The 111,615-nt window shown below is 63.9% G+C and carries 115 protein-coding genes, 3 tRNA genes and 1 pseudogene (2 of these 119 running past the window's edge); 73 read left to right on the plus strand and 46 right to left on the minus strand.

What is annotated here, in order from left to right:
* The 3 genes from V474_RS00025 to V474_RS00035 all read left to right on the plus strand — a co-directional run.
* Window positions 1–261: the 3' end of an NADP-dependent oxidoreductase gene (locus V474_RS00025; protein WP_059149559.1), read on the plus strand. 747 nt of this gene lie to the left of the window's left edge; the window shows 261 of its 1,008 coding nt (coding positions 748–1,008); its start codon lies off the left edge, out of view; it ends in the stop codon at window positions 259–261.
* Window positions 262–274: 13 nt separating this feature from the next.
* Window positions 275–625, plus strand: a complete 351-nt coding sequence (locus V474_RS00030; protein WP_059150688.1) for a Rieske (2Fe-2S) protein — start codon at window positions 275–277, stop codon at window positions 623–625.
* Window positions 626–710: 85 nt separating this feature from the next.
* On the plus strand, window positions 711–1,139 hold the full coding sequence (locus V474_RS00035; protein WP_059149560.1) for a nuclear transport factor 2 family protein: 429 nt from the start codon (window positions 711–713) through the stop codon (window positions 1,137–1,139).
* Window positions 1,140–1,184: 45 nt separating this feature from the next.
* Here V474_RS00035 and V474_RS00040 read toward each other — a convergent pair whose 3' ends face one another.
* The gene (locus V474_RS00040; RefSeq protein ID WP_059149561.1) at window positions 1,185–3,275 is read right to left on the minus strand and encodes a M13 family metallopeptidase; all 2,091 of its coding nucleotides are present in this window, start codon (window positions 3,273–3,275) and stop codon (window positions 1,185–1,187) included.
* Window positions 3,276–3,509: 234 nt separating this feature from the next.
* Window positions 3,510–5,972 carry a TonB-dependent receptor gene (locus V474_RS00045; RefSeq protein ID WP_059149562.1) on the minus strand — a complete coding sequence of 821 codons (2,463 nt, stop codon included), beginning with the start codon at window positions 5,970–5,972 and terminating at the stop codon, window positions 3,510–3,512.
* 155 nt (window positions 5,973–6,127) lie between these two features.
* On the opposite strand from V474_RS00045, the gene V474_RS00050 reads away from it, so the two are divergent.
* Window positions 6,128–7,135, plus strand: a complete 1,008-nt coding sequence (locus V474_RS00050; protein ID WP_059149563.1) for an NADP-dependent oxidoreductase — start codon at window positions 6,128–6,130, stop codon at window positions 7,133–7,135.
* A 31-nt stretch (window positions 7,136–7,166) separates the two neighbouring features.
* Here the strand turns inward: V474_RS00050 and V474_RS00055 are convergent, their stop codons facing one another.
* The 5 genes from V474_RS00055 to V474_RS00075 form a co-directional block, all read right to left on the minus strand.
* The gene (locus V474_RS00055; RefSeq protein ID WP_059149564.1) at window positions 7,167–7,376 is read right to left on the minus strand and encodes a hypothetical protein; all 210 of its coding nucleotides are present in this window, start codon (window positions 7,374–7,376) and stop codon (window positions 7,167–7,169) included.
* Window positions 7,377–7,462: 86 nt separating this feature from the next.
* Window positions 7,463–7,669 carry a cold-shock protein gene (locus tag V474_RS00060; protein WP_043975625.1) on the minus strand — a complete coding sequence of 69 codons (207 nt, stop codon included), beginning with the start codon at window positions 7,667–7,669 and terminating at the stop codon, window positions 7,463–7,465.
* Window positions 7,670–7,901: 232 nt separating this feature from the next.
* Complete coding sequence (locus tag V474_RS00065) at window positions 7,902–8,243, minus strand: hypothetical protein (RefSeq protein ID WP_059149565.1); 342 nt, start codon at window positions 8,241–8,243, stop codon at window positions 7,902–7,904.
* Between the two features lie 64 nt (window positions 8,244–8,307).
* Entirely contained in the window at window positions 8,308–9,072 is a 765-nt protein-coding gene (locus tag V474_RS00070; protein ID WP_059150689.1) for an SDR family NAD(P)-dependent oxidoreductase, read from the minus strand.
* An 85-nt stretch (window positions 9,073–9,157) separates the two neighbouring features.
* Complete coding sequence (locus V474_RS00075; RefSeq protein ID WP_059149566.1) at window positions 9,158–11,467, minus strand: TonB-dependent receptor; 2,310 nt, start codon at window positions 11,465–11,467, stop codon at window positions 9,158–9,160.
* A 151-nt stretch (window positions 11,468–11,618) separates the two neighbouring features.
* Here V474_RS00075 and V474_RS00080 point away from each other — a divergent pair, with 151 nt between their 5' ends.
* Together V474_RS00080 and V474_RS00085 are read left to right on the plus strand one after the other, a co-directional pair.
* On the plus strand, window positions 11,619–12,632 hold the full coding sequence (locus V474_RS00080; protein ID WP_059149567.1) for an NADP-dependent oxidoreductase: 1,014 nt from the start codon (window positions 11,619–11,621) through the stop codon (window positions 12,630–12,632).
* Between the two features lie 2 nt (window positions 12,633–12,634).
* Complete coding sequence (locus tag V474_RS00085; RefSeq protein WP_059149568.1) at window positions 12,635–13,342, plus strand: SDR family NAD(P)-dependent oxidoreductase; 708 nt, start codon at window positions 12,635–12,637, stop codon at window positions 13,340–13,342.
* 64 nt (window positions 13,343–13,406) lie between these two features.
* Here V474_RS00085 and V474_RS00090 read toward each other — a convergent pair whose 3' ends face one another.
* Entirely contained in the window at window positions 13,407–14,168 is a 762-nt protein-coding gene (locus V474_RS00090; protein WP_059149569.1) for an SDR family NAD(P)-dependent oxidoreductase, read from the minus strand.
* 152 nt (window positions 14,169–14,320) lie between these two features.
* On the opposite strand from V474_RS00090, the gene V474_RS00095 reads away from it, so the two are divergent.
* Window positions 14,321–15,142, plus strand: coding sequence for an SDR family NAD(P)-dependent oxidoreductase (locus V474_RS00095; RefSeq protein WP_059149570.1), 822 nt, complete (start codon window positions 14,321–14,323; stop codon window positions 15,140–15,142).
* A gap of 74 nt (window positions 15,143–15,216) precedes the next feature.
* Here V474_RS00095 and V474_RS00100 read toward each other — a convergent pair whose 3' ends face one another.
* On the minus strand, window positions 15,217–16,848 hold the full coding sequence (locus V474_RS00100) for an AMP-binding protein (RefSeq protein WP_059149571.1): 1,632 nt from the start codon (window positions 16,846–16,848) through the stop codon (window positions 15,217–15,219).
* A 149-nt stretch (window positions 16,849–16,997) separates the two neighbouring features.
* Here V474_RS00100 and V474_RS00105 point away from each other — a divergent pair, with 149 nt between their 5' ends.
* The 3 genes from V474_RS00105 to V474_RS00115 all read left to right on the plus strand — a co-directional run bounded on the left by V474_RS00105 (window position 16,998) and on the right by V474_RS00115 (window position 19,440).
* Window positions 16,998–18,176, plus strand: a complete 1,179-nt coding sequence (locus V474_RS00105; protein ID WP_082699540.1) for an aromatic ring-hydroxylating oxygenase subunit alpha — start codon at window positions 16,998–17,000, stop codon at window positions 18,174–18,176.
* 104 nt (window positions 18,177–18,280) lie between these two features.
* Complete coding sequence (locus V474_RS00110) at window positions 18,281–19,072, plus strand: sugar phosphate isomerase/epimerase family protein (RefSeq protein ID WP_059149572.1); 792 nt, start codon at window positions 18,281–18,283, stop codon at window positions 19,070–19,072.
* Complete coding sequence (locus V474_RS00115; RefSeq protein ID WP_059149573.1) at window positions 19,069–19,440, plus strand: EthD domain-containing protein; 372 nt, start codon at window positions 19,069–19,071, stop codon at window positions 19,438–19,440. The genes V474_RS00110 and V474_RS00115 overlap by 4 nt, the downstream gene beginning before the upstream one ends.
* Window positions 19,441–19,781: 341 nt before the next feature.
* Here the strand turns inward: V474_RS00115 and V474_RS00120 are convergent, their stop codons facing one another.
* The 4 genes from V474_RS00120 to V474_RS00135 all read right to left on the minus strand — a co-directional run bounded on the left by V474_RS00120 (window position 19,782) and on the right by V474_RS00135 (window position 22,817).
* Window positions 19,782–20,285: a VOC family protein gene (locus tag V474_RS00120; RefSeq protein ID WP_059149574.1), complete on the minus strand. Its 504-nt coding sequence runs from the start codon at window positions 20,283–20,285 to the stop codon at window positions 19,782–19,784.
* A gap of 59 nt (window positions 20,286–20,344) precedes the next feature.
* Window positions 20,345–21,124: an SDR family NAD(P)-dependent oxidoreductase gene (locus V474_RS00125; RefSeq protein WP_059149575.1), complete on the minus strand. Its 780-nt coding sequence runs from the start codon at window positions 21,122–21,124 to the stop codon at window positions 20,345–20,347.
* A gap of 65 nt (window positions 21,125–21,189) precedes the next feature.
* Window positions 21,190–22,008 (minus strand): glucose 1-dehydrogenase, encoded by an 819-nt coding sequence (locus tag V474_RS00130; RefSeq protein WP_059149576.1) that lies wholly within the window; start codon window positions 22,006–22,008, stop codon window positions 21,190–21,192.
* Complete coding sequence (locus V474_RS00135) at window positions 22,005–22,817, minus strand: SDR family NAD(P)-dependent oxidoreductase (protein ID WP_236710464.1); 813 nt, start codon at window positions 22,815–22,817, stop codon at window positions 22,005–22,007. The genes V474_RS00130 and V474_RS00135 overlap by 4 nt, the downstream gene beginning before the upstream one ends.
* Window positions 22,818–22,928: 111 nt before the next feature.
* Here V474_RS00135 and V474_RS00140 point away from each other — a divergent pair, with 111 nt between their 5' ends.
* Complete coding sequence (locus V474_RS00140; protein WP_059149577.1) at window positions 22,929–24,362, plus strand: aromatic ring-hydroxylating oxygenase subunit alpha; 1,434 nt, start codon at window positions 22,929–22,931, stop codon at window positions 24,360–24,362.
* Window positions 24,363–24,366: 4 nt separating this feature from the next.
* Window positions 24,367–25,143, plus strand: a complete 777-nt coding sequence (locus V474_RS00145) for a ThuA domain-containing protein (RefSeq protein ID WP_059149578.1) — start codon at window positions 24,367–24,369, stop codon at window positions 25,141–25,143.
* A 122-nt stretch (window positions 25,144–25,265) separates the two neighbouring features.
* On the opposite strand, the gene V474_RS00150 is transcribed toward V474_RS00145, so the two are convergent.
* Window positions 25,266–26,387, minus strand: a complete 1,122-nt coding sequence (locus V474_RS00150; RefSeq protein WP_059149579.1) for an acyl-CoA dehydrogenase family protein — start codon at window positions 26,385–26,387, stop codon at window positions 25,266–25,268.
* A gap of 165 nt (window positions 26,388–26,552) precedes the next feature.
* Between V474_RS00150 and V474_RS00155 the strand changes: the two genes are divergently transcribed.
* The gene (locus tag V474_RS00155) at window positions 26,553–27,326 is read left to right on the plus strand and encodes a helix-turn-helix transcriptional regulator (protein WP_059149580.1); all 774 of its coding nucleotides are present in this window, start codon (window positions 26,553–26,555) and stop codon (window positions 27,324–27,326) included.
* A gap of 16 nt (window positions 27,327–27,342) precedes the next feature.
* Window positions 27,343–27,921, plus strand: a complete 579-nt coding sequence (locus V474_RS00160; RefSeq protein WP_059149581.1) for a hypothetical protein — start codon at window positions 27,343–27,345, stop codon at window positions 27,919–27,921.
* 37 nt (window positions 27,922–27,958) lie between these two features.
* On the opposite strand, the gene V474_RS00165 is transcribed toward V474_RS00160, so the two are convergent.
* Entirely contained in the window at window positions 27,959–29,587 is a 1,629-nt protein-coding gene (locus V474_RS00165) for a GMC family oxidoreductase (protein ID WP_059149582.1), read from the minus strand.
* Between the two features lie 151 nt (window positions 29,588–29,738).
* Here V474_RS00165 and V474_RS00170 point away from each other — a divergent pair, with 151 nt between their 5' ends.
* From V474_RS00170 to V474_RS00220, 11 genes are all read left to right on the plus strand, one after another.
* Window positions 29,739–30,134, plus strand: a complete 396-nt coding sequence (locus tag V474_RS00170; RefSeq protein WP_059149583.1) for a Zn-ribbon domain-containing OB-fold protein — start codon at window positions 29,739–29,741, stop codon at window positions 30,132–30,134.
* The gene (locus tag V474_RS00175; protein ID WP_059149584.1) at window positions 30,131–31,294 is read left to right on the plus strand and encodes a thiolase family protein; all 1,164 of its coding nucleotides are present in this window, start codon (window positions 30,131–30,133) and stop codon (window positions 31,292–31,294) included. The genes V474_RS00170 and V474_RS00175 overlap by 4 nt, the downstream gene beginning before the upstream one ends.
* The gene (locus V474_RS00180; protein ID WP_059149585.1) at window positions 31,294–32,502 is read left to right on the plus strand and encodes an acyl-CoA dehydrogenase family protein; all 1,209 of its coding nucleotides are present in this window, start codon (window positions 31,294–31,296) and stop codon (window positions 32,500–32,502) included. Before V474_RS00175 ends, V474_RS00180 begins: the two co-directional genes overlap by 1 nt.
* Window positions 32,503–32,536: 34 nt before the next feature.
* Complete coding sequence (locus tag V474_RS00185) at window positions 32,537–33,526, plus strand: thiamine pyrophosphate-dependent dehydrogenase E1 component subunit alpha (RefSeq protein ID WP_059149586.1); 990 nt, start codon at window positions 32,537–32,539, stop codon at window positions 33,524–33,526.
* 17 nt (window positions 33,527–33,543) lie between these two features.
* A complete protein-coding gene (locus V474_RS00190; RefSeq protein ID WP_043975589.1) occupies window positions 33,544–34,557 on the plus strand; it encodes an alpha-ketoacid dehydrogenase subunit beta in 1,014 nt (337 codons plus the stop codon).
* 13 nt (window positions 34,558–34,570) lie between these two features.
* Window positions 34,571–36,016, plus strand: coding sequence for a 2-oxo acid dehydrogenase subunit E2 (locus tag V474_RS00195; protein WP_059149587.1), 1,446 nt, complete (start codon window positions 34,571–34,573; stop codon window positions 36,014–36,016).
* 146 nt (window positions 36,017–36,162) lie between these two features.
* Complete coding sequence (locus tag V474_RS00200) at window positions 36,163–36,720, plus strand: VOC family protein (RefSeq protein WP_059149588.1); 558 nt, start codon at window positions 36,163–36,165, stop codon at window positions 36,718–36,720.
* Window positions 36,720–37,937: an acyl-CoA dehydrogenase family protein gene (locus tag V474_RS00205; protein WP_059149589.1), complete on the plus strand. Its 1,218-nt coding sequence runs from the start codon at window positions 36,720–36,722 to the stop codon at window positions 37,935–37,937. Before V474_RS00200 ends, V474_RS00205 begins: the two co-directional genes overlap by 1 nt.
* Complete coding sequence (locus V474_RS00210; protein WP_059149590.1) at window positions 37,934–39,007, plus strand: phosphotransferase; 1,074 nt, start codon at window positions 37,934–37,936, stop codon at window positions 39,005–39,007. Before V474_RS00205 ends, V474_RS00210 begins: the two co-directional genes overlap by 4 nt.
* 91 nt (window positions 39,008–39,098) lie before the next feature.
* Window positions 39,099–39,443, plus strand: coding sequence for a DNA-directed RNA polymerase subunit omega (rpoZ, locus tag V474_RS00215; protein WP_059149591.1), 345 nt, complete (start codon window positions 39,099–39,101; stop codon window positions 39,441–39,443).
* Between the two features lie 125 nt (window positions 39,444–39,568).
* Entirely contained in the window at window positions 39,569–40,345 is a 777-nt protein-coding gene (locus tag V474_RS00220) for a ParA family protein (protein WP_236710465.1), read from the plus strand.
* Window positions 40,346–40,512: 167 nt separating this feature from the next.
* On the opposite strand, the gene ftsH is transcribed toward V474_RS00220, so the two are convergent.
* Together ftsH and V474_RS00230 are read right to left on the minus strand one after the other, a co-directional pair.
* Window positions 40,513–42,444, minus strand: a complete 1,932-nt coding sequence (ftsH, locus tag V474_RS00225; protein ID WP_059149592.1) for an ATP-dependent zinc metalloprotease FtsH — start codon at window positions 42,442–42,444, stop codon at window positions 40,513–40,515.
* Window positions 42,445–42,565: 121 nt separating this feature from the next.
* Entirely contained in the window at window positions 42,566–43,615 is a 1,050-nt protein-coding gene (locus V474_RS00230) for a sensor histidine kinase (RefSeq protein WP_082699617.1), read from the minus strand.
* Between the two features lie 325 nt (window positions 43,616–43,940).
* Here V474_RS00230 and V474_RS00235 point away from each other — a divergent pair, with 325 nt between their 5' ends.
* Entirely contained in the window at window positions 43,941–45,113 is a 1,173-nt protein-coding gene (locus V474_RS00235; protein WP_059150693.1) for an aminotransferase, read from the plus strand.
* Window positions 45,110–45,616: a GNAT family N-acetyltransferase gene (locus V474_RS00240; RefSeq protein WP_236710466.1), complete on the plus strand. Its 507-nt coding sequence runs from the start codon at window positions 45,110–45,112 to the stop codon at window positions 45,614–45,616. Before V474_RS00235 ends, V474_RS00240 begins: the two co-directional genes overlap by 4 nt.
* Window positions 45,617–45,641: 25 nt before the next feature.
* Here V474_RS00240 and V474_RS00245 read toward each other — a convergent pair whose 3' ends face one another.
* Window positions 45,642–45,971, minus strand: coding sequence for an SMR family transporter (locus tag V474_RS00245; protein ID WP_059149595.1), 330 nt, complete (start codon window positions 45,969–45,971; stop codon window positions 45,642–45,644).
* A gap of 27 nt (window positions 45,972–45,998) precedes the next feature.
* Complete coding sequence (locus V474_RS00250) at window positions 45,999–47,525, minus strand: replicative DNA helicase (protein ID WP_059149596.1); 1,527 nt, start codon at window positions 47,523–47,525, stop codon at window positions 45,999–46,001.
* 148 nt (window positions 47,526–47,673) lie between these two features.
* Here V474_RS00250 and V474_RS00255 point away from each other — a divergent pair, with 148 nt between their 5' ends.
* The 4 genes from V474_RS00255 to V474_RS00270 all read left to right on the plus strand — a co-directional run bounded on the left by V474_RS00255 (window position 47,674) and on the right by V474_RS00270 (window position 50,174).
* Window positions 47,674–48,156, plus strand: coding sequence for a UPF0262 family protein (locus V474_RS00255; protein WP_059150694.1), 483 nt, complete (start codon window positions 47,674–47,676; stop codon window positions 48,154–48,156).
* A 12-nt stretch (window positions 48,157–48,168) separates the two neighbouring features.
* Window positions 48,169–48,918 carry a glycoside hydrolase family 25 protein gene (locus V474_RS00260; protein WP_059149597.1) on the plus strand — a complete coding sequence of 250 codons (750 nt, stop codon included), beginning with the start codon at window positions 48,169–48,171 and terminating at the stop codon, window positions 48,916–48,918.
* Window positions 48,915–49,361, plus strand: coding sequence for a cytidine deaminase (locus V474_RS00265; RefSeq protein ID WP_059149598.1), 447 nt, complete (start codon window positions 48,915–48,917; stop codon window positions 49,359–49,361). The genes V474_RS00260 and V474_RS00265 overlap by 4 nt, the downstream gene beginning before the upstream one ends.
* Window positions 49,362–49,541: 180 nt before the next feature.
* Window positions 49,542–50,174, plus strand: a complete 633-nt coding sequence (locus tag V474_RS00270; protein WP_059149599.1) for an RBBP9/YdeN family alpha/beta hydrolase — start codon at window positions 49,542–49,544, stop codon at window positions 50,172–50,174.
* 48 nt (window positions 50,175–50,222) lie between these two features.
* On the opposite strand, the gene V474_RS00275 is transcribed toward V474_RS00270, so the two are convergent.
* The 3 genes from V474_RS00275 to V474_RS00285 all read right to left on the minus strand — a co-directional run bounded on the left by V474_RS00275 (window position 50,223) and on the right by V474_RS00285 (window position 52,823).
* Window positions 50,223–51,362 carry a M14 family metallopeptidase gene (locus tag V474_RS00275; RefSeq protein WP_059149600.1) on the minus strand — a complete coding sequence of 380 codons (1,140 nt, stop codon included), beginning with the start codon at window positions 51,360–51,362 and terminating at the stop codon, window positions 50,223–50,225.
* The gene (locus V474_RS00280; RefSeq protein WP_059150695.1) at window positions 51,359–51,997 is read right to left on the minus strand and encodes a hypothetical protein; all 639 of its coding nucleotides are present in this window, start codon (window positions 51,995–51,997) and stop codon (window positions 51,359–51,361) included. The genes V474_RS00275 and V474_RS00280 overlap by 4 nt, the downstream gene beginning before the upstream one ends.
* Before the next feature lie 91 nt (window positions 51,998–52,088).
* Window positions 52,089–52,823: a hypothetical protein gene (locus V474_RS00285; RefSeq protein WP_059149601.1), complete on the minus strand. Its 735-nt coding sequence runs from the start codon at window positions 52,821–52,823 to the stop codon at window positions 52,089–52,091.
* Window positions 52,824–53,049: 226 nt separating this feature from the next.
* Between V474_RS00285 and ykgO the strand changes: the two genes are divergently transcribed.
* From ykgO to V474_RS00320, 7 genes are all read left to right on the plus strand, one after another.
* Window positions 53,050–53,175 carry a type B 50S ribosomal protein L36 gene (gene ykgO, locus V474_RS00290; protein ID WP_004210176.1) on the plus strand — a complete coding sequence of 42 codons (126 nt, stop codon included), beginning with the start codon at window positions 53,050–53,052 and terminating at the stop codon, window positions 53,173–53,175.
* Window positions 53,176–53,272: 97 nt separating this feature from the next.
* Window positions 53,273–53,926 (plus strand): HAD family hydrolase, encoded by a 654-nt coding sequence (locus V474_RS00295; RefSeq protein ID WP_059149602.1) that lies wholly within the window; start codon window positions 53,273–53,275, stop codon window positions 53,924–53,926.
* Window positions 53,927–54,046: 120 nt separating this feature from the next.
* Window positions 54,047–55,483 carry a circularly permuted type 2 ATP-grasp protein gene (locus tag V474_RS00300; RefSeq protein WP_059149603.1) on the plus strand — a complete coding sequence of 479 codons (1,437 nt, stop codon included), beginning with the start codon at window positions 54,047–54,049 and terminating at the stop codon, window positions 55,481–55,483.
* A gap of 13 nt (window positions 55,484–55,496) precedes the next feature.
* On the plus strand, window positions 55,497–56,444 hold the full coding sequence (locus V474_RS00305) for an alpha-E domain-containing protein (RefSeq protein WP_059149604.1): 948 nt from the start codon (window positions 55,497–55,499) through the stop codon (window positions 56,442–56,444).
* A gap of 12 nt (window positions 56,445–56,456) precedes the next feature.
* The gene (locus V474_RS00310) at window positions 56,457–57,320 is read left to right on the plus strand and encodes a transglutaminase family protein (protein WP_059149605.1); all 864 of its coding nucleotides are present in this window, start codon (window positions 56,457–56,459) and stop codon (window positions 57,318–57,320) included.
* 74 nt (window positions 57,321–57,394) lie between these two features.
* Complete coding sequence (locus V474_RS00315; protein WP_059149606.1) at window positions 57,395–58,159, plus strand: proteasome-type protease; 765 nt, start codon at window positions 57,395–57,397, stop codon at window positions 58,157–58,159.
* A gap of 194 nt (window positions 58,160–58,353) precedes the next feature.
* Entirely contained in the window at window positions 58,354–59,619 is a 1,266-nt protein-coding gene (locus tag V474_RS00320; protein ID WP_059149607.1) for an amidohydrolase family protein, read from the plus strand.
* A gap of 46 nt (window positions 59,620–59,665) precedes the next feature.
* Here V474_RS00320 and V474_RS00325 read toward each other — a convergent pair whose 3' ends face one another.
* Both V474_RS00325 and V474_RS00330 read right to left on the minus strand, forming a co-directional pair.
* A complete protein-coding gene (locus tag V474_RS00325) occupies window positions 59,666–60,370 on the minus strand; it encodes a DUF2490 domain-containing protein (protein ID WP_059149608.1) in 705 nt (234 codons plus the stop codon).
* Window positions 60,371–60,462: 92 nt separating this feature from the next.
* Window positions 60,463–61,140, minus strand: coding sequence for an extensin-like domain-containing protein (locus V474_RS00330; protein WP_059149609.1), 678 nt, complete (start codon window positions 61,138–61,140; stop codon window positions 60,463–60,465).
* 207 nt (window positions 61,141–61,347) lie between these two features.
* On the opposite strand from V474_RS00330, the gene V474_RS00335 reads away from it, so the two are divergent.
* Together V474_RS00335 and serA are read left to right on the plus strand one after the other, a co-directional pair.
* Window positions 61,348–62,481: a phosphoserine transaminase gene (locus V474_RS00335; RefSeq protein WP_059149610.1), complete on the plus strand. Its 1,134-nt coding sequence runs from the start codon at window positions 61,348–61,350 to the stop codon at window positions 62,479–62,481.
* Between the two features lie 119 nt (window positions 62,482–62,600).
* Window positions 62,601–64,184 carry a phosphoglycerate dehydrogenase gene (gene serA, locus V474_RS00340; RefSeq protein ID WP_059149611.1) on the plus strand — a complete coding sequence of 528 codons (1,584 nt, stop codon included), beginning with the start codon at window positions 62,601–62,603 and terminating at the stop codon, window positions 64,182–64,184.
* Window positions 64,185–64,249: 65 nt separating this feature from the next.
* On the opposite strand, the gene V474_RS00345 is transcribed toward serA, so the two are convergent.
* Window positions 64,250–64,903: a glutathione S-transferase family protein gene (locus tag V474_RS00345; RefSeq protein ID WP_059150696.1), complete on the minus strand. Its 654-nt coding sequence runs from the start codon at window positions 64,901–64,903 to the stop codon at window positions 64,250–64,252.
* Between the two features lie 145 nt (window positions 64,904–65,048).
* On the opposite strand from V474_RS00345, the gene V474_RS00350 reads away from it, so the two are divergent.
* The 5 genes from V474_RS00350 to V474_RS00370 all read left to right on the plus strand — a co-directional run bounded on the left by V474_RS00350 (window position 65,049) and on the right by V474_RS00370 (window position 69,545).
* Window positions 65,049–65,786: a TonB family protein gene (locus tag V474_RS00350; protein WP_059149612.1), complete on the plus strand. Its 738-nt coding sequence runs from the start codon at window positions 65,049–65,051 to the stop codon at window positions 65,784–65,786.
* Between the two features lie 88 nt (window positions 65,787–65,874).
* Window positions 65,875–66,918: a mannose-1-phosphate guanylyltransferase gene (locus tag V474_RS00355; RefSeq protein WP_059149613.1), complete on the plus strand. Its 1,044-nt coding sequence runs from the start codon at window positions 65,875–65,877 to the stop codon at window positions 66,916–66,918.
* The gene (locus V474_RS00360) at window positions 66,915–67,745 is read left to right on the plus strand and encodes a class I mannose-6-phosphate isomerase (protein WP_059149614.1); all 831 of its coding nucleotides are present in this window, start codon (window positions 66,915–66,917) and stop codon (window positions 67,743–67,745) included. The genes V474_RS00355 and V474_RS00360 overlap by 4 nt, the downstream gene beginning before the upstream one ends.
* 6 nt (window positions 67,746–67,751) lie before the next feature.
* On the plus strand, window positions 67,752–68,207 hold the full coding sequence (locus V474_RS00365; RefSeq protein WP_236710467.1) for a DUF2721 domain-containing protein: 456 nt from the start codon (window positions 67,752–67,754) through the stop codon (window positions 68,205–68,207).
* 75 nt (window positions 68,208–68,282) lie between these two features.
* A complete protein-coding gene (locus V474_RS00370) occupies window positions 68,283–69,545 on the plus strand; it encodes an MFS transporter (RefSeq protein ID WP_059149616.1) in 1,263 nt (420 codons plus the stop codon).
* 61 nt (window positions 69,546–69,606) lie between these two features.
* Here the strand turns inward: V474_RS00370 and V474_RS00375 are convergent, their stop codons facing one another.
* The gene (locus tag V474_RS00375; RefSeq protein WP_059149617.1) at window positions 69,607–71,367 is read right to left on the minus strand and encodes a fatty acyl-AMP ligase; all 1,761 of its coding nucleotides are present in this window, start codon (window positions 71,365–71,367) and stop codon (window positions 69,607–69,609) included.
* Between the two features lie 150 nt (window positions 71,368–71,517).
* Here V474_RS00375 and V474_RS00380 point away from each other — a divergent pair, with 150 nt between their 5' ends.
* The gene (locus V474_RS00380; protein WP_059149618.1) at window positions 71,518–72,108 is read left to right on the plus strand and encodes a regulatory protein RecX; all 591 of its coding nucleotides are present in this window, start codon (window positions 71,518–71,520) and stop codon (window positions 72,106–72,108) included.
* Window positions 72,109–72,600: a DUF192 domain-containing protein gene (locus tag V474_RS00385; RefSeq protein WP_059149619.1), complete on the plus strand. Its 492-nt coding sequence runs from the start codon at window positions 72,109–72,111 to the stop codon at window positions 72,598–72,600. It begins immediately after the preceding gene.
* Between the two features lie 24 nt (window positions 72,601–72,624).
* On the opposite strand, the gene V474_RS00390 is transcribed toward V474_RS00385, so the two are convergent.
* Window positions 72,625–73,653, minus strand: a complete 1,029-nt coding sequence (locus V474_RS00390; RefSeq protein WP_059149620.1) for an extracellular catalytic domain type 2 short-chain-length polyhydroxyalkanoate depolymerase — start codon at window positions 73,651–73,653, stop codon at window positions 72,625–72,627.
* Window positions 73,654–73,962: 309 nt separating this feature from the next.
* Here V474_RS00390 and V474_RS00395 point away from each other — a divergent pair, with 309 nt between their 5' ends.
* Complete coding sequence (locus tag V474_RS00395) at window positions 73,963–74,370, plus strand: NADH:ubiquinone oxidoreductase subunit NDUFA12 (protein WP_043976378.1); 408 nt, start codon at window positions 73,963–73,965, stop codon at window positions 74,368–74,370.
* A gap of 245 nt (window positions 74,371–74,615) precedes the next feature.
* Window positions 74,616–74,798, plus strand: a pseudogene (locus V474_RS26440) (DUF2155 domain-containing protein); the annotation flags it as partial.
* A 35-nt stretch (window positions 74,799–74,833) separates the two neighbouring features.
* Here the strand turns inward: V474_RS26440 and aat are convergent.
* Window positions 74,834–75,691: a leucyl/phenylalanyl-tRNA--protein transferase gene (gene aat, locus V474_RS00405; RefSeq protein WP_236710468.1), complete on the minus strand. Its 858-nt coding sequence runs from the start codon at window positions 75,689–75,691 to the stop codon at window positions 74,834–74,836.
* A 155-nt stretch (window positions 75,692–75,846) separates the two neighbouring features.
* Between aat and V474_RS00410 the strand changes: the two genes are divergently transcribed.
* The 8 genes from V474_RS00410 to V474_RS00445 all read left to right on the plus strand — a co-directional run bounded on the left by V474_RS00410 (window position 75,847) and on the right by V474_RS00445 (window position 82,140).
* A tRNA-Trp gene (locus V474_RS00410) sits at window positions 75,847–75,922 on the plus strand.
* Between the two features lie 233 nt (window positions 75,923–76,155).
* Window positions 76,156–77,697 carry a hypothetical protein gene (locus tag V474_RS00415; RefSeq protein ID WP_059149622.1) on the plus strand — a complete coding sequence of 514 codons (1,542 nt, stop codon included), beginning with the start codon at window positions 76,156–76,158 and terminating at the stop codon, window positions 77,695–77,697.
* Between the two features lie 150 nt (window positions 77,698–77,847).
* Window positions 77,848–78,042, plus strand: a complete 195-nt coding sequence (gene secE, locus V474_RS00420) for a preprotein translocase subunit SecE (protein ID WP_043976377.1) — start codon at window positions 77,848–77,850, stop codon at window positions 78,040–78,042.
* 28 nt (window positions 78,043–78,070) lie between these two features.
* Entirely contained in the window at window positions 78,071–78,607 is a 537-nt protein-coding gene (gene nusG, locus V474_RS00425) for a transcription termination/antitermination protein NusG (RefSeq protein WP_043976375.1), read from the plus strand.
* Window positions 78,608–78,747: 140 nt separating this feature from the next.
* Window positions 78,748–79,791 carry an acyltransferase family protein gene (locus tag V474_RS00430; protein ID WP_059149623.1) on the plus strand — a complete coding sequence of 348 codons (1,044 nt, stop codon included), beginning with the start codon at window positions 78,748–78,750 and terminating at the stop codon, window positions 79,789–79,791.
* Between the two features lie 166 nt (window positions 79,792–79,957).
* The gene (gene rplK / locus V474_RS00435; RefSeq protein WP_059149624.1) at window positions 79,958–80,389 is read left to right on the plus strand and encodes a 50S ribosomal protein L11; all 432 of its coding nucleotides are present in this window, start codon (window positions 79,958–79,960) and stop codon (window positions 80,387–80,389) included.
* Window positions 80,390–80,392: 3 nt separating this feature from the next.
* Window positions 80,393–81,091, plus strand: a complete 699-nt coding sequence (gene rplA / locus V474_RS00440) for a 50S ribosomal protein L1 (protein ID WP_059149625.1) — start codon at window positions 80,393–80,395, stop codon at window positions 81,089–81,091.
* Between the two features lie 200 nt (window positions 81,092–81,291).
* Window positions 81,292–82,140, plus strand: coding sequence for a TauD/TfdA dioxygenase family protein (locus V474_RS00445; RefSeq protein WP_059149626.1), 849 nt, complete (start codon window positions 81,292–81,294; stop codon window positions 82,138–82,140).
* Window positions 82,141–82,183: 43 nt separating this feature from the next.
* Here V474_RS00445 and V474_RS00450 read toward each other — a convergent pair whose 3' ends face one another.
* The 3 genes from V474_RS00450 to rimO all read right to left on the minus strand — a co-directional run bounded on the left by V474_RS00450 (window position 82,184) and on the right by rimO (window position 85,318).
* Window positions 82,184–82,735, minus strand: a complete 552-nt coding sequence (locus tag V474_RS00450; RefSeq protein WP_059149627.1) for a hypothetical protein — start codon at window positions 82,733–82,735, stop codon at window positions 82,184–82,186.
* Window positions 82,725–83,486, minus strand: coding sequence for a competence/damage-inducible protein A (locus V474_RS00455; RefSeq protein WP_059149628.1), 762 nt, complete (start codon window positions 83,484–83,486; stop codon window positions 82,725–82,727). Before V474_RS00455 ends, V474_RS00450 begins: the two co-directional genes overlap by 11 nt.
* 449 nt (window positions 83,487–83,935) lie before the next feature.
* Window positions 83,936–85,318, minus strand: a complete 1,383-nt coding sequence (gene rimO / locus V474_RS00460; RefSeq protein ID WP_059149629.1) for a 30S ribosomal protein S12 methylthiotransferase RimO — start codon at window positions 85,316–85,318, stop codon at window positions 83,936–83,938.
* Window positions 85,319–85,463: 145 nt separating this feature from the next.
* Between rimO and V474_RS00465 the strand changes: the two genes are divergently transcribed.
* Entirely contained in the window at window positions 85,464–85,856 is a 393-nt protein-coding gene (locus V474_RS00465) for a DUF1761 domain-containing protein (RefSeq protein WP_059149630.1), read from the plus strand.
* Window positions 85,857–85,862: 6 nt separating this feature from the next.
* Here the strand turns inward: V474_RS00465 and V474_RS00470 are convergent, their stop codons facing one another.
* The 5 genes from V474_RS00470 to V474_RS00490 all read right to left on the minus strand — a co-directional run bounded on the left by V474_RS00470 (window position 85,863) and on the right by V474_RS00490 (window position 90,419).
* Window positions 85,863–86,909 (minus strand): potassium channel family protein, encoded by a 1,047-nt coding sequence (locus tag V474_RS00470; RefSeq protein WP_059149631.1) that lies wholly within the window; start codon window positions 86,907–86,909, stop codon window positions 85,863–85,865.
* 5 nt (window positions 86,910–86,914) lie between these two features.
* A complete protein-coding gene (locus V474_RS00475; protein ID WP_059149632.1) occupies window positions 86,915–88,009 on the minus strand; it encodes a LysM peptidoglycan-binding domain-containing M23 family metallopeptidase in 1,095 nt (364 codons plus the stop codon).
* A complete protein-coding gene (surE, locus tag V474_RS00480; protein ID WP_059149633.1) occupies window positions 88,006–88,770 on the minus strand; it encodes a 5'/3'-nucleotidase SurE in 765 nt (254 codons plus the stop codon). Before surE ends, V474_RS00475 begins: the two co-directional genes overlap by 4 nt.
* 181 nt (window positions 88,771–88,951) lie before the next feature.
* On the minus strand, window positions 88,952–90,232 hold the full coding sequence (gene serS, locus V474_RS00485) for a serine--tRNA ligase (protein WP_059149634.1): 1,281 nt from the start codon (window positions 90,230–90,232) through the stop codon (window positions 88,952–88,954).
* Window positions 90,233–90,344: 112 nt separating this feature from the next.
* Window positions 90,345–90,419, minus strand: a tRNA-Val gene (locus V474_RS00490).
* Window positions 90,420–90,496: 77 nt separating this feature from the next.
* Between V474_RS00490 and V474_RS00495 the strand changes: the two genes are divergently transcribed.
* Window positions 90,497–90,799 (plus strand): DUF3297 family protein, encoded by a 303-nt coding sequence (locus tag V474_RS00495; RefSeq protein ID WP_043976349.1) that lies wholly within the window; start codon window positions 90,497–90,499, stop codon window positions 90,797–90,799.
* A 33-nt stretch (window positions 90,800–90,832) separates the two neighbouring features.
* Here V474_RS00495 and V474_RS00500 read toward each other — a convergent pair whose 3' ends face one another.
* Window positions 90,833–91,474, minus strand: coding sequence for a CHAP domain-containing protein (locus V474_RS00500; RefSeq protein ID WP_407938304.1), 642 nt, complete (start codon window positions 91,472–91,474; stop codon window positions 90,833–90,835).
* Window positions 91,475–91,828: 354 nt separating this feature from the next.
* On the opposite strand from V474_RS00500, the gene der reads away from it, so the two are divergent.
* Complete coding sequence (gene der, locus V474_RS00505; RefSeq protein WP_059149636.1) at window positions 91,829–93,208, plus strand: ribosome biogenesis GTPase Der; 1,380 nt, start codon at window positions 91,829–91,831, stop codon at window positions 93,206–93,208.
* 113 nt (window positions 93,209–93,321) lie between these two features.
* On the opposite strand, the gene V474_RS00510 is transcribed toward der, so the two are convergent.
* From V474_RS00510 to V474_RS00530, 5 genes are all read right to left on the minus strand, one after another.
* Complete coding sequence (locus tag V474_RS00510) at window positions 93,322–94,479, minus strand: AI-2E family transporter (RefSeq protein WP_059149637.1); 1,158 nt, start codon at window positions 94,477–94,479, stop codon at window positions 93,322–93,324.
* Between the two features lie 104 nt (window positions 94,480–94,583).
* Window positions 94,584–95,063, minus strand: a complete 480-nt coding sequence (bfr, locus tag V474_RS00515; RefSeq protein WP_059149638.1) for a bacterioferritin — start codon at window positions 95,061–95,063, stop codon at window positions 94,584–94,586.
* Between the two features lie 61 nt (window positions 95,064–95,124).
* The gene (locus V474_RS26445; RefSeq protein ID WP_059149639.1) at window positions 95,125–95,319 is read right to left on the minus strand and encodes a (2Fe-2S)-binding protein; all 195 of its coding nucleotides are present in this window, start codon (window positions 95,317–95,319) and stop codon (window positions 95,125–95,127) included.
* A 65-nt stretch (window positions 95,320–95,384) separates the two neighbouring features.
* Window positions 95,385–96,671, minus strand: coding sequence for a DUF418 domain-containing protein (locus V474_RS00525; protein WP_082699543.1), 1,287 nt, complete (start codon window positions 96,669–96,671; stop codon window positions 95,385–95,387).
* A complete protein-coding gene (locus V474_RS00530; RefSeq protein WP_059149640.1) occupies window positions 96,650–97,771 on the minus strand; it encodes an SPOR domain-containing protein in 1,122 nt (373 codons plus the stop codon). Before V474_RS00530 ends, V474_RS00525 begins: the two co-directional genes overlap by 22 nt.
* A gap of 255 nt (window positions 97,772–98,026) precedes the next feature.
* Between V474_RS00530 and V474_RS00535 the strand changes: the two genes are divergently transcribed.
* Window positions 98,027–98,749 (plus strand): ParA family protein, encoded by a 723-nt coding sequence (locus V474_RS00535; RefSeq protein WP_059150699.1) that lies wholly within the window; start codon window positions 98,027–98,029, stop codon window positions 98,747–98,749.
* Between the two features lie 16 nt (window positions 98,750–98,765).
* Window positions 98,766–100,043, plus strand: a complete 1,278-nt coding sequence (locus V474_RS00540; protein WP_059149641.1) for an SPOR domain-containing protein — start codon at window positions 98,766–98,768, stop codon at window positions 100,041–100,043.
* Between the two features lie 160 nt (window positions 100,044–100,203).
* Here V474_RS00540 and V474_RS00545 read toward each other — a convergent pair whose 3' ends face one another.
* Window positions 100,204–101,457 carry a dihydroorotase gene (locus tag V474_RS00545; protein ID WP_059149642.1) on the minus strand — a complete coding sequence of 418 codons (1,254 nt, stop codon included), beginning with the start codon at window positions 101,455–101,457 and terminating at the stop codon, window positions 100,204–100,206.
* Window positions 101,454–102,434, minus strand: a complete 981-nt coding sequence (locus V474_RS00550; RefSeq protein WP_059149643.1) for an aspartate carbamoyltransferase catalytic subunit — start codon at window positions 102,432–102,434, stop codon at window positions 101,454–101,456. The genes V474_RS00545 and V474_RS00550 overlap by 4 nt, the downstream gene beginning before the upstream one ends.
* 310 nt (window positions 102,435–102,744) lie before the next feature.
* On the opposite strand from V474_RS00550, the gene sppA reads away from it, so the two are divergent.
* Window positions 102,745–104,658: a signal peptide peptidase SppA gene (sppA, locus tag V474_RS00555; protein WP_059149644.1), complete on the plus strand. Its 1,914-nt coding sequence runs from the start codon at window positions 102,745–102,747 to the stop codon at window positions 104,656–104,658.
* A gap of 69 nt (window positions 104,659–104,727) precedes the next feature.
* Here sppA and V474_RS25990 read toward each other — a convergent pair whose 3' ends face one another.
* A complete protein-coding gene (locus V474_RS25990; RefSeq protein WP_169794979.1) occupies window positions 104,728–104,886 on the minus strand; it encodes a hypothetical protein in 159 nt (52 codons plus the stop codon).
* 427 nt (window positions 104,887–105,313) lie between these two features.
* Here V474_RS25990 and V474_RS25995 point away from each other — a divergent pair, with 427 nt between their 5' ends.
* The gene (locus V474_RS25995) at window positions 105,314–105,478 is read left to right on the plus strand and encodes a hypothetical protein (RefSeq protein ID WP_169794980.1); all 165 of its coding nucleotides are present in this window, start codon (window positions 105,314–105,316) and stop codon (window positions 105,476–105,478) included.
* Between the two features lie 13 nt (window positions 105,479–105,491).
* A complete protein-coding gene (locus V474_RS00560) occupies window positions 105,492–106,805 on the plus strand; it encodes a DNA-directed RNA polymerase (RefSeq protein WP_059149645.1) in 1,314 nt (437 codons plus the stop codon).
* A gap of 302 nt (window positions 106,806–107,107) precedes the next feature.
* On the opposite strand, the gene V474_RS00565 is transcribed toward V474_RS00560, so the two are convergent.
* Window positions 107,108–107,287 carry a Flp family type IVb pilin gene (locus V474_RS00565; RefSeq protein WP_059149646.1) on the minus strand — a complete coding sequence of 60 codons (180 nt, stop codon included), beginning with the start codon at window positions 107,285–107,287 and terminating at the stop codon, window positions 107,108–107,110.
* Window positions 107,288–107,432: 145 nt separating this feature from the next.
* Here V474_RS00565 and V474_RS00570 point away from each other — a divergent pair, with 145 nt between their 5' ends.
* From V474_RS00570 to tig, 8 genes are all read left to right on the plus strand, one after another.
* Complete coding sequence (locus V474_RS00570; RefSeq protein ID WP_059149647.1) at window positions 107,433–108,491, plus strand: 3'-5' exonuclease family protein; 1,059 nt, start codon at window positions 107,433–107,435, stop codon at window positions 108,489–108,491.
* Complete coding sequence (locus V474_RS00575; RefSeq protein WP_059149648.1) at window positions 108,491–108,742, plus strand: hypothetical protein; 252 nt, start codon at window positions 108,491–108,493, stop codon at window positions 108,740–108,742. The genes V474_RS00570 and V474_RS00575 overlap by 1 nt, the downstream gene beginning before the upstream one ends.
* A gap of 10 nt (window positions 108,743–108,752) precedes the next feature.
* Window positions 108,753–108,977, plus strand: coding sequence for a hypothetical protein (locus V474_RS00580; RefSeq protein ID WP_059149649.1), 225 nt, complete (start codon window positions 108,753–108,755; stop codon window positions 108,975–108,977).
* Window positions 108,978–109,125: 148 nt separating this feature from the next.
* Complete coding sequence (locus V474_RS00585; protein ID WP_059149650.1) at window positions 109,126–109,470, plus strand: MarR family winged helix-turn-helix transcriptional regulator; 345 nt, start codon at window positions 109,126–109,128, stop codon at window positions 109,468–109,470.
* A 6-nt stretch (window positions 109,471–109,476) separates the two neighbouring features.
* Window positions 109,477–109,683: a hypothetical protein gene (locus V474_RS00590; protein ID WP_059149651.1), complete on the plus strand. Its 207-nt coding sequence runs from the start codon at window positions 109,477–109,479 to the stop codon at window positions 109,681–109,683.
* Between the two features lie 14 nt (window positions 109,684–109,697).
* Window positions 109,698–110,582 (plus strand): tyrosine-type recombinase/integrase, encoded by an 885-nt coding sequence (locus tag V474_RS00595; protein ID WP_059149652.1) that lies wholly within the window; start codon window positions 109,698–109,700, stop codon window positions 110,580–110,582.
* A gap of 40 nt (window positions 110,583–110,622) precedes the next feature.
* Window positions 110,623–110,707 (plus strand) — tRNA-Leu (locus V474_RS00600).
* Window positions 110,708–110,782: 75 nt separating this feature from the next.
* Window positions 110,783–111,615: the 5' portion of a trigger factor gene (tig, locus tag V474_RS00605; RefSeq protein WP_059149653.1), read on the plus strand. Its footprint extends 736 nt past the window's final position; only the first 833 of its 1,569 coding nucleotides appear in the window; its start codon is at window positions 110,783–110,785; its stop codon lies beyond the right edge, outside the window.

The following is a 111,615-nucleotide window of genomic DNA, read 5'->3' on the forward strand; positions in this document are numbered from 1 at the left end:
GGCCAGTACAACGATGCCGACCACCCATACGGAGTGAAGACGCTGTGGCAGTTGGTGGTCAATCGCATCAAGATGCAGGGTTTTATCACCTACGATTACCAGCATGTCCTTGCGCAGGCGCAGTCCGAACTCGACGAATGGGTTGGACAGGGTAAGCTGCGCCCGCTTGCCAATGTGCGCGATGGTTTCGCAGCGCTTCCGCAAGCTTTTATCGACCTGATGTCGGGCCGCACGGTCGGCAAGACGCTGGTGTGCATCTGAAATGAGTACGACCATGAGTGAGACCTTTCATCCCATCGTTGCCGAGAGCGATTTTCCCGAGGACGGCAAGATTGCCATGCGGCTTGAAGGCTGGAGTGTACTGGTCGTGAAGACCGACGACGGCTTTCGCGCCGTCAACGACCGATGCACCCATCAGGCGGCGCTGCTTTCGCCGGGGCGTGTGCGGCGCGGTGCGATCATGTGCCCGCTGCACGGTGCGCGTTTCGAAGCCGCTACGGGGCGATGCATCGGCGGGGCTTATGCAGACCTGCGTGTATTTCCATTGCGTATCGAGAATGGCATTATCGAGGTCTCCGTGCCGGATGCAGCGCCAGGGCCGGACGAGCGACCGGTTGGGGTTTAACCGACTTTCCGCCTGCCATAAGGCATAGGTTTCAGCGCGGCCGTCAGGCTTTAGCATTCCCGTCAAACACTGGGAGAATGCCAAGATGCCTTACACCGGCCCGTTCGAAGATCGCCTAGCCATTCGCGAATTGCTTGAGATTTACGCTGACGCGGTGACGCGCTGTGACGCAGTTTCCTGGGGAGCAACCTGGGCACAGGACGCCGAGTGGTCGCTGCCCGACTATCCCGAGATCGGCACCACAAAGGGCCGCGAGGCGATTGTCGGCATGTGGGTAGAGGCAATGAAGGCCTATCCCGGCATCATGTTCGAGGCGTGGCCCGGCTCGATCGAGGTGGACGGGACAAGTGCGGTGATGCGCAGCTATACTTCAGAGGTTTACGACCAGGAAGGCGTGACCATGCGGGACCGGGGTGTCTACGAGGACACCTGCGTCAAGCTCGACGGCAAGTGGCACTTCAAGAGTCGCTCGTTCCGCAATATTCATCGGCAGCACGCAGCCAAGGGTCTCTGAAACCAAAGACGTCGTCCCGGACATGATCCGGGACGACGGTTCAATTCACCAAAGTTTCACGCGTTTTTCCGGCGGCAGGTAGAGTGCATCGCCCGGCGTCACGTTAAAGGCCTTGTACCAGGCGTCCACGTTGCGCACAGTCAGTGTGCGGTACTGGCCCGGTGCATGGGCATTGCCGATTACCTGACGTCGCAGCGCGCCCTCGCGATCCTTGCTGGCCCAGCTCTGCGCATAGGCGATGAAGAAGCGCTGGTCGCCTGTGTAGCCGCCGACCACGGGCAGTTCCTTGCCGCCAAGCGCTTCGCGGTAGGCGTCATAGGCGGCAACCAGGCCGGCGACGTCGGCGCCGTTTTCACCCAGTTCCAGTTTGCCGTTGAGGTGCAGATCGGGGAAGGGCGCATAGGCATCGAACTGGGCGACGAGCGCCTGGCTCTGCGTTTCGAAGTGGGCAAGATCATCGGCGGTCCACCAGTTGCGCAGCGTGCCGGTGGCGTCGACCGCCGCCCCGCTGGAATCGAAGCTGTGGCTGATTTCGTGGCCGATGACCGCACCGATCGCACCGTAATTGGCGGCGAGGTCTGCGGCGGGGTCGAAGAACGGCTTCTGCAGGATTGCGGCGGGGAAGTTGAGCGCGTTCTGCACCGGCAGGTTCACGGCGTTGACCAGTTGCGGGTTCATCCACCATTCGCCGCGGTCCTGCGGTTTGCCGAGTTTCGCCAGTTGCTGCAGCGTCTTGCCCCGGATCGCCGCCATGCGGTTGGCGTATGCCTGGCCGGGCTTGATCGTGACCATCGAATAGTCGAGCCAGGTGTCGGGGTAGCCCACACTGACGACCATGCCGTCCAGCTTGGCGCGCGCTTCCTTGCGCGTGGCCGGCGACATCCAGTCCAGCGCGTCGACGCGGCGGGCGAAGGCGTGTTTGATGTGGGTCGCCATTTCCTCGACCTGATGCTTGGCTGAGGGCGGGAAATAGGCTTCGACGTAAAGCTTGCCCAGCGCATTGCCGAGGTCTGCGTTCACCGAGGAAAGGGCTCGTTTTTCGCGCGTGCGCTGCTGCGGCGTGCCCGACAGCGCGGTGTCGAAAAAGGCGAAATGCAGCGCGTCGATCCTTGTGGGCAGCACGTCGGTGTTGGCGTTGATGCGGTGGAAGGCGAGCCAGTCCTTCCAGGCGTCCAGCGGCTCGGACGCGACCAGCGCGGCGATGCCAGTCACCGACGAAGGGCTGTAGACATCGAACGACTGCTGGCGCGGCATCCGGGCGGCGGTCAGGTAAGCGTCCCAGTCCATGCCCGGCGCGTTCTTAGCGAAGTCAGCCCGCGTCCATAGCGTGCCTCCGGCAGTGAAGTCGGCGACATCGGCCTTGCTGGCGTGGGCCTTGGCGATCTTCGTTTCCAGATCGAGGATGCGGCCTGCGCGGACCTCTGGCTGGTCGATGCCGGAGAGGCGCAGCAGGTTGGCGACATAGGCCTTGTACTGGCCGCGCAGAGTAACCATCCGCGCCTCATTCGAGATGTAGTATTCACGGTCGGGCAAGCCGAGGCCGCCTTGGAAAAGGTAGGGCACGACCTCGTCGCTCTTGAGGGCCTTGGTGATGAACAGGCCGAACAGGTTCTCCGTCGCCATGTCGTTGTTGTTGTTGAACAGGTCGAGGTCGCTCTCGGTCTGGTCTCCCAGTACGCGGACGAGCTGCGCCTGGTCGGCGATGGCGGCGAAGCGCGAGAGATCGGCTTTCAGCGGGCCCAGACCGACCTTGTCGATCGCGGCGGTGTCCATGTAGGCGCGCCAGTAGTCGGCCACGCGGGCCTTGTCCGTACCCGCGGCCGGTTTCGCGGCAAGAATGCCGGAAATCAGCTGCATCTGCTGGCGCTCGGTCTCATCGGCGGCGACGGTGTGTGAGCCGATGCGGCTGCGGTCCTCGGGGATATTCGCCCGCGCGAGCCAGGTGCCGTTGGAGAACAGGTAAAATTCGTCGCCCGGCTTTATGGACTTGTCCATCGCTGCTTCGTCAATGCCGGTAGCTGCGGTCTGCGTGGCTGCCATCGGCGTGGCTGCCTTTGGCGTGGGATCGGCGGCGGCGATAGTGAGAGGCGCGGCGGCTGTCAGCATCAGCGCAGTCAGCAGGCGGGTGGTGTGCATCGGGCAATATCCTCTGGCGGCAGGGGGACAACGCATGGAGGCCCGCGCCGGGTTCATGGACTTTGGCCTAGCCGCTCTTCCAGCTCGGGCCAACCGATGCACGTGACAAAATTACGTGGCCGCGTAATAAATATTCGGCTGTGGCAGCAGCTCCGCAGCGGTGGGATAAGCAAAAAGGAAGGCGGAGCCCTTGGGCCCCGCCTTCTTCGCCTAAATTACCCGAAGTTCTTCGGCTTAGAAGCGCTTGGTCACTTCCACCATGACGGTGCGGGGCAGGGTGCCGAAGCCGAGCTGGTCAGCCTTGAGCCCGCCCACGGTGCCGGTGCCGCCGCCCGTCGAGGGACCGTCGACCACGCCGGTGACGTAGAACTGGTTGGTCAGGTTCTTGCCGATCAGGGCAAGCTGCCAGTTGTCGTCCTCGGCGCCGAAGCGAATGCCGGCGTCGATCGTCACGTATTTGCTCTGGCGCGACAGTGGATTGCCGAAGCCGGATGCGAGGTAGCTGGCCGAATACTTGGAGTCGATGTTCAGGCCGAGCTTGTTGGCGGAACCGATCGACACTTCGTAGTTGATGCCGAGGTTGCCCGTCCACTTGGGCGCAACCGAAAGCTGCTCGCCGGAAAGGTCCTGACGGCTGTTGCCGGACAGGTTGCAGCCTTCGCCCGGGGTCTGGCCTGCAAAGCACGGTGCCAGCGGGAAGTCGGTGTAGCGCGCCTTGTCGTAGTTGATCGAACCGTGGATGTCGAACCCGGGGATGCCATTCGGAGCGAACTGCCATTCCACTTCGACGCCCTTGGTGCGCGCATCGGCGGTGAGCGTCTGGAACGCGAAGATCGGAGAGTTGAAGAAGTCGACCTGCAGGTTCGAATACTTGTAGTTGAACGCCGTGACGTTGAAACGCAGCTGGTTCGACAGCACGGTCGACTTGAAGCCCAGCTCAAAGCCCTGTGCCTTCTCGGGATCGAAGGTGAGATCGGCGCTGGGATCGGACGAGAGCTTAGAGTTGATGCCGCCGTTCGAGAAACCACCCGACTTGTAGGCGGTCTTGAACGCGCCGTAGACCATGAGGTCGGGTGTGACCTTCCAGGTCAGCGTGGCTTCAGGCGACCAGTTCTGGAAGTGCTGGCGGGCGGTTACCTCGCCCAGGCCGTCGGGATCGTTCTGGTCGCGGAAGACGCTGGTTAACAGCGGGTTGTTGTAGGGCTGGGTGAAGAAGCTGTTCTTCGTCTCGTCCGAATAGCGCACGCCGGCGGCCAGTTCGAGGTTCGACAGGATCTTGTACGTCGCTTGGCCGAAGACGGCCATGGTCTCGCCCTTGGTGAAGCTGTTCTTGGCGGTAGTGACGTACTGGAAGCCATCGGGGGCCGCCGAGTTCGAGACACCGCCGGTCAGAACGAACTGGTCAAAATCACGCTGGGTCTTCTGGTAGAGCATGCCCACCATCATGTTGAACGGCCCGTCGAACTGCGTCAGCGCGCGCAGTTCCTGGCTGAACGCTTTCCACGACGAGTTCTCGGTGGCCCAGGTCGGGCCGATGCCGTTCTCGCTGCCGGCCGACTGGAAATCGCAGGCGCAGGCCCAGCGGTTGTTGTTCCACTGGTAGTTGGTGACCGACGATACCTGCAGCAGATCGGCGTCATAGGTCACGTTGAGGGTGCCGCCGGCCGAGCGGTACTTGTTGTACAGCGAGCCGTCCTTCTTGGCGTAAGGATAGTTGGCCGCGATGTCGGCCGGCATGTTGTTCTGGTGGCTGACGAAGTCCTTGCCGCAGGCATAGCCGTTGAGCTGCGAAGTCTCGCCGTTACCGCAGCGGAACGCCACGTAGTTCCACGAGGAGTTGTTGACCGTGCTCACGTCCATGGTGCCCTTGAGGTTCACGGTCAGGCGGTCGGTCGGCTCCCACTTCAAGGTGGCGCGGGCGAGGAATTCCTCTTCGCCGGGGGCCTTGCGCTTGGCAGGCTCGGCGGTGTGCGTGGTGAAGGCGCCGGTGGCGGAATCAAGCTCGGTATAGTTGATGGTGTCGGCTTCGTTGCGATAATAGCCGCCGTCCATCTTCGTATATCGCGCCGCGAGGCGGAAGCCGAGAGTATCGGTCAGCGGCATCGAGGCATAGCCTTCGAGGCGGTACTGCTGGCTCTTGAACTCGTAGCCGCCCTTTATCATGAATTCGGGCTTGTCGGTCGGGTCGGCGGTGGAGATCGAGATCACGCCGGCGGTCGCGTTCTTGCCGAAGAACAGGGCCTGCGGGCCCTTGAGCACTTCAACGCGGGCAAGGTCGAAGAAGCCTTCCTGGATGACGCGGCCCTGACCGTAATAGGCACCGTCGACGACGACCGCGACCGACTGCTCGATGCCGATCGAGGTCGAGGAAGAACCGATGCCGCGAAGCGTCAGCTGGGCGCCCGAGCCGTTGGACGCGCGGCCGACGCTGAACTGCGGGGCGATGGCGGTGATCTTCTCGACGCTGGTGACGTCGCGGTTGATGATCTGCTCGGCCGAGATGGCGGTGACGGCGACCGGCACGTCCTGCGCCGTTTCCTGGCGTTTGCGGGCGGTGACGATAATATCGTTGAGGCCGCCAGTCTGGGCCGACTGCTCGGCGCCGTCGTCCTTGGCATCTTGTGCGATCGCGGGCGCGGCGCTCACGGCAATGCCGAGCACGGTCGATGCGAGCAGGACGGATTTGGTGAAACGCATTTCAGAGGCCTCCCATGTAATTTTGTAATCGTTATTTTTTGCTGCCTAGACCGGCGCGGGTTCGGGTGCGTCCTGTTCAAACGGATAGGCCTATCCGTTTGAACAGGTGGCGGGTGGACGCAGGCGGGCAAGGGTCCGCCGCGAGGAGACCTGAATTGACCGTTTGTCGTTACTGGCGATTGGATCGCCATCCCCAAGGCAACACTGATTTTTCGCGATTTTTAAGCCTGCAGGAGGAGCAGTGCGCTGCCCTTGCCGAAGGCGAGGTGCGCATCGCGGTGCAATGGCTGTCGATGGATGCCGGCACCCGCATGTGGATGAGCCCGCGCACCGATGGCTATCAGCCGCCGCTGCCGCTGGGTTCCAAGATGGTCGGCCTAGTGCTGGGCCGGGTGATCGACAGCGCGGATGTGGCTTATCCGGTCGGCGCACTGGTGCGCGGCTTCGGGCAATGGGCGGATGTGGCGACCGTGGTGCCGGCGTTGACCGGGCTGGAAGTGGTGGACGAAACCGTTGCCGATCCGCGCCAGCACTTTGGCGCGCTGGGCATGAATGCCTGGACCGCCTACGTCGGCGTCAAGGAAGTGGCGGCGGTCAAGGCGGGCGAATGGCTGGTGGTTTCCGCCGCAGCCGGGGCGACCGGCAGCATCGCCTGCCAGGTCGGCAAGAATCTGGGCGCCAAAGTTGTCGGTATTGCCGGGGGGGGCGACAAGTGCCGCTTCCTGACCGAGGAGATCGGCGTCGACATGGCGATCGACTACCGGGGCGATGATGTCGCCGCGCGGCTTGCCGAAGTGCCGGGCGGGATCAATGCCTTCTTCGACAATGTCGGCGGTCCGATCCTGGACGCGGTGCTGGGCAATATGGCGCATTACGGCCGCGTCGCGGTGTGCGGAATGATCGCCGGATATGACAACGACGCGCCGATGGCCGGACCGGCGCAGTTCGATCAGGTCCTGATGCGGCGGCTCAGGATCGAGGGTTTCTTCATCCCCGATTTCCTCGAACGCGGGGCCGAATTCATGCCCCAGCTTCGCGAATGGCTGGATGACGGCAAGCTCTCGGTTCGTTTCGACGAGACCGGCGGCCTGGAAAACGTGCTGACCGCATACGAGCGAATGCTGACCGGCAAGAACATCGGCAAGGTCGTGGTCAGGCTGTAATGCCGATCATCCGCCACCGCGCAGGGGGCGCTTATTTGGTGGAGTATTCGCCGGGCTTGGCTTTAAAGTTCTCCTGCGCGAATGCCCGGGCGGCATTTGCGGTCTTGAACAACTCGTCTTGCAGCGTAGCCGTAACCAGCGGATAGCCCTGAGAATTATATCGAGTGGTTCTCACGGTGAGGCGAAAATGGCCTTCCGCGTCCTTTTTGATAAGGAACGGGCGAGAGCTGGGGTCAGTCATGGATGATGTTCTCGTTCAACAGTGCGGGCCAAGGGGCGAGTAAAGCGGTGCGGATGTTCTGGAACACCCGCACTCACACTTAATCTTCAGGCCGGCTGAAGATTGACGGCCGAGGTCTTGCCGCGCCTGTCGGTTTCCAGTTCATAGGAAACGCGCTGGTCCTTGCTGAGGGTGTCCATGCCGGCACGCTCGACGGCCGAGATGTGAACGAAGGCGTCGTCGCCGCCGGTCTCAGGCGCAATGAAGCCATAACCCTTGTCGGCGTTGAAGAATTTCACGGTTCCAGTAGTCATATCGGTATCCTTTGTCCGACGCATAACGGCATGCGCCATCGCGGCACATTCCGGCTTCATGAGGCTCGTAAGGGACAAAGGTGGCAGCTTGGCTGCCCGATGGTCCGTCGCACGCGACGTCAGCAGAGGGTGCCGTAGGCTGTATTTGCGCAAAATGCAATTATTGGGTGGGCCCGCCTCGACATTCTGGAAGCGCGGGGCCGGAAGCGGGGCAGCAGTGGCCCTCGCATCGCTATCCGGCGGCGGTCAGCTTCGCCAGCCAGGCCTGGGCCTGCTTGGGCTCGCCCACGGACTGGGCGTCGACAGGCCCGCGTGAGGCGAGGAACTGCTGATGCAGTTCGAACGGCTCCATAAACAGCTGTTCGCGCGCGGCGTCGATTTCCTCGCCTAGTTCGGTGAGCGCCTCGATGGTGGGCGCGGCGGCGGCGCGGGCCGCGCGGTCCGCGTTGTGGCCGAACAGGCCCCACTTGCCCGAAGCGGTTACGCGCAGGGCTGCGATCAGTGCCGCAAGGTAGTCTTCTTCAAGGCTTGCCCGAAGAGTGTCCAGTCGTTCGAGACGGTCCGCTTTTGCCATAGACTGCGTGCCCTATACCGCTACCGGGGCGCTCGCAAGCCGCCGCACCCCGGTGCTCGGCACATCACATCGCGGTCACGCCGCCGTCGACGGTGAATTCGCCGCCGGTGATGTAGTTCGCTTCGTCACTGGCGAGGAACAGGTTCATGTTGGCGATGTCGAGCGGGGTGCCCATGCGCTTCATCGGGATGCCGCCGACGATCTCCTTGAAGCCTTCCGGGTTGTCGCGCCGGGCGACATCCTGCATCGCGGTCTCGATCATGCCGGGGTGGACGGAGTTGCAGCGGATGTTTTCGGCCGCGCATTCCATCGCCACGACCTTGGAGAAAATGCGCACGCCGCCCTTGGCCGCAGCATAAGCGCCGCACATCGGCACGCCGACAAGGCCGCCGATCGACGACAGGTTCACGATCGAACCGCCCTGGCCGATCTTGCGCATCAGTGCGACGGCGCGCTGGGTGCCGTAGAACACGCTGTCGAGGCAGACCTTGTTCTGCTTCGACCAGTCGGCGGCAGTCAATTCCGCGATCGGCTTGAGCACGGCGATGCCGGCGTTGTTGACCAGCACGTCGAGGCGGCCGTGGCCTTTCTCGATGGCGGCGAACACTTCGTCCCACGATGTTTCGGTGGTGACGTCATGCGCGAGCGCTTCGGCCTGGCCGCCCGCTTCGACGATGGACGCCGCAACACCCTGCGCGCCGGCAAGGTCGAGGTCGGTCACATACACGAAGGCGCCTTCCTCGGCGTAGCGCTGCGCAGTGGCGGCGCCCAGTCCGCGCGCGTTGCCGGCGCCGGTAACCAGAGTGATCTTGCCTTCGAGACGGCCCATAATCATGCTCCTTTTCAATGTCATAAGGGTGCCCGGCAACAAACAGCCGGACACCCCGATGGTTGCCCTGAAGGGCGGTTGAGTTTTAGAACTTCACGCCGACGGTCGCTCCGTAGGTGCGCGGCTCCAGCGCCATGCCGAACGAGAACAGTCCGGCCACGGTGAAGGCGTGCGTCGTCGTCTTTTCGTTGGCGAGATTGCGGCCGAAGACGCGGAAGTAGGCCTCCTTGTCGCCCACATCGAAGTTGAAGGTCAGGCTGGCGTCGAGAAGATCCTGCGTGGTGGTACGCACGCGGGCATCGTTGCCGTTGACGGTTACCGCAGTGGTCTGGCCGGCTGCATTGAGCATCGGCGTCAGAGAATCCTGCGAGATCTGCTCGTCGTAGGGGGTGATATGACGCCAGCCGCCGGTGGCAATGATCTTGCCGAAGCTGGTCGGCACTTCGTATTCCGCGCCCAGCGACGCCGTGAACTTCGGCGCGTAGATCAGGTTGTTGGCAGAGTAGTCGAACGGCACCAGTCCCGTGCCACAGGCGTTCGCGGCGGCATTGGCGGTGGCGCCGCAGGTCACGAAGTTGCGGAAGTGCGACTTCATGTAGGCGGCCGACGTAGTGATGCGGAAGAAGGGCGTGATGCGCAAGGTGCCGTCCATCTCCAGCCCCTTGATGCTGGCGCCGCCGGGCACGTTGCCGGTGATCGTCTGGTTGCCCAGCGGGCCGCCCGGCACCGTCAGGTTCTGCTGCATGTCCTTGTAATCAGAGTAGTAGCCGGCGAAATTCAGCTCCAGCTTGCGGTCGAAAAGCGCGACCTTGGCGCCAATTTCGTAGGCGTCCACGGTCTCGGGCTGGAACGGGGTGCTGGCGGTGGCGGCGGTGGCAGCGCGCGGGCTGAAGCCGCCCGAGCGATAGCCGCGCGACCACGACGCATACAGCATCACGTCGCTGTTGGGGCGATAGTCGATGCCGACCTTGGGCGTGAACTTGGTGAAGTTGGCATCACCCGAACCGATCAAGCCCTGGCTCGCGAAGCTGTTGGTCAGCTTCTTGTTGTCGTGCGACCAGCGGCCACCGAACGAGAGGCGCCACTTGTCGGCGAAAGCCCAGTTGAAGTCGCCAAAGAAGGCGTAGCTGGTGGTCTTGCCCATGTTGGTCTGCGCGTTCTGGTCGAATTCCATCGGCGTGATCGAGGGGTCGAAGCCGAAGAAGCGCGTCCATTGTGTCAGGCTGTACTTCGAGTGGAAGTAATAGCCGCCCACGACATAGTCGAAGCCGTTGAACAGATTACCCGCTGCACGCAGTTCCTGGCTCCACTGCGTGTACTTCTGGCGGCGGTCGACATAGTACAGATCACTCGAAGAACCGTCGAAATCCTGGGTCTGCGCTTCCTTGCTATGGCGCCAGCCGGTGATCGAGCTGAGCTTGATGTCGCCTAGCTCGTAATTCATCTGCAGCGTGGCGTTGGGCGCCTTGTAGCTGCTCTTCGCGGGCAGGGTGAAAACGGTGTAGAGGTCGGTCGTGTTGTTGCGGCCGCATTCGTTGGCGGGGATCAGGCCGCAGAACAGCTCGGTGCTGTTGGTGAGGTTGCTGACCACCGGCTCGAAGCTCTGGACGACGTTCTCGACAGAGAGCTGCGCGTCGAACAGCGAACCGGCAGGCTTGAACAGCACGCTGGCGCCGTAGGCATCGGCCTTGCTGCCCCCCGCGCTCGTGTCGCGGATGGCGTTGTGATAGAAACCGTCCGTCTCGTTGTGGAAGTACCAGCCCTTGATGCCCCAGGTCTCGCCGTCGCCGAAGTTGACAATGGCCTTGCCGGACCAGGTGTTCCAGCGGCCATAGGTGAATTCGGCCTTACCGCCCGGCTCCATGGTGGGCAGGGAGCGCGTGATGTTGATGACGCCGCCGATGGTGTTCGCGCCGAACAGGGTGCCCTGCGGTCCGCGAAGAACTTCGATCTGTGCGATGTCGAAGGCATCCTGCAACTGACCGGTGCTGGTGCCGATGGTCACCCCGTCTACCACGACGCCCACGGTCGGGGTCTGGGACTTTTCGATGTCGGCATAGGTCAAACCGCGGATCGAGATATTGGCCGCCTGCGCACCCGAATTCTGCTGGGTGATGAGCAGGCCCGGCGCGGCGCCCTGAAGATCGCCGATGTTGGCCGAGGCCTTGTTTTCCAGCATCGCTGCGTTGATCGCGGTGATGGCGACCGGCGTTTCCTGCAGCGTTTCCGAGCGACGGCGGGCGGAGACGATGATTTCGTTGGGATCCACCGCAGCGGCTGCCGGACCAGCATCCTGGGCGAAGGCCGGCGCGGACACGCAGGTCAGCGCGCTGGTGCCGAGTGCGAGCTTGATGAGCGTGGAAGACCACGCTCCGCGAACATGTGCGGATGCCATCAGATTTTTCCTCCCATGCAGCCGTTTGCTTTCCCGGCCGTCATTGCCTGTGCACTATGCAACGGATGGCGCCGCCGCCCACCTGTCGATTTGCACAGGTGCGGCAGATTGCGCGAAGTCCGACCAGAGCTTGGAAAAGGAGATCGATCCCATGGCCGAAAACCGGCGCTTCCTGCTTGCACGCAGGCCCCAGGGTTCGCCCGTCCCCGAAGACTTCCACCTGGAGGCCGAGGATATCCCGGCAGTTCCGGCGGGCGGGATCGTGGTGCGCAACCATTATGCCTCGCTCGATCCGGCGCAGCGCGGGTGGATGGACGACGCGGAAAGCTACATGCCGCCGATTCCGCTGGGCGATCCGGTGCGCGCGACGACGGTTGGCGTGGTCCATGCGTCCGACAATCCCGACTTTCCGGTCGGCCAGTGGATCATGGGTCTTAACGCGCTGGAGGATTATTCGGTGGCGATGCCGGGCGGCTTCACGATGCCGATTGATGTTGATGCCGTGGCCTCGCCCTCGAACTATCTCTCGGCGCTGGGGGCGGTGGGACTGACGGCCTACTTCGGGCTGAGCGAAGTGGCCAAGCCCCAACCGGGCGAGACGCTGCTGGTATCGGGTGCGGCAGGTGCGGTCGGCTCGGCGGTGGGCCAGATCGGCAAGATCATGGGCTGCCGTGTGGTGGGCATCGCCGGCGGGGCGGACAAGTGCCGCCGCCTGATAGAGGACTACGGCTTCGACGCCGCGATCGACTACAAGGACAAAGATCACGATGCGCTTGTCGCCGCGATCACCGAGGCGGCGCCCGGCGGCGTCAACGTGGTGTTCGAGAACGTCGGCGGCCCGGTGCTTGAGGCGGAAGTCTTCACCCTGGCACATCATGCGCGGATCGTGCTGTGCGGCCTCATCGCCGAGTACAACAGCCCGGAAAAGCTGGGGCTGAGGAACCTGTGGCAAGTGCTGGCGCGCCGGGCGACGATTCACGGTTTCCTGATCGCCGACTATGCGGACCGCTTTGCCGAGGGCGGCGCGCAGATGGCGCAGTGGCTAAGCGAAGGAAAGCTGCGCGCCGACGAGGACGTGCAGCACGGGCTGGAGAATGCCTACCCCGCCTTCATGCGCCTGTTTTCCGGCGCCAACACCGGCAAGCTTGTGTTGAAGATCGCGTGAGCATGCGGCTTCAGGGGCGAAAGGCCGTCGTCACCGGGGCCGCCTCGGGCATCGGCGCGGCAGTGGCAGCGCGGCTGGCGGCGGACGGGGCACAGGTCTTCACTGCCGATATCCAGGGCGAGGTCGATTTCGTGGCCGACCTCACCGGCACGGATGCCAACACGCGGCTGGTGGCCAAGGCGAACGCGCGGATGGGCGGGCTGGACATCGTGGTGCCCTGCGCCGGGATCAGTACCTTCCACCCGCTGGAAGGGCACGACGACGCCTATTTCCAGCGCGTGCTCGACGTAAACCTGATCGCCGTGTTCCGGTTGGTGCGCGAGGCCGCGGCCCACCTTAAGGCGCACGGGGCAGGGCGGATCGTCACCATCGGTTCCACCACTTCGACTTACGGCGACGAGGGGCTGTGCGCCTACTCGGCCTCCAAGCACGCGGTACTGGGCCTGACCAAGTCGATCGCGGCGGAGCTAGGGCCTTTCGGGGTTACCGCCACCTGTGTTCAACCGGGGGCCATCGACACGCCGATGACTGCCCCGGCCTTCGATCAGATGCCGGAATATCGCACCTTCTGGGAAGGCAAGGCGCCCCTGCGGCGCCTGGGCAAGCCCGAAGACATCGCCGATGTCGTGGCATTCCTGTGCAGCGAGGATGCGCGTTTCGTATCCGGCCATGGCCTGTGGGTGGATGGCGGTGCGATGGTGCGGCACTGACCATAAAAAAGCGGCGGACCTTCGAGAAGGCCCGCCGCACTGTTTCCTCTGGAGGAGGGAACTGTCAGAACTGGGTGCGCTTGGTGTAGCCGTTGTCGACCACAATGTTCGCACCGGTCATCGCCTTGCACGAAGGCGAGACGACGAATGCAATCGCCTTGGCCAGTTCCTCACCGGTGGTGAAGCGGCCCGAAGGCATGTTGGCCAGCGTTGCATTGTAGAAGTCGGGCGCGGCGGCCTTGATGTTGGGCCAGGGACCGTCCTCGGTTAGTACCGGCCCGGGCGTGAAGCAGTTCACACGGATCCCTTCCGGCGCGAGCGCCTGCGCCAGCGAGGAGGCGTAGTTCATGACTGCGGCCTTGAGGGCGTTGTAGGGCTGGACCCCCATGAACTCCTCGATCGCGCCGGTCGAACTGAGGCACACGATCGAGGCATTGTCGGATTTGGCGAGATGCGGGCGGGCAGCGGCGATGCCGCGGCGCATCGGCAGGATATCGGCCTGCATCACCGCATCCCATGCCTCATCGGTGTCTTTACCGAGGTTGGTCGAGGTGAAGCTGATGAAGATGTCGCAGCCGCCAAGAGCCTCGGCGGCCTTGTCGACGAAAGCTGAAACCGTATTGACCTCGGTTACGTCGAGCGCCTGACCGTAGGTTTTCACACCCGAAGGGGCTATTTCGGAAAGGACGTTGTCGACCTTGTCCTGCGAACGGCCGCAGATGGCAATGTCGCAGCCTTCGCCAGAAAGTACGTGCGCGACCACGCGGCCGATGCCGCCGTTCGCGCCCACGAGAATGGCCTTGAGGCCTTTCAGTCCGAGATCCATGGTATTTGCGCTCCTCTGCCACGCGCGGTGTTCTTTGTACCTGCATACTTTCGGCCCTAGGCGGCGGCGAGGCCACTATTAGTTTAGTCAGGAATGGTCGTGGGCCAGCCGTGCTAGCGCCCCGGCCAATAACGCAAGACAGGAGAGTTCGCATGGCAGGTTTTGAACGGGGGCGCCTCGACGGCAAGCGCGCCGTCATCCTGGGTGCCAGCAGCCCGGGTAACATGGGACAGATCATCGCCCGGCGCCTGATGGACGAGGGCGCAAGCGTGCTTGTCTCTGGCCGCAAGGAAGACGTCCTCGCCGACTTTGCTGCGCAGCATGACTGTGCATGGGCCTCCTGCGACCTGACCGATAAAGCCAGCGTCGATGCCTTGGCGGATAGCGCGGCGCAGGCGCTGGGCGGCATCGACATCGCCGTGAATGCCACCGGCTGGGGCCTGCTGAAGGGCTTTCTGGAAACCACCCATGACGAGCTAATGGCGATGACCATGCTGCAGTATGTCGGGCCGTTTCACTTCTATCAGGCGATGGTGGGCAAGATGGCGCGCAGCCGGGGCGGCGAGGGCGGCTCGATCATTCAGATCAGCTCGGCTACCGCCACGATCATGCTGAACGATCATGCCGCCTACATGGGCACCAAGGCCGGGGCGGACCATGTGATCCGCTGTGTCGCGCATGAGTTCGGCGCCGAGGGCGTGAGGGCGAATTCCATCTCGCCGGGCCTGACCGATACGCCCATGACGTCCGATGCCAAGCAAGTGCCCGGACTGTTCGATGCCTTCCTTGCAGGCTATCCGCTGGGCCGCATCGGCACCTCGGCCGACATCGCCGCCGCTGTCGTCTGGCTATCCAGCGACGAGTGTTTCATGACGGGTGAGAACCTGCAGGTGAACGGCGGCCTGACCCTTCGGCGCAATCCCATGAAGTCTGAGATCGACGCGGCCGTAATGGCTGCTATGGGAACGAACTGAATTAGAGCTTCCTGGGGAGGAAGGGCCGGCGGCGGTGTCCCGATGGACACCGTCGCCGCTTTCATTTGAGGAAGTCAGACCGTCGCTTCGACCAGAGCCTTCACGTCGGCGCGCAGAACGTCCTTGCGTACCTTGCCTGATGCCGTGCGCGGAAAATCCTCCCGAAACTCAAAGCGCTCGGGGGTTTTCTGCTTGGCCAGGCCGCTATCGGCGATATGCGCGGCGAGGTCCTGGGGGCTCGGCGCCTCGCCCGCAGCGATGATATAAGCGCAGACGCCTTCGCCCAGCCGTTCGTGCGGCATGGCGACGACAGCGGCCTCGCGCACGCCGGGATGAGCGTGCAGCACGTCCTCGATCTCCTTGGCCGAGATGTTCTCGCCGCCGCGGATGATGAGGTCTTTTTTACGCCCGGTGATGGTGATCGCGCCTTCGGACGTGCGCACGCCAAGATCGCCGGTGCGGAAATAGCCGTCGGTGGTGATCGCCTCGCGGGTTTGCGCCTCGTCGGCATAGCCCAGCATCATGCCGGGGCCGCGCGCGAGGATTTCGCCTTCCTGCCCGTCCGGCAGGTCGCGGTCCTCGTGGTCGACGACGCGGATGTCGTAGTCGACGATGGCGCCGTCCGTCGTCGCGGCAAGCCGCTCGACATTGGGCCAGCCGAAGGTGACGAGCGGTACTTCCGATGCGCCGAATACCCGGAAGGCGCGGCAGTGGTCGAAGGCGGCGTTGGCGGCGGGGATGAGATCTGCCGGAACCGCAGCGCCGCCGCAGGCGAAGAAGCGGAAGCTGGGCAACCGGTTGCCGGTCTCACGCGCTGCTGCGGCGAGTTCGACGAGGAACGGCGTGGCGGCGACCGTGCCGACCGCCTGATGACGGTCGATCAGCGCCAGCGCTTCGGCAGCGTTCCAGCTTTCCATCAGCACCGTGCGGGTGCCGCAGATAAAGGGCGCCTCCAGCCCGTTGGCGTAGCCCGATACATGGGTGACGGGCGAGGGCATCAGCGTCGCCTCGCCTGGCGTAAGGCCCCAGTAGGCCCCGCTTTCACGCAGGATACGGGCGATGGAGACGTGGCTGTGCAGCACGCCCTTGGGCCGCCCGGTGGTGCCCGAGGTATAAAGCACCATCTTGACGCCCAGCGGATCGACTTTCGGCCGGGCGAAGGAAAGCGCGCGGCCTTCCTCGATAAGTGCAGCATAATCGTCCGCGCCTTCTCCGCGCACGGTGAATACATGGTCGAGATCGGGCAGCACTTCGGCAAGGCGCCTTGCCATGGCGGCATAGTCGAAGCGGCGGAAACTGGATGGCACGAAGACAGCCCGCGCGCCGCAGTCGGCCAGCATCAGCGATACTTCATGGTCACGGTAGATCGGCACGATCGGGTTGATGACGAGCCCCGACATCGCGGCGGCCGTGTTGATCACCATCGCTTCGCGCCAGTTGGGCACCTGGAAGGCGATGACATCGCCGGGCCGCAGTCCGCGCGCATACATCGCCGCGCTCAACGCTTCGGCGTCCGCCACGATCTCGGCGCGCGTCACGCGCGTCTCGCCTTCGATCAGCGCGACGAAGCCCGGGTCGGCCTCTGCCAGTGCTGTCGCGGCTTGCGCGATTGTGCGCTCGTCCCAAAGCCCCGTGCCCGCATAGGCGGCAAGGTGCTGTGGCGGCGATTCTAGCCATGCCCACGGGGGGCTTATCCTCTCACTCATAGCGCTTGAGTGCTCCGCATGTGTTCTCAGGCCAACTGGTCAAAATGCCAATCGGGCGAAAATGAGTCCCCTTCGCCTATCACCTTGCGCAGCTTGTAGCCACGCCGCCGCTCGCGCAGGGTCGTTTCATAAACAATCGGGAGAAGACCGTGGAACGCGTAAAGCGCATTGGCGATGTGGCCGAGATCATGCTCGACTACGTCGAGAACAAGAAAACCTACCAGACCGACAGTACGTTTCGGGTGCCGACCAGCAGCTATACCGACAAGGACCAGTTCAAGGCCGAGATGGAGCTGGTGTTCAAGCGCACGCCGCTGATGCTCGCCTTCACTGCCGAGCTGCCGAATCCCGGTGATTACAAGGCGATGGACGCCGTCGGCTCGCCGGTTCTGATCAACCGCGACAAGCAGGGCAAGGTCCGTGCTTTCCTGAACGTATGCTCCCATCGCGGGGCCCCGGTGGCGCCGGACGGCACGGGCAACTGCGCGCGCTTCACGTGCAAGTACCATTCATGGACCTATGGTTCGGACGGCAAGCTGATCGGCATTTCCGAGCCGGGCACTTTCGGTCAGGTCGACAAGAGCCAGATGGGTCTTCGCGAACTGCCCTGCGAAGAGCGCGGCGGCATGATCTTCGTATGCCTGACGCCCAATGCGCCGATTGATCTCGACACGTATTTCCAAGGCTACCTGGAAGATTTCGAGGCGCTCGACTTCGCCAACTGGACGTATCTCGGCAACCGCACGATCGAGGGCGCGAACTGGAAGATCGCTTTCGACGGCTACCTTGAGGGCTATCATTTCAAGTCGCTGCATCCGGAAACGATCTTCCCGCGCACGCCGTCGAACTGCACGCACTACGAAGGTTTTGGGCCAAATATCCGCATCGGCTTCCCGCAGCATACCATCGCCGAGCAGCTCAAGGACGTCCCCCGCGAGGAATGGGGTTCGCGAGAGAATTACGGCTACGATTTCGTGCGTATCTTCTTCCCTAACGTCTCGATCTTCATCGCGCCGGAGATCACCCAGGTCGCGCAGTTGTTCCCCGGACCGACGCCGGACCGCAACCGCACCGTCCTCAATTACCTGCGCCGCGATCCGGTGAAGGATGAGGCTGACCGGGAAGCCGTGGAAGCTGCGATGAACTTCTTCCGCGACGTGACTTACGAGGAAGATTACGTCATCGGCCTGGAGATCCAGCGCGGTCTCGAATCCGGCGCGCACGATGAACTGACGTTCGGCAAGAACGAGCGCGGCAACCAGTATTTCCATGAATGGCTGAACTGGTATCTGGAGGATGATGCCTCGGCGCCGCAGCCGCAGATGTGAAGATAGCCGCCGGTCCCGCGCCTGCCCTCGCGGGCCGTGCGGGCCGGGCCGTGCGATGCTCAGGCGCGCGCACAACCTACCAAGCTGCCCCGGGAGAGGCCATCATGCACAAATTGTCTCTGGCATCGGGCGTATTGCCTGAATTCGGCGCCGTCGACGTGGTCGAGGCGGGCGCCGCCGCCGGTTTCGATGCGGTCGGCCTCTGGGTCGATCCGCTGGAATGGACCGCGCAGCATACCCGCGACACCCGCGCAGCATTGGCGCGCACCGGACTGCCGGCGCTCGATATCGAGGTGGTGTGGATCCGGCCCGACACGAAGCTGGACGATCACCGCAAGGTGCTGGACGTGGGGGCTGAAGTGGGCGCGGCGAACGTGTTATGTGTATCCTCCCACCCCGATGTCAGCGTTACAGTGGAAGAACTGTCGGCGCTGTGCCGCCATGCCGAAGGTTCAGGAATGCGCGTGGCGCTGGAGTTCGGCATCTTTACCGAGGTGAAGAACCTGAGCCAGGCGCTGGCCGTGCTGGACCGCGTGGGCCATCCCTTGCGCGCCGTGCTGGTCGATCCGATCCATGTCGACCGTTCGGGCACCGCCATCGAGCAGATCGCAGCGATCGATCCGATGTTGCTGCCCTACGCCCAGATCTGCGACGCGCGCGCCGAGCGGCCTGATCCGGCTGACTTTGACGCCGTCATCACTGATGCCATCGACCTGCGCGAGCAGTGCGGGCAGGGCGTGCTGCCACTTGCCGAAATGCTGCATGCTTTGCCCGCGCACATACCGCTGTCGATTGAACTGCGTTCGGCCGCCCTGCGGGATGCGTTTGCGCACCCGGCCTTGCGCGCCAAGGCTGTAATCGATGCAACGCGCGGCTGGATGGAGACACTGGCATGACCGTGACCGTGATCACCCTTCTCAAGCGGCGTGAAGGCATGAGCCCGCAGGACTTTTGCGCCTATTACGAAAGCAACCACAGGAAAATTGGCGAGGCCGTGCTGTCGGGTTACGCAACCCGTTACGTGCGGCGCTTCCTGACACCGACGGACGGCATCGACCAACCTTTCGACTACGATGTAGTGATGGAGATCGACTTCCCCGACGAGGCCACCCGCGATGTCTGCTTTACTGCGCTGGGCAATCCCGAAACGCTGGCGATGATAGTGGAGGACGAGGAAAGACTGTTCGATCGCAGCCGGATCAGGACGTTCAGCGTAACGCAAAGCGCGTCGAAAATGCCGCCCGTGCCGTTGGCTCAGGCCTGAGTAAAGTCCTGTCGTCATCCCGGCAAAGGCGCGGGTGACGCAATGCGGCTTGCACGGACCACGGCAGGCCAGCCCCGTTCCATGGAATATTCGTTTATACTCGGGCCTGGGTGCCTAAGTTTATGCGAAGCCATGGAAAGGAGTACACATGACGGATCGTGAAAAAGACGCAGCCGGGACTGCGGGGATAATGTTGGCCTTCCTGTTCATAGTCTCCTGTTTTCTGGGCTACGGAGTTGGCGCGGACGTTGCGCGTAACCAGAATATGAAGACAGGAGCCGATCAGGCAGCGCCTTAAGGCGTTCTGACTTTATTGCACGGCTTTAGGCGATAATTCTGCGTCAGATGGGCAGAATCTCCGGCGTTTCGTGGATTTCCAGAATCTCGAATACATTGCCGAAGAAGTCGCGGCAGTACGTCCCCGCATAACCGTGCTTCACACCGTGTTCGTCCATCGTGATGCCTTCCAGCATAGGCGGCGTATGGACCGGCAGGCCTGCCGCCACGATGCGGTCATGGACGGCGGTGACGTCCTCCACCTGCAGCGCGATATGGGTATAGCCGTATTCGTTCACGCCACGGCGCGGGTCCTGCGGGGCCTGTTTGGGGGCGCTGTACTGGAAGACCTCGATCTGAAGGTTGCCCAGGCGGCAGAAGAACTGCTCAGCGGCGCTGCCTTCTAGGCCCACGACCTGGTCGATGAAGGGATTGTCGGCCCAGCTCAGCGGCTCGACTTCCTCCACCGCGCCCAGCACGTCCAGATAGAATTCGCGCGCCTTTCCCAGATCCGGCACGGAAACGCCGATATGGTGCACGCCGATTATACCGGGAAGCCTGCGGGTCATGGTCCGCTCTCCTCAAATAGAATGCCGGGGCCGCCGGGGGACGGCCTTATCCCGGCCGATCACACCTGGCTAAAGCCGCCATCCATCACCAGTTCGTCGCAGGTCATGAAGCTGGATGCGCTGGAGGCGAGGAACACCACGCCGCCGGCCATTTCGTCGGCCCGGCCGAGGCGGCCGATGGGGTGGGATGCGTTGACCGCAGCCAGCGAGGCTTCGCGAGAAGGCGATGCGCCGAGTTCAATGTAACGATCCATGATCGAGCCGAGCATCGGCGTGTCGATCCCGCCCGGATGCACTGAGTTGACGCGGATATTGTATTTCAACGCGGCGAACTCCGCGCCCAGGCATTTGCTGAGCATCTTGATCGCCGCCTTGCTGACGCAATAGGCGGCATTGAACGCAGCGCCGCGAAGTCCGCCGACGCTGGAGAAGTTGATGACGGATGCACCGGAAGCGCGCGTCTTGCCGCCTTCCTTGAGCAGATCGAGCATGACCTGCGTGCCGATGATCGCCGAATCCACGTTGATCGCGTTGACCCTGTGGAATTCGCTGATCGGTGTGTCCTCGAACTTGGTCACGATCGATAAACCGGCGTTGTTCACAAGGGCGTCGAGCCTGCCGTACTTTTCGCGCACCAGCGTTTCCACCGCGCGCCAGTCGGCCTCGCTGGTGACGTCGTGTTTGAGGTAATGGTCGGCGCCTTCGATTTCGGCGTTGTCCTTGAGGTCGGTGGCGATCACAGTGGCGCCGGCTGCCTTCATGGCCTTGACGATCTCGCGGCCGATGCCTCCGGCGGCGCCGGTAACAACGGCGACCGTATCGGGAAGGGCTATGGTCATTTCAGGTTCTCCCGGTGGGCTTAAGGTGGCGTTAGGCGTGGTTCAGGCACGCCCTACGCGCGTCGTCACTGCGCGGTCCAGCCGCCGTCGATGACCAGTTCCGCGCCGGTCATGTAGGAACTGTCGCTGCCGGCGAGGAAGAACGCCGCGCTCGCCAGTTCAGACGGATCGGCTAGGCGGCCGATCGGCGTCTTGCTGGCCATCAGGTCTACCAGATCCTGCGTCTGCTTGGCCGCGCCGCTATCTACCCAACGCTGGAAGCCTTCCTGCAGCAGGGGGGTGATGACGAAGCCGGGGTGCAGCGAATTGGCGCGGATCGGCATTTTCTTTTCGGCGAATTCCAGCGCGATCGACTTGGTGAACAGCCGCACCGCGCCTTTGCTGGCATTGTAGCCTGACACTTCGCTCATGCCGACAAGGCCCATGATCGAGCTGACGTTGATGATCGAGGCTCCGCCCTTCACCTCTGCCCCGCTGGCTTCCATCAGCGGCACGAAGGTGCGCGTGCCGAGGAAAACGCCGTCGACGTTGATGCTCATGATCCGGCGCCAACCCTCCAGCGAGGTGGTAGCGACGGGGCCGGTCAGGTCGATGCCGGCATTGTTGACGAGGATGTGCAGCTTGCCGTGGCGCTCGGTCACGGCGGCCAGCACCTTAGCCCAGTCTTCCTCGCTGGCGACGTTGGCCTGCACGTAGCTGGCCGCCTGACCGAGCCGGGCGAGGGTGGATGCAGCGGCTTCGCTGTCGGCGGCCTGAAGGTCGGTGAGCACCACTTCGGCGCCCTCCGCCAGAAACCGCTCTACGCAGGCGAGGCCGATGCCCCGCAGGCCGCCCGAAACCAGGGCGACGCGGCCCTTGAGGCGCTGGGAGCCCAGATCCGTCATACGCCGTTCATCCCTGCGGTGGACGCGCCGTCCATGGTGAATTCGCTGCCCGAGCAGAACCGGGCCTCGTCGCTGGCGAGCCAGGCGACCATGCCGGCCACTTCACTGACGGCGGCCATGCGGCCCATCGGCGACAAGCCCTCATAGGCGGCGCGGGTTGCGGCGGGATCGCCCGACTTGTCGATCAGGTTCACGATCAGCGCCGTTTCGACCACACCCGGCAGCACGGCGTTGACGCGGATCTGGTACTTCTTGTTACCGGAATGGACCGCCGCCGACTTGACCAGTGCGATCACCGCCGACTTCGACACTGAATAAGCGCAAAAATTCCCCATCGCCCGGTTCGCATTCATCGACGAGTTGACGATGATCGAGCCGACCGGCCCTTCCGGGTTTTTGGCCATGGCGCGCATAGCGTGCTGCACGGTCAGCATCACGCCGGTCAGATTCACGCCGATGACGTTATTCCAGCCTTCGATTCCGATATCCTCGATGCTGCCGTCGCCGTTTTCCGTGCCGGCATTGGCGAATGCGATGTCGAGGCGGCCGTGCTGGTCCAGAATATCCGCCATCAGGGCGTCCCAGGCGGCGGCATCGGTGACGTTGTGCTTGACGAACTGCGCTCCGGTGGCGGCGCACAGGGTGTCGGCCGCGGCCTGGTTGGAGCCGGTGAAAATAACTGTCGCACCTTCGGAGCACAGCCGCTCCACGGTGCCGGCACCGATGCCGGAGGTTCCACCGGTAACGAGCGCTACCTTGCCTTCAAGCCGCTTCACGGCATTCTCCCAATGACTATTGGCGGTCAACATGGCGCTTCCTGACCCGGCGACAACCTATGATTTTGAGCAAGGTGACTTGTCGGGCCAGAAGGTCCAGACAGGGTCCAAACAGGAAATCCGTGCTTGGGAGATTTGATAGCAATGGCTGATCGCGACCCCGAAATCGCTCAGAAACTGGGCGAAGATCGCAGCGAAGGCATTAGCTGGGCCGAACTCATGGCCCTGGATTCGCGCGCCGCTCCGTCGATCCTGACAGAAGAGAGTTATACGTTCCGCGGCTCCGAACCGATTCCGGCCGAGCGCTACACCGGCGAGGAATTCGCCCGCCTCGAGCGCGAGCGGATGTGGCCTTATGTGTGGCAGTTCGTTGCGCGTGAGGAAGACCTGCCCGAAGCCGGCGATTATATCGTCTATGAGAACGCAGGCCGCTCGTTCCTCGTTGCGCGGCAGGACGACGGTTCGATCCGCGCGATGCACAATGTCTGCCTCCACCGTGGACGCAAGCTGCGCACAGAGGAAGGCTTTGCCGACAAGTTCGTCTGCCCGTTCCACGGCTTTGCCTGGAAGAAGGATGGCAGTTTCGATTCGATGCCATGCCAGTGGGACTTCCCGCATCTCGAAAAGCAGAACCTTGACCTGCCGGAGGCCGAAGTGGGCCGCTGGGCGGGCTACGTGTTCATCCGCGAGGAGAAGGGCGGCCCCAGCCTTGAGGAATTCCTCGCGCCGCTGCCCGATCACTTCAAGCGCTGGCGACATGAGGAATGCGCCAGCGTGATGCGCGTCGCCAAGGAAGTGCCGGCCAACTGGAAGGTCGTGATGGAGGCCTTCATGGAGGCCTGGCACACCATCGTCACCCACCCGCAGCTATTGCCCTTCACGGGCGATTCCAACGCCGCCTACTGGACCTGGGGCGACAACGTGAACGTCAACCTGGTGCCCTTCGGCATCATGAGCCCGCACATTCAGGAGGGCCAGGGCGAGCAGTGGATCGTCGACGAGTTCATCAAGTACAACGGCCGCTCGGGCGACAACTACGAGGGTGAGGCCCACGCCAACCCGATGGCGATCACGGTGCCCGAGGGGATGACCGCGCGTGCCGCGTTGGGCGAGGCTATGCGTAACGCCTATGCCGAAAGCACGGGCTACGACCACAGCCATGCCACCGACGCCGAGTTGCTCGACGGGCTGGTTTATAACGTGTTCCCCAACTTCGCGCCTTGGGGCGGGTATATGCCGAACATCGTCTATAACTGGCTGCCCGGCAAGACACCGGACACCTGCATCATGGAAGTTCGCATTCTGGCGCGCATTCCCAAGGGTCAGCCGATCCCGCGCGGCGCCCCGCTCAAGATGCTGCGCCTCGACCAGAAGTGGACCGAAGCGCCCGAACTGGGCATCCTGGGCGACGTGTTCGAACAGGACATGGACAACCTTCCTTACGTCCAGCAGGGGCTCCACGCCTCGAAGACGGGCAAGGTGAACCTTGGCAACTATCAGGAAATCCGCATCCGTCAGTTCCAGGACACGATGATGAAATACATCGAAGGCGACCTTGGCGGATCGAAGGACGCCTGACAGCATGAGCGAAGCTGAAGCAGCGCGACCTCCGCGCATCAATTGCGTCCTCGTTTGCGGCGGCGTGTGGCACGACATGGACTTCGCCCGGCTGGAGCTGCTCAAGCTTCTGGGCGAAGACCCTTCCGTGCGCACCCGTGTGTTCGAGAATTACGAGAATCTCGGCGCTTTGCGCGAGGCGGATATCCTCATCACCTATACCTGCGACGTCACGCCCTCGCTGGCGGCGCAGGAAGTGCTGCGCGACTGGCTGACCGCGGGCGGGCGCTGGTATGCGCTGCACGGCACCAATTCGGTGCTGCGTCTGTTGTCCGAGGGGCCGGACAAGGGCCTGTGGGACGCACCGCGCTGGGCGCCGCTGTTCATGGACATGCTGGGTTCGCAGTTCATCTCGCACCCGCCGATCGCGCCCTATACGGTGACGGTGGCCGACCCGAGCCATCCGCTGGTGGCGGGGATCGAGCCGTTCGAGACCACGGACGAACTCTACCACATGGAGACCCATGGCGATCTTCACGTCCTCCTCGAAACCGATTGCACCGAGGAAGGCACCGGTTTCGTCGAGGCCGGCGACGCGCTCGGCAAGCAGCCGGTGATGTACCTGAAGGGCCATGGCAAGGGCGGCGTGCTATACAATACGCTGGGTCATTGCCGAGGGCATTACGACCTCCAGCCGATGCTGGACTGGTGGCCTACGGTGGACCGCTGCGCCTGGGATCTGCCGGTGTTCTACGACCTGCTGCGCCGGGGTATCGGCTGGCTCAAGCAGCGCGAGAGCTAAAGGAACTGTCGTCCCCGGATCAGGTCCGGGGCGATGTATTCTCCGAAATCTTTCGATCACATAAAAAGAAGGGGGCGATCCGAAATCGGAGCGCCCCCTTTGTCAGGTGTGGTCCTTCAATTTCAGTTGAGCAGCCCGGCGTAGCGGTCGAGCGCTGCCAGCGGCCCCTCGGGCCAACGCGAGAGCACCAGCAGCCGCTTGTGCCCGCCGCCGATGGCCAGTTCGTCGGTGACGCCCATGCCGCCGTGGAACTGGATCATCTCATGCCCGAGTTCCACCGAGGCATCGGCGATGAACGCCCGCACGCCGTGGACGGCTTGCGCAAATTCATCGCTTTCCCATGAAACCAGCGCGAGGTTGAGCAATGCCCGGCTCTGCTCGATCACCGCGTACTGCGCAACCATGCGGTGCTGGATCGCCTGGAACGCGCCAAGCGCCGAGCCGAACTGGTCGCGGGTCTTCAGGTAGCCGATGGTTTCGTGCAGCAATCGCTCCATGATCCCCAGCGCCTCGGCGCTGCGAGCGAGAGACGCGAGGTCACTGGTGGAGGCGATGGCTGCAAGGCCGTCGTCGCCAAGCCTGTTGCCTGCGGGCAGGACCACGCCTTCGAGGTCGAGCGAGGTGGCGACGCTGCCGTCTGCCATCGTCCAGTCGCGGGTGGAGGCGCCGGGCGTGCCGGCGGGCACGAGGAACAGGGCCACGCCGTCCGCGTCGCCCGGTTCGCCCGAAAGCCGCGCAGAGACGATAAAGCCGTCTGCGCCGCCGCCAACCGCGCAATAGGGCTTGGTCCCGGACAGACAGTAGCCACCATCTTGCGCAGTGGCGGAGGTTTGCACCCACACCAGCCCGTCGCGCGCGCGCGCTTCGACATGGGCGAGGGCAAGGCGCTTTTCGCCGGCCATCAGTGCGCCCAGCCATTCGCCCTGCAGGGCTTCCGGCGCGGTGCTGGCAAACAGGCGCCCGGCCATCACGACGGCTTCCGCCAGTGGTTCGACCACGAGGCCGCGACCAAGCGCTTCGAACACGGTGGCGATTCCGGTGGCGTCGAGGCCAAGCCCACCCAATTCCTCGGGGAAGGGCGCGGCGATCAAGCCGAGTTCGCCCAGCAATTGCCAGTTGGCGCCCGAAAATCCGCCCGGCTCGGCAAGGAACGCGCGGCGGCTGTCGTGGTCGTAATGGTCGGTGACGAAGCGCTCGGTCAGGGCCTTGAGCATTTCCTCGTCTTCGTTGAGATCGAAGTTCACTTTCCTCTCCACATCGGGCCACTCCCGCTTATGGGCCTGGGTGTACCATCAAGAGGCCGGACGTTACCGCTGGGCAAAAGACTAGTCATGAAAACGGCATATTTCCGGGCTTCAAGCGATTGTGCCGCCAGTGCCACCGGGCTAAGAGGGTGGAGAGAGGATCCCATGCAACTGCTGTCACTGGAACACATCGACGCCGTGCGAGTGAAATCGCCGGAGGGCATCCGCTCGGCCGCTGAGGCGCTTCACCGGATTGCCATGGAGCAAGGCATGCGGGCGGCTCCCGCCCACGATATCGCCGACAAGCGCACGCCCGTCGATGCCGAGGGCAGGATGCTGGCAACCGAGGTGTTCGGATGGGGCGACGAGGAGCGGGTGTGGTGGCGCAATTCGCGCATTGCCCTCGATTCTCCGCTGACCACGGCCTGCCGCTTCGAAAGTCAGCCGTTCTGGGCCAATGCGGCGGGCTTCCGCACGCGTGAACCGAACGCATATCTCACCTCGATTGACATCACCAATTTCGAGACGCGGGCGATGACCCGCGCAGCGATCGCCGTACCGGTACACCTGCCGTTCGGCCAGATCGGTGCGGTCAGCTTCAACCCGCTCGATCGCGACAAGACCGACCTGTCCGAGGATTTCAACCGGCTTTCGGACGTGCTGGGGCTTTATGCCCGCACGTTCATCGCGACGTATGTGCAGGTTATGGGTTCCACCCAGGCGCTGCCGCCCGCTTCACGCCTGTCCAAGCGCGAGGTTGAGTGCCTGCGCTGGGCCGCGATCGGCAAGACCGACCTGGAAATCAGCATGATCATGTCGCGCAGCCGCGCGACGGTGCGGTTTCACATTCACAATGCGGCCACCAAACTCAACGCGGTGAACCGCAGCCAGACGGTCTTCAAGGCGGCACAGCTGGGCTATATCTCGCTGCAGACCTGAGGCCTGAGCCGGCGTTATGATCCTTCTCGTCTTGCTGGTTCTGGCCGCAGTATTGGCCAGCGCCGCGCTTGTCCTGATTTGGTTCACACGCATATTCGGACATACGGCGTGGCTGGCGGTTCTTTGCTATGGAGCGATTGCTTGGTTCGTCTTCGGCAATTTGCTCAAACCGGTGATGCTCGTCACCGCATTCTCCGACCGGCTCGGCGCGCCCTACTGGCGAGGATTGGTCCTTGCCAGTTTCATGCTGGGGGCGATCAGCTTTCGTTTGCCGGCGCGGCTTGCGCTGCTGCGTGGACCGTTGTTCGTGGCAGTGGGAATGTCAGGATCGCTGGCGAGCGTCGGGCATTATGCAGAGGATCTTCGATCGGAGGCGATCGAACGTTTCCGCCCCGATCGGGAGAGCCGCGAACCGTTTCTTGATTCAGTGTATAATGCGCCGCAAGACTTTCAGTTCTTCCTTCATGGCGCTGCGATGAAGCGATGCGTTCCTTATGCCTGGAGCTATCACAGCATGGGTTTCTACCGCGTTCCGCCGACTGCGGCCAGGAACGTGATGCCGGGTAAATGGCTTGCGGAATGTGCGAAGCGCTGACGCCCGAGCGATTGATATCCCCCTGCTTTGCGGGGATTTAACCGCGATCCTCCAGAATCAGCTTCGCGCCGCGCAGGCCCACCGCCATCGCGGGGGCATTGGTGTTGCCGGTGACGTGGCCCGGCATGATCGAACAGTCCGCCACGCGTACACCTTGAACTCCGTTCACCCTCAGGCGCGCATCGACCACGGCGCCCGCGTCCGCGCCCATGCGGCAGGAGCGGATTGCGTGGAGGCCGCAACTCGACAGATTGCGGAACATCGCCAGCACGTCCTCGTCGCTTTCCACCTGGGCGCCCGGCACCAGTTCCTCGCCGACCATGCGGTCCAGCGGCGCGGCGCGCACGTAGCTACGCATCTTGCGGACCAGCGCGAGGGCCGAGGCCTTGTCGTGCTCGGTGGTGAGGAAGTTGTGACGAATGTCCGGCAGGTCATCGCCTGATGCACTAACGGCGCGCACGCTGCTCTCGCTGGTAAGGCGCAGGAGCTGGCCGTAAATGGTGACGCCGGGCTTGGGGTCGATCTTGTCGAGCGGGACCGGGTCCTTGTCGTCTCCGACCTTGAAAGTGTAGCCCCCTAGATAGAACTGCGCGTCGGTGCGTCCGTCCGGGTGAGCGACATGGCAGAAGGCGCCGATCTCGAACGGGCCGGTGGCCAGCACGCCGTCGCCGCGCAGAAGATAGCGCAGCATCGCCAGCGCCGCACCTATGCCGAAGAAGCTCTTGTTGGTGCCCTTGCCGTGGTCCAGCCGGAACGGCATCGAGATCGAGAGATGTTCAATCATCTTCTCGCCCACGTCCGGCGAATGGGCGACGAGGGGGATGCCTGCCGCCGCCAGCCGGTCCGCGTCGCCGATGCCGGAGCGCTGGAGCAGCAGGGGGCTTTCCATGGCGCCTGCGCTCACCACGATTTCGCCTGCACAGTCGAACCGCTGGGGGCGGCCGTTCACGGTCACGTCGAGGCCCACGGCGCGGGTGCCTTCGAAGACGATTCGCTGGGCCATCACGCCGGTCATCACCGTAACGTTGGGCCGCCCTCGCGCCGCTGCAAGGTAAGTGCGGGCAGACGAATCGCGCTTACCCTTGCGGATATTGTGGCTGTAATAGCCGACGCGCGGTCCCGGCGTTTCATTGAGATCGTCGACGCGGGTGAGGCCCAGCGTCTCGCCGGCCTCGATCATGCGTTCGGCCAGGGGATATTTGAAACAGGCGGGATCGACGCGCACGAGGCCGCCGCTGCCGCGCATCGATGATGGCCCGGCCGCGTGGTCTTCCAGTTCGAGGAAGGCTTCGGTCATGCTGTCACCGTTCCAGCCGGTGGCCCCGGCTTCGGTTTCCCATGCATCATAATCGGCTTTTTCGCCCCGGCTCCAGATCATGCCGTTGATCGAGGACGAACCGCCAAGGCCCTTGCCGCGTATCCACACTTCGCCGCCGGGCGAATTGCTGCCCGGATCGCGCGGCTGGGAGACGGGGTAGGCCCACATGTGCTCGGGTTTCTTCACCAGCTTGGCGACGCCCTTGGGCAGGGTTACCCAGAAGCTATCGTTCTCGCCACCGGCTTCCAGTATCAGCACTTGCGATTTGCCGTCCGCGCTCAGGCGTTCGGCCATGACGCAACCGGCGGAACCGGCGCCGACGATGATGTAGTCCCATTGCTTGGTCATCTTGTTCGTCTCCCGCTGCGTGGGTCGCACGAACTAGCGCAATGGCTACCCTAGCGTTTTGGTGAGTCACAATGCCGGGGCAGGCAGGCTTAAACCGTTGTCATGACCGGAATCCAAATACCGGCCGATTTCGAGATGATGCGGGAGCAAGATGCGAGCGATAGCAACAGGGCTGTTCACCGACGAGGCGCAGCCGCGCCTGATCGGTGGCAAGGACCGGGAAACCGGCCGGATTGTTTTTCCATGCCCATCCGCCGCGACTTACGAACCGGTGCCGCTTTCGCGCGAGGGATCGCTGTGGTCCTACACCGTGCAGCGCTATCGCCCCAAGTCTCCGCCTTACGCGGGGCCTGAATCCTTTAAGCCCTGGGTGGTCGCTTATGTCGAACTGCCGGGGGAGGTCATCGTCGAGGCGCCGCTTTATGGCGTTGCCTTCGAGGACGTGAAGATCGGCATGCCGGTGCGTTTCGCGCCCGCGCCGCTCAACCCCGAGGACGCAGACAGCGTCTTCATCCCCGCATTCGAACCCGCAGGAGACGTAGCATGAGCGGCGATGTGTGCATCGTCGGCATCGGCATCCACCCGTTCGGGCGCACCGATGGCCTTTCCGGCGTGGACCAGGGCGTTTTTGCCGTTCGTCAGGCTCTGGCCGACGCGGGAGTGGAATGGCCGCAGGTCCAGTTCGCCTATGGCAGCTCGGATGCGGCCGGTAACCCGGACACCATGGTCGACCGTCTCGGCCTTACGGGCATGCAGTTCATCAACGTGCGCAACGGCTGCGCAGCGGGCGGATCGGCGCTGTTTTCGGCGCAGATGGCGATCAAGTCGGGTGAGTTCGAGCTTGGTCTTGCGGTCGGTTTCGACAAGCACCCTCGCGGCGCCTTCAACGCATTGCCATCCGAATACAACCTGCCGGACTGGTACGGTGAGATGGGCCAGATGGTCACCACGCAGTTCTTCGCGGCCAAGATCATGCGCTACATGAGCATGTTCGGCATCTCGCAGGAATCGCTTGGCCGTGTCGCGGAAAAGGCATTCCGCAATGCCGTCCACGCCCCTCACGCATGGCGCCGCCAGCCCGTGGCACTGGAGGATATCCTTGCCGCGCCCTTGGTCAGCGATCCTTACACCAAATACATGTTCTGCTCGCCCGCAGAGGGCGGCGTCGCGCTGATCCTCGCCAGCGAGAAGAAGGCGCGCGAACTGGGCAAGCCGTTGATCCGCCTGAAGGCCGCGACCATGCGCACCCGCCCGCCCAGCAGCTTCGAGGTCTTCGCGCCTTCGGTCGATGTGGTGGCGGACGATACCCGCCCGCGCGGCACGGCCTCGCGCATTGCCTCGGCTGACGCATTCCGCCTTGCCGGCATTGGTCCGGGCGACATCGACGTCGCCCAGCTTCAGGATACCGAAGCCGGCGCCGAGATCATGCACATGGCCGAAAACGGCTTCTGCGCTGATGGCGAGCAGGAGAAGTGGCTGGCCGAGGGTCATACCGAGATCGGCGGCGCGCTGCCGGTCAATACCGACGGCGGCTGCCTGGCCTGCGGAGAGCCGATCGGCGCATCGGGGCTGCGTCAGGTCTTTGAAAACGTAGTGCAATTGCGGGGCGACGGCGCTGGCCGTCAGGTCCCGAACTCGCCCAAGACGGCTTACAGCCACGTCTACGGCGCGCCGGGCGTCTCCGCCGTCACCATTCTGGAACGCTGATGGATATCGAACTTTCCCCGCAAGACGCCGCTTTCCGCGATGAGGTTCGCATTTTCCTGCGTGACCATCTGCCTGCCGACGTCAAGGCCGGCGCGGCGGCCACCCCGTCCGTTTTCGTCGAGCCGGAGATCGGGCAGGTCTGGAACGGTGTGCTCAACAAGAAGGGTTGGCTGGGCTACCAGTGGCCCGCCGAGCACGGCGGCACCGGCTGGACCCCGCTGCAACGCTACCTGTTCGAGAAGGAGTGCGCCGCCGCCGGCGCGCCCAATCTCACTGTGCTGGGCCTCAAGCTGCTGGCCCCGGTGATCTACAACTTCGGCACCGAGGCGCAGAAGGCGCAGGTCCTGCCGCGCATCCTTTCGGGCGAGGACTACTGGTGCCAGGGCTTCTCCGAGCCGGGCGCGGGTTCCGACCTTGCCAGCCTGAAGACCCGCGCGGTTCTGGAAGGCGATCACTACCGCGTCACCGGATCGAAGATCTGGACCACTCACGCGCATCACGCCAACCGCATGTTCACGCTGGTCCGCACCAATACCGAGGTGAAGAAGCAGGCAGGCATCACGTTCCTGCTGATCGACCTCGACAGCCCGGGCGTCTCGGTGCGCCCGATCCTGACCAATGCCGGCGACCATGAAGTCAACCAGGTCTTCCTTGAGGACGTGATCGTCCCGGCCGAAAACCTCGTCGGCGGCGAGGGGCAGGGCTGGACGATCGCCAAGTTCCTGCTCGAAAACGAGCGCGGCGGATCATGCCATGCCCCCAAGCTGGGCTACGATCTCGACCAGATCGAGACCGCCGCGAAGCTGGAAAGCGATGGGAAGGGCGGCGCGCTGTCTGACCAGACCGACTGGCGGCGCCGCGTCGCCAAGGCGCGGCTGGCGGTCAACGCGCTCGAAATGATCGAACTGAAGATTATTTCCGAGATCGCCAAGGGCCGCAAACCCGGTCCGCAGACCTCGCTTACCAAGCTGCTTGCCTCCAACCTGCGGCAGGACATCGACCTGCTGGCGGTGGACCTTTACGGTCCCGCCGGTCTCCAACTGGAAACCGCGCGTCCGCTTTACGGTGACAACGCGCCGCAGGGCCTTCATTCCAAGGAAGCGCAAGTCGCTTCCGCGCGCTATCTCAACAGCCGCGCCTGGACGATTTTTGGTGGTACCAACGAAATCCAGAGCACGATCATCGCCAAATCGGTGCTGGGCCTGTGACGGCCCGGCACGTCAACGACGAGAGGAATCCGACATGCAGCTGAACCGCGAGGCGCTGACCCGCGCCTACCGGCAGATGAAGCTGATCCGCGAATTCGAGGAACGGCTCCATGAGGAGATCCAGACCGGCGAAATCGCAGGCTTCACCCACCTTTACTGCGGTCAGGAAGCGGTTGCCGTCGGCGTGTGCGAACACCTGACCGAGCGCGACAAGATCGTCTCCACCCACCGCGGCCATGGTCACTGCCTTGCCAAAGGCTGCGACGTGGACGGGATGATGAAGGAAATCTGGGGCAGCCAGGACGGCCTTTGCAACGGCAAGGGCGGCTCCATGCATATTGCCGACATCGACAAGGGGATGCTCGGCGCCAACGGCATCGTCGGCGCGGGCGCCCCGATCGCGGTGGGCGCGGCGCTGTCGAACAAGATCGACGGCCCCGACGAAGACGGCAAGCTGGCCATCGCGCTCGCCTTCTCGGGCGACGGCGCCTGCAACCAGGGCACCACGTTCGAGGCGATGAACCTCGCGGTCGTCACCAAGGCACCGTGCATTTTCGTCTTTGAAAACAACCACTATTCCGAGCACACCGGCGTCGATTACGCCGTCGGCACCGTGCAGGACATCGCCAGCCGCGCCGAAGCCTTCGGCATGAAGGTATGGCGCGCGGACGGAACGGACTTCTTTGCGGTCCACGACACGTTCCGCGAAGTGCTGGAATATGTCCGCACCCCCGGCAATGGCCCGGCGGCGGTGGAATTCGATACCGAGCGTTTCTTCGGCCATTTCGAGGGCGATCCGCAGCGTTACCGCGGCGAGGGCGAGCTTGATCGCCTGCGCGCCGAGCGCGACTGCCTCAAGATCTTCCGTGCCAGCGTGACGGGCGCCGCCCTGCTCGACGATGCGGACCTCGACAAGGTCGATGCCGACGCGCTCCAGGCTATCGAGGACGCCGTTACGGCGGCGCGGGCAGGGGCTCGTCCCCAGCCTGAGAACGTCCTCGACAACGTCTACATCAGCTACTGACGGCAGGAGCGAGAACAATGGCAAAATTGACGTATCGCGACGCCATCCGCAACACGATGTTCCAGGAGATGCAGCGCGATGAACGCGTCGTTGTCCTGGGCGAAGACGTGGTTGGCGGCATGGGCACTGCCGGCGGGCCTGAAGCCATCGGCGGCATCTGGTCGACCACGACCGGTTTCTACGACGCATTCGGCCCAAACCGGGTGATCGACACCCCGATCAGCGAAAGCGCGATCATGGGCGCGGCGGGCGGTCTGGCTCTGGCCGGAAAGCGCCCGATCGCCGAGATCATGTTCGCCGATTTCATCGGCGTCAGCATGGACCAGCTGTGGAACCAGATCGCCAAGTTCCGCTACATGTTCGGCGGCAAGTCGGTCTGCCCGGCGGTGATCCGGATGCCTTGCGGCGCCGGCTACAACGCGGCGGCCCAGCACAGCCAGATGATCAGCCAGTTCGTCACCGGCATGCCCGGCATCAAGGTGGTCATGCCCACCACGCCGGAAGACGCCTGCGGCCTGATGCGCCAGGCGATCCGCGACGACGATCCGGTGGTCTTCCTTGAGCACAAGTTCCTTTACGGACTGACCGGCGAGGTCAACGAAGACCCGGACTTCTGCATCCCCTTCGGCCACGCGCGCCTTGCCCGCGCCGGCAAGGACGTCACCATCGTCGCCAGCGGCATGATGGTCCGCTACGCCGAGACGGCGGCAGACGATCTGGCGCAGGACGGCATCGGCTGCGACGTGATCGACATTCGCACCACCTCGCCGCTCGACGAGGAAGCCATCCTCGACTCGGTCGAAGTGACGGGCCGCGCCGTGATCGTCGACGAGGCGCCGCCGCGCTGCTCGCTGGCGACCGACCTGTCCTCGCTCATCGCCCAGAAGGCTTTCGCCAGCCTCAAGGCACCGATCGAGATGGTGACGCCCCCGCACACGCCCGTACCGTTCGCCCGCGAACTCGAGAGCGCCTACCTGCCCAGCCCCGCGAAGATCGCGGCGGCCGTGCGCAAGACGCTCGATTACCGTTGAGAGAGGCGCTGACATGAGCCGCATCCGCGCATTCACGATGCCCAAATGGGGTATCGAAATGACCGAGGGCACCATCGCCGACTGGATGGTCAAGGAAGGGGACAGCTTCAAGCGCGGCCAGACGCTGTGCCTGATTGAAACAGCCAAGATCACCAACGAAGTCGAGGCCGAATACGACGCCACGGTGCGCCGCATCATCGTGGGCGGCGGTGCCGGCGAGGAGCCTGTGGGCGCCCTGCTGGCGGTCTTCGACGAGGGATCGCACTCGGACGACGAGATCGAAGCCTTCGTGGCCGGCTTCAAGCCTGCCGAAGGCGGCATCGCCCAAGGTGCAGCAAAGGGTGGTGCGGAGAAAGCCAAGGCGGCCGAACCCGCCGCCGTGGCCGCTGCTCCGGCACCTGAAAAGCAGCGGGTCAAGATCGACACCAACCGCCCGATCAGCCCCGAGGCGCTGCGCCTCGCTGAGGAAGAAGGCGTCGATATCTCCGGTATCGAGGGGTCGGGACGCGGCGGGCGCATCACTCATCAGGACGTCATCAAGGCCCTGCGCGGTCCCTCCTCGGCGGCGCCTCAGGGTGTGCTGGCGGTCGAACCAGACGACCTCAGGGTGCTGGCATCGCCGCTTGCCCGCCGCATCGCCGCTCTCCACGGTCTCTCGCTGTCGGGCCTCACCGGGACCGGCCCGCGCGGCCGTATTTCCAAAGCGGACGTTCTGGCGCTCGTGCCGGAAACGAAGGCCCCTGCCGGTTTCGGTGCGCCCGAGTTCGTGGCCGGTGAAAACCGTCCCGAGGTCGTGCCCTTCGACCGCGTTCGCAAGGTCGTCGCCCAGCGGCTGACGCAGGCCAAGCAGGAACTGCCGCACTTCTATCTGCGCATGTCCGCCAGCGCCGACAAGCTGATGGAAATGCGCAAGACCGCCAATGTCGTGCTAGGCTGCAAGGCCTCGGTCAACGACTGGATCGTCAAGGCCTGCGCCACCGCGCTTGCCCGTCACCCGGACGTCAACGTGCAGGTCCACGGTCAGGAGATTCACCGCTTCCCGCATGCCGATGTATCGATCGCCGTGGCCAGCCCCAAGGGCCTCGTCACCCCGGTGGTGCGTCAGGCCAACCTAATGCGCATCGACCAGATCGCGGCCGAAACCCGCCGCCTGATCGACAAGGCGCAAGCCGGCAAGCTGAGCATGGACGACATGGACGGCGGCACCTTCTCCGTGTCCAACCTGGGCATGTTCGGGATCGAGAACTTCGATGCGATCATCAACCCGCCGCAGGGCGCGATCCTGGCTGTGGGTGCCGCGCTGCGCCAGCCGGTCGAGACGGGGGACGGCGGGGTCGCTTTCGAAACCCGCATCTCGGTCACGCTGTCAGTCGACCACCGCGCTATCGACGGCGCTGCGGGCGCGCAGTTCCTGCAAACGCTCAAGGGTCTGATCGAGGCGCCGGAAGGCATGTTCTAAAGCGTGATCTCGTTTTCTTCGTCATTCCCGCGAAGGCGGGAATCCAGCTGATAAGATTTCCTGTTGCACGGGCATCAGATGGATCCCCGCCTTCGCGGGGATGACGAAACAAAATAAGATGAACGCCGTTCGAAAGGATAATCGAAATGACCGGAGAGGCCACCACCACCGTCAAACCTGGCCCGCTCAAGCGGCTCGGCGACGTGATCCAGCTCGCGTACTTCCCGACCGATTTCGACGCCACGATGAAGTACTGGATCGAAACCGTCGGCGTCGGCCCGTTCTTCGTCCTCAACGACGTCCGGCTCGACGAGATGAAGTACAAGGGTGAGCCAACCGACGCCGTCTTCACCATGGCGATCGGATACTGGGGCGACATCCAGATCGAACTTATCAAGACAGACAGCGACGCGCCTTCGCTCTACTCCGGCGAATATGCCGTGCGCGACCGGCTGCACCACGTCTGCGTCTTCGTCGAATCGATCGCCGAAGCGCGGGCAGCCTGCGCTGAAGCCGGCGCGAAAGTGATCGTTGAGGGCAAGGTCGGCGCGGACGGCGAAGTGATCTACGTCGATCCCGGCCAGGGCCCCGGCCACGTAATCGAATACCTTCAGCCGCTCAGCGGCACGGAAGGGCTTTTTCAGATGATGAAGGATGCCGCCCGCGACTGGGATGGCTCCGATCCGATCCGGGTGCTTCAGTAATGACCGAGATTTCCCAACACGCACTCGACATGGCCGCCAAGGTCGAGGCTTTCGTGCGCGATGTGGTGGTGCAGTTCGAGAAGGACCCGCGCCGCGATCACCACGGTGCGCCCACTGACGAACTGATGATGGAGATGCGCGGCCTGGCCCGCGAGGCCGGCGTGCTCACCCCGCACATCAAGGCTGATGGTTCGCACCTCACCCAGCGCGAGACGGCGGTCGTCCTCATCAAGTCGGGCCTTTCGCCGCTCGGCCCGCTGGCTTGCAACACGATGGCCCCTGACGAGGGCAACATGTACCTGATCGGCCACGTCGGCTCGCCCGACCTCAAGGAACGCTTCCTGAAGCCGCTGGTCGAGGGCAGGGGCCGCTCCGCTTTCTTCATGACCGAGCCTGCCGAATGGGGCGGCGCCGGTTCCGATCCCTCCATGATGAAGACCACCTGCCACAAGGACGGCAACCAGTGGGTCATCAATGGGCGCAAGACTTTCATTACCGGCGCGCAGGGCGCGATGGTGGGCATCGTCATGGCCGCCTCGGCCGAAGAAGACACCAAGGGCGGCGCCTGCATGTTCCTGGTCGACCTGCCGGACGAGGCGATCCGCATCGACGAGGTGCCTAACACCATCGACAGTTCGATGCCCGGCGGCCACGCCACCCTGACCATCGACAACTTGCGCGTCCCCGCCGACCAGATGCTGGGGCAGCCGGGCGAGGGCTTCAAGTACGCCCAGATCCGCCTTTCCCCCGCCCGCCTCTCACACTGCATGCGCTGGCTGGGCTGCTGCATCCGCGCGCATGAGATCGCCAGCGATTACGCCTGCCGCCGCATGGCGTTCGGCAAGCAGCTGATCGAGCACGAAGGCGTGGGCTTCATGCTGGCCGAGAACGAAATCCTCATCAAGCAGTGCGAACTGATGATCGACTGGTGCGCGGGCGTGCTCGACACCGGATCGCTGGGCACCGTCGAAAGCTCGATGGCGAAGGTTTCGGTGTCCGAGGCGCTGATGAAGATCGCCGACAACTGCGTGCAGGTCATGGGCGGCACTGGCGTGACGGAACGCACGATCGTGGAACAGGTATTCCGCGAAATCCGCGCCTTCCGCATCTATGACGGCCCCACCGAAGTCCACAAGTGGAGCCTCGCCAAGAAGATCCGCCGTGACTGGCGCAAGGCTCAGGAAGCCTTGGCGGCGAAGGAAGCGCAGCCGGCATGAGCCCCCCTGAAACCGACGTAGCGCAGGCCAATTCGGGCACCACAGCCGTCCGGGAAGGCTATGCCTTCGACGAAGCGGCGCTGGTCCGCTGGATGGAAGCCGAGGTCGAAGGCTTCGCCGGGCCGCTCACCGTCGAGCAGTTCAAGGGCGGCCAGTCGAACCCGACCTACAAGCTGGTGACGCCGGGCCGCGCCTACGTGCTGCGCCGCAAGCCGCCGGGTGAACTGCTCAAGGGCGCCCACGCGGTGGAGCGTGAGGCCAAAGTGCTTTCCGCGCTCCACGGCGCGGGCTTTCCGGCCGCGCGGGTCTATGGCCTGTGTACAGACGATTCGGTCCTTGGCACGTGGTTTTACGTGATGGAAATGGTTGAAGGCCGCATCTTCTGGGATGCCACTGTCCCGGGCGTCTCGAACGAGGAACGCGCCTGCATCTTCGACGCGATGAACGTGACGATCGCACAGCTTCATTCCTTCGATCCCGAGGCGATCGGGCTGGGCGATTATGGCAAGCCGGGCAATTATTTCGCCCGTCAGGTCGGCCGCTGGTCGAAGCAGTATTTTGCGGACGAGGCTGCCGGCCGCAACGATGATATGGACGCAGTGATCGCCTGGCTCGAAGCCAACATGCCCGAGGACGACGGCGCCTCCAGCGTGATCCACGGCGATTTTCGAATCGACAACATGATTTTCCATCCTGCTGAGCCGCGCGTGTTGGCGGTGCTCGATTGGGAACTGTCGACGTTGGGCCATCCGCTGGCCGATTTTGCCTATAACGCGATGATGTACCACATGCCCCCGCACATCGTGGCGGGCCTTGGCGGGGCTGACATCGCTGCCCTTGGTATCCCGACCGAGGCGGATTACGTTGCCGCCTATTGCCGCCGCACGGGCCGCGAGGGGATGCCGGATTACAGGTATTACATGGCGTTCAACTTCTTCCGCCTCGCCGCGATTTTCCACGGCATCAAGGGCCGGGTGATCCGCGGCACTGCCGCCAATGCCCAGGCGCGGGAACGGGCGGAAGCCTTCCCCGAACTGGCGAAGCTGGCGTTGGGCTTCACGCAAGGGTAGGATGCGCTTCCGCCCATTTCCTTGACTTTCGCGGCGGAGGCCCCTATCGGCCGTCCTTTCCGAACCTTTTGATTTTTTACCGGGAGTGCCCATGGCGCGCGTAACTGTCGAAGACTGTGTCGACAAGATCCCCAATCGTTTCGACCTCGTTCTGCTCGCTGCCCAGCGTGCACGCGAGATTTCGGGCGGCGCGGAACTCACGTTAGAACGTGACCGCGACAAGAACCCGGTCGTCGCCCTGCGCGAGATCGCCGAGCAGACGGTGACCCCGTCGACCCTCAAGGAAACGCTCGTCACCTCCATGCAGCGCGTTCTGCCTGACGATGACGATGAGATGGACGAAGTCGGTTCGCTCAGCCAGTCTGCGGAGGCCCTGCGGATCACGGCTTCGGCACCGACGCGTAACACCTCGATCGGCGGCGACTACGACGGTTGATCCTTTTCGTTGACTGACGCAGCGCGGCAGGCAACGATCACGAGGTGGCCGCTAAATCGAAACTACCTCGTATTATCGGAATTTCCGGGGGACCGCCCAGCAGGGCCGGTCCCCTTGGCGTGTCTGTGAAGGATGAACCCGGCGCCGCTGGCTCACTGCCCGGCAGCGCGACGATTGCCGTCTACAGCGTGAAGGGCGGCGTCGGGAAGACGACTTTCTCGGCCAATCTCGCGTGGTGTTCAGCAGTCGCGAGTGCGCGGCGCACGCTGCTTTGGGATCTCGACGCGGCGGGCGGCTCGGCCTTCCTATACGGCCTTGAGCCGCAGGAAGCGCAGCTTGCCGAGGAAGTCTTCGCGCGCGAACGCCCGGCTGCCGGGTTGATTCAGAAGACGGCCTTTGCCGATCTCGATATCCTGCCCGCGGACGAATCAATCCGCACACTCGACGCGCAGCTCGCGCGGATCGGCAAGCGCAAGCGGCTGGCCAAGCTGACCGAGGAACTGGCGGCCGATTATCCGCGCATCATCCTCGACTGCCCGCCGGTGATGAATGAGCTTTCCGCGCAGATCGTCCGCGCCGCCGATCTTGTGATCGTGCCGCTGCCGCCATCGCCGCTTTCAGCCCGGGCCTTCGATTTGGTGGTGCGGGAGATCGCCGGGAATACCAAGCGTCACCCGCCCATACTGCCGGTCCTCTCAATGCTCGACATGCGCCGCGCATTGCACAAACAGGCGCAGGAGGCGAACCCCAACTGGCCTTCGATTCCTTATGCCAGCGTGGTCGAACAATGTGCAGTGCATCGCCAACCGGTGGGCGCACTCGCACCGCAAAGTCCGGCAGCGCTGGCCTTCGGACGGCTGTGGAACGCGATCGAAAAGAAGCTGGCGCAAAAGCGAGCCTGACAAGGCCTCCGCCTTTGGCAGAGTTTTGGCTTCTCGGTTGCGTTTGCAATGGCGAGTGGAGTGGGCGGCCCGCAATGTGCGGGAACAGCGGCCAAAAATAAAAGGGGCGCCAAGGTCAAACCTTGGCGCCCCTCCTGCATTCTCCCGTCGGAGAACTCTGGTATGTGTCAGGCGCCCTGCGGGGCGGTGCCGCCGTTGAAGCGCTTGCCAGACTTGGGGATGGCCGACCCCGAGAGGGGGCGCGGTGCGGCAACGCCGCGCGGGGTGCTGGGGCGATCGATCGAGCCGCCGTCAAGCAGTTGCCTGATGTCCTCGCCCGAGAGCGTTTCGTATTCCAGCATTGCCTGCGCCAACGTGTGCAGGGCTTCGTTCTGGTCCTTGAGGATCTGCGTGGCTCGGGCGTGGGCGTTATCGACCAGCACGCGGATCTCGCTGTCGATCAGGCGGTTGGTATCGTCCGAGCCCATAGTGCGGTTCGATCCGCCCATTCCGAGATAACCCTCCTGGGTTTCCTCGTACTGGAGCGGGCCGAGCTTGTCGGACATGCCCCACTTTGTGACCATGCTGCGGGCGAGGCCCGTGGCATACTGGATGTCGCCCGATGCGCCGGACGAGACCTTGTCGTAACCGAAGATCAGTTCCTCGGCAACGCGGCCGCCCATCGCCACCGAGAGATTCGCGAGCATCTTGTCACGGTGGTAAGAATAGCTGTCACGCTCCGGCAGGCGCATCACCATACCCAGCGCGCGGCCGCGCGGGATGATCGTGGCCTTGTGGATCGGGTCGGAAGCAGGCTCATGCACCGAAACCAGCGCGTGGCCGGCTTCGTGGTATGCGGTCATCTTCTTCTCGTCGTCGGTCATGACCATGGAGCGGCGTTCCGCGCCCATCATGACCTTGTCCTTGGCGTCCTCGAATTCCTGCATGGCGACAAGGCGCTTGTTACGGCGCGCGGCCAGCAGGGCGGCTTCGTTCACCAGGTTGGCAAGGTCGGCGCCCGAGAAGCCGGGGGTGCCACGCGCGATGACGCGCGGATTAACGTCCGGTGCGAGCGGTACTTTCTTCATGTGCACTGCGAGGATCTTCTCGCGCCCCTCGATATCGGGCACCGGCACCACGACCTGGCGGTCGAAACGGCCCGGGCGCAGCAGGGCGGGGTCGAGCACGTCGGGGCGGTTGGTCGCCGCGATAATGATGATGCCTTCGTTGGCTTCGAAACCGTCCATTTCGACCAGCAGCTGGTTCAGCGTCTGCTCGCGCTCATCGTTCGAATTGCCGAGGCCGTGGCCACGGTGACGACCGACGGCGTCGATTTCGTCGATAAAGACGATGCACGGCGCGTTCTTCTTGGCCTGTTCGAACATATCGCGCACGCGGCTGGCGCCCACGCCCACGAACATTTCAACGAAGTCAGAACCGGAGATGGTGAAGAACGGCACACCTGCCTCACCCGCGATGGCACGGGCGAGCAGGGTCTTGCCGGTGCCTGGCGAACCAACCAGCAGCGCGCCCTTGGGGATCTGGCCGCCCAGCTTGGAGAAGCGAGTGGGTTCGCGCAGGAACTCGACGATTTCCTCCAGTTCCTCGCGCGCTTCGTCAATGCCGGCAACGTCGTCAAAGGTAACCCGGCCAGAGCGCTCCGTGAGCATCTTGGCTTTGGACTTACCGAAGCCCATCGCGCCGGAACCGCCGCCTTTCTGGACCTGACGCAGCGCAAAGAAGGCGATACCCACGATCAGTACGAAAGGCAGCGTCTGCGCGAGGATGTAAAGCAGCAGGCTGCCCTGTTCGGCTTCCTTGCCCGAATATTTGACGTCGTTCTGCGAGAGAAGCTGTGTGAGGGTGATGTCGTTCTGCACGGGAACCGTGCTGAACGTGTCACCGTTCTTGAGCTTTCCGTCGATACGGTCTTCGGCGATCTCCACCGAGGCGACGCTGCCTTCGGCAACCTTGCTGCGGAAATCGGAATAGGGGATGGACGGGCCCGTCGTGGTGCGCGCGCCGAACATCGACACCACCATCAGGAGCGCAAGAAAGATGCCCCCCCATACGAGCAGGCTCTTGACCCAGGGATTGCCGCTTGGCTGGTCGTCGTTCATTCGGGAAAACCGTCCTTTCAGAGCGTCAATGTAGGCGTCTGCCGCCGAATCTCAAGCTGATGCGGACAAGGATAATGTTCGTTTTGGCGCGCAAGCCCTGCGGCCGGGCGGTCGGGGGCGCTCAAAGCCCTTCCTGAGAGGGTTCCGCGAGCCGGGAAAGTGGCAGGTTAAGCGTCATGCATGCGCCCGATTCGCGGCTTTCCAGCTTCATTTCCGCGCCCAGTTGCTGGCTTAGCACGCGCGAGATACGCAGGCCGATGCTCTCGGTACTGGCGGGGTCGAGGCTGAGCGGAAGGCCGATGCCATCGTCCTCCACGCTGAGCACGATGGCGGCGTCCCGGCGCGCTACGCACAGCGCGATGCGCCCGGCAGGGCGGCCTGTGAAACCGTGTTCGAGCGCGTTGGCGATCGCTTCGCTGACGATCAGGGCGACAGGCACCGCGCTATCGGGACGCAGAATGATGCCCGGCTCCGCGTCGACGTGGCAGGTGATGCCGGGGCGGGCGCTGGATGCCATGATCTTGCCCGAGACTTCGGTCAGGAACCGGTCGAGCGGAACCAACTGGCCGTCCTGCCGGTAGAGCTGGCGCTGGATATTGCCGATGACCTGAAGCCGCGCCGCGGCATCGGACAAGGCCTTGCGGGCCGTTGGCTCGCTGAGGGTCCGCATCTGCAGCGAGAGAACGGCGCCCACCATCTGCAGGTTGTTGCCGACGCGGTGCTGCATTTCCTGGAACAGCAGTTCCGCGCGGTCCGCCAGTTGTCCGCGTTCCTCGGCGAGCAGGCGCACTTCCTCGCGGGCGGTGTTCAGGCGGGCATTGGCAGCCTGCATCAGGTGGACCAGCCAGATGTCGACGGTGACCACGCCAAGGTAGAACAGCATTGCCGTGGCCGTGCCGCCGTCGGTCCCGAAAGTCATGCGCGGGGGGATGAACACGTACCAGGCGAATATGCCGCAGACTACGGCGGCAAGGACGCCGGGGCGTGGACCGAACAGGAATGAACTGAGGATCACGGCCGGAAAGAACGTCAGGAACGGGTACCCGGGCGGGAATGCGCCGTCCAGCGCCCAGCGCAGCCACAGTGCGAAAACGCACAGCCCCAGTGTCGCGCCGTAGCGCAGGAATGGGCGGCCAGGAAGGAGCGGGAGGCGTTCGGTAAACCTGCTCAAGGTATTCAATTCAGACCCCAATCACGTCGGCCCCAGTTTCGCTCTCAACCAATGTCGGTACTGCAAGCGATAGACGTGCGAAAGTGGGGTTGGTTCCGTAGCCGGGGATTGGGGCGGGGTATCCAGGCGAGCGGAAACGATGATCCGGGCGGCGTTGAAATAGCCTTGGTTGCCGATTGTTGGCGGGAAGGTCGCGGCAGCCAAGGCCGCGAACATCGCATGTGCCCGCTTCGCTGCGCCCGTACTGACGAAGGGCGGTTGTGTTTCCGGCGTTCGGCCGGGATATGCCTTTATGCCTACACGCGCGATCGGAGCCTCCCCCACGATGAAGACCATCAACCGCATCCACCCGGTCTACGCCGAGATGGAGCGCACCGTGTTCGACCGCATGTCCGCGCTGGCACGCGAGCATGGCGCGATCAACCTGGGGCAGGGCTTTCCAGATGGTCCCGTGCCGGAGCCTCTGCTGGAAGCGGCGGCGCGGGCCTTGCGCGAAAAATCGAACCAGTACCCGCCCGGCGCCGGGCTGATGGAACTGCGCGAGGCGATTTGTGACTATTATCAAAGGCGGCAGGGGCTGGCGCTGACGGCCGATCAGGTGACGGTGACCTCCGGCGCGACCGAGGCGATCGCCGCCGCCGTACTGGCCTTGGTGAAACCGGGTGACGAGGTGATCCTGTTCCAACCGGCATACGATGCCTATGCGCCAATGGTGCGCCGGGCAGGCGGCGTTGCGGTCTCTGTTCCGCTGGCGCCGCCGCATTTTCGGTATGAGGAGGCGGCGCTCAGCGCAGCAATCACGCCGCTTACCCGCGTGGTGATCCTTAACGATCCGCTCAATCCGGCAGGCACCGTCGCCAGCCATGCCGAACTGGCGATGATTGCCCGCGCCTGTGTGGCCCATGACCTCCTCGCGATCAGCGACGAAGTGTGGGAGGACGTGCGCTTCGACGATATTCCCCACCGCTCGCTCATGAGCTTCCCCGGAATGGCGGAGCGCACGGTCAAGATCGGCTCGGCGGGCAAGATATTCGGGCTGACCGGCTGGAAGATCGGCTGGATGATCGCCGCTGGCGACCTTGCTATCGCGATAGCCCATGCCCACCAGTTCCTTACTTACGCTACTGCCGTGCCCTTGCAGTGGGCGGTGGCCGAAGGGCTTTCCATGTCCGGCGACTTGCGGGAGCAGCAGCGCCAGGGCTGGGCTGCCGCCCGCGCGCGGCTCAAGGCGGCGCTGAAGGAGGCTGGGTTCGTCGTCCTGCCCAATGCCGCGACTTGGTTCCTCTGCGTAGACCTCGCCGCTTCGGGCATTGCGCTGACCGACCGTGAATTCAGCGAGCGGGCTGTTACAGAGGCGGGCGTGGCGACGGTGCCGGTCGGCGCGCTATACGCCGGTGACGCTGCGCCAAGCCATATAGTCCGGCTGTGCTTCACCAAGCCCGACACGGTTCTGGACGAGGCCGCAGCGCGGCTGGCCACATGGCGGAGCGGGCTGTGAGCCCCTACACATGGCGGCCGATGGGCGCGGCGGATATCGATGCAGTGGTAGCGGTAGCCGCCGCCTGCTTCCCCGATCATTTCGAGGCGCGCGCCTGCTTCGAGGAGCGCCTTGCGCTTTTCCCGCAAGGCTGCTTTGCGTTATCCTCGGAGGGAGTGGTGAAGGGCTACCTCATCGCCTACCCTTGGCCGCTGGGCGCGATTCCGCCGCTGAACAGCTCGCTGGGCGCTTTGCCGGAAGAGCGGGAGACGTTCTATCTGCACGATCTGGCTCTGCATCCCGACGTGCGCGGCCAAGGCCATGCACGGCCGATCGTCGAGCGGCTGAGCGGCGCGCTGTCCGCGATGGAAGGCCGCAGCCTAGCGCTGGTTTCAGTCAACGATTCCGTCGCCTTCTGGCGCGGCATGGGTTTTGAGCCAGTCGTCGGCGACGCGGCGATCACCCGCAAGCTGGAGAGTTATGGCGGCGGCTCGACCTATATGGTTCGGGCTATTGGCTGGTAACTGGGATCGTTGAAAACCCTCAGGCTCAATGGGCTGCTGAGTTCGAGAACACGTTCATCACCAGGACGCCGGATATGATCAGAGCCATGCCGGCGATTGCCGGCACATCCAGCTTCTGGCCCTGAAATGCCCATGCCGCAGCCGAGATCAGCACGATGCCTGTGCCCGACCAGATGGCATAAGCGATGCCGGTGGGGATCGTCTTCAACGTTAACGAAAGACAGTAGAAAGCGATGAGGTAGGCCGCGCCGGTGACAAGGCTCGGGATCAGTCTGGTGAAACCTTCCGACTGCTTCATGAACGATGTGCCGATCACCTCGGCAATGATGGCAATACCAAGGATGCCGTAGCCCATCGCACGTTCCAATTTCGCTTGCCTTGATCAGTCGCTTTCGAACGCGGCGCGCATGTCGTCGGGTGCGAGATCGGAGAACTTGGTGATGCGGGCCTCGAAGCGCAGGCGCACTTTGCCGGTGGCACCGTGGCGCTGTTTGGCGATCAGCAGTTCGGAGAGGCCGGTGACCTCCTCCATCTTCTGGCGCCAGGTTTCCCACTTGTCCTTGACGTCCGGGCCATCGGTATCGCTGGGATACTTCGGCTCGGTCGCCTTGACGTAGTAGTCCTCGCGATAGACGAACCAGACCATGTCGGCGTCCTGCTCGATCGAGCCTGATTCGCGAAGGTCGGAAAGCATCGGGCGCTTGTCGTCGCGTTGTTCCACTGCGCGGGAAAGCTGTGAAAGCGCGATCACCGGAACGTGAAGTTCCTTGGCCAGAGTCTTCAAACCGCGCGAAATTTCCGAGATTTCGTTCACGCGGTTGTCGCTGGCGCGGCCGGAGCCGGAAAGCAGCTGCAGGTAGTCGATCACGACGAGGCCGATGTTGTGCCGACGCTTGAGGCGGCGTGCACGGGTGCGCAGGCCGGCGATCGTCAGGCCCGGCGTATCGTCGATGAACAGTGGCAGTTCGGCCAGGCGCTGGCTGGCGAAGGACAGCTGCTGGAAATCCTCGCGGCTGATCTTGCCCATGCGCAGCGCTTCGGAACTGATGTTCGATTGCTCGGCAAGGATACGCGTTGCCAGCTGGTCCGCGCTCATTTCGAGGCTGAAGAAGGCCACCGGCGCGCCGACTGACTTTTCGTGCGGCATGCCGTCGCGCACCGTGTCGTCGACATAGCGCTGGGCGGTGTTGAAGGCGATGTTGGTGACCAGCGAGGTCTTGCCCATGCCCGGACGGCCGGCAAGGATGATAAGGTCGGAATCGTGAAGGCCACCGATCTTCTGGTTGACCGAGGTAAGGCCGGTGGTCTTGCCCGAGATGTGGCCGCCCGAATTGAACGCCTTCTCGATCGACATGATCGCGGTGCGTGTGGCGACGCCGAAACTCTGCGCTTCGCTCTGCGTCGCGGCGCCTTCGGCCACTTTGTACAGCGCCGATTCGGCCTGTTCGATCTGCTCCATCGGCTCTACCGATTCGGAGGTGTCCATCGCGCTTTCGACGAGGTTGCGGCCCACCGAAATCAGTTCGCGCAGCAGCGCGAGGTCGTAGATCTGGTTCGCCAGCTCACGTGGGGCGAGCAGGCCCTGGCCGTCCGCCGTCAGCCGTGCGAGGTACGAGACGCCGCCCAGCGCTTTCAGGCCTTCGTCGGCCTCGAAATAGGGGCGCAGGGTGACGCCGGTGACCACGGCCTTGCGGTCAAGCAACTGAAGGATACGCTCGTAAAGGCGGGCGTGGACCGGCTCGAAGAAATGCGGGGGAGTGAGCGGGGTCGTCAGTTCCTCGATCACCCGGTTGTCGATGAGGACGGCGCCCAGGAACGCGGCCTCGGCTTCGACGTTGGCAGGCAGAGTGCGCACGCCAGAATTTTGGGCGCCATCGTCGGCGCGAATGAGAAGATCTTGCTGGGCCATAAGCGGCGCACAATGCTCCGGGTGGCTGAGTCCTTCAAGCGGGACACGGCGGGATATTAATCCACAGCTTGTGGATGTTGGGAGGGTAGGCCTCCCTTCAAAGGCCACTTGCCGGGCTATGCCGCAACCGCGTAAAGGCACTGCGATCATGGCGGACCCGCGCATCTCTCACATCGAGCTCGACGATGCGACCATCCTGTGGCGCAACGCGGACATCGAACAGGAACGGCGCATCGCCATCTTCGACCTGATCGAGGACAACGTGTTCAACCCGCTGCGCGCCCGCGCGTTGGGGCACGAAGGCCCGTACCGCCTGCGCCTCTCGGTGCGCGACGGCCGCCTGTCGCTGGAAATCGCGGGCGAGGACGGCGAGGTGCTGGAAACGCTGGTGCTGGGTCTGGCGCGTTTCCGCCGTCCGATCCGCGAATATTTTGCCATCTGCGAAAGCTATTATCAGGCGATTCGCAAGGCGACCGCGCAGGAGATCGAAACCATCGACATGGCCCGGCGCGGTGTCCACAACGAGGCAGCGGAAATGCTGCTGGAACGCCTGGAGGGCAAGATTGAGACCGACCACCCGACCGCGCGGCGTCTGTTCACGCTGATCTGCGTCCTGCACATCCGCGGCTGAGGTATAAAATACGTGGCAGTTCGCGGCGCGCGAAATGGTGGCAAGGCTACACGAACAAATCGCAAGGTCGGCGGGGCCAGTGGCCACTGGCGCCTTCGTGCGTTGGGAGCATTGCTGCTTGCGGGTATCGTCGGCGGTGCCTGGGGCTGGTGGCACTTGCGTCACTGGACACCCGAGCGCGCGATCTATGGCGCGCAGGGCGTCGAGGTCGGTGCGGACGACGGCGACATCAGCTGGAAGTCGCTGAAGGCGATCGGCGCCGACTTCGCCTATATCGACGCCAGCGCCAGCGCCTTCGCACGAGACCCGCGCTTCGTCGAAAACTTCGAGGCCGCGCGCAGCGCGGGGATGCAGGTGGGCGCACTTCACCGCTATGATCCGTGCCAGCCGGCCGGCACCCAGGCGGCGAATTTCGTCACTACGGTGCCGCGTGACGCCAAGCTGTTGCCACCTGCGGTCGAGCTCGACATGCTAGCCGACGGCTGCCCCGTGAAAGTCAGCGATGCCCGGGTCGAGAGCGAGCTGATGACATTCCTCAACCAGGTCGAGACGCACACGGGCAAGCCGGTGATCCTCAAGGTCACGCCCGCGTTCCAGGCGCGTTACACCATCGCCCACAAGCTGGATCGCAACCTCTGGCTGGTGCGCGATCGGTTTACGCCAAGCTATGCCGGCAGGCCTTGGACGATGTGGACCGCCAACAGCGATCTCGCCAACGAGATTGCGCAGGGCGGCCTGCGCTGGGTAGTGGTGCAGGAATGAACGATACTCCCAGCCTTTCCGATGGCGCCCGCGACGCCTTGATGACCGCTGCCCGCGAGGCGGCCTCCGCCGCTTATGCGCCCTATTCGCGCTTTCATGTCGGTGCTGCGCTGTTGATGGCGGATGGCTCGGTCGTCACCGGTGCCAATGTCGAGAATGCCAGTTATGGCCTGTCACTCTGCGCCGAGACGGTCGCCGTAGCCAAGATCCTGTCGGGGACGCGCCTTGCCGTGGAAGCTGTCGCGGTAACCGGTGGAGCCCCCGGAGAAGCTGGGCAGGGCACACGGGTCACGCCGTGCGGCCGCTGCCGTCAGGTCCTCAACGAGATCGCGCAAGTCGGCGGCACAGATCCACTCGTCTGGTGCGACGGGGCCGAAGGAGTGCTGGAACTGCGCCTTTCGCAGCTTCTCCCTCACGCATTCGGGCCCGCCAACCTGCTCTAGGCAAGTTTATGATGCCCCGTCTCCGCATGACCGGATCGATAGCGTTGAACGCGGGGCGGCGTGATGAGCGGGCAGGTCACCGCAAGCGCATTGTCTATCAATTGAGTTGAGATACAGTCAGCGCAGTCGGGACGTAATCAGAGTCGACCGGCGGAACCCCCACCTGAAATGGAGATTCCCATGGCAAACTTCCATTATCCCACCGCGCAGGACCATACTCCGCTCATCCTCCTGGTTCCCGGTACACCTCTGGCGGCAGGCCACTGGATGAACCGCTGGACCCGGTGGAGCGAGCACTGCCGCCTGGTCGAGCTTGGCCAGTGGGACGAGCCGCATCGCAATACCTGGGTCAACAAGCTGAACCTCGCGGTCCGCCGCGCCGATCGTCCGGTGGTGATCGTGACCGACGATATCGCTGCGCTGGCGCTGGCGTGGTGGGCCGAATTCGAAGCGCTGGGGCAGGATGGCCCTGTGCTGGGCGCGGTGATCGTCAATCCGCCGAATGTCGATCTGCCCGGCGCAGATCCGCGCCTCGCCCCCTTTGGTGCATGCCCGAGGCAGCCCCTGCCGTTCACCTCGTTCCTTGTCAGCGATCTGGAGGGCACGCTGGCTCACCAGCGCTCGATCATGCGGCTGGCGAAGGATTGGGGCTCATGCCCCGTCTGCGACGATACGCGCGGGGACTGGGCTCAGGGCTGGATGCTCATCCAGTCGGTGCTGGGCCTCTCGCCCTCTGTTGCGGTGAAGCCGGAATGGACTCAGGCGCAGAACCTCGCGATGCGCGAGGCTCTGCGCCAGTGGGCGGCGATCTGAGGTAGCGGACGAAGCGATGTCCTCCCCGGTGGGGGGAGGACTCGCCGATCAGGTCTCGCGTTCGACCAACCATTCAAGCAGCGCGCCGAGGCAATCGCGGCCCAGCTGCGCCGACCGTTCGGGGCTCCACCCCTGGCGCTTGTCGGCGGAGGCATCGTGGTCCTTGAAAGGCATTTCCAGAGTCATCGACACCGCGCCGAAGCGCTCTGCCAGCTGGTTGGTCGACATCGTCAGGTTGCCCTTGCCCGGCCGCGTGAGTGGATACCCGAGCTTGGTCTGGAAATCCGGCGTGCGCCGTTCCAGCAGATCCGCATAGCGGGTGTAGCCTGCCTGCTGTTCGTCCCTGAGCGAGGGGATGCCCTCGAACCCGGCGAGGAACACGGCAGAGATTGCTTCGTCGCCGTGGATGTCCATGGCGAAGTCGACACCGGTCGCGTCCATAGCGTCGCGGATGGCGAGGACCTCGGGCGATTTCTCGGCCGTGGGACTGTCCCATTCACGGTTGAGGTTCACCCCCGCAGCATTGGTGCGCAGGTGACCCCGGCGCGAGCCGTCCGGGTTGGCATTGGGGACGATGTGGAAGGAGCAGCGCCTGCGCAATTCGCGCGCTACCGAATCGGAAAGGTCGGCCAGTAGATCCAGCGCGCCTTCCATCCACCATTCCGCCATCGATTCGCCCGGATGCTGGCGAGCATAGAGCCATACCTGGACCGGACCGGTGCCTGTTTCGAGGCAGTCGATCGGCTGGCCGTCGAGGCTGAGGCCCAGCGAACGATGGGTGACACCGTCGGCCCCGGCAATATGCGCGACGAGGTCGTGGTGGCGCTCCATCGAATAGGGCGCGAAATAGGCGAACCAGGCAAGGTCGCCTTCGGGCTGGTAGCGGATGGTGAGGGTGCCGCCATCGCGGCTTGCATCCCACTCGCTGGCCGCGCGTCCCCAGAATTCACGGTCTTCGGAAACGCAGGCGTCGTAATTTGGCCAGCCTCCCGGATAGGCGGAAGCGCCCAGTCCGGTGATTCGCAAGGTCAGTTCGCGTCCGGCCGCGCCGCTGACGCGGAAGTGAAACCACTGGAAGAAGTCCGATGCATGGTCCTTGCGGATCGCAAGGCGGGCCTCGGCGCCGTCGATGGAGAGGACTTCGATGTTGCCGGCGTCGAAGGACGCGGTGATTTGAATGTCGGTCATCGTACCTGAATAGTTTCGCCGGACTGCCCCGGAAACCCCTTGAACAAAGCTTCGGCCAATTTCGCCGAACCGAGCGGTGCCTGTGCCAGCGGCGAATCGCTGCGCACGGTGAACATCGCGCGGCCTTCCCACAAGGCGGTGGCCGTAGCAGGTGCGGCCCGCTCGCGAATGGCCACGAAGACGCGGGTGCCGACCTGGTCCTTAGGTGGACCGGAAAGGTCGATGCCGATGCCCATGCCGACGCCTGAGCCATATCCGCCCGTGCCTCCGCCGACGCCGACCGAAACCGGGCTGCGACCACGCTGTGGCTTGAACGTCTGGCGCTCAAGCGTCAGCAGGGCGACCTGCTGGCTGCGCGCGGCGCCGGGAAGCGGCTCGCTATAGCCGAGTCGGGTGAGTTCCCGCGCGACCGAAGCTGCATATGTGCGGAATTCGAGCGTATCGGCCTGACCGGGGGCAGGTTCCACGCGAATCGTTCCGCGGCCAAGGCCCGCGATGTTGGGCGCATGAAAGCGCGTAACTTCGACCGGGCCGACGGGTGCGACGCAGGCTGACAGGGCAAAACCTGTTGCAAGGGCCAAGGCGGCGCCAAGGTGTGCATAGCGCCGCCGCGCGGGAAGCCTGCGCTCGATCATGGCCATCTGTCCTCTCCAGCCGTGTTTCCGGCAAAATTTGCCCGCCGCATTATGCTGATGAAAGCGCAGGGCGGGGCCGCCGGTTCCCGCCTCAACCTTCGCCGACAGCGGCTATCGCATCGGCCTTGGGGAAGTTGTCGAATAATGCGCCGGCCAGCTTGGTGGCGATCATCCCGTTGCTCCACTTATCGTCGCCCTCGCGGGTGGCGATCGTTGCATAGCCTTCCCACAGCACCTTGCCGCTGTCCTTCTCGACAATCCGGGCATCGAGCCGGGTGGAGACCAACGCGGAGCGCGGCTTGGTCAGGTCGACGTTGATGCCAAGGCCATAGCCGGTGCCGTAAGTGCCGGTTTCAATCGCGGCGGTGCCGCTGACGGGGCTGCGCTTTTCTTCGCCCGGGGCCAGTACCTGACGCGAAATCTTCAGCTTGGTGATCTGCGGCTGCGGCACGTCGGGATGAAGCGTGTCGTAGCCGGCGCCCACGAGGGCATCCACGATCGCCGCTTCGAAAGTCCGGCGCATGCTCGCCTCGACCCAGGGACCATCGCCCGATTCGGATTCGACCGAGACAGGACCCTTGCCCAGTTCGGCGGCGGCGGCCGGGTCGCTGCTGACGAAACGGCTGACTTCTACACGCCCTTCACGCGAATCTTTGGAGCGCGAGTTGTTAATGCGCGGCGAATCGAATGAATTGCCCCAGCCGGAACCGCGATATCCGCCCCATCCGCCCCCATATCCCGGTCCCCACTGCGCTTGGGCGGTAGAAGAGACGAGGAGCATGGCGGCCATGCCTGCGGCGATCGCCGCGCCTTCGAGCTTTTTCATGATGGTATCGTTTTTGTCCGAATTCGGTGGGGTCGCGCCCGTGAACCTGTTATGCGCGCGGCAAGTTGCCCGCAGATGAACAGTGTAGATAGGCCTTGTGAAATCAACTGCAACGGCCTTCGAATCAAGCAGCCTGCTTGACTTCGCACTCCGCTACCACTAACGGCGCCACTTCGAATTTCCGGCGGTCGGTAACCGCCCAGACACGACACGGACGAGATAGACCATGAAGATTCGCAACAGCCTCAAGTCGCTCAAGGGCCGCCACCGTGACAACCGCGTGATCCGTCGCCGCGGCCGTACTTATGTCATCAACAAGACCAATCGTCGCTTCAAAGCCCGCCAGGGCTGATTCTTTTCGCCTGAAGCTCGCCTCTACCGGCGGGTGAACAAGGCGGGTGGTTTCGCGTCGAATGCATGAGGCCTCCGCTGCTCGCGGGGGTCTTGTCATGTCTGTCGTTAATGTATTCTCTCCGGTCGAGGCGGTGGTCTTCGATGTCGGGCGGGTGCTGGTCCAATGGGACATGCGCCGCCTTTTCGCGCGGCTGATCGCCGAGCCTGCGCGGCTCGACTGGTTCATGGCAAACGTCGTCACCGAGGCGTGGCACTTCGAACATGACGCCGGGCGCGACCTGGTCGAGATGGTCGCTGCCCGCAAAGCCGAGTTTCCCGGCCACGACGATCTGCTCGACGCTTACGCCACGCGCTTCGGTGAGACGATTCCCGGCAATGTTCCCGGCAGCCACGAGATCGTGCGCGAACTGGCCGCTCGGTTCGTGCCGCTGTTCGCCATCACCAACTTCGCAAGCCTGTTCTGGCGTGACTACCGCGCGGGAGAGCCCTTGTTCGATCTGTTCGGCGATATCGTCGTTTCCGGCGACGAGAAGATCGCCAAGCCCGATCCGCGCATCTTCGAACTTGCCGCCCGCCGATTCGGCCATGCGCCGGAGGCGATGCTGTTTATCGACGACAGCCCCGCCAACATCGCCGGTGCACGCGCGTCGGGCTGGCAGGTCCATCACTTCCGCGATGCCCCCACGCTGCGTGCGGATCTTTCGGCAAGGGGTCTAATCGGTGAGGCGCCGTCACTGTCTCGTAATTAACGATCAAAACGGTCTGATTTATGCCGTTTGTCATCAGCGTTAAATTTTCTTCGCAAGTGCAGCGAGAGTGCTTGGCAAGTCCCGATTCCTGTTGCATCACTTGTGCAACAGGGAGTCAAAATGTCGGCTGAGAGCGGTACGAATTTCGACGAGATGCTCAATGCGGACGGCACTGTTCGTCCTGCTTACGCCGAATATCGCCAGTGGTTCGATAATCAGGACAAGGGCTGGCTAAGAAGGCAGGATGCCGAGGCGGAGCGGTTCTTCCGCCGAATTGGTATCACCTTCAACGTCTATGGCGACGATGCCGCTGAAGAGCGGCTCATTCCTTTCGACATGATCCCTCGGATCATCACCGCGCGCGAATGGCGCAAGTTGACGCGCGGTATCGAACAGCGGGTGAGGGCGCTCAATGCTTTCCTCCAGGATCTGTACCACCGCCAGGAAATCATCCGTTCCGGCCGCCTGCCGATCGAGGCGCTTCGCAACAACGAGGCTTTCCTCTCGCAGATGATCGGCTTCACGCCGCCGGGCGGCGTATATACCCATGTCGTCGGCATCGACCTGGTGCGAACCGGGCCGGACGATTTCATGGTGCTGGAAGACAACGCCCGCACCCCCTCCGGCGTCTCGTATATGCTCGAGAACCGCGAGACGATGATGGCGATGTTCCCGGAACTGTTCACCAAGATTCCAGTGCGTCCGGTTTCGGACTATCCGCGCCGTCTTGCCCGCAGCCTGCGCGCCTGCGCGCCGCCTGCGTATAAAGGCGGCAAGCGGCCCGTGGTGGCGGTACTGACGCCGGGCATCTTCAACTCCGCCTATTTTGAGCACGCTTTCCTGGCCGACCAGATGGGCGCGGAGCTGGTGGAAGGGAACGACCTGCGTGTCGTCGACGGGCGTGTGTGCATGCGCACGACGACCGGTTACAAGGCGATCGACGTCATCTACCGCCGCGTGGACGATGACTATCTCGACCCGCTCAGCTTCAATCCCAATTCGCAGTTGGGGGTGGCGGGCATCTTCGATGTCTACCGTTCCGGCGGGGTAACCATCGCCAATGCGCCCGGTACCGGTATCGCCGACGACAAGGCGATCTACAGCTACATGCCCGAGATCGTCGAGTTCTACACCGGTGAGAAACCCATCCTCCAGAATGTACCGACATGGCGCTGCTCGGAAGCCGATTCGCTGGGCTATGTACTCGACAATCTGGCCGATCTCGTCGTCAAGGAAGTGCACGGATCGGGCGGTTACGGGATGCTGATCGGCCCGACCTCCTCGAAAAAGGAGATCGCCGATTTCGAGCAGAAGCTGCGCGCCAAACCGTCGAACTACATCGCGCAGCCCACGCTTTCGCTGTCGACCTGCCCGATCTTCACCAAGGAAGGCCTCGCGCCCCGGCACCTGGACCTGCGGCCCTTCGTGCTGGTTTCGCCCGACGGCATCGACATCACGCCTGGCGGCCTGACCCGCGTGGCGCTCAAGAAAGGATCCCTCGTGGTCAACTCCTCGCAAGGCGGAGGCACCAAGGACAGCTGGGTGCTGGACGAGTGAGGGGGGCGGTCTGATGCTGGGACGTGGAGCAAGCGGTGTATTCTGGATGTCCCGCTATCTCGAGCGCGCGGAAAATACCGCGCGTTTGATCGACGTGGGTTTTCACCTAGCGCTGACGCGGGGCAACCGCCAGTCGCAGGACGAGGAGTGGAAGTCGGTCCTCACGACCACCGGGATGCTGGAGGACTATTGTTCGAAGCATTCCGACTTCGGAGGCTCGCAGGTGTTCAACTATCTGCTGCGCGACCGTGACAATCCCGGCTCGGTGTTGGCGATGGTCGAGAACGCGCGCACCAATGCTCGCGTCGTGCGTACCAGCATTACCAATGCGGTATGGGAAACCACGAACGAAGGCTGGATGCATCTGCGCGACCTGCTCGCCCGGCCGGTGCGGGAGACTAACCTGGGCGAAGTTCTGCGCGAAATCCGCCGCATCGGCACGCTGGTGCGCGGCGCGCTCGAAGGGACGATGCTGAGGAACGAGGTTTTCAACTTCTCGCGCATCGGCACCTTCATCGAGCGGGCGGACAACACCGCGCGTATCCTCGACGTGAAGTATTACGTGCTGCTGCCCTCCGCCGCATGGGTCGGCTCCAGCCTCGACAATGTGCAGTGGGACACGCTGCTGCGATCGGTCGCGGGCAACCGGGCCTATTCGTGGCTCAATGCAGGGTCCATGGACCCTCGCGGCATTGCCCGGTTCCTGATCCTTGATGGTCAGTTCCCGCGCAGTCTGGTCTTTTCGTATGAGAAGATTCGCAGCAACATGGCGGGCCTCGCCAAGGAATACGGGCACGAGGTTCCGGCACATCAGTTGCTGCGCGATGCGGGGGACAAGCTCAACCAGACCGCCATCGAGGAAATCTTCGAAGGCGGTCTGCACGAATTCCTGCAGGACTTCATCGGCAAGACCATCGAGATCGGCAGCGCTATCGCGGCCGATTACCGTTTCAGCGAGTAGGAGGGCCATTTCGTGCTCCTCACTGTAAAACATGTCACGCGCTACGTTTTCGAGGGCAAGGTGACCCACGGGCTCCAGCGCCTGCGACTGAAGCCCAAGTCGACGCACGGTCAGGAAGTGATCGACTGGCGTATGGACCTTGCGGGCGCCAAGCCCGAGGCTGCGTACGACGACCAGCATTTCAACCACACCGATCTCGTCTCGATCGTGCCGGGCGTGCCCGAAGTGGTCGTCACCTGCGAGGGTACGGTCCGCACGATAGACAACAACGGCATCACGGGACCGCATACCGGGCACATGCCGCTATGGTGTTTCCTGCGGCCCACGCCGCTGACCAGGCCCGGGCCCAAGGTGCGCCAGCTTCTCGCGGGGATCGAAGCTAACCGGTCGGATACGCTGGGCTATCTCCACGTCCTTTCCAATGCGATTGCCGAGCAGGTGGAATACGTCAGCGGCACGACCGACGCCCATACCACCGCCGAACAGGCGCTCGCCGCCGGCAAAGGCGTGTGCCAGGATCACGCGCATATCTTCATCACCGCAGGCCGCATGCTCGACGTGCCGATGCGCTACGTTGGCGGCTATCTGCATATGGACGACCGCGACGAGCAGGAGGCCGGCCACGGCTGGGCCGAGGCACATGTTCCAGGTCTTGGCTGGGTAGGTTTCGACGTCTCCAACGCGATCTGCCCCGACGAGCGGTATATCCGCGTAGCCACGGGTTGCGACTATCGAGAGGCGGCGCCGGTTACGGGTATCGCCATCGGTGCTGGGGAAACGAGCCTCGATGTTCATTTGTCCGTAGGCGAAAATAAGGTAGGAGGACAGCAGCAGCAGTCCGCTTCTGGCGGTCAGCGGCAGGTGCAGGGCGGCTAACAGGCCGTTTCGCGCACGATATCGTCTTGGGAGAGGCGCGGAGACAAAAACGGGTTTGAAGGTTTGATGGTTCGATGACGTATTGTGTGGGCATGATGCTGGATCGCGGGCTCGTTCTGATGAGCGACACGCGCACCAATTCGGGCGTCGACAACATCTCGACCTTCCGCAAGATGTACCACTGGGAACTCCCTGGTGAGCGCATCATCACGATCATGACCGCCGGCAACCTCGCCACCACACAGGCCGTCATCAGCCAGTTGGAGGAGCGCAACAAGGCTCCGTCCGAGCGGCACAATTCTCTGCTGGAAGCGCCGACGATGTTCAAGGTCGCCTCGATCGTGGGCAACCTGCTTCAGGACATCATCGAGGAACGCGCCACCGACAATGGCCAGAAGGCCGCTGCCGGCACATTCAGCGCCTCGATGATCGTCGCCGGCCAGATCAAGGGCATGGAGCCGCGTCTGTTCCTGATCTATCCCGAAGGCAATTTCATCGAAGCCAGCTTCGACACCCCATTCTTCCAGATTGGCGAGACCAAATACGGCCGCCCGATCCTGATCCGCGGCTATGAGCGCGACATGAGCTTTGAAAGCGCGATCAAGCTGATGACGGTGTCGTTCGATTCGACGCTCAAGGCCAACCTCTCGGTCGGCCTGCCGCTCGACCTGCTGGTGATCGAGCGCGATCACTTCACGCCTCGCCATGAACGCCGCATTGAGGCGTCCGACCCCTATTTCGCTGCCGTTTCCACCAGTTGGAGCGAAGCCCTGCGCAACGCGCTCGATGGGCTGCCAGACTACCGGATGGACCCGGCTGTGAAGGAAATCTTGGGTTGATCTCTAAAAACTGATGGTGTCGTCCCGGATCGAATCCGGGGATGCCGGCAAACCATTTCTCCAAGCAGCACGGGGTTAGCGAGACTTTGCCATTTATCGTCGCGGCGTTGCATTGCCCCGCGCGATTGTCATGTCCCGGCCCGGTTGCGAAGTGAGTGCCATAAGGATTGGCATCATTCTTCGGGAGATTTACAATGGCCGATGACGACACGCACGAGCTGTCGCAGTCCGCACGCAAGTACTGGTCCGCCGACGGGTACAAGGAAGGCGGCACGATCCGCGAGGTCGACTATGCCTCGCAGTCGGGCGGCCTCGATCCGATGTTCGAAGGCATCAAGATCGTCGACACCGACACCCATATCACCGAGGCACCGGACCTCTTCACCAGCCGTGCAACCGCTTCCATGAAAGCGAAGATGCCGCGGGTGGAGCGGATCAACGGCACTGACCGCTGGTTCGTGGGCGACCGTGATTTCGGCACGCTGGGCGGCAACGTCATCCGCGCCGACAACAACAAGCTGCTCGGCCGCCTTGCTTTCCCCACGCTGGAAGAGGCGCACCCCGGCGGGCATCAGATCAAGGAGCGCCTGCAGGCGATGGACGACATGGGCGTCTATGCCCAGATCGGCTTCCAGAATTCGGGGGTGACACAGGCCGGCTCGCTGATGAGCCTGGGAGATCCCGAACTGGCGCTGCAGGTCATCCAGATCTACAACGACGCTTCGGCGGAGTACCAGGAAACTTCGGGCCAGCGCATCTTCAACATGGCGCACCTGCCATTCTGGGACCAGAAGGCCCTCGAAACCGAGGCGCGGCGCTGCCACGACATGGGCCTGCGCGGCTTCGTCGTGCCCGATACGCCCGAGCGTGTCGGCGTACCCAGTTTCAACCACGATTACTGGACGCCGTTCCTCGAGATGTGCGAGGCGACCGGCATGCCGCTCAACTTCCACCTCAACGCGGCGATCGATCCCAACACGCTGACCTGGGAAGGTTTCCAGTTCGAGCAGACGCTGTCGGTCGTGGCGACGATGTTCTCGATCGGCAATGCCGCGACGCTGGGCAACTGGATGGTCTCGGGCCGCCTGGACCGGCACCCCAAGCTCAAGATCGGCCTGATCGAGAGCGGCGCCGGCTGGGTGCCTTTTGCGGTGGAAGCGCTGGAACACCAGTTCCGCGAGATGCTCGCCGGTAAGCGCGACATGCTCAGGAAGCAGCCCTGGGACTACTTCCGCGATCACTTCTACTGCACCTTCTGGTTCGAGAAGATCGCCCCCAAACACCTGCTGGAAATCATCGGCGTCGACAACGTCATGTTCGAAACCGATTTTCCGCATCCCACCTCGCTCTATCCGGGCGTACAGGCGCACCTCAAGGACGTGCTGGGCGGATACAGCGACGAGGTCCGCAGGAAAGTGCTGCAAGGCAACGCTGTCAAGCTCTACAACCTGCCGTTCTGATCGGCGCTATTTTCCTCCCCGTCGCGCAGCAATGGGGAGGAACCGATCAATGGCGGTAGAACAGGCTGATCGAGGCGACATGGTTCATGCGGACCCGGCCGCGCGTCTGGTCTATGGTCTGGTTGAGATAGCCCAATTCCAGCGTCGAGGCGCCCGGCAGTCCTACTTCCGCGCCGACGAAGCTTCGTAGCTGGTCGAAACCGCCGCGTGCGCCCCAATCGGTGTCGTTCAGGGCGATGAAGCCCTCGGCATAGACCAGCGCATTCACGGCGTCGCTGCCGGCTTTCAACGGATGTTCGTAACGAAGCATCTCGCGCAGGCGCCAGCCCATGTCGCCGCCGTCCGAGCGCCAGCGCTGTTCGAGCCGTGTGCGCGAGGAAAGCTCGCCGCCCAGCGGCTTGCCCAGCGCGACGTTGAGCTGCTGGAAGCTGCGCTCCTCGTTTATGTCGCGGCCCCCGTCGACAGGCGAGATGACATGCGCATAGCCCTGATAGAGCGTTACCGAGGGCGAGAGTTTCCACCCCACGGCGCCGCGCAGCAGCAGCGGATCGACTCGCGATACACCGTCGCCGACGCGTGGTTGCAATTCCGCGAAATAGACCAGCTTGTCCGAGATCGAACCCATCGCGGTCAGATTTACCCAGACCTGTTCGTCATGGCTTGTCTCGGCGCTGGCAATTTGCGGTGCTGTCGCAGTGAAAATCAGGGCGGCTGCGGCGAGGGCGAAACGGGCAAGGGCAGGGCGGTTCATGCGGACCTTCGGGCAGAGAATGAAGGTTCGGCCAATATGGCTAGTTCGTGTCGAGATCGTTGCTGGCCGGTCAGGTCTTGTGGCGATGCCGCCTAGCGGCAGAAATCGGCGCCGTCGGCTTCGAGGTGGAGGTGATTCGCATGGGCTGCGTTATAGGCTGGGCCCAGCGTCGTGCCGAACCGCTTGCAGGCGCTGTCGTGAACGGTGCGCAGGAAACGGCGTTCGGCCGGGCTGCCGCCGTTCCAGTCGGCAAGTATCGTGATGTGTCGCCCGTCGCCCAGAACGAAGCCGGAGACGTCGATCGCATTGGCGCTTGCATGGCCGGAGCGGCGGCTGGTCCCCGCCACGTTGCGGCAGGAATAGCTGCCGAAAGTCTCGATCTTAACCACCCGGCTGCCAAGGATCTGTAAGGCCGCCCGGTCCACGCCGTAGCGCGCCCAGGCGGCGAACGGTGTCGCCACCGCGCAAGTCGCCGGACCAAGGCCAGTCACGGTGACCGTGGCGTTATCTGTATTAAGCGCGGCGAGTTTCACCGTGCCTACGGTGGAGCAGGAATTACCGTAGTAGCGATCCTCCACCGGGCTGAAGACAGCCTGCTGCGCGCCCAGCCTGGACAGGCACTGGCGCACATCGGCGCGCGGCGGCTTGACCGGCCGCTGGGCCGAGCGTGCGGGTTGGCGCGGAGATGGCTGGCGAGGAGAATCCACACAGGCGGCAAGGGCGGCCACGCCAACCAGAACGGGGGGCAGGAAGAGCAGTACTCTGCGCATTGCGCTCTTGTTGAAGCGAGCAGGTTAACCTCAGATTACCGGTGCGATGGAGCGAGCCATCCCGACATCCGAACATTTGCGGATATAGTACACATTTGCACAGGCGGGACGCCGTAAGTCGATTGACTTCCCCCACCACCTCTTTAGATGCGGCGCCGGGCCACGCGGTCCCAACGCCGCGCGAGCTCTCTGTAAGGAGAGTCAGAAATGACTGATTTTATTGCCGTACCTGCGCGTAAACCTGCACGTCCTCATTTCTCTTCCGGTCCTTGCGCCAAGCCGCCCGGATATACCCCAGCACAGCTGAACACCGAAGCACTCGGCCGCTCGCACCGCGCCAAGATCGGCAAGACGCGTCTTGCGTACTGCATCGATCTGATGCGCGAAGTGCTGCAGCTTCCCGACACCCACCGCATCGGTATCGTCCCCGGTTCCGACACCGGCGCCTTCGAGATGGCCATGTGGACCATGCTCGGCGCGCGCGGGGTGACGACTGTGGCGTGGGAAAGCTTCGGCGAGGGCTGGGTGACGGACGCTGCCAAGCAGCTCAAGCTGGATCCCACCGTGATCCGCGCCGACTACGGTCAACTGCCCGACTTGACCCAGATCGACTTCAGCACCGACGTGCTGTTCACCTGGAATGGCACAACTTCGGGCGTGCGCGTTCCCAATGCCGATTTCATCCCCGACGACCGCGAAGGCCTGACTTTCGCCGACTCGACCTCGGCCGTGTTCGCCTATGACATCGACTGGTCGAAGATCGACGTCGCCACCTTCTCCTGGCAGAAGGTTCTGGGCGGCGAAGGCGGCCACGGCGTTCTGATCCTCGGCCCCCGTGCGGTCGAGCGTCTGGAAACCTACATCCCGGCATGGCCGCTTCCCAAGGTGTTCCGCCTCGTTTCCAAGGGCAAGCTCGCTGAGGGCGTGTTCAAGGGCGAGACGATCAATACCCCCTCGATGCTTGCCGTCGAGGACGCGATCTTTGCACTGGAATGGGCCAAGGGTATCGGCGGGCTGGAAGGTCTGAAGGCCCGTTCGGACGCCAATGCCGCCGCGCTTTCCAAGATCGTCGAGGAGCGTGACTGGCTCGGCCACCTAGCCATCGATGAGGCCAGCCGGTCCAAGACCTCGGTCTGCCTGACCGTCGCGGGCGCTGATGCCGACTTCATCAAGAAGTTCGCCGGCCTGCTGGAAAAGCAGGACGCGGCCTACGACGTTGCCGGTTACCGCGATGCCCCTGCAGGCCTTCGCATCTGGTGCGGCGCCACCGTCGATACCCAGGATATCGAGGATCTCGGTCCCTGGCTCGACTGGGCTTACGCCACCGTCAAGGCGGGCTGAACCTACTTTCACGCATGAAACGGCGCGTGCCCGTGCAGACGGGCACCGCGCTTCCCTCCCCGCTCCCGCGCATATCGACGCGAGTAGCAGCGGGGGCGACGAGCCAAGGAACAATTCCCATGACCAAGCCCAAAGTCCTCATTTCCGACAAGATGGACCCCAACGCAGCCCGCATCTTCACCGAGATGGGCTGCGACGTTGACGTCATCACCGGCGAGAACGCCGAGCAGCAGATCGCCCGCATCGGTGAATACGATGGTCTTGCCATCCGCTCGTCCACCCGCGTGACGAAGGAAATGCTTGCCGCCGCGAAAAACCTCAAGGTTATCGGCCGCGCCGGCATCGGCGTCGACAACGTCGACATTCCCGCCGCTTCGTCGCAGGGCGTCGTGGTGATGAACACCCCGTTCGGCAACTCGATCACCACGGCCGAGCACGCCATCGCGCTTATTTTCGCACTGGCCCGCCAGCTGCCCGAAGCCAATGCCCAGACCCAGGCAGGCCTGTGGCCCAAGAACGGCTTCATGGGCGTTGAAGTCACCGGCAAGACCCTTGGCCTCATCGGCGCGGGCAACATCGGTTCGATCGTCGCCAGCCGCGCGCTGGGCCTGCGCATGAAGGTCGTGGCTTTCGACCCGTTCCTGACGCCCGAGCGCGCCGTGGAAATGGGCGTCGAGAAGGCCGATCTCGAAACGCTGCTGGCGCGTGCGGACTTCATCACCCTGCACACCCCGCTGACCGACCAGACCCGCAACATCCTCTCGGCCGAGAATCTGGCCAAGACCAAGAAGGGCGTTCGGATCGTCAACTGCGCACGCGGCGGCCTGATCGACGAGGCAGCTCTCAAGGCAGGCCTCGATTCGGGCCACATCGCCGGCGCTGCCCTTGACGTGTTCCAGACCGAGCCGGCCAAGGATTCGCCGCTGTTCGGCACCCCGAACTTCATCTGCACCCCGCACCTGGGCGCATCGACCACCGAAGCCCAGGTCAACGTGGCGCTTCAGGTGGCCGAGCAGATGGCCGACTTCCTGGTCAACGGCGGCGTCACCAACGCGCTCAACATGCCTTCGCTGAGCGCCGAGGAAGCCCCCAAGCTCAAGCCTTACATGAAGCTGGCTGAAGTGCTGGGTTCGATGGTCGGCCAGCTGACCGTCGATTCGGTGCCGCGCATCTCGATCCACGTCGAGGGCGCTGCTGCCGAACTGAACCAGAAGCCGATCACCGCCGCCGTTCTCGCCGGTTTCCTGCGCGTCCAGTCGGACACGGTGAACATGGTCAACGCCCCGTTCCTCGCCAAGGAGCGCGGTCTGGAAGTGCGCGAAGTGAAGACCGAGCGCGAGGGCGACTACCACACGCTGATCCGCGTTTCGGTGAAGACCGAAGCGGGCGAGCGTTCGGTTGCCGGCACCTTGTTCAACAACGTCGAGCCGCGCCTGGTCGAAATGTTCGGCATCAAGGTCGAGGCAGAGCTGGACGGTTCGATGCTCTACATCGTCAACGAGGACGCCCCCGGTTTCATCGGCCGCATCGGCACCCTGATGGGCGAGCAGGGCATCAACATCGGCACCTTCAACCTCGGTCGTCGCACCACCGGCGGCGAGGCCGTGCTGCTGCTCTCGGTCGACACCCCGGTCGCCGCTGACGTGCTGGAGCAGGCCCGCGCGCTGCCCGGTGTTAAGACGGTCAAGGCGCTCGCGTTCTGATCTGAGGTTTTCTGGCTATGAAAAGGGGTCGGCGTGAAAGCGCCGGCCCCTTTTTCGTTAAGGTTTCAGCCGGGCGGCGGTGCGGCGTTGAAGATGGCCAACTGGTCCGCGAAGGCGCGCTGGAAGGCGGGGCGCGCTTCCCCGCGTGCGACATAGGCATGAAGTCCGGGATATTCTTCCAACATGCGCGAACTGCGGAGCCTGCGCAGCACTGCGACCATCAGCAGGTCGCCCGCGCTGAATGCGCCGTCCAGCCACTCGGCATCGCCCAGCCGGTCGGCCAGTTCGCGCAGGCGAGTACGGATGCGGCCATCGATGCCGGGCAAGCGTTCAGCGGCCCACGGTTTGTCGCTTTCGAAGATCACGGCCATCGAGCGCTCGACGATGGGCGGCTCCATCGTACTCAGTGCCGCGAACATCCAGGTTACCGCGCGGGCGCGCGCATCGGCATCGTCCGGGAGCAGGCCTGCATGGCGCCGAGCGATGTGAAGTACGATGGCGCCGGATTCGAACAAGGTCAGATCGCCGTCTTCGTAAGAGGGAATCTGGCCGAAGGGGTTTGCCGCCCGGTGCGGCAGTTGTTTCATGGCCTCAAACGAAACGAGGCGGACCTCGTAAGCCAGACCCACTTCCTCGAGCGCCCAACGAACGGCCATGTCTCGCGCCAGTCCCTGTCCGCGATCGGGAGAGCGTTCGAAGGCTGTGATGGTGATGGTCATCGTCTGGGTCCGCCTTGCAAGGAAGATGATCACAACGACGGCGTTTGGCAACAGGGGGCATTTGCAGCCTGATCCTAGATTGTTAGACACGCTCTTCGTTCGGCAGAGGTTGCGCCCGATTACCCGCTTGTGCGATCTGCATTGCATGACGCGGTTCCAATTCCGGTCCGAACGACGGCCGCGCTGGGGCGCAGCTGGGGCGGTGTTACTGATCCACTTCGTGCTGGTCGCCGGGCTGATCCGCGCATTTACGCCGGACATCGCCGCTAAAGCAGTGCGTGCTGTCATGCAGGCCGTTACCGTCAGTTTAGAGCCGCCTTCGGCGCCCGATCCAGAGCCTTCGCCGACCATCGCTCCCCGACGCGCTCCGCCGAAGGAAGAAGGCGCGGCTGGAGCACCAGCATCGAAGGCCACTCCGCGCGAAGTGTCAGCGCCTCGCGCAGCGGTGGTTGTCAGACCGACACAGGCCCCGCAGGTCGCAGACAAAGGAGAGGAAAACGCATCAGGCGCCAGCGGGCAGGGCGATGGAACGGGCGCATCCGGCATCGCCAAAGGCACCGGGGCCGGCGCGGTCGGGACTGGCGGTGGCGGCGGCGGAACGGGCAAGCCAACCGTCAAGATCGCGGGCGAGATCAGCTCGGCGAAAGACTATCCGCGCGCCAGCCGGGAACTGCGCATCGGCGCCTCGGTCGTGATAGACCTGTCCGTTGGCGCCGACGGGCGGGTAAAGGGCTGCCGTGTGGTTCAGCACAGTCCCGATTCGCAGGCGGACGGGATTACCTGTACGCTTGCCGTCAAACGGTTTCGTTTCGACCCCGCGCTAGACCCTAGGGGAAGTCCCATAGAAGCCGTATATCGCTGGCGTCAGCGGTGGTTTTATTGAAGCTCTGAACAACCTGTAACATTGCATCGCAGCAAGCAGGGTTTATGACCGGGCGCACTCAAGCGTCATCTGACGAGCGAAAGATTTCATGCCCACCATCGTTCCCGTGATCCTTTGCGGAGGCAGCGGCACGCGCCTCTGGCCGCGCAGCCGAGCTTCGATGCCCAAGCCCTTCCTGCCTCTGGTCGGGGACAATACGCTTTTCGAAGCGGCGCTGGCGCGGTGTCCGGCTTCCGGCGGTTTCGCCCCGCCGGTGGTGGTGACGGGACGTCAGCATCTTGCCCATGTCGAAGCGCAGCTTGGCGCGGTCGAGGGCGCGCAGGTCATCGTTGAGCCTTCCGCGCGCAATACCGCTGCTGCCATCGCGCTGGCCGCCTGCCGTCTGCCCGAGGATGCGGTGATGCTGGTCTGCCCCAGCGACCACCACATCGGCAATGCCGACGCCTTTGCCGCCGTTGCCTGCGCGGCCGCGGATCTGGCGCAGGAAGGCTGGCTGGTCTCGTTCGGCATCGAGGCGACAGCGCCCGAGACCGGCTTTGGCTATCTCAAACGCGGCGAGGCGATTTCGGACACTGCCTTTCGTACCGCCCAGTTCGTCGAGAAGCCGGACCTGGAACGGGCCAAGGCGTTCCTCGCCGAGGGTATCTATGCCTGGAACGGCGGCATCTTCGCATTCCGCGTCAAGGACTTCCTGGCCGAACTCGCAGCGCACCGCCCGCAGATCGCCGCCGGGGTTGCCGAAGCGGTCGCAAAGGGGAGCGAGGACGGTCAGCGCTTCCATCCCGATGGGGCAACCTTTGACGCCGTGCCCAGCGATTCGGTCGATTACGCGGTAATGGAAAACACCGCCCGCGCCGCGATGGTGCCCGCCGACATGAACTGGTCGGACATCGGCAACTGGCACGCGCTCTATGAGGCGTTGCCAGCCGACGAGAGCGGCAATTCGGTGCGCGGTGCAGGCGAGGCCGAACTGGTCGACTGCCGCAATGTGCTGGTCGACAGCGATGGTCCGCGCGTTTCGGTGATCGGGCTGGAGGACGTGATCGTCGTCGTCGACGGCGATGACATCATGATCACCACGGTCGCGGGCGTGCAGAAGGTCGGCAAGCTGTCCGGGGCCGTAAATCAGTGAGCTCGGCGCGCGCGGCGCTGCCGACCCGCCAGGTCGAAAAACCCTGGGGCAAGGACGTGCTGCCTGCGCCATTCACGGCGCCTGAAGGCGTCCGCATCGGCGAGATCTGGTTCGAGCCGCCCGCCGCCCTGCCGGACCTGCTGGTCAAGTACATCTTCACCAGCGAAGCGCTGTCGGTGCAGGTTCATCCCTCCGACGCGCAGACGATCGCCAAGGGCATCGGGCGCCAGGGCAAGGAAGAGTGCTGGCTCATCATCGCCGCCGAGCCGGGGGCGACACTGGGCATCGGCTTCGACAGCGATCTGGACGAAGCGGCGATGCGGGCTGCCGCGCTCGACGGTTCGATCGAGCACCTGCTGACCTGGCACCCGGTTGCGCCCGGCGATTTCTTCTACATCCCGGCCAACACCGTCCACGCCATCGGCGCAGGCGTGGGCCTGATCGAGGTGCAGCAGAACAGCGATATCACCTACCGCCTCTACGACTATGGCCGCCCGCGCGAACTGCATCTCGATGACGGCGTGGCGGTATCGAAGGGTGAGCGGTACGTGCTGGATCGCTGGCACAAGACCGTCGCCCCGCACGGATCGCAGCAATTGGTGGACGGCCCGCTGTTCCTGCTCGATCAGGTCGCAGGCGCCCCTTCACCGGAGGTCGCCGCCCGCTATCCGGCCGCGCTTCTGGTGATCCCGCGCGAGGGTGACGTCGAAGTCGGCGGCGAGGCCATCGCGCCGGGCGGCTGCGCTTTTGCCGCCAGCCTTGCCGACGTGCGCTTTGCGGATAACGGCGTCTGCCTGCTTGCCAGGGGCTGTGCAGACGGAGCGTAAGGCTGCATGAGGGATGGCATGATCGTCCAGACCATCCAACTGGCCCTGACCCCGGTTTTCGTGCTGGTGGCCATTGGCAATATCCTCAACATCCTCTCGACGCGGCTGGGCCGGGTGGTTGACCGCGCTCGGACGCTGCAGGAACGTCACGGCTCCACAGAAGGACCGCAGCACGACATGATCGTCAGCGAACTGCGCCTCGTTCACCAGCGGATGACGCTGATTACCCATGCGGTGCGCATGATGGTGCTGTCGGGCCTGGCGATCGGTGTGACGGTGGCGATCCTGTTCCTCTCGGGATTGAGCGGGTCCGACTGGCATACGGCTGCGGCGATGACGTTCCTTGCCTCGATCGTGCTGCTATTGATCGCGCTGGTGCTGTTCCTGCAAGAGACGCAGGTTGCAGCCAAGGCGCTGCGCATCCCCAGCGATTATCTGGAACTGCACCGCGAGATTACGTAGCGTTTCACCGGCATCGCCCTAGCGGTTGGCGATTATCGTTATTGCCTTAGTGTCTCCCGGCAGGAGGAGAGGCACATGGGGATTGCGAGCAAGGCCGGCGGCAACCTGGAGGAATGGCAACGAGGCTGGCCGATCGTCGTGGCGGCGATGGCGGGTTTTTCGTTCTTTTCGGTGCTGCTCTCCGCGACGGGCCTGTTCATCGAGCCGCTGGAACGTGAATTTGGCTGGGACCGGGCCACCCTGTCGATGGGACCGGCGATCGCCACCGCGGTCACGGCGCTGCTCTCCCCATTTTACGGCGCGCTGATCGACCGCTTCGGTTCGCGCCGGCTTGGCCTGCCCGGCGTGGCGGTGACGATGGCTGCAACCTGCATGTTCTCGTTCGCCAGCGGTTCCCAAGCGCAGTGGGTGATGATGTGGATCGTCTTCGGCTTCATCCTGACCAGCATCAAGTCGACGATCTGGACCACCGCCGTTGCCGGCACGTTCAACAAGGGCAGGGGGCTGGCGCTTGGCCTTGCCGTGACCGGCCCTGCCATCGCGCAAACCCTGGTGCCGCCGCTGGGTAACTTCCTGATCGAGAACTTCGGCTGGCGGTCGGCTTACGTGTGGTTCGGCCTTGGCTGGGGCGGGGTCACGCTGCTGCTGTGCTGGCTGTTCCTGACCGACGCGCATGACCGCAAGGCGAAGGAGGCAAAGACAGGCGCGGTGCTGCGGCCGGTTGTCGTCCTACCCGGCCTCTACAAGCGCGAAGCGCTGCGCAGCGTGGCCTTGTGGCAGGTCGCAGTGTCCTCGTTCGTGGTGATGATGATGACCATCGGCCTCGCCCTGCACCTGTTCCCCATCCTGACCGAGGCCGGGGTTCCACGTAGCCATGCGGCATGGCTACTCTCCCTGGGCGGCATCGCCGGGATCATCGGCAAGCTGGTGACCGGTGTGCTGCTCGACAGGTTCCGACCCAACTGGGTGGGTAGCGTGACGATGGGTGTTACGTCGGTGACCTTCGCAGTGCTGATCTGGTGGTTCGATTCAATGCCTGCGCTCATCATCGCGCTCGTCATCAACGGCTATGCAGCCGGCTCCAAGACGCAGATCACAGCATTCCTCACCGCCGGCTATGCGGGAATGCGAAACTTCGGGATGGTCTATGGGGTGATGTCGGCGTTGGTGGCGCTGGCGTCGGGGCTGGGGCCGTGGATCGCCGGCAAGGTCTACGATGCCTCGGGCAACTACGAGCCGTTCCTGTGGGCCGGCGCGGTGGCCTGCGCGCTAGGCGGCGCGCTGTTGCTGGCGCTGCCGCCGATGCCGCAGTGGCAGGACGACAAAGCCACGGTTTGAACAACGAAAAAAGCAGGGAACCTCTGCGGTCCCCTGCCTTTTTTCATGTTCCGGCGCTGTTTTATGCGGCGAGGTTGAACGGCTCGATTTCACCCGAGAGGTAAAGTTTCTTCGCCTTGGCGCGGCTGAGCTTGCCCGAGCTGGTGCGTGGCAGGCTCTTGGGCGGGATCAGTTCGACCACACAGTTCATGCCGGTGATCGAGCGCACCTTGTCGCGGATCATCTCGTGCAGTTCGAGGCGCTTCACCGGGTCCGAGACGCGGCAGTGGACGAGCACGGCGGGGGTTTCCTCGCCATTGTCCATCTCCACCGAGAAAGCGGCGATATCGCCGTGGTTGAAGCCCGGCAGCTGTTCCACGGCCCATTCGATATCCTGGGGCCAGTGGTTCTTGCCGTTGATGATGATCATATCCTTCGCGCGGCCGACGATGAACAGGTAGCCTTGCGCCATGTAACCCATGTCGCCGGTGTCGAGCCAGCCGTCCACCATGCAGGCGGCGGTCGCCTCAGGGTCGCGGAAGTAGGAGTGCATGACGCTGGTGCCGCGGCACCAGACCTTGCCGATCTTGTGGTCGCCGATCGGATTACCGTCCTCGCCCCGGATCACCACTTCCATGTCGCGCACGGGCTTGCCGCAGTTGACGATGGCGCGGTAGCGGGCCGGGCGCGAGAGGTCGCGGGGGCTGCCCGACAGGCGCTCTTCCTCGACCAGTTCGACGCGGATGCCTTCGCCCGGTGGCATGATAGTGACGGCCAGCGTAGCTTCGGCAAGGCCGTAGCTGGGCAGGAACGCCGATGCCTTGAAGCCGGCATCGGCAAAGGCATTTACGAAGCTCTGCATCACATCGGGGCGGATCATGTCGGCGCCGTTGCCCGCGATGCGCCAGCGCGACAGGTCGAAACGGTCGCCCACGGCGGTCTGGCTGGAGATGCGGCGCGCGCAGATGTCGTAGCCGAAGGTAGGCGAATAGGACGCCGTGGTGCCCTGGTTGCGGGTGATGAGGTCAAGCCATGCCAGGGGACGGCGGGCGAAATCCTCGGTCTTGAGATAGTCGGTGGAAACCTGGTTGGCGATCATCGACAGGAAGCAGCCGACCAGACCCATGTCATGATACCAGGGGAGCCAGGAAACGCAGCGGTCGCTCGGCTGGAATTCCATGCCGTGGCTGTGGCTCGCCAGGTTCGACAGCAGTGAACGGTGGGTCACCGCAACGCCGTGAGGGAAGCGAGTGGAGCCGCTCGAATACTGCAGGTAGCAGATATCGTCCGGGTCGGCCTTGGGCAAGTCGACTACCGGGGCGTCCTTGGCCGCGAAGTCGGTCCAGACGGCGTGGTTGCAGCCCTGACGCTCGGCGGCGACGCTGGTCATCGCGGCGATTTCGTCCGGACCGATGAGCAGGACCGGGTCCGAGCTGGCGAGCTGGACGCAGAGCTGGTCGATGTAGTTGTCCTTGCCGCCGAAGCTGGTGGGGAGCGGCAGCGGCACCGGCCAGGCGCCTGCATAAACCGCGCCGCAGAACAGGGCCGCGAAGTCCACGCCGGTTTCGGCGATGAGGGCGACGCGGTCATCCTTTTTCACACCGCGCGCGATCAGCGCATGGGCAACAGCGATCGCGTCGGTGCGCAGTTCGCTGTAGGGGTATACCCGCGTGAGGGTGCCGCGCGGGTCGTGGAAATTGAAACCACGCTGGCCGGTTGCGGCATAATCGAGGGCATCGCCGAAAGTGGCGAAGTCGGCGAAGCGGCGCTCCAGCACGTCTTCGTTCGGGGTCGGTATAAGTGCCTGACCCGTATTCGGCACCAAGCTGATGGTGTCGGCCATGTTTTCTAACCTGTTGTTGTTATACCATTAACTTCGCAAGACCGGCGCTTCTAAGCGGTCGTTCCTGAACCGTAGATAGCTGTGATGCGTCCCTTTACGGTCTCGCGCACTCTCCCCAATCCGAGCCGAGTGTGGCACGAATAGGGCAACATGTCTGACAAGCGTCGCAATGAAGGCCGCAAGGGCCCGCCACCTTTGAACCCGGTCCGCCTGGAGGAACTGGCGTTGGCCTATGTCGCGCGATTTGCGACGACGCAAGCCAAGCTGCGCCTTTATCTGCAGCGCAAGGCGCGCGAACGGGGCTGGGACGGTGATGACGCAAATGGCGGCGAAGTGTTCGGCGCGCTTGAGGAGTTGGTCGGGCGCTATGCCGAGAAGGGCTATGTCGACGATGCCGCATGGGCCAAGATGAAGGCAGGCAGCCTGCTGCGACGCGGCTACGGGGCGCGGCGCGTGGGCGAGGCGCTGGGGCAGGCGGGCGTGAACGAGGATCTGCGCGCTGAGCAGCGGCCGGGGCTGGGCGAGCAGCGCCGCGCTGCGCTGGTGCTGGCGCGGCGGCGGCGCTTCGGGCCTTTCGCGGTTCAGCGGGGCGACAGCGAAGTCGATCCAAAGCTGCACGACAAGCAGCTCGCGGCGATGCTGCGTGCCGGGCACCCGCTCGACATCGCGCGCCGGATCGTCGAGAGCGACGATGCCGACGCGCTCGAAGAGTGGGGCGAGTCGGAATTCGGAGACGATTGAATGCGCCTGACACGCAGCACTTTTGCCGCAGCCTTCCTTTTCGCCTTTGCCGCCTGTTCGCAGGGCGGCTCGGATGCCGATGCCAAACCAGCGGCAACGCAGGCCGCAGTTCACCCGGAATCAGGCCTGCGGATCATTCCCCTGAAGGTGAAGTCGCAGAGCGGCGCCCATGCCTTCAAGGTGGAAGTCGCCACCACCGCACAGGAACAGGCCAAGGGGCTGATGTTCCGTACGCAGATGGGCGCGGATGAGGGCATGATCTTCGTCAACGATCCGCCGCGCCGCGCTGCCTTCTGGATGCGCAACACGGTGATCCCGCTCGACATCATCTTCATCGGCACCGACCACCGCATTTTGAACATCGCGGCAAACGCGGTGCCTTATGATGAAACGCCGCTGCCGGCAGACGGCGTGACTTCGGGCGTGCTCGAACTCAACGGCGGGCGCGCTGCGCAGCTGGGTATCAAGGCGGGCGACAAGGTCAGCTGGTAAGGCGCCTGCCGAACACCGGGCCTGCTAGTCGGCAGGCTTGGCCAGTTCGGCAACCATCCCATTGATGGCGGAAAGCTGGGTGCCGTAGTGCGTCAGGAACGTGCCGGGCCCCTTTCCGTCGTAGCCCCACCAGTCCCAGCAGCCGTGGGGATTCATCGGCATCAGCTGGCTTTTCGCCACTTGCGGGTACAGCATGACGAGGCCGTAGATTTCGGCCCAGCCGTTGTAGCCGAGCTGGTGGTACACCGCGTCTCCCACGGTTCCCGCGCCCTGTTCGCAGCCGTGGAACACGACGTGAACCGGACAATGCGCTGCGGCCTCGCGGCAGCGGGCCGGAACATAGAGGTAGCCGGCATCCTCGAGGCTCGACAGCGGCGCGCGGAACGGTGACTGGTTGAAAGCGATCGGATTGCCGGCAAGCTGGCTGCCCACTGCTGGCGGGTCGCCGAAGATTTGCTTCAGGATGGCGGCGGGCTGATCGTAGAGGCCGTGGCCCTGCTTGCACTTATTGATGAACGGAGCGGCCAGCACTTCGCAGCCGTTGCCGGTCTCATCCGAAATAAACGCGTGGTTCGCGCCTATGGCCGAGACGTAGGCGATGTTCGCCGCAGGCACCTTCAGGTCGAGGTAGAACTGGCGCAGCGCTGCCATAGTGGCCGCGGAAACCGTGGTGTCGGCGGCGCCGTGGAACAGGTAGAGCCGCTGGCGCGCGATGTTGGACAGCGGATCAATCAACCCGAACGCCTGATAATTGAGCGTGAGCGAGTACGAGCCTGCAGGCGAAAGCCCGGAACCGGCCATGCAGGCGAGGGCGTCCACTGCGCCGAGCACCCCGCAACCATAAGGTCCGCCCGCGACGATCCCCGCGCCGATCGTGCTCTTCGAAAAAGCGACCGCATATTGCACCGCCATGAAACCGCCGGATGATAACCCCGACACGGACGTTCGCTGCGCATCGGTGCCAAGATGCGGCAGCGGCGCGGGGTCGGCGCCGGCAGCCGGGGCCATGAGGCCGGCGAGCAGACAGGAGATCGCGGCGAACAGATGGCGCATGACGAATATTCCCCCACCAACACGAATGCGGCATGACCGCGTCGGTGCTTACACGGCATTTCCCTAGTTGAAGCCTGACTCATGTTGATCCCGCTGTCCAGCCCGGCTGCCATCCAAAATGGCGGCGTTTCCGGGCGTCCGGCCATGTATCGCCAAGGCACCTGAGCATTCCCCATCCGGCGTCTTCCTGCCCGCGGCCTGTCCGTGCGGCCGAGAATCGTGGGACCGCAACCGGATAAGCGCAGTTCGGGCCGGAAGACGGCTCAATGCGCTTGCCTTAGGGGGGGCAGAGAGGCTAACGCGCGGCTCATGGGAATCCTGTCCAATATCTTCACCTGGTGGGACGGCGCCACCATCGGCACCTCGCTGTGGAGCGCGCGTAACGGCGAGCAAGTCGGCACCGACGCGCAAGGGAACAAGTACTTTCGTTCCAAGAGCGCCAAGGTCAGGACGACCGAGGGTTATGAGCGCCGCTGGGTGATCTACGTCGGCGCCAACGATGCCAGCAACGTCCCCTCCGAATGGCACGGCTGGCTGCACCATTCCTATGATGGCGTGCCCGAAAGCCACCTGCCGGCGCCGCGTATCTGGGAAGTGGATTACACCCCCAACGCCACCGGCACCGTTTCGGCCTACCGTCCGCAGGGCGCTCTCGAGCGTGGCGGCCGCCGCGCTGCCGCGACCGGCGACTACGAAGCCTGGTCCCCGGACGCCTGAGGGCGATTCTCGTGATTCGGGTGAAAGGTCTTTTAGCACTCTCGCTGCTGTCGGTCCTCGCGGCCTGCGGCAGCGGTGAACCCGCGCCTGAAGCACAGGACACCGGCGTCCCCGATGCGATCGCCGGGATGCAAGCGGGGCCTGCGCAGGCCGCGCGCGGTGCGCAGATCGGTACACCCAACAAGGACCGCGTGGTCACGATCGGCGTCCTCAATAAGCGTAACAACCTCACGCAGGACCTGGTGATGAAGCCGGGCGAGTCGCGCCGCCTGGGCAATCTTGTGGTCAAGGTTGCAACTTGTGAGAAGTCGCTTCCGTGGGAGCGGCCGCAGGAAGAAGGCGCCTTCGTTCAGATTTTCGTCGAAGAACGGCGCACCACGGCCGAGAAGCTGGCCTGGCACAAGGTCTTCTCGGGCTGGCTGTTCAAGAACGCACCCTCGCTCAACGTCGTCGAACATCCAATCTATGACGTTTGGGTAAAGGCCTGTGCAATGAGCTTTCCGGGCGAAGAAGCGAGCCCGCAGGATGCCGCATCGTCCAGCAGCGCCAAGAAAGCCTCGGGCAGCGCCAGCACACCTTCGCCTTCGCCTTCGCCGGCGGCGAGCGCATCCCCCACCACCACGCCGGCCCCGGTCGAACCCGAACCGGTCGAAGCACCCGTCATCCAGTGATCGGCCGCCTGCGAGGCAGGCCCAATCTGGGCCCGCTGAAGTAGCTTCAGATACTGCTTTTGCGGCATTTCCACCGCACCCAGCGAGGCGAGGTGAGCGGTCATGAACTGGCAGTCCAGCAGGCTGGCGCCGCCGCGCCGTAATGCCGCGACAAGCCAGGTCAGCGCTACTTTCGACGAATCGCTCACCCGTGAGAACATCGATTCGCCGCAGAACACCCGGTCGAAGCCGACGCCGTAAAGTCCGCCGACCAGTTCGCGGCCATGTTCACCCTCTTGCCAGACCTCAATCGAGTGGGCGTGGCCGAGGAAGTGCAGATTCTCGTAGCTGGCCTGGATGCGTTCGCTGATCCAGCTGCCGCCGTCCTCGGTGTCCTCATCCTCGGGCCTGATCCGGCGCGGCGCGGCGCAGGCATCCATGACCTTGGAAAAGGCCTCGTTACAGGTCACCGTAAATCGTCCTCGGCGCAAGGTGCGCGTCAGCGAGTGGGATACGCGCAGCGCCTCCAGCGGCAGGATGGCGCGCTGGCGCGGCTCGATCCAGAAGATTTCCGGGTCGTCGCGGCTGTCCGACATCGGGAAAATCCCGCTGCGGTAGGCGAGCATGAGCAGTTCGGGCTCAATGATCGGAGTGGATCGGGGCGCGTGCACGTCACCGTCCTAGCAGATCGCGGCGGAGGAAGGGAATCGATATGCCGAAAGGTGTTTCCGGCATGCTCAGACGTAGCCGAACGTGCAAACCGACGTTCCGTCACAATCATCGCTTGTAATCCCCGGCAGGTCGATCTAGAGGCCAGCCCGCCCGCAGGAGTGTAGCTCAGTTGGTAGAGCATCGGTCTCCAAAACCGAGGGCCCACGGTTCGAGTCCGTGCACTCCTGCCAGCATCTTTCCAAACATCGTGATGATATTCCCCTCGGGGAACGCCCCCTTTGCTGCCCCGGCGCGACACGGGGCTCGCCGCATGTTGCGACAGGGCGCGCCGCACGATAGCATTGCATTCCCTTGCCTATTGCACCGCGAGGACTAGGAGAACGCGTCCGCCGATTCGGACGTGGCCCATGCCTTGGCGCCGCGGCTCCCGGGTTGGGTACAGCGGGGAAAGATCCAGTCTCACATGCACGCCAGCGCGCATCCTGAAACGCAACTTGCCGGAACGACCGCGCCCGAAACCGCGCCGGTAAGCGACAGTTACCGCCGCACCCGCCACGAAGCGGTGTGGATGGGCTTCGTTCTGTCCTGTCTGGCTATGCTGCCCGTTCTGCTGGCTTGGACCCCGCAGATGACCGACTATCCCTCGCACCTTGCAGGGTACAAGGTCATGCTCGACCATGGGCACGATCCGTTCCTGACGCGTTATTTCCTGTTCAAATGGGAATGGACGGGAAACCTTGGCGCCGAACTGCTGATGGTGCCGCTGACCCCCTTGCTTGGCCTTGAAGAGGCGGGGCGCTTCATCGTTGCGATGATCCCGTTCCTCAGCGGCATGGCGATCATGGCGGTGGAATGGAGCCTCAGAAAGCGAATCGGTGTGGGCGCAATCCTTGCCTTTGCGATGATCTGGTCGCCTTCGCTGCTGATGGGCTTCCTCAATTATTCGCTGTCGCTGGCCTTCGCGCTGTTCGCGTTCGCCGGCTGGGTGCGGCTGGAGGGCTGGCGCTGGCGGTGGGCGGTGATGGTCCCCGTCAGCTTCGTGGTGTGGATCTGTCATGTCTCCGGCTGGGGCGTGATGGGCGTGCTGATGTTCGGCTATGAATGGTCGCGCCGCCAAAGCTGGCTGGATTGGCGCCCGTTCCTCAAGCCGTGGCCGCTGATCTTCCCGCTGCTGCCGATGCTGCTGGGCATGGGGGCAAACGGCAAGATGTCTTACGGCCGCTGGGGTGTGCTCGAGTACAAGTGGGGTATTCTCTACAAATCGATGCGCAGCTACGATCAGGTGCTGGATATCACCAGTCTGTGTCTGGTGTTGGCGGTGGTGGCCGCCGCCCTTGTGATCCGCCGTTTCGACGGAAGGGTGGGCTGGGCGGCGCTGATCCTGCTGATCCTCACGCTGATCGTGCCGCGCCAGATTTTCGGCGGCGACTATGCTGATTACCGCCTCAGCACTGCCGCGTTGATGGTGGCCTGCATGGCCATCGACTGGCCGGTGCCGCGCTGGGGCCTTGCTCTTGCGGGGCTGCTGTTCAGCGTCCGCATCGCCGTGACCAGCGTGGTGTGGTTCCAGGACGGGCAGACCGCAAAACAGCTGATCGCCGCGCTCGACCATGTGCCCGAAGGTTCGCGCGTGGCGACTGCGGTGGCCATCCCGCGCACCCAGTGGCTGTTCGGCCCGTTCGAGCATTTCGGCAGTTTCGCGGTCGTGCGCCGCAGCGCGATGGAGAATTCCAACTTCGCGCTGCCCGACGTCCACATGCTTTCGATGCGTGAGACGCGCTATCGCTTCAACGATCCCACGCAGCGGATTCTTTACTCGCCGAGCCAGCGGATCGACCTGCGCAAGTTCAAGCCTGCGCGCCATGCCGACTACCTCTGGTTCATAGGGACGAAGAAGCCTGTGGCGGTGCCCGATGGCGCCCGGATCGTCTATGCGACGCCAAACTCGTTCCTTGCGCGGCTTCCTAACGCGGTGGACCTTGCAAATCCGGCAGACGGAAGCTAAGTCCCCGTTTCCTTCCGACAAGCGGACCTTACTAGCCCCTCCCGGCCCCGGCCGGGGCGGCGATGGCCCCTAGCCGGAAGACACGAGACATTTTTCCGCGCCCGGCATCTCGTCGGGCACCAGGCAAGTGACACGAGAGAGCGACGTAAGATGGCCAAGACTACTCCCGGCGAATTCATGCGCCAGGTCCAGGCGGAAGCGCGCAAGATCCATTGGCCCTCGCGCCAGGAGACGGTGACGACGGCGATCTTCGTCGGCATCATGACGGTGCTTCTCGCTGTGTTCTTCCTGGGTATCGACGCGCTGTTCGGTTGGATCGTCAGCTCGCTGCTGTCGGCCCTGTGATCGCGATTTAGGACACGAAGAGACAACCATGGCCCGCTGGTACATCATCCACGCTTATTCCGGCTTCGAGAACAAGGTGAAGGAATCCATTCTCTCGGAAGCCGAGCGGATGGGCCTCTCCCAGCTCGTCGAGGACGTACAGGTTCCCGCCGAGACGATCACCGAAGTGAAGCGCGGCAAGAAGGTACAGGTCGAGCGCAAGACCATGCCCGGCTATGTCCTTGCGAAGCTGCATCTTAGCGACGACGTCTACCACCTTGTGAAGAACACCCCCAAGGTGACCGGCTTCCTCGGTTCCAGCGGCAAGCCGCAGGCGATCAGCGAGAACGAGGCCAAGCGCTACTTCGGCGCCGCCGAACTCGCCGCCGCCGCCCCGAAGAAGACGATCAGCATCGACTACGAGATCGGCGATTCGGTGAAGGTCCTCGACGGTCCCTTCGCCAGCTTCAACGGCATCGTGGAAGAGCTCGACTTCGACAAGAACCGCGTCAAGGTCGCCGTGTCGATCTTCGGCCGCGCCACGCCGGTCGAACTCGAATTCGAGCACGTCGAACTCAGCAAGTAATTCTTACACCCGGTCGGGGTGGGTTCACCCATGCCGCCCCGGTAATGCAAGGCACCCCGTAGGCGTTCGCGCTTGCGGGGTGCCTTGCATTACCGGGGCGGAAAACCTTCAATTAACCAGTATGAGCCATACTGCGCGGCATGACGGCAAGACGACTGGACAGGCTCGATGGATTGCGGGGCATTGCGGCCTGCGGCGTCGCGTTTTTCTATCACCCGCTGCTCGGATTCGATCCGGGCATCATGGACCATGCACCCGGCGCGGTACTCTGGCTGCGGAACTGGGGCTGGACGTTTGTAGACCTTTTCTTCCTGATCTCGGGCTACATCTTCGCGCATGTCTATTTGCAGGGTGCGCCGCTGGAGCGGGGGCGGTTCGGTGATTTTGCGGTGGCGCGCCTCGCCCGGCTTTACCCCCTCCACCTCCTGACCCTGCTGGCCTGGGCCCTGCTGTTCGCCGGGGCCACCGGCAACACGTGGTATGCATTCGCCGCGCATCTTTTCATGATGCAGGCCTTCGTTGAGCCGGTGGCGCATACGTTCAACGGGCCAAGCTGGTCGATTTCGGTCGAGGTGGTCTGCTACGCCGTTTTCGCGCTGGGCGCGGTGCGGGGCGAGAAGGGCCTGCGGATCGTTACGGCGGCAGCAATCCTCGTCGCGCTCGTGCACTTTGCCGTGCAGGGCCCGCCGGGCGGCCCCTGGGCCGGTGACAGCGTTCCGCGTGGTCTCCTCGGTTTCTTCACGGGCCAGGTCCTGTGGCGCTGCCGCGCCGGACTGGCGAGGGTGCCGACAGCAGTCTTCGCTCTCGTCCTGATCGCAGGCTTGAGCATTGACATGGGCAGGGGCAGTTCGCTGCCGCCGATCTCCCTGCTAGCCTGGCCGGCGGTACTTTGCCTCGCGCTGCGGGCGCCGATGTTGGGAGGCCGGGTGTTCCTGTGGCTGGGCGATCGCAGCTATGCCGTATATCTGATCCATTTCCCGGTCCTGATTGCTGTCATTCCCCTGCTGCATTCGGCAGGTGCGGGATGGCAGGCCAGCGGCATCACGCTGGCCTATGCGGCCATCGTGCTGGCACTGAGCGAACTGGTCTATCGCCGCTTCGAAGTCCCCGCGCGCCGGGCGATCCGGGCCGGATGGGCGCGCCGGTCAACGGCGAAATCGGTGCCCGGCACCAGCCCCGCCTGAACGCTCTTTCCTTTTGCCGGCATTTCGTTTAGGGGCGCCCCCTTCGGACCGGCCTTGCGTCGGTTTGATTCCCTTGCGGGAGGGCGGCTCGTTCGCCCGTCATAACCGCTAGGCATGAGCGTTCCCGGCTTTCGGGCGCGCGACAGTGTGAAAAAGGAGCGGCCTCATGGCCAAGAAGATTACAGGTTACATCAAGCTGCAGGTTCCGGCCGGCAAGGCCAACCCGTCGCCGCCGATCGGTCCGGCGCTGGGTCAGCGCGGCGTGAACATCATGGAATTCTGCAAGGCGTTCAACGCCGCCACGCAGGAACTCGAGAACGGCATGCCGATCCCGACCATCATCACCGTCTACGCGGATCGCAGCTTCACCTTCATCACGAAGACGCCGCCCGCCACGTTCCTGATCAAGAAGGCCGCCGGCCTGAAGTCGGGTTCGAAGGAGCCGGGCAAGGTGTCTGCCGGAACGATCAAGATGTCGCAGCTGTCCGAGATCGCTCAGGTCAAGATGGCTGACCTCAATGCCAACGACATTGAAGCGGCAACGAAGATCATTGCAGGCTCCGCTCGCGCGATGGGCCTCCAGGTTGTGGAGGGCTAATCCATGAAGACCACCAAGAAGCAGAAGTCCCTGGGCGAAACGCTGGGCGACAACATGAAGCTCTACGCCGTTGGCGAAGCGCTGCAGGCCCTGCGTGACCTCAAGACCACCAAGTTCGACGAGACCATCGAAGTCGCGCTGAACCTGGGCGTCGATCCGCGCCACGCCGACCAGATGGTCCGCGGCATGGTTTCGCTTCCCGCCGGTACCGGCAAGGAAGTCCGCGTCGCCGTGTTCGCCAAGGGCGACAAGGCTGCCGAGGCTCTCGCCGCTGGTGCCGACAAGGTTGGCGCTGAAGACCTCATGGAAGACATGCAGGCCGGCAACCTCAACTACGACCGCGTCATTGCCACCCCGGACATGATGGGCGTCGTGGGCCGTCTCGGTAAGCTGCTGGGTCCCAAGGGCCTGATGCCGAACCCGAAGCTGGGCACGGTCACCCCGAACGTGACGCAGGCCGTGAAGGACGCCAAGGGCGGCCAGATCGAGTTCCGCGTTGAGAAGCAGGGCATCATCCACGCCGGTATCGGCAAGATGTCGTTCTCGGACGAAGACCTGACGAAGAACTTCTCGGCATTCGTCGACGCGATCGTCAAGGCCAAGCCTGCTGGCGCCAAGGGCAAGTACCTGCGCAAGATCTCGATGTCGTCGTCGATGGGTCCCGGCCTGAAGATCGACACCACCGAGGTTACCGGCGCCTGATCCTTCAGGACCGCTGAACAGATTGAGGGCCGGGAGGGGAAACCTTTCCGGCCCTTTTCTTTTGCGCGTTAGGCCAGGCTACCGGTACCGCGCTTGCACGCCCTTGCGATCCCGTTCCCCCGACCGTTTACGCTTGCGAAATTCCAGTGTAATGCTGTGCTGTACATATGTTCAGCAACACCTCCGGGAGAGGCAGCCAAATGGCTATCCGTTTCGAAGACATCAAGGAATTCATCGGCTCGCGCGTACTCTGGGACGACCGCGCCGACTTGTTCACGGCCGAGGCCGCGAAATTGATACGCGCCAAGGTGGAGGAGCGCACAGTGCTCGTCTTCCCGCAGGTGAACCTCACCGATGCCGAACAACTCACCATCACCAATGCAATGGGCGAAAAAATCCGCCTGACCGCGCGCAACAACGTCCAAAGCAACGACGGTGACGTCTATCAGGTCACCCTTGACGAGAAGATCAATCCGCAGCCGGAATACGTGCTGGGGACTTTCTTCTGGCATATGGACGGCATCACCGTGGACATGCCGCCGCCTTTCGCGACGCTGCTGTCCTGCCGCATCGCACCGGACAAGGGCGGCGAAACCGAATTCGCCAGCACTTACGCCGCCTACGAGGGCCTGCCCAACGAGGAAAAGGAAGCGCTTGAGGGGCTAAAGGCAGTCCATTCGGTGCGCGCCAGCCTCTCGCCGATCGCCGATGCCATTCCCGAAAAGCATCGTGAGCGCGTGCTCAGCATCGGCCTCGTCAAGGAACATCCGCTGGTCTGGACGCACGAATCGGGCCGTAAGTCGATGGTTGTGGGCACTACTGCCGATCACATTATCGGCATGAATGTCCCGGCCGGGCGCGCGATGCTTATCCGCTTGCAGGAATGGGCGGCGCAGCCTGCGTTTTCGCTGCGGCACAAGTGGACCCAGGGCGACTTCGTGATCTGGGACAACACCGGCGCGATGCACCGTGCAATCCCCTATGACAAGTCGACCGGGCGGATGATGCACCGCACGTCGATTGCCGGAACGGAAGCTGTGGCCGCCTGATCTTCGCGTCGTCCCGGATTTGATCCGAGACGGCGCGTTTTCTTCATCGCAGCGGCGCGAGGTTGGCAGCTGTGTAGCATTCCACCAGATAGGCGAGCGGGCGGCCATCGGGCAGCATCAGCATCGCCTGGTGGGTGGAGATCGTGTCCGCCGGGCAGTTTTCCGCCGGGCCTGCTACAGTTGAGAGCGCCTTGCGCCGGAAGCCGAGCGGCGCGACCACTTTGCCGAAAGGCGCATCGCTTCGGGCCAGCGCCTCGTTCATCGACGCAGTAAGGCGTGAGGGGACATACCAGTTCCACGCTACTGACAGCACCGTGCCGCCGCAACTCAGCCTGACATTGCGCAGGGCCAAGGCCTCGTCCGGGGCGAGGCCGAGCGCAGCGGAGAGGTCAGTGGGCGGCGCGCTACGCGCATTCGCCAGCATCTGCGCGGTGACGTGCGCCGGATCAGCCAGCCCGCGTATTGTGCACCATTCCTCCAGTGCCAGCGTTGCGCTGTCATGGCGGCGCAAGGTGGCTTCGAAGTCCTCAAGCGTAGGGGTAGCAATCACAGTGCCGGCCATTGCCGCGATAGCAAGCAGCAGTTCAGATGCCACCCGGCACTGCCGGCTTGCCGATGGCCGCCAGCGCATCGATGAGCGCGCGGCTGCATGCGGCGAGGTCCTCGGCGCTGACCGAGCGGATCACGAAGTTGGCACCGGTGCGTCCCTCCGCCCAGAACGGGTAGGAGCCGATCTGGCAGGTCGCGAAAGCCTTTTCGGTATCGCCAAGCAACTGCGCGACTTCGCTTTCACCCACCCAGCAGCCAACCGTCTCGGACAGTAGAGGCGCGCCGCCTTCGAGCTGACCGGAAAGCGCATCGAGCATTCCGGCAGTGATGCTGGGCACACCGGCCATGATGAAGACGTTGCCGCAGCGGATACCCGGCGCGCCGGTGTAGCGGTTGGGGATCAGGCTTGCGCCCTCCGGCGTACGCGCCATGCGCAGGCGTGCTTCGGTAAGGCCGCCGCGCGTCTCGTAGTAGCTTTCCAGGATCGCCCGCGCCTCGGGATGGACGATCGCGGGTACGCCCAAAGCCAGGGCGATGGCGTCCACAGTGATGTCGTCGTGGGTCGGGCCGATGCCACCTGTGGTGAACAGGTAATCGTTGCGCGCCCGCAGGGTGTTTACCGCCTCGACGATGGCGTCGGGGTCGTCGGCCACCACGCGCACTTCCTTGAGGCGAATGCTTTGGATCTGCAACCAGGTTGCGATCTGGGCGATGTTCTTGTCGTGGGTGCGTCCCGACAGGATTTCATCGCCGATCACGACGAGGGCGGCTGTGAAGATTCGCTGCGTAGGGGCCATGCCCGCATCGCTAGGACAAATGTGCGCCTGGGGCTAGTGCCGTGCGCTGCGTTGCAACGCGGACGACGGGCGAAAAACGCCGTGACCACCCAAAAAGAAAGGGCCGGTCCGAAGACCAGCCCTGAGAAGTTTTGGGAGAGGATGCCTGAAAGGCACGCTCTTTATGTCTCAGAGCCGCCTATGCTGCAAATGCGAAAAACTTGAGCAATATTGCGTATAATGCAACTGCGAAATCGTGTGGGCGCACGCGCGCAAGCGCTGCGGCGAGGCCGTCTCAACTACTTCGCGAGCGCAAAAAGAAAGGGCCGGTCCGAAGACCAGCCCTATGAAAGTTTTGGGAGAGGATGCCTGAAAGGCCTGATCCGTATGCTGGGAACTGGCGATTCCCGCAAATGTGAAAACCTTTACATGCGTTGCAAGGAATGCAACCCATAGGGGTTCATGTGAGATCAGGCTGGGTCGATCACGCCGTAAAGGTCGTGCTCATCAGCGTCCTCGACAATAACTTCAACAATATCACCAACTTGCAATGCACCGCCGACATCGCGGAGGAACACGTTGCCGTCGATCTCGGGGGCGTCAGCCTGCGAGCGGCCGGTTGCGCCGATATCGCCTTCCTCGTCTGCATCACCGATTTCGTCGATGATGACCTGCAGCTTGCGGCCCACTTTGGCCTGGAGTTTGGCCGCGCTGATTGCGGCGGTCTTCTCCATGATGCGGGCGTAGCGCTCCTCCTTGACCTCTTCCGGCACGGCGCCGGGGAGGGCGTTGGCGGCAGCGCCTTCCACTTGCTCGAAGCGGAACGCGCCGACCCGGTCGAGCTGCGCTTCATCGAGCCAGTCGAGCAGATATTCGAAATCCGCTTCGGTTTCTCCGGGGAAACCGACGACGAAGCTGGACCGGATCGCGATGTCCGGGCAGATTTCGCGCCAGTTGCGCAAGCGGCCCAGCACCTTTGCCTCGTTGGCGGGGCGCTTCATGGCTTTGAGCACCGAAGGCGCGGCGTGCTGGAACGGAATGTCGAGGTACGGCGTCAGCAGCCCTTCCGCCATCAGCGGGATCACCGCGTCGACGTGGGGATAGGGGTATACGTAGTGCATGCGGACCCAGGGGCGGCGGCCCTGGGCATCGCTGAGCTGTCCCAGTTCGCGTGCAAGGTCGGTCATGTGGGTGCGGACGGCATGGTCCTTCCACATGCGCTCCTCGTGGCGCACGTCGACGCCGTAAGCGGAGGTGTCCTGGCTGATGACCAGAAGTTCGCGCGTTCCCGCTTGAACCAGCTTTTCCGCCTCGCGCAGCACGGCGTCGATGCGCCGGCTTGCCAGCTTTCCGCGAAGGCTGGGGATGATGCAGAAGGAGCAGGCGTGATTGCAGCCTTCGGAAATCTTGAGGTAGCTGTAGTGACGCGGGGTCAGCTTCACGCCGGCTTCGTCATAGGCATGCGGGATCAGGTCGACGTAAGGCGACAGTTCCGGCGGGGCAGCCTCGTGGACAGCCTCGACGACGGCTTCGTACTGGTGCGCGCCGGTGACGGCCAGGACCTGCGGGAATTTGGCGCGAATGACATCGGCCTCGTTGCCCATGCAGCCCGTCACGATGACGCGTCCGTTTTCGGCGATCGCCTCGCCGATCGCGGCAAGGCTTTCTTCCTTCGCGGAATCAAGGAAACCGCAGGTGTTGACGAGGACCACGTCGGCGCCGGAATAATCCGCGCTCATGGTGTAGCCGTCGGCACGCAGGCGCGTGAGGATACGCTCGGAATCTACGAGCGCCTTGGGGCAGCCGAGGCTGACCATGCCGACCTTGGGCGGATTGGGGATTTCTATTGCCATGGGATTGGCGGGGCCGATACTCTCATTCTCGGCCCGAGTCACGAAAAACGAATCAGCGTGTCAAAAGCACTGCTCGCCAAGTGCGCTTGCGTATCCCTTCGTGGCCTGCAAGACAGGTCACTATTGAACAAAAAGGGAAGATGCGATGGGTCCTGTGAACTGGCTTGCGGTGGTGCTTGCCGCCGCACTCGCGCTGGCGATCGGGATCGTATGGAATGGTCCGGTGTTTCGCAGCGGGCGGCAGCTCATCTCGGGTAACGGTGAGCGGGCCAGCGGTTTCGTGGTTGCGGGGGTGGTCCTGCTGATCAGTTCGATCATGCTCGGCCATAGTTTCGCACGGATCGGGGCGGAGACGCTGGCGGTCAAGCCATGGCTCTACTTCATGCAGACGGGCGGCGTCGCCATTGCCTTCGTCATCCCATCTGTATGGCTAACGCACCTGCGCAATCGCACCGAGCCGATGCGCCGGGTGATCGACTGCGCATTCTGGCTGGTAGCATACCTGGCCATGGGCCTGGTTTTCTGGATTCTGGCCTGACGGCATTCAGTCCGCCGGCGCTTCCTTGACGCAAGTGGCGGCGATCTCGACGATGATGTCGCCCGGCTCCAGGCTGTGCGCCTCAGCCTCCCAGAAACCGATGGCCTTGTCGCCGCGATAGATCCGCAGGCCCTTGCCGGTATGGATCTGCTCCAGCGGTTTGCCGATTTCGCTTGCGGCAACCGGCCGTTCTATCAACTGAACACGTCCGCCCACTGAGGCCAGGTCGGACATGTATTCGGCGATGTGCTGGCCTTCCGCCGATCCCGCCAGCAACAGCCCGGTGAAGCGCACCGGGTTGATGACGTTGTCGGCCCCGGCCTGCCGCGCGAGCAGTTCGTTGTCGTCCGCACGCACTACCGCAGTGATCGGCACGCCTGGCGCCACGTGGCGCGCGGTGAGGACTATCAGGATCGTCGTATCGTCGCGCCCGGCCGAGATCAGGATTGCGCGGGCGAGGTCGATGCGGACGGCCGCCAGCGTCTCGTCACGGGTGGCGTCGCCTTCCAGCACGTTACAGCCGACCTGCTCCGCCAGCCGAAGGCGCCCGCCCGAGGGATCGACAACGACGATGCATGAAGGGTCGGTGCCGCGCTCGATCAGTTCCTGCACGGCTTCCGACCCGCTGACGCCGTATCCAAGCACGACGATATGGTCGGCCAGGCGTTCCTGTATGCGCTTCATGCGCCACGTCTCCCAGCTGCGCTTGATGATGAAGTTGTAGGCGGTACCCACGAAGATGAAAATCACCGCGAATCGGATCGGGGTGACGATTACCGCCTCGATCAGCCTCGACTTGTCGCTCACCGGGGCGATGTCGCCAAACCCCGTCGTCGTGATCGAGATCATCGTGAAATAGAACACGTCGAGGAAGCTGACCGCGCCGTCGTGCGTGTCCTTGAGGCCGTCGCGGTCGATCCAGTGGATAATGACCACGAAAAACACCAGAGCGAAGGCGCCGCCCAGCCGCAGCGCAACGTCCGCCCAGACCGGCAGGTCCACGGCGCGGCGTAGCGGCTTGGTCAGGGCGAGGGGCGGGCGCCTTTTGCTCATGTTGATCAGGGAGCCTTGGGCAGCGAGTCCAGCGGATCGACCGGCTTGCCGCCCTGGCGGACTTCGAAGTGCAGTTCGCTGCCTTTGGCAAGGCCGGTGTCACCCACCAGGCCGATGCGCTCGCCGGCGGCGACCGAGGCGCCTTCCTTTACGGTCACGCGGCTGAGGAAGCCATAGGCGGTGAACCAGCCGTTGCCATGGTCGAGCACAACGAGATTACCGAACTGGTCCTTTTCCTTGCCGGCGAAGGTGACGGTTCCCGCGGCGGCGGCGCGCACCATCGAGCCCTTGGGGGCGGTGATGTCGACTCCGTCGTGGTAATCGCTGCCGGTGGCGTAGCCGCGCCGGATCGGGCCAGAGAGCGGCCAGGCGAAACGCGTCGATTTCGATGTCGCGGGGGCCGCCGCAAGCCTGGGCGAAGGCGTCAATGTCTTGGCGCTGGCACCCGGCGGATCGAGCAGCGTCGGGATCAGCAGGTTCTGGCCGACTTTCACCGGGGTATCCGCATCAAGGTTGTTGGCCAGCGCGATCTGTTCCCACGGCACCGCGTAATCGAGCGAGATCGAGAAACCGGTATCGCCGTTCTTCACTTCATGGCGGCGCGTGCGGGGGATGCGCAGGGTCTGGCCGACCCGCACGTCGAACGGCGCCTGTAGCCCGTTGGCCTCTATGATGAGGACGCGCGGCACCTTGGCACGCGCGGCGATCCCGCCCAGCGTCTCGCCTTCGCCGACCTTATGCGAGGTTTCGGTTTCGGGCCTGCCAGCAGGCTGGCGCGCCTCGATCACGCGGGCGGCGGTCTTCTCGGCCTTTTTCGCGGACAATTCTGCGCTTGCGGCAGAAGACGTGGGCTTGGGCACCGGCTTTGCCGTTACTTTCGCCGCGCGCGGGATCGACAGCTTCTGCCCGAGGCGCACGACGTAAGGCTCTTTCAGCCCGTTAGCCTTGACGATGGCGGTGGCCGGTACACCCGCGCGATTGGCGATCCCGCCCAGCGTTTCGCCTGCCTTGACGACGTGGGAGGTCTCTTCCTCGGGCGGAGCCGCGTAGGCGGGGGCGCTCATCAGCAGAGCGCCGGCGGCGAGGAGGGCGCGGCTCACTGGCCGTAACGCTGAGCGATCGAGGCCAGCGAGGCATCGTGGGTGAGGTCGAGCTGCAACGGAGTGACCGCGACGTAGCCTTCCGCGATGGCTTCGAGATCGGTGTTGTGGCCGGGCGTATGCTCGATTCCGTGCAGGCCGAACCAGAAGTACGGAAACCCGCGAGGGTCCGTCCCTTCCACGACCGAACCGCGCGCATAGTCGTGGAAGCCCTGGCGCACCACGCGAATGCCCTTGACCTCGTCCGGGGCAAGCGCCGGGAAGTTGACGTTGACCAGCGTGCGCGGCGCGAAAGGCTGGTCGAGCAGCGGGCGCAGCACTTTGGCGCCCCATGCCTCGGCAGCGGCGAAACTGACCGCGTCGCCCTGGCCTTCCTTCGAATAGACCTGGCTCAGCGCGATCGAGCGGATACCCGCCAGCGCGCCTTCCAGCGCGGCCGATACGGTGCCCGAATAGGTCACGTCATCGCCAAGGTTGGCGCCGCGATTGACGCCCGAGAGGATCAGGTCCGGCGGCCCGGGCATGGCCTTGCGCAGCGCCATCGTCACCGAATCAGTCGGCGTGCCGGTTACCGAAAAGCGGCGCTCGGCGTGCTGGCGCATACGGACCGGGCGGGTGAGGGTGAGCGAATGGCCCGCGCCCGATTGTTCCTCGCTCGGCGCGCAGATCCAGATGTCGTCGGAAAGCTGGGCGGCGATCTTCTCCAGCACATAGAGGCCGGGAGCGTTGATGCCGTCGTCGTTGGTCAGGAGGATGCGCATGACTTGCCTTTAACCATAAGCGCTTGGGCCGGGCTACTGAAAGACGGCCGCCGCGTTGAAATAGACCCTTCGAAAGGCTCGGCATGATGCTTCGACACGGCCAGCATGAGCGGGGCAGGGAAGGGCAGTGCCACACCCTCTCAAAACCGCTCAGGCTGAGCCTGTCGAGGCCCCGCTATATCTACGCCAGCGCTTCCAGCTTCTCGATCCCGCCCATCCAGGGCTTCAATGCCTCGGGCACCAGAACCGAGCCGTCTTCCCGCTGATAGTTCTCAAGGACCGCGACCAGCGTGCGCCCGACCGCGAGGCCGGAGCCGTTCAGCGTGTGCACGAATTCGGTCTTCTTCGCGCCCTCGGGCTTGTAGCGGGCGTTCATGCGCCGGGCCTGATAGTCGCCGCAGTTCGAGATGGAGCTGATCTCGCGGTAAGCCTGCTGGCCGGGTAGCCAAACTTCGAGGTCGTAGGTGAGGCGCGCGGTAGCGCCCATGTCGCCGGCGCAGAGCAGCACCTTGCGGTAGGGCAGTTCCAGCGCCTGCAGGATCGATTCGGCGGCGGCGACCATCTTCTCGTGCTCGCCCTCGCTGTCCTCGGGGCGGCAGATGGTGACGAGTTCCACCTTCTCGAACTGGTGCTGGCGGATAAACCCGCGCGTATCGCGGCCCGCGGAACCGGCCTCGGAACGGAAGCAGGGGGTCAGCGCCGTCATCCGCAGCGGCAGCGTGGCCGCGTCGAGGATTTCGCCCGCCACCGCATTGGTGAGGCTGACTTCGGCGGTGGGGATCAGCCAGCGGCCATCCGTGGTGCGGAACAGGTCTTCCGAGAACTTGGGAAGCTGGCCGGTGCCGTAGACCGCTTCATCGCGGACCAGCAGCGGCACGTTGCATTCCAGAAATCCGTTGGAGGCTGTCTGCGTATCCAGCATGAACTGCGCCAGCGCCCGGTGCAGGCGCGCCATCTGGCCCTTGAGGAAGGTGAAACGCGCGCCCGACAGCTTGGCGCCGATTTCGAAATCGAGGCCGAGTGCGGGGCCGATATCGGCGTGTTCCTTGGGCGTGAAGGCGAACGTACCGGGCGTGCCCCATTTGAGCACTTCGACGTTCTGTGTCTCGTCCTCGCCGTCGGGGACCTCGGCGACTGGAATGTTGGGCAGGCCGGCCAGTGCGTCCTGCAACTGCGCGGCTACGTCCTTCTCCTCGGCTTCGAGCGCGGGGAGCGTGTCCTTCAGCAGCGCGACTTCGGCCTTGAGCACGTCGGCGGCGGCGGTGTCGCCCTGTCCCATGGCCTTGCCGATGGCCTTGGATGCCTCGTTCCGCCGGTTCTGGCCTTCCTGGAGCCGCGTGGCGACCGAGCGGCGCTGCTCGTCCAGCGCGATGAGCCGGGCGGAGACAGGCTCCACGCCGCGGCGCGCGAGGCCGGCGTCGAAGGTTTCAGGGTTTTCGCGGATCTGGCGGATGTCATGCATGGTACGCCGCCTATGCCGAACGGGCCAAGCGCTCGCAAGCCGCGAAGGAGATTTTGGCGCCAATGTCGAGCTATCCGCCGATTGCCAAACAGGCCATCCTCGCCGGGGAGGATGGTGGGCGCGGCAGGGATTGAACCTGCGACCCCACCCGTGTGAAGGGTGTGCTCTACCACTGAGCTACGCGCCCGCTATCAGTGCGGAAGCGGCCCCCTAGACAACTGAGATCGAATTGACAAGCGCCGATCTCCATCTAAACGCACAGGCATGACCGAAGAGACCCCCACGCCCGTCCAGAGCGGCCCCGACGTGCCGCCCGACCACCTCGCGATCAACCCGCGCAGCCCGTTCTTCGACCAGGACAAGCTGCAGCGCGGCATCGGTATCCGTTTCAAGGGCACCGTGCGCACCAATGTCGAGGAATACTCGATCTCGGAAGGGTGGATTCGCGTTCAGGCCGGCAAGTCCATGGATCGTCACGGCAATGCGCTGACGATCAAGCTCATGGGCCCGGTCGAGGCATGGTACGAAGACATCGGGGACGGCGCCCCGGTCGCCAAGAAGGACTGAATTTCAAAACGCCGCGTCTGACGCGGCGTTTTTTCAATAGGCCCCGGCGATGATCGCGCCGATGGGGTCGCTGCGGCGGGCGCTTGCGCTTTTCGCCATTTTAACCGGCCTCAGCGGCGCCATCTTTACCGGCGCGGCAGCTGCGGCGAGGCGGGTGCTGCCCAGATCGCGCACGGTGCCGGGCTTGGCATTGTAGATGAAGCCCGAAACCGGCCAGTGCGTGGTGCCCAGGCCGCGCGCGGGTCCGTACCAGATGCGCACCTGGCTCCAGTCGTTGGCCGGCGACACGTCGAGCGCCGTGACATTGCGCTCGATCTTGCCGGGAACCGACCAGTTCGCATGGCTGAGCAGAATCGTGCGCGAATCGACGATCCGGCTGACCGTCGCCACATGGCCGAGGCGTGAATTGTTGTAAGGCTGGACCGCCATGACCGCGCCGACACGAGGCGCGTGCCCCGTGGCATAGCGGTTTTTGGCCTGGCTCCACCACGTATGCGCATCGCCGTAAATCTGAATGCCCGAGGTGGTGCGCGCATAAGGCACGCATTCCAGGTGCCCCGGAGCCTTGGGTATGACGAGCGCCGACCCGGCCTGGGAATCGATGCCGGAACCCGTGATCGAGCCCGCGCTGTCGGTCAGGCCATCAATGGCGGGACGGGCATTGGCGGGCGTCATCGACGCTGCGGCGAGCCCAAGAATGATTACTTTGCGGTAAACCCTCATGCCGCCCTTTTGCCCTGCGAAGGTTAGTGTCTTTCTGCCATGGTTGGTTAATCACGGGGCAAGGTTTTGTTCCGGTTTTCTGCTTGGAAAGCCGGAAAAATCACTGACAAACGATTGTAATCCAGCAATGGTGCGGGGTTGTTTGGGAGGATGATCCACCGGCGTCGAAACGCGCGGGCTGAACTTTCCGCACCGCCGCGTATCGCGGCAGGGCGCCGATCCATCAGCGCTATGGTATGACAGTAGGCCTTCGCGAATCGCGCAAAGCTTGCCAAGACCGCAGGAAATCCCCATGCGCTGGGAATCATGCTTCCTCAAGTCATCATCATTGGCCGACCCAACGTCGGCAAGTCCACGCTGTTCAACCGCCTGATCGGCAAAAAGCTCGCGCTTGTAGACGATCAGCCGGGGGTCACACGTGACCGTCGCTTCGGCGACGCCGAATTGCTCGGCCTGAAATTTCAGATCGTCGATACTGCCGGTTGGGAGGACGAGGAGGCCGAAACTTTGCCGGGCCGGATGCGCAAGCAGACCGAAGCCTCGCTGGAAAGCGCCGATGTTGCCCTGTTCGTGGTCGACGCGCGCGCTGGCCTCACCCCGCTCGACGAGGAAATCGGGCAGTGGCTGCGGGCCTCGCCGGTGCCGGTGATCCTGCTCGTCAACAAGGCCGAAGGCCGCGCGGGCGAGGGCGGTGTGCTGGAGGCCTACTCGCTGGGCCTGGGCGATCCTATTCCGTTTTCCGCCGAACATGGCATCGGCATGTCCGACCTGTTCGAATCGCTGCTGCCCTACCTCGACCCGCTCCAGCCTGAAGAGCCGGAGTTCGAGGAGGAAATGGACGACGAATCGCGTCTGCTCCAGCCGCTCAAATTGGCTATCGTCGGCCGTCCGAACGCGGGCAAGTCGACGCTCATCAACCGCATTCTGGGCGAAGATCGCCTGCTGACCGGGCCGGAAGCGGGGATTACCCGCGATTCGATCACGGTCAATTGGGAATGGACCGACCCCGCCACCGGCAACGTGCGCGAAGTGCACCTGATCGACACCGCCGGCATGCGCAAGCGCGCCAACGTCGTCGAGAAGCTGGAGCGCATGGCCGTGGCCGATGCGAAGCTGGCGATCGATTTCGCCGAAGTCGTCGTGCTGCTTCTGGATGCGACGCGCGGGCTTGAGCATCAGGATCTGACGATCGCCTCCAAGGTGCTCGAAGAAGGCCGCGCGCTGATCATCGCGATCAACAAGTGGGACGTGGCCGAAGGCGCCTCGGGCCTGTTCAACGGCATTCGCGCCGCGCTGGATGAAGGTCTGGCGCAGGTTCGCGGTGTGCCGCTGCTGGCGGTCTCGGCGCGGACCGGCAAGGGGCTCGACGAACTGGTCGCTGCGGGCTTCGCCATTCGCGAAGCCTGGAGCAAGCGCGTGCCCACCGCCGCGCTCAACCGCTGGTTCGACGATGCGCTTTCTGCCAACCCTCCGCCGGCGCCGGGCGGCAAGCGGATCAAGCTGCGCTATATCACGCAGGCCAAAACCCGTCCTCCGGGCTTCGTGGTATTCGGTACGCGCCTCGACCTGCTGCCGGAGAGCTATAAGCGTTATCTCATCAACGGGATGCGCAAGAACCTCGGTTTCGAATCGGTGCCGATTCGCATGAACCTGCGGAGCGCGAAGAACCCATTCGCGAAGGACTGATCGGGGTGTGATGCTTCGACAAGCTCAGCATGAGCGGATGATGGTTTAAACGATCATGGCGGGGGTAGGCTTTGACCTTCCCCCGCGCTCACCCCGAGCGTGTCGAAGGGTTGTCAGGACGGATGCGCTACGGCTTCTTCGGCTGCGCGCTCGGCGTTTACCTTCGTCTGCGGCGGGATCGGTGATCCTGCCACGTCGGCCTTGGCCTGCCGGCGATCGCGGTGCTGGTTCCATACGGCAATGAACAGCGCCGCGATTACCGGGCCGATGATGAAGCCGTTGAGCCCGAACAGTTCCAACCCCGAAAGAGTCGCGATCAATACCACGAAGTCTGGCAGGCGCGTGTCGCGGCCGACCAGGATCGGGCGCAGTACGTTGTCGACCATGCCGATGATGAACACGCCGCAGAACACCACGATACCGGCCTTTATCGTATCGCCGGTGGCGAAAAGGTAGATCGCGGCGGGCACCCAGATGATCGCAGTGCCGACGGCCGGGAGCAACGAGAAGAAGCCCATCAGCACGCCCCAGATCAGCGCGCCCTCGATCCCCAGCACTGAGAACAGCAGTCCGCCCAGGACGCCTTGGACTACAGCCACGACCACGGTGCCGCGCATCGTCGCACGGACTACCAGCAGGAAGTTGTCGATCAGCGCATCGCGCGTTTCGACGTGGAGCGGCAGGCTGGTGCGGACCATGTCGCCATAGCGCTGGCCGTCGCGCAGCAGAAAGTAGCTGAGGTATAGCATCACGCCCAGCGCGGCGACGAAGCTGAGCGCGCCCTGGCCCACGGTCAGCGCCCGGCCAGCCACGGTCTGCAAACCGCTGGTGATGCTGGAGCCGAATTGTCGGCGGATGTTCTCCAGATCGGTCAGGCCGTATTCGTCGACCATGCCGCGAATGCGATCCGGCAGGGCGTTGAGAATTTGCTGGAAGATGCGACCGACGTCGATCTGGCCGCTGCTGACCTTGCCGTAGATCGCGGTCGCTTCATTCGCGATGTTGATGCCGAGCAGGATCGTGGGAACCACGAAGAGTGCGATCAGCCCGAACAGGACGATCGAGGTCGCCAGATTCTTCCGCCCGTTGAGCCGCTCGGTGAGATTGGCGGTAAGAGGCTGGAACATGATCGCCGCGACTACGCCCCACAATACGGCGCCGAAATACGGCGCAAGCAGGTAAGCGGCGGCGATGGAGATCAAAACGACGAGGACGGCGAAGCCGATGTCCTCGGTTTGCAGGCCCTGTGATTGCGGGCGCGGTGAATTCATTCTTTCCCCCTGGACGTGTCAGGCACGGCACCCGGCCGCCCCTCGCAGGCACAAGGCCTGAGAGGAGGGCAGGTTCCCGCACCATTGGTGCAGAGGGCCTGGGATCAGCTTTCCGCCGGCTTGCTCTGCAGCTGGCAGTAGTTCTGAATACCCATGCGTTCGATCATGTCGAACTGCTTTTCGAGGAAATCGACATGCTCTTCCTCGCTCTCGAGGATGCGTGCGAAGATCTCGCGGCTGACAAAATCGCGCACCGTTTCGGCGTGGGCGATTGCGTCCTGCAGCATCGGCAGGGCATCGTGTTCGAGCGCGAGGTCGGCGCGCAGGATTTCTTCGACGGTTTCGCCGATGCGCAGCTTGCCGAGCGACTGGAAGTTGGGAAGACCGCCGAGGAACAGGATGCGATCCGCGAGCACGTCAGCGTGCTTCATCTCGTCGATCGATTCGTGACGTTCGTACTCGGCAAGTTTCTTGATGCCCCAGTTGTCCAGCATGCGGTAATGCAGCCAGTACTGGTTGATCGCGGTCAGTTCGTTGAACAGGGCCTTGTTGAGAAACTCGATGACCTTCTGGTCGCCATTCATCGCGCGGAAACTCCTCTAAGTGAGCCGCGGCGTATAGGCGAAACTGTCAGGTCAGGGCAAGTCAGGCGGCTGCGGCAATTCCCATTCCGGCCGACGAATGTTCGTCAGCGATGATATCATCCGCCTCGTCGAGGCACTGGCGGCATTGAGGGGTTCTGCCCAAGGCGCCGTAAATGGCTTCGGCACTGCCACGGCAACGCCTTGCGGCGCAGCGAAGTTCGGTTTCCCGGATGGCATTGCAGATGCACACGTACATAAGCGAATCCTCTCTATGCCCTCCAATATATGCGAGTGCGAATAGATCGCAATAGCCTTTTTTGATTAGAGGCGGTTCGCGAGAACGCTGTGCTCGACCAGCGATCGCCAGAGCCATTCCAGCGGGCCGCGACGGAAATGTCGCAGCCATATCGGACTCCACGCCAGCATCAGCGTCCATCCGGCGACGACGAAGCCCCATTGCGCCAGCGGTCCGACGGTGCCGAACAGGCCGAGACCCCAGCCGTAGAATGCGAATGTCATGACCAGGCTGGTCAGCACGTAATTGCTGAAGGCCATCCGTCCGGCGGCGGTCAGGCGGCGGCCGATTCGGGTGGAGGCAAGGCGCGGCGCGGCCAGCACCAGCAGCCCTGCATAGCCGCAGCCGCCCAGCAGGTGCGGCATCGCCAGACCCCAGACAAGCGCGGCGTTCATCGCCACGGGGGGGAAATGGCGCTGCCAGGCCCAGGCAAGGAACATCGCCGTCAGCGCGAAACCGGCGAAGGTGCAGGTGAACGATAACTCCGCAAGCTGGCGGCGTGGCAGGCGCCCGTCGAAGAAGCCCCTGCGATAGGCCACCATGCCGATCAGCATAAGCGGCAGCGTTTCTGAAAACACGCCCGAGATCATCTGGACCTGCCAGAACGGGCGCTGGGCCAGCTTGATGTGGATCAGGTCAAGGTAGCCTAGCCGGGCCTCGCGCAGTTCCTGCGCGGCCCAGGCGTGCATCGGCTCGATTCGTTCAGTGAACAGGCTGATCTGTGCAGGTCCGGCGAGATGCTGGCGCACGGCGGTCTCAGCGGTGATGGCAGCAGCCGAATCGAGCATCCCCCACACGTGCCAGCCGTAATAGAGACCCAGCGCCATGCCCAGCATCGCGCGGTTGCTCAGCGGCCGCAGAAGCAAGGCGGCGATCCCGCAGGCGGCGTAGACAAAGAGGATATCGCCCCACCACAGCAATAGATAATGCAATATACCCAGTAGCAGCAGCCAGCCCAGCCGCCGCAGTTGTTGCAAGTCGCCGTCGCGCCCCGCAGCTTCGGTGCGCTCGTAGAACAGCACCAGGCCGGCGCCGAAAAGCAGTGAGAACAGCGCCCGCATCTTTCCTTCGAAGAACAGGAAATTGAAGGCGTAGGCCGCCTCGTCGAGCGGGCCGACCGGCCAGGGCAGGTTGGGCGTGGTCGAGGAAATCATCGGCCCGGCAAATCCGGCGATGTTGATAGTCAGGATGCCCAGAACCGCAACGCCGCGAATCAGGTCTAGCGTCGCGAGGCGCGGCAGAGGGGCCGGAAGCGCCTCGTCGGCGTCCGGCGCGGGAATGTCGTCCGGGGTCAGTCCCTGACTGACAGGCACCCGAAACCACCGGCGGAAAGGCGTGCGCAGGCGGCATCGGCGTCGGCCTTCGAGGCGAAGCCGGTGGCCTGTAGTTTGCTCAGCCTGCCGGCGGGCGCCAGTGCCTTGGCATGGCCAGCCATTTCGGGCCGACCCTTAACTTTTGCCCAGAGCGCGTCGGCATTGCTGGCCACGCCAAAGGCGCCAAGCTGCACACGCCATGGGCCATTTGCCGCGGGCGCCGGCTTGGGCATGGTTGCTGGTCGCTTGGGAGCGGTCGAGAGTGCGGCCGTGCGCGTCGGTGCGGGTTTCGGCGCTTCGGGCTTGGCCGTCACCATTGGCCGTGGCGTCGTGGCCTTGGCAGCGGTGCGGGTATGGTTTCCCTCGGCGGCAGAAGGATTTGTGCTCTCAGCGACGCGGGCGGCCTGATTTACCGCGCTTTGCGGTTCGACGATTTCAGGGGCGGGCGTTGGTTTGGAAGGCGCGCTGGCCAACTGGGTTCCCAACTCGGCAGAGGTGTTGAGACGCTGACGGTTGGCTTTAGCCTGCGCAGCGATCTGGGCGCCCAGGCTCACGCTTTTCTGTCGGTCGGCCAGCGGGATGTGCTGGTCCATCTGGATCAGCGCATTGGCGGCCTGGGGCAGGCCCTCTTGCTGCGCGAGGCTGACGAGCGCGTAGGCACGCACCCAGTCCTTCTTGACCATGTCGCCGTTGAAATGCGCGATGCCCATGATGTACTGAGCCCGCGCGTCGCCGCGTGAGGCAGAAGCCTCGATATAGGGCAGGGCGCGATTGCGCTCACCGCGCTGGAACAGCAGCAGGCCGTAGCTGTCGGCCGCCTGGGTGTGGCCTTTCGCGGCAGCCTTGCCGTAAAGGTCTTCGGCCCTGCCGAGGTCCATCGGCACGCCGCGGCCCATCTTGTATGCCTGCGCGAGGTTGAATTCGGCATCGGGATCGCCTCTGTCGGCCAGCGGTTGCCACTGGCGGATTGCGCCGTCGTAGTCGCCGGCCGACCAGGCATCGACGCCGCCCTTCACGTCGGCGTGGGCGGCAGGCGCAATCAGTACAGCAGCGGCAAGCGCCAGGAGGCCCGAACGCAGGAGAGGAGGATTCTTGCTCAAGTCGTTGTCGCCCGGTTCAGCCCGTTTAAGTCCTATGGTAACCGCAATGAAGCGAAGCGCGCCAGCGTGAAGCGCGGCAAGGTCCCATTTCGCACCGGAAATCGGCGTAACCCAGAAGCGTTAACGGGCCATGGATGAGTGGCCTTGCGGTTCTGCCCCTGCACTTACGCGATTAACCGTAAATTAGGAACGATCTGCCAAGTTTGCGGGCCTGGGCGAGCTTTGCCCATCGCATGGCTTCCGGGGGTATTGGTTTTGCGCGTACTAGCTTTGGCATCGCAGAAAGGCGGCTCGGGAAAGACGACCCTGTCCGGCCATCTCGCCGTGCAGGCGCAGCGCATGGGTGCCGGGCCGGTGGTTCTTATCGACATCGATCCTCAAGGCTCGCTGGCCGACTGGTGGAACGAGCGCGAGGCGGCAATGCCCGCTTTCGCGCAGACCACCGTGGCGCGGCTGGCCGGCGATCTCCAGGTTTTGCGCGAGCAGGGCTTCCGGCTCGCGGTGATCGACACGCCGCCGGCGATCACGCTGGCGATCCAGACTGTTATCCAGCAGGCCGAACTGGTTGTCGTACCGACACGTCCCAGCCCGCACGACCTGCGCGCCGTGGGCGCCACGGTTGACTTGTGCGAGCGTTCGGGAAAGCCGCTGCTGTTCGTCGTCAATGCCGCCACGCCCAAGGCGCGAATCACTGCCGAGGCCGCTGTCGCGCTGTCGCAACACGGCACCGTTGCCCCGGTCACGCTGCATCAGCGGACCGATTTCGCAGCTTCGATGATCGATGGGCGCACGGTGATGGAAGTCGACCCCAAGGGTCGCTCTTGTGCCGAAGTCACGGCCTTGTGGAACTACATCGCCGATCGGCTCGAGAAGAATTTCCGGCGTACCGTTTTTGCCGCTCCCGCACCCGGGCAGCCTTTGACGCATGGTGCCTTGCGCCCCGTCGGCGGCTTCGGCCGCCGCGTGACCGTGTCCTGAATTGAGGAATACCAAGATGGAACGCTCCAGCAATACTGCGCGGAATGCGGGCTTCACTCTGTGCTCGGCGATGGTCGCCGCGCTTCTGGCGGGCTGCTCGGGCCAGCCCTCGATCGCCAGCACAGGCGCTGCGCCGCGTGCGCAGGCGTCCGCTGCGGGGCAGGGCGAGGGCACCTCCGAACGGGCAATCGCCCGGGCGGAGGCGCGCGTCGCCAAGTCGCCGGACAACGCGTCGGCGCGCGCGGATCTGGCGCAGCTTTACCTTGCTGCCGGCCGTTTCACCTCGTCCACCACCACATTCGAGGATGCCGTGTCGCTGGGTGACAACAGCCCGCGCACGGGGCTGAGCCTTGCCCTCGCTTATGTTGGTTCGGGTCGCAGCGAAGATGCCCTGGGCGTTCTGGCGCGCTGGCGCGATCAGATTCCAGCGGGCGATTTCGGCCTTGCCGTGGCTCTGGCGGGACAGCCGGCGCAGGCCGTGGCGATCCTGTCCGACGCGCTGCGCGGGGGTGAAAACAATCCCAAGGTGCGCCAGAACCTGGCCTATGCCTACGCGCTCGACGGGCGCTGGGGCGAGGCACGCATCATCGCTTCGCAGGACGTTCCGGCCGACCAGCTCGACGCCCGCCTCGGCGAATGGGCGAGCCATGGTCGCCCCGAGCAATCTCGCGCCCGCGTTGCCGGGCTGCTGGGCACGCCGATGCCCGTCGACGCTGGCCAGCCCGCTGCGCTGGCGCTGAACGGCGGCGCTCATGCGCCGCTCAGGGCGATGGCCGAGGCACCTGTCGCTCCCGCTCCCGCTGCGGAGCTTCCGGCGGTCGCGACGGGCGAGAGTTTCTGGGGCGCCAGCCAGGCGGAGCCTGCCGCGCCGATGCCCATGCTGGCTGCTGCTCCGGCGCCTGCCGCGCCGGTAAAGGGTGCGACTGCCAAGCCTGCGCGCACCAGCATCGAGCGTGCTTTCCAGCCGCCCGCCCGCGCAGAACAGCCGCGTGGCGGCGGCCATGCGGTGCAGCTGGGATCATTCCGCACGATGGAGGGCGCCAAGCGCGCTTGGGTCATCTACCAGCGCCGCGATCCGGGTCTGCGGGACCACACGCTGCGCATCACCGAGGCGCAAGTGCAGGGCCAGCGCTATTTTCGCGTCGCCGCCGTGGGCTTCGACCGGGGCGCGGCACAGACCATGTGCTCGACCGTGAAGCAGCGCGGCGGCGCGTGCCTTGCCTATGCCGAGGGGCGCCAGCTTGAAGGCGTAGTGGCCGGCGGCGGCAGCGGCCCGCTCAAGGCGCGCCGCTGACACAGTCCGGCCGTTCCATGTGAATGCTGCGCGGCCTTTCGTCCTTTGGGGCGGAAGGCCGTTTTCTTTTGGCGGGGGTGCTTCGGCAAGCTCGGCATGAGCGGAGGCGGAAAGCAATTCCCCCGATCCCGCTCACCCTGAGCCTGTCGACGAACCTTCGCTATCCGGCCGTCTTTTTGGTGCGTACGACCACGCCGCCCTTGAACAGCGCCAGGACGCGGCCCTGCACCGGCTGGCGGTCGAACGGGGTGTTGCCCGCGCTGGCGGCCATCTTGTCGGAATTGACAATCCAAGGGCGCTCGGTGTCGACCACGGCGATGTCCGCCTCGGCGCCCACTTCCAGCCGTCCGGCATTGACGCCCAGCAGGCGGGCAGGGTTGGCGGCGAGCAGGTCGAAGGCGCGGGCCATGTCGATCACGCCGTCGCGCACGAGGCTGAGCGTCAGCGGCAGCAGCGTTTCCGCACCCGACATGCCCGGCGCCGAATCGGCGAAGGGCAGGCGCTTGTCCTCAGGCCCGCGGGGGTCGTGCCCGGAGGCGACGATGTCGATCGTGCCGTCCGCCACGCCGGCTATCACCGCCTGCCGGTCTTCCTCGCAGCGCAGGGCGGGCGAGAGGTGAGTGAAGGTGCGAAACGCCCCGATCGCAAGGTTCGACAGCATGAAGTAGGCCGGGCTGACACCCGCCGTCACCTTCAATCCGCGTGCCTTCGCGCCGCGCACGAGGTCCAGCCCGGAGGCGGTGGTGACGTTGCGGAAGTGGATGGCGGCTCCTGCCATCTCGGCCAGTGCGATGTCCCGGGAGATGGCGAGGGCCTCTGCCTGTGCCGGAGCGCTGGGGAGACCAAGCCGGGTCGCCATCTCGCCGGCGGTGGCGACGGCATTGCCGACGATCCCGGCGTCCTCGGCATGGGTGATGACCGTCATGCCCAGCATCCCGGTGTACTGAAGCAGGCGCAGCATCGTGCCCGAATCGCCGACCCAGCGCCGCCCGGTGCACACCGCGCGGGCGCCCGCATCGCGCATCATCGCGATCTCGGCCAGCGCGGTGCCGCCAAGCCCCTGCGTCGCGGCGGCCAGGGGGTGGACCCAGAAGTCCGGCTTGCCCGACTGCGCGGCGAAGCGCACCCGTGCCGGCACGTCGAGCGGCGGGTTCTGGTCGGGCATCAGCGCGGCGCGGGTGACGCCGCCGAAGTGGAAGGCGGGCTTGTCGATCGCGAAGACGCCGATGTCGACAAGGCCCGGTGCGATCAGGCTGCGGCGCGCATCGTGAACGGTGTCGCCGTCCTGCGCCTGCACGTCCGCGCCGATGGCGGTGATGAAACCGGCCTCGCAGCGGATCGCGCCGGCTTCGATGCGGCCGTCCGCCATCAGCAGGCGGCCGTTGGTGATGGTGAGCGGTGCGTGAAGGCTCATGCCCAGCCTTCCTGTTTGCGGCCCTTGCGGGTCAGCACGTCGAGGCAGGCCATGCGGATGGCGACTCCCATTTCGACCTGCGTGGTTATCATCGAGCGTTCCATCAGATCGGCGACGTTGCTGTCGATCTCGATGCCGCGGTTCATCGGGCCGGGGTGCATGACCAGTGCGTTGGATTCGGCCTTTTCCAGCCGTTCCAGCGTCAGCCCGTAAAGGTGGCGATATTCGCGAGGGGAGGGGATGAACTGGCCTTCCATGCGTTCCAGCTGGAGGCGCAGCATCATCACCACGTCGGCGCCTTTCAGCGCCGCGTCGAAATCGTGGAACACCTTCACGCCCATCTGCTCGATATCGGCGGGCATCAGCGCAGGCGGCGCGCAGACGCGCACCTCTGCGCCCAGCGAGGCCAGGCACAGGATGTTCGAGCGGGCGACGCGGCTATGCAGGATATCGCCGCATATGGTCACCCGCAGGCCGTTAAAGGCGCGCTTGGCCTGGCGGATCGTCAGCGCATCCAGCAGAGCCTGAGTGGGATGCTCGTGCTGGCCGTCACCGGCGTTGAGCACCGGGCAGTCCACCTTCCCGGCGATCAGCGCCACCGCGCCCGAGGAGGCATGGCGTATGACGATCGCATCGGCGCGCATGGCGTTGAGCGTCATCGCCGTGTCGATCAGGGTCTCGCCCTTCTTCACGCTGGAATTGGCGACGGCCATGTTGACCACATCGGCGCCGAGGCGCTTGCCGGCGATCTCGAAGCTCAGCAGCGTGCGCGTCGAGTTTTCGAAGAAGGCGTTGATGATGGTGAGGCCGGAAAGCAGCTCGCGCCGCTTCTGCGCCCCCCGGTTCATCTCGACCCACTGTTCCGCCTCGTCGAGCAGGAACCAGATCTCGTGCGGGGCAAGGCCCGCGATGCCCACAAGGCCGCGATGCGGGAAGGCGAGAGCGCCGTCCGGATATGTATATTCTGGGGGTGTCATTAAAGACCATGCCTTAGGCGTGGGGGGCGCTCGGCTCAAGGGGGTATGGCGGGATGTGCACGGCGTTTGTCGTGTGGGGGCTGCGGGGGCTTCGACAAGCTCAGCCTGAGCGGGGGTTGAGCGCGGTATTCCGCCGCGCGTCACGCTGACCTTGGAGACCCACTCGGATCATCCGAAAACACCACTCCGCTCATCCTGAGCTTGTCGAAGGATGAGGACTACACACATGTCTGGAACCCCATCGCGATCCGCCCCTTTCCTACACCGCGCCGCAGCAGGTAAGGCTGCTTTTCGAAAGGCAGGTCAATTCATGAGATTCGCAAGCAAGGTCTGGAAGCTGCTCGTCGCGGTGAAGGACGTCATGGCGCTCCTGTTCCTGCTGATGTTCTTCGGTATCGTCTACGCCGCGCTCTCCGCGCGCCCTGCGCCGGGCCGGGTCGAGGACGGCGCGCTGCTGCTCGCGCTGGACGGCACGATCGTCGAGGAAAAGAGCCAGGCTGACCCCGTAGCGCTGCTGATGGCGGGCGGGGCTTCGTCCCATGAATTCCAGGCCCGCGACGTGGAGCGGGCCTTGCGCCTTGCCGCCGCCGACAAGCGGATCAAGGTCGTCGTCCTCGACCTGTCGCGCTTCCTTGGCGGGCGCTACGTGCATTTGCGCGACATCGGCGCGGCCATCGACGAAGTGCGCAAGGCCGGCAAGCCGGTGCTGACTTTCGCCAATGCCTACGCCGATGACGGCGCCCAGCTTGCCGCCCACGCCAGCGAGGCCTGGGTCGATCCCATGGGCGGCGCTTTCGTGGCCGGGCCGGGCGGCAACATGCAATTCTACAAGGGCCTGTTCGACAAGTTCAAGGTGAACGCTCACGTCTACCGCGTCGGCACGTACAAGAGCGCGGTGGAGCCGTACCTGCGCTCCGACCTTTCGCCCGAGGCGCGTGAGGACTTTGCGGGCGTGCTCAACGCGCAGTGGGCCGCGTATCGCGGCGAAATCGCCAAGGCCCGGCCCAAGGCGCAGCTTGACCGCATGACCGCCGATCCAGTGGCATGGATCAAGGCATTGGGCGGCGACATGGCGGAGGCGGCGAAAAAGGCCGGCCTCGTCGACCGTATCGGCGACAAGACCGAGTTCGAGAAGCGCGTCACCGAGATCGCCGGCGAAACCAGCGTCGCGCGGCCGGGCAGGGACGATGCGCCGGACTACGCCCACACCGGCCTCGCCACCTGGCTCGCCGCCAACCCCGAGAAGGCGGAGGGCGACAAGATCGGTGTCATCACCATCGCCGGCGAGATCGTCGACGGCGATGCAGGGCCGGGCACGGCAGGCGGCGACCGCATTGCCGCGCTGCTCGATGACAATATCGACCAGAAGTACAAGGCGTTGGTGGTGCGTATCGATTCGCCCGGCGGCTCGGTGATGGCGTCGGAGCGGATTCGCCGTGCGATCATGCGCTGGCGCGATGCGAAGATTCCAGTCGTCGTCTCGATGGGCACCATGGCGGCGAGCGGCGGATACTGGGTGTCGACGCCGGGTCAGCGGGTCTTTGCAGAACCGGCGACGATCACCGGGTCGATCGGTGTCTTCGCGGTCATCACCAGCTTCGAAAAGACGCTGGCGGACTACGGCGTGACCAGCGACGGCGTGCGCACCACTGGCCTTTCGGGGCAGCCGGACCTTTTCGGAGGCCTGACCCCCGAGGTCGACGGCATGCTGCAAAGCTCGGTGGAGAGCATCTACGGCAAGTTCCTGGGCGTGGTCGGCAAGGCACGCGGCAAGACGCCGCAGCAGGTCGACCAGATCGCGCAAGGGCGCGTCTGGCCCGGCAGTGAAGCGCAGCGCATCGGCCTGGTGGACCAGATGGGCACATTGCACGATGCGCTCGCCTATGCCGCCAAGCTGGGCGGCGTGGGCAATGGCAAGTGGCACGCCGCCTATATCCAGGACACCCCGGATTCGTTCAGCGCCCTGCTGGAAGGGCTGACCTCGGGCTCGCAGGAGCAGGCGGCGGCCTATGACTTCGCCGGCATGGTGGCGACGCGCCAGCGGCTGGAAATGGGTCAGGCTGTGACCCGACTCGATGCGCTGCTGGCGAAGCGAGGCGTGCAGGCAATGTGCCTCGAATGCGCGATGGCGCCCGACTATCGCCCCGACTATCGCAAGCCCGCGAACGCACCGGGCGAGAGTTCGGCGCTGGCGCTTCTCGCGCGGTTGGCAGGGTGGAAGTAACGAAGTAAGCGGAAGGAGAATACCGTCGTGCCGGACCAGGCCCGGGACGACGGTTTCCATAGATATACCTCAATCCGGCGGCGGCAGTTCCACCGGCGCTTCGCTAGGCTGGTCGTAGTCCGGACCCGGCGCGGGGCTTTCGTCAGGCCCGCCCGGAGCGCCCGGATCTGTGGGCGTGGGGAACTCTACGGGCGTATCGCCCGGATTGTCGGCTGGCTGGGTGGCCATGGTTGTTTTCGCTCCGTAAACTCGCCCCGTCTCCCCTCTCGAAGTGGGCACTGCTGACATGCTGTTCAAGCCCATGCGAATCAGCGGTCTTGCCCTTTTTCGCGCGGGCCTATAAGGGCCCGTCCCTTGAGTTTTCGGCTTCTCTCATGCGGGCGTGGCGGAATTGGTAGACGCGCTGGTTTTAGGTGACAGTTGCCAATTGTGGAATGTTACCCGATGCGGGACTATCCACACCGCGCAAGTCCGGGCTTTTCTTTACATCGCTGACAAACCCTTGAGGGGGCGCACTGGTACCGTAACGGGGGTGCGCCCCCTCATTGCGTTTTCCACAGGCTTGTCCACCCATCCTCATTGAACACTTGCCGCATGATGACTATCCACCATCGGCAATGATCCCACATAAGCGAGGCCAAAAATGGAGCTAGTGATGAACCTTTCCAACGCCGCAAATCTCGCCCAGCAGGCCCTCGAAGCGCAGACCCTCCAGGACGGACGGGATCGTTTTACGGCCAGGACGTTGGCCGACGTGAAGCGGGGAAACCTGGTCGGCTATGTCGAAGGAGGAGCGCCTCGCCCGCTCAAGGCAGCGTAGGGCCGTCAGCCTCGTGATCAAGGCCCAGGGTGTGGACGCAACCACGTTCACCAACGACATCGCGGTGGCCAATGAGCTGGCAACGCATGAGGCCTTCTACATGCCCCACTCGCTGGACTTCCGTGGCCGCACCTACGCCGTGCCCTACTTCAACCACCAGCGCAGCGACCACATGAAGGCGCTCTTCCGTTTCGCCGACGGCGTGGCGCTGGGACCTGACGGCGGGCGCTGGCTCAAAATCCACCTAGCCAACTGCGGCGACTTCGGGAAGATGAGCAAGAAGCCTTTCGACGCCCGCGAGGCCTGGGTGGACGAGAACCACGACAAGATCATCGCCACGGTCATGGACCCGGAGGCAATGGTGGACTGGTGGACGGAAGCCGACAGCCCCTTCTGCTTCCTCCAGGCGTGCTTCGAGTACACCGAGTGGTACGAGAGCGGCTTCGACCCCGAGTTCGTCTCGACCATCGCGGGCGCGGCTGACGGGTCCTGCTCGGGCCTCCAGCACTACTCGGCCATCACCCGGTCGGAGGAGGAGGCCTTCCACGTCAATCTGCTCCCCCGGCCCGACGTGGGCGACATCTACCAAGTGACCGCCGATCAGGCCGTTCCGACCCTCCAGGCCGCTGCGGCCCAGGGCGACGTGACGAGCCAGATCATTCTCGACAATGGCTTCGGTCGCTCCGAAGTGAAGCGGAACGTGATGACCTACTTCTATGGATCGGCCCGGTTCGGGATGCGCGACCAGCACATGGCCGACCTGATGCGTCCCTTGGGCGACAAGGTGGCGATGGGCGAGCTGGCGGCGCACCTCTACCTGGTCATCTCCGAAGGCGTGAAGGTCGTGTATCTCGACAACATGACGGCCCTGGTCGACGAGACCAACGAGAGGGCGTCCGTCGAGGGCATCATCAAGCGCATGGCCCTCCTGTGTCAGGAGCTGGGCATCATCATCATGCTGCTCTGCCACCTCGCCACCCCGGACGGGAAACCGCACGAGGAGGGTGGTCAGGTGAGCCTCCGGCACTTCAAGGGCTCGCGGGCCATGGGTGCCTTCCCGCACTACTCATTCGGCCTGGAGCGCAACACCCAGCACGAGGTCCCGGAATACCGGAACTACTCGATCCTGCGCTGCGTGAAGGACCGATACACGGGACGCTATAACGGCGCCACGTTGACCCTGCACTACGACGTCGGCTCCGGCCAGCTCGTCGAACGTGACCTCCCCGAGGACTACTACGGGGACCGCGAAGAGGGCGGCGGTGGCTACAAGCGCGGCAGCATCCCGCCATGGGAAACGGACGACGCTGCTCCTCTGGAGCTTTAGCGCGCTCTCCCCGAAAAGCAAAAAGCGGCGGAATGGTCTACGAAACCTTTCCGCCGCTTCAGTTGTAGAGAGAACAGGGAGAGACTCCTGCAACCCTCTAATGTCGCTCCGAGCGGAGACTGCTTAGATCGCGCTCGTCACTTTTGGGTACATAGTCGATGCGCAGAGACACGCTTCGACTACATCTCAACTAACGGGAGAGACTCCGCTTGTCGAGTTTAGGAGGGCAAAGAATTTGCTATCCTCTGCGCCTCCTTTGGTACACTGCAGGAGCCAGGAGACGGCGCCATGCAGTCTGCAAATTAGTTGCCAGCCACGCCTTTTGCCATCTCTGTAGAGGTTTTGGTGAAGGTCGCCTTAAGCTGTTCGCCCATGCCCTGCATGGCTGCGATGGCCGCGACAGCGATGAGAGCCGCGATGAGGCCGTACTCGATAGCAGTGGCGCCCTTTTCGTTGCGACGCAGCTTTTTGATGAAGCGCATTATAATCTCCGTATCCCGATGTTACCCGAGCGGCACTCATCGAGCCCCGCTGAATGCATGTCTAAGCGATTCCATTTAAAAAACGGTAAATGCCGTCTTCACCTTCGCGGCCTCTCCGCGTTTTCCATGAGTAAGTACCCCTGAAATGAGTTCCCCCTACGCGGGGAGGACGTTCGTCTTCGACATCGAGACCAACGGCCTCCTCGAAGCGGTCACGCGCGTGCATTGCGCTGTCGTGATCGACGTCGAGACCGACGAGGTCTTCGACTTCAAGCCGAACGAGATCGGCAAGTTCCTGGAGATGTATACGACGCCAGGAATCATCTGGGTCGGGCACAACATCATCGGCTACGACTACCAGGTCATCGAGAAAATCTACGGCCTCAAGCCGCCTCCAGCCCATTTTACTCTCGACACGCTCAATCTCGCCCGCCTCGTCTTCAGTGATCAGAAAAACACCGACGTCAAGGTCGCAGCGAAGTGGAAGAAATACCTGGCCGCCAAGGCCAAGTGGGACACCAACGAGCGCTACCGCATAGAGCGGGAGGAGGCTGACGGCATCGTTGGCCCGCCTTCCGCGCCGTTCCCATCCAAGGCCCCGAAAGAGTTCCCCGGCTGGATGTGCGGCCTGCACACCTTGGAGAGCTGGGGCTGGGGCCTCGCAGCAGGCGCGGGTAAGGGCGACGGGCTCGACATCGGAACCCGCACCCAGAACGGCCTAGTCGACGGTGCCATGGGCGCCGTGGCTGGCGCCGCACTTCCAGTAGCGTTCGACCGCGCTGGGGCCGCAGTCCGCATCGTCACGCTGCAGGTCAATTCGGACGGCTCCGTACTGGGCCTCAAGCCCTCCACAGGAACCTCGCACAGTGCCGTCGTTGGGGAAATCCCGGCCAGCGCCTCCAACTACCTTTCAGGGTCTGTAATAGGCGATCGTGACATTCTGGGCCTGGCGGACCTCGACACCATCCCGGCGTCCATCGAAGAGGTCTCTGTGGTCGGCTACATGTCCAAAACGGACGCCCCCGCACGCGCCATGTACCTGGGCGTTGTCTCAGGCGGTACGACGTCGGACGGCGAGCCTCAAAACCTCAACGCTTCGGGATTCCGCCACGAGCGCGGCATGAATGTCGACCCCAACACGGGGGCACCTTGGACGGTTAGCGCCGTGAACGCCCTCCAGCTGCAGCCTAAGGTCGCCAGCTGATGGCAGGCGAGTATCGCATCAACCAGGCGAGCGCGGAGATAGCTGCGGCTATCGAAGGCCCGGCCAAGGTCAGCCAGCTTAATGCTGAAGTCGCGGCCACCTTCACAGCTCCGGTCCGGGTCCACCATATCAGCGCCGAGAGTGCTCAGGTCTTCGACCGTCCCGTGCGGGTCAGTGCGGTGTTTGTCGAGGTCGTGCGCTCCATTGCTGATCGGATGAGCCGCAGGCGTCCGATTGCATTCATACCCTAGAGAAAACCGCATGTCCCAAGACGACACGATCGTCATCGAGCGGCTAACCCGCGTCGAAACCAAGATCGACTTCATCATCGAGCGCGATCAGAAGACCGCCGAGACGCTGGAAGACCACGATATTCGGATCGCACGCCTCGAAAGCAGCTACAAAATCCTCGCCACCATTGGCGCGATCCTACTGTTCATTGCCACTTTCTTCCAGGACTGGATTAAAGTCCACCTGTTAGGGTAAGGCGCCTAAGAGACCCCTCACGCGAGGGGTTTCTTTTCGATTGGCAACATTTGACAATCGGGAACCATTGCCATACGTGTACGTTTGTACGCAGTGAGGGCACGTAAAAGGCCCGGCTGCTGCCGGGTCGCCCAACTGAGGGGTAGTTATGACTGACGAAGAACGCATTGCGATCCGAAAACTATACCGTGCCCAGCGCCAGGTGAGAGCGTCGATAGGCCCTCAAGTCCCGTCGCAGGTCGTCCAGGCTTTCCTGGCGGTCGCAGACAACGAAGGTCTGACCCTCACAGAGCTGGCGGACATCCTGGGGACCAACGTCTCCACCGCAAGCCGCCAGATGCTCGACCTGAGCGACCGTAACCGAAAGATGGAAGCAGGCCACAACCTGATCTCCCGCACGCCAGACCCAATGAACCTGCGGGTCAACCGCTACACCTTAACCCCCAAGGGCCGCATCCTCATCCAGGAGCTGGCTGAAACCATGAAGGACTGACCTAGAATGGCGATTTACGCAGACAAGCGTGACGGCAAGCTGACCGGGCGGTTCCGCGTCGAGCTGCAGAACGGCACCGAGCGGTACCGCAAGCGTCACGATAGCATGGCGGAAGCTGAAGCGGACGAGGGGCGCGTCAAGGCGGCCTGGGACGCTGGGGAGAGCGCTAAGGACGCTGCGCCGCTGCCTTCGGCCAAAAGAAGGGCTGCCTGACGTTCCAAGAGGGCGTGGAGGCTGCTGAAGGCATCCTATGGGCGGATGCGGACACCAGGGACATCGCTTGGTCGCGCCTGCGGTCCTGCGTGGACTTCTTGGGTGGCAAACGTGACCTAGACGACCTGAAGACCACAGACCTCGACAGGCTCCGTCAGCAACTCAAGAAGGACGGGAGGGCCGATGCGACGGTCAACCGCTTCCTCTCGTGTCTCAGGACCTTCCTGACGTGGTGCAAGGCCCGTGAGTACCGAACCCTCCCGGTCAACAAGGACACGATTGTGTTCCCATGGATCAAGGAGAAGGGCGGTCGCCTCCGGTGGATCACCTACGAGGAGGAGCTGCGGCTGTTGAGCTTGATGCCCGAGAACGTCGCCAAACTCGTTCGGGTGGCCTTGGATACCGGATGCCGCCGTGACGAGCTGCTGACGGCCCGCCTGGACCAGCTGAACGGAAATAGCCTGCACCTCTACAAGACGAAGAACGACGAGAGCCGCCACGTCCCGCTCCTTCCCGAGACGGCGGCGACCCTCCGGGAGCTGATCGAAACCAAGACGATGCCCACACAGCGCAACCTTCGGTCCTGGTGGGACCGGGCCAAGGATCGCATGGGCTTAGGGGCTGATGAGGAGTTCGTCTTCCACACATGCCGCCATACGCGGGCTGTACGCCTTGTTGACGCGGGGATTGACGTACTACTCATCAAGGAACTACTGGGCCACAAACGGATAGAGACCACACTGCGTTACGCCAAGGTGAGACCACAAAACCTTGAGCGTGTCGTCGATCGTGTGGGGGAACTTGACCGGGCGGAACGTGAAAAAGCGCAGAAATCTGCGGCTCCCCACGTCCCCCCACAGTCCCCCCTCGGTGGGGAAATCGTCAGTTTGGCGGCTTAGGCAGTCAGAAAAAATGTAGAGTTTTCAAGGCTTCTCTCATGCGGGCGTGGCGGAATTGGTAGACGCGCTGGTTTTAGGTACCAGTATCGAAAGATGTGGGGGTTCGAGTCCCTTCGCCCGCACCAATCCGTCACCTGTGTGGGCGGGAGCCAGGTAATACGGGCCGCAAGGCCTTTTGGATTGCACAGGAAGGCATCGAAATGCAGATCGTCGAAACGACCAACGAAGGCCTGAAGCGCGCCTACACGGTCACCATCCCCGCCTCGGCCATCACCGCGAAGATTGAAGGTGAGGTCAAGAAGATCGCGCCGCAGGTGAAGATGCCCGGCTTCCGCGCCGGCAAGGTTCCCGTGAACCTCGTCAAGAAGCTGCATGGCCCGGCGATCCACCAGGAAGCGCTGAACACCTCGATTCGCGAAGCCATGGACAAGCTGGTTGCCGACAATGCCCTGCGTCCGGCGATGAACCCCGACGTCCAGCTGACCGACGGCTACGAAGAAGGCAAGGATGCCGAGCTGACCGTCAGCCTGGAAATCCTGCCCAAGATCGAAGCGCCCGCGCTTGACGGTCTTAAGCTCGACAAGCTGACCGTTGCGGTCGCTGACGACGCCGTGACCGAAGCTGTGGAGCGTATCGCCACCCAGCAGCAGCGTTTCGAGACCAAGGACGGCGAGGCCGCCGACGGCGACCAGGTCATCTGCGACTTCACCGGCAAGCACGACGGCGTCGAGTTCGACGGCGGCAAGGCCGAGAAGCAGCCGATCGTGATCGGTTCGGGCCGCCTGATCCCCGGTTTCGAGGAGCAGCTGGTCGGCATGAAGGCCGGCGATGACCGCGTCATCACCGTCACCTTCCCTGAGGACTACCCGGCCGAGAACCTCGCCGGCAAGGAAGTCACCTTCGACATCCTCGCCCACGAGATCAAGGCGCCCGCCGAATCGAAGATCGACGACGACTTCGCCAAGGAACTGGGCCTGGAAAGCCTGGAGCAGCTCACCGGCCTGCTGCGCGGCCAGCTTGAGCAGGAAACTGC

Origin of the sequence: Novosphingobium barchaimii LL02 (genome assembly GCF_001046635.1) — a bacterium.
GTDB lineage: Bacteria > Pseudomonadota > Alphaproteobacteria > Sphingomonadales > Sphingomonadaceae > Novosphingobium > Novosphingobium barchaimii.

Bases quoted from the DNA above. Each gene is read 5' to 3' on its own strand.
- V474_RS00030 (WP_059150688.1), top strand. From the start codon at position 275: ATGAGTGAGACCTTTCATCCCATCGTTGCCGAGAGCGATTTTCCCGAG.
- V474_RS00035 (WP_059149560.1), top strand. From the start codon at position 711: ATGCCTTACACCGGCCCGTTCGAAGATCGCCTAGCCATTCGCGAATTG.
- V474_RS00040 (WP_059149561.1), bottom strand. From the start codon at position 3,275: ATGCACACCACCCGCCTGCTGACTGCGCTGATGCTGACAGCCGCCGCG.
- V474_RS00045 (WP_059149562.1), bottom strand. From the start codon at position 5,972: ATGCGTTTCACCAAATCCGTCCTGCTCGCATCGACCGTGCTCGGCATT.
- V474_RS00055 (WP_059149564.1), bottom strand. From the start codon at position 7,376: ATGACTGACCCCAGCTCTCGCCCGTTCCTTATCAAAAAGGACGCGGAA.
- V474_RS00060 (WP_043975625.1), bottom strand. From the start codon at position 7,669: ATGACTACTGGAACCGTGAAATTCTTCAACGCCGACAAGGGTTATGGC.
- V474_RS00065 (WP_059149565.1), bottom strand. From the start codon at position 8,243: ATGGCAAAAGCGGACCGTCTCGAACGACTGGACACTCTTCGGGCAAGC.
- V474_RS00070 (WP_059150689.1), bottom strand. From the start codon at position 9,072: ATGGGCCGTCTCGAAGGCAAGATCACTCTGGTTACCGGCGCCGGCAAC.
- V474_RS00075 (WP_059149566.1), bottom strand. From the start codon at position 11,467: ATGGCATCCGCACATGTTCGCGGAGCGTGGTCTTCCACGCTCATCAAG.
- V474_RS00080 (WP_059149567.1), top strand. From the start codon at position 11,619: ATGGCCGAAAACCGGCGCTTCCTGCTTGCACGCAGGCCCCAGGGTTCG.
- V474_RS00085 (WP_059149568.1), top strand. From the start codon at position 12,635: ATGCGGCTTCAGGGGCGAAAGGCCGTCGTCACCGGGGCCGCCTCGGGC.
- V474_RS00090 (WP_059149569.1), bottom strand. From the start codon at position 14,168: ATGGATCTCGGACTGAAAGGCCTCAAGGCCATTCTCGTGGGCGCGAAC.
- V474_RS00095 (WP_059149570.1), top strand. From the start codon at position 14,321: ATGGCAGGTTTTGAACGGGGGCGCCTCGACGGCAAGCGCGCCGTCATC.
- V474_RS00100 (WP_059149571.1), bottom strand. From the start codon at position 16,848: ATGAGTGAGAGGATAAGCCCCCCGTGGGCATGGCTAGAATCGCCGCCA.
- V474_RS00110 (WP_059149572.1), top strand. From the start codon at position 18,281: ATGCACAAATTGTCTCTGGCATCGGGCGTATTGCCTGAATTCGGCGCC.
- V474_RS00115 (WP_059149573.1), top strand. From the start codon at position 19,069: ATGACCGTGACCGTGATCACCCTTCTCAAGCGGCGTGAAGGCATGAGC.
- V474_RS00120 (WP_059149574.1), bottom strand. From the start codon at position 20,285: ATGACCCGCAGGCTTCCCGGTATAATCGGCGTGCACCATATCGGCGTT.
- V474_RS00125 (WP_059149575.1), bottom strand. From the start codon at position 21,124: ATGACCATAGCCCTTCCCGATACGGTCGCCGTTGTTACCGGCGCCGCC.
- V474_RS00130 (WP_059149576.1), bottom strand. From the start codon at position 22,008: ATGACGGATCTGGGCTCCCAGCGCCTCAAGGGCCGCGTCGCCCTGGTT.
- V474_RS00135 (WP_236710464.1), bottom strand. From the start codon at position 22,817: ATGTTGACCGCCAATAGTCATTGGGAGAATGCCGTGAAGCGGCTTGAA.
- V474_RS00140 (WP_059149577.1), top strand. From the start codon at position 22,929: ATGGCTGATCGCGACCCCGAAATCGCTCAGAAACTGGGCGAAGATCGC.
- V474_RS00145 (WP_059149578.1), top strand. From the start codon at position 24,367: ATGAGCGAAGCTGAAGCAGCGCGACCTCCGCGCATCAATTGCGTCCTC.
- V474_RS00155 (WP_059149580.1), top strand. From the start codon at position 26,553: ATGCAACTGCTGTCACTGGAACACATCGACGCCGTGCGAGTGAAATCG.
- V474_RS00160 (WP_059149581.1), top strand. From the start codon at position 27,343: ATGATCCTTCTCGTCTTGCTGGTTCTGGCCGCAGTATTGGCCAGCGCC.
- V474_RS00165 (WP_059149582.1), bottom strand. From the start codon at position 29,587: ATGACCAAGCAATGGGACTACATCATCGTCGGCGCCGGTTCCGCCGGT.
- V474_RS00170 (WP_059149583.1), top strand. From the start codon at position 29,739: ATGCGAGCGATAGCAACAGGGCTGTTCACCGACGAGGCGCAGCCGCGC.
- V474_RS00175 (WP_059149584.1), top strand. From the start codon at position 30,131: ATGAGCGGCGATGTGTGCATCGTCGGCATCGGCATCCACCCGTTCGGG.
- V474_RS00180 (WP_059149585.1), top strand. From the start codon at position 31,294: ATGGATATCGAACTTTCCCCGCAAGACGCCGCTTTCCGCGATGAGGTT.
- V474_RS00185 (WP_059149586.1), top strand. From the start codon at position 32,537: ATGCAGCTGAACCGCGAGGCGCTGACCCGCGCCTACCGGCAGATGAAG.
- V474_RS00190 (WP_043975589.1), top strand. From the start codon at position 33,544: ATGGCAAAATTGACGTATCGCGACGCCATCCGCAACACGATGTTCCAG.
- V474_RS00195 (WP_059149587.1), top strand. From the start codon at position 34,571: ATGAGCCGCATCCGCGCATTCACGATGCCCAAATGGGGTATCGAAATG.
- V474_RS00200 (WP_059149588.1), top strand. From the start codon at position 36,163: ATGACCGGAGAGGCCACCACCACCGTCAAACCTGGCCCGCTCAAGCGG.
- V474_RS00205 (WP_059149589.1), top strand. From the start codon at position 36,720: ATGACCGAGATTTCCCAACACGCACTCGACATGGCCGCCAAGGTCGAG.
- V474_RS00210 (WP_059149590.1), top strand. From the start codon at position 37,934: ATGAGCCCCCCTGAAACCGACGTAGCGCAGGCCAATTCGGGCACCACA.
- rpoZ (WP_059149591.1), top strand. From the start codon at position 39,099: ATGGCGCGCGTAACTGTCGAAGACTGTGTCGACAAGATCCCCAATCGT.
- ftsH (WP_059149592.1), bottom strand. From the start codon at position 42,444: ATGAACGACGACCAGCCAAGCGGCAATCCCTGGGTCAAGAGCCTGCTC.
- V474_RS00235 (WP_059150693.1), top strand. From the start codon at position 43,941: ATGAAGACCATCAACCGCATCCACCCGGTCTACGCCGAGATGGAGCGC.
- V474_RS00245 (WP_059149595.1), bottom strand. From the start codon at position 45,971: ATGGGCTACGGCATCCTTGGTATTGCCATCATTGCCGAGGTGATCGGC.
- V474_RS00250 (WP_059149596.1), bottom strand. From the start codon at position 47,525: ATGGCCCAGCAAGATCTTCTCATTCGCGCCGACGATGGCGCCCAAAAT.
- V474_RS00255 (WP_059150694.1), top strand. From the start codon at position 47,674: ATGGCGGACCCGCGCATCTCTCACATCGAGCTCGACGATGCGACCATC.
- V474_RS00265 (WP_059149598.1), top strand. From the start codon at position 48,915: ATGAACGATACTCCCAGCCTTTCCGATGGCGCCCGCGACGCCTTGATG.
- V474_RS00270 (WP_059149599.1), top strand. From the start codon at position 49,542: ATGGCAAACTTCCATTATCCCACCGCGCAGGACCATACTCCGCTCATC.
- V474_RS00275 (WP_059149600.1), bottom strand. From the start codon at position 51,362: ATGACCGACATTCAAATCACCGCGTCCTTCGACGCCGGCAACATCGAA.
- V474_RS00280 (WP_059150695.1), bottom strand. From the start codon at position 51,997: ATGATCGAGCGCAGGCTTCCCGCGCGGCGGCGCTATGCACACCTTGGC.
- V474_RS00285 (WP_059149601.1), bottom strand. From the start codon at position 52,823: ATGAAAAAGCTCGAAGGCGCGGCGATCGCCGCAGGCATGGCCGCCATG.
- ykgO (WP_004210176.1), top strand. From the start codon at position 53,050: ATGAAGATTCGCAACAGCCTCAAGTCGCTCAAGGGCCGCCACCGTGAC.
- V474_RS00295 (WP_059149602.1), top strand. From the start codon at position 53,273: ATGTCTGTCGTTAATGTATTCTCTCCGGTCGAGGCGGTGGTCTTCGAT.
- V474_RS00300 (WP_059149603.1), top strand. From the start codon at position 54,047: ATGTCGGCTGAGAGCGGTACGAATTTCGACGAGATGCTCAATGCGGAC.
- V474_RS00305 (WP_059149604.1), top strand. From the start codon at position 55,497: ATGCTGGGACGTGGAGCAAGCGGTGTATTCTGGATGTCCCGCTATCTC.
- V474_RS00315 (WP_059149606.1), top strand. From the start codon at position 57,395: ATGACGTATTGTGTGGGCATGATGCTGGATCGCGGGCTCGTTCTGATG.
- V474_RS00320 (WP_059149607.1), top strand. From the start codon at position 58,354: ATGGCCGATGACGACACGCACGAGCTGTCGCAGTCCGCACGCAAGTAC.
- V474_RS00325 (WP_059149608.1), bottom strand. From the start codon at position 60,370: ATGAACCGCCCTGCCCTTGCCCGTTTCGCCCTCGCCGCAGCCGCCCTG.
- V474_RS00330 (WP_059149609.1), bottom strand. From the start codon at position 61,140: ATGCGCAGAGTACTGCTCTTCCTGCCCCCCGTTCTGGTTGGCGTGGCC.
- V474_RS00335 (WP_059149610.1), top strand. From the start codon at position 61,348: ATGACTGATTTTATTGCCGTACCTGCGCGTAAACCTGCACGTCCTCAT.
- serA (WP_059149611.1), top strand. From the start codon at position 62,601: ATGACCAAGCCCAAAGTCCTCATTTCCGACAAGATGGACCCCAACGCA.
- V474_RS00345 (WP_059150696.1), bottom strand. From the start codon at position 64,903: ATGACCATCACCATCACAGCCTTCGAACGCTCTCCCGATCGCGGACAG.
- V474_RS00350 (WP_059149612.1), top strand. From the start codon at position 65,049: ATGACGCGGTTCCAATTCCGGTCCGAACGACGGCCGCGCTGGGGCGCA.
- V474_RS00355 (WP_059149613.1), top strand. From the start codon at position 65,875: ATGCCCACCATCGTTCCCGTGATCCTTTGCGGAGGCAGCGGCACGCGC.
- V474_RS00365 (WP_236710467.1), top strand. From the start codon at position 67,752: ATGAGGGATGGCATGATCGTCCAGACCATCCAACTGGCCCTGACCCCG.
- V474_RS00370 (WP_059149616.1), top strand. From the start codon at position 68,283: ATGGGGATTGCGAGCAAGGCCGGCGGCAACCTGGAGGAATGGCAACGA.
- V474_RS00375 (WP_059149617.1), bottom strand. From the start codon at position 71,367: ATGGCCGACACCATCAGCTTGGTGCCGAATACGGGTCAGGCACTTATA.
- V474_RS00380 (WP_059149618.1), top strand. From the start codon at position 71,518: ATGTCTGACAAGCGTCGCAATGAAGGCCGCAAGGGCCCGCCACCTTTG.
- V474_RS00385 (WP_059149619.1), top strand. From the start codon at position 72,109: ATGCGCCTGACACGCAGCACTTTTGCCGCAGCCTTCCTTTTCGCCTTT.
- V474_RS00390 (WP_059149620.1), bottom strand. From the start codon at position 73,653: ATGCGCCATCTGTTCGCCGCGATCTCCTGTCTGCTCGCCGGCCTCATG.
- V474_RS00395 (WP_043976378.1), top strand. From the start codon at position 73,963: ATGGGAATCCTGTCCAATATCTTCACCTGGTGGGACGGCGCCACCATC.
- V474_RS00415 (WP_059149622.1), top strand. From the start codon at position 76,156: ATGCACGCCAGCGCGCATCCTGAAACGCAACTTGCCGGAACGACCGCG.
- secE (WP_043976377.1), top strand. From the start codon at position 77,848: ATGGCCAAGACTACTCCCGGCGAATTCATGCGCCAGGTCCAGGCGGAA.
- nusG (WP_043976375.1), top strand. From the start codon at position 78,071: ATGGCCCGCTGGTACATCATCCACGCTTATTCCGGCTTCGAGAACAAG.
- V474_RS00430 (WP_059149623.1), top strand. From the start codon at position 78,748: ATGACGGCAAGACGACTGGACAGGCTCGATGGATTGCGGGGCATTGCG.
- rplK (WP_059149624.1), top strand. From the start codon at position 79,958: ATGGCCAAGAAGATTACAGGTTACATCAAGCTGCAGGTTCCGGCCGGC.
- rplA (WP_059149625.1), top strand. From the start codon at position 80,393: ATGAAGACCACCAAGAAGCAGAAGTCCCTGGGCGAAACGCTGGGCGAC.
- V474_RS00445 (WP_059149626.1), top strand. From the start codon at position 81,292: ATGGCTATCCGTTTCGAAGACATCAAGGAATTCATCGGCTCGCGCGTA.
- V474_RS00455 (WP_059149628.1), bottom strand. From the start codon at position 83,486: ATGGCCCCTACGCAGCGAATCTTCACAGCCGCCCTCGTCGTGATCGGC.
- rimO (WP_059149629.1), bottom strand. From the start codon at position 85,318: ATGGCAATAGAAATCCCCAATCCGCCCAAGGTCGGCATGGTCAGCCTC.
- V474_RS00465 (WP_059149630.1), top strand. From the start codon at position 85,464: ATGGGTCCTGTGAACTGGCTTGCGGTGGTGCTTGCCGCCGCACTCGCG.
- V474_RS00470 (WP_059149631.1), bottom strand. From the start codon at position 86,909: ATGAGCAAAAGGCGCCCGCCCCTCGCCCTGACCAAGCCGCTACGCCGC.
- surE (WP_059149633.1), bottom strand. From the start codon at position 88,770: ATGCGCATCCTCCTGACCAACGACGACGGCATCAACGCTCCCGGCCTC.
- serS (WP_059149634.1), bottom strand. From the start codon at position 90,232: ATGCATGACATCCGCCAGATCCGCGAAAACCCTGAAACCTTCGACGCC.
- V474_RS00495 (WP_043976349.1), top strand. From the start codon at position 90,497: ATGACCGAAGAGACCCCCACGCCCGTCCAGAGCGGCCCCGACGTGCCG.
- V474_RS00500 (WP_407938304.1), bottom strand. From the start codon at position 91,474: ATGACGCCCGCCAATGCCCGTCCCGCCATTGATGGCCTGACCGACAGC.
- der (WP_059149636.1), top strand. From the start codon at position 91,829: ATGCTTCCTCAAGTCATCATCATTGGCCGACCCAACGTCGGCAAGTCC.
- V474_RS00510 (WP_059149637.1), bottom strand. From the start codon at position 94,479: ATGAATTCACCGCGCCCGCAATCACAGGGCCTGCAAACCGAGGACATC.
- bfr (WP_059149638.1), bottom strand. From the start codon at position 95,063: ATGAATGGCGACCAGAAGGTCATCGAGTTTCTCAACAAGGCCCTGTTC.
- V474_RS26445 (WP_059149639.1), bottom strand. From the start codon at position 95,319: ATGTACGTGTGCATCTGCAATGCCATCCGGGAAACCGAACTTCGCTGC.
- V474_RS00540 (WP_059149641.1), top strand. From the start codon at position 98,766: ATGGAACGCTCCAGCAATACTGCGCGGAATGCGGGCTTCACTCTGTGC.
- V474_RS00545 (WP_059149642.1), bottom strand. From the start codon at position 101,457: ATGAGCCTTCACGCACCGCTCACCATCACCAACGGCCGCCTGCTGATG.
- V474_RS00550 (WP_059149643.1), bottom strand. From the start codon at position 102,434: ATGACACCCCCAGAATATACATATCCGGACGGCGCTCTCGCCTTCCCG.
- sppA (WP_059149644.1), top strand. From the start codon at position 102,745: ATGAGATTCGCAAGCAAGGTCTGGAAGCTGCTCGTCGCGGTGAAGGAC.
- V474_RS25990 (WP_169794979.1), bottom strand. From the start codon at position 104,886: ATGGCCACCCAGCCAGCCGACAATCCGGGCGATACGCCCGTAGAGTTC.
- V474_RS25995 (WP_169794980.1), top strand. From the start codon at position 105,314: ATGAACCTTTCCAACGCCGCAAATCTCGCCCAGCAGGCCCTCGAAGCG.
- V474_RS00565 (WP_059149646.1), bottom strand. From the start codon at position 107,287: ATGCGCTTCATCAAAAAGCTGCGTCGCAACGAAAAGGGCGCCACTGCT.
- V474_RS00570 (WP_059149647.1), top strand. From the start codon at position 107,433: ATGAGTTCCCCCTACGCGGGGAGGACGTTCGTCTTCGACATCGAGACC.
- V474_RS00575 (WP_059149648.1), top strand. From the start codon at position 108,491: ATGGCAGGCGAGTATCGCATCAACCAGGCGAGCGCGGAGATAGCTGCG.
- V474_RS00580 (WP_059149649.1), top strand. From the start codon at position 108,753: ATGTCCCAAGACGACACGATCGTCATCGAGCGGCTAACCCGCGTCGAA.
- V474_RS00585 (WP_059149650.1), top strand. From the start codon at position 109,126: ATGACTGACGAAGAACGCATTGCGATCCGAAAACTATACCGTGCCCAG.
- V474_RS00590 (WP_059149651.1), top strand. From the start codon at position 109,477: ATGGCGATTTACGCAGACAAGCGTGACGGCAAGCTGACCGGGCGGTTC.